This is a genomic window from Peptoniphilus vaginalis (assembly GCF_900176605.1).
GTDB classification, from domain to species: domain Bacteria; phylum Bacillota; class Clostridia; order Tissierellales; family Peptoniphilaceae; genus Peptoniphilus_A; species Peptoniphilus_A vaginalis.
This window is the reverse complement of sequence record NZ_FXLP01000002.1, coordinates 1-115,343: the sequence shown is the minus strand read 5'-3', so window position 1 is coordinate 115,343 and position 115,343 is coordinate 1. Positions and strand designations below refer to the sequence as shown.

104 protein-coding genes, 1 tRNA gene and 3 other annotated features are annotated in these 115,343 nt (G+C 35.6%); of the genes, 20 read left to right on the top strand and 85 right to left on the bottom strand.

Annotated elements, in window-relative coordinates; genetic code table 11:
* Positions 1-7 precede the first annotated feature (7 nt).
* The 24 genes from rpmI to ychF all read right to left on the bottom strand — a co-directional run bounded on the left by rpmI (position 8) and on the right by ychF (position 20,889).
* Positions 8-199: a 50S ribosomal protein L35 gene (gene rpmI / locus CAN42_RS00545; RefSeq protein ID WP_005956626.1), complete on the bottom strand. Its 192-nt coding sequence runs from the start codon at positions 197-199 to the stop codon at positions 8-10.
* Between the two features lie 11 nt (positions 200-210).
* Positions 211-831 carry a translation initiation factor IF-3 gene (gene infC / locus CAN42_RS00540; RefSeq protein ID WP_062570994.1) on the bottom strand — a complete coding sequence of 207 codons (621 nt, stop codon included), beginning with the start codon at positions 829-831 and terminating at the stop codon, positions 211-213.
* 73 nt (positions 832-904) lie between these two features.
* The gene (gene udk, locus CAN42_RS00535) at positions 905-1,522 is read right to left on the bottom strand and encodes a uridine kinase (protein ID WP_062570958.1); all 618 of its coding nucleotides are present in this window, start codon (positions 1,520-1,522) and stop codon (positions 905-907) included.
* The gene (locus CAN42_RS00530) at positions 1,512-2,741 is read right to left on the bottom strand and encodes a peptidase U32 family protein (RefSeq protein ID WP_085875092.1); all 1,230 of its coding nucleotides are present in this window, start codon (positions 2,739-2,741) and stop codon (positions 1,512-1,514) included. Before CAN42_RS00530 ends, udk begins: the two co-directional genes overlap by 11 nt.
* Positions 2,728-3,384, bottom strand: a complete 657-nt coding sequence (locus tag CAN42_RS00525; RefSeq protein WP_085875091.1) for an O-methyltransferase — start codon at positions 3,382-3,384, stop codon at positions 2,728-2,730. The genes CAN42_RS00530 and CAN42_RS00525 overlap by 14 nt, the downstream gene beginning before the upstream one ends.
* A 42-nt stretch (positions 3,385-3,426) precedes the next feature.
* A complete protein-coding gene (locus CAN42_RS00520; RefSeq protein WP_062570961.1) occupies positions 3,427-5,088 on the bottom strand; it encodes a ribonuclease J in 1,662 nt (553 codons plus the stop codon).
* A complete protein-coding gene (locus CAN42_RS00515; RefSeq protein WP_062570962.1) occupies positions 5,088-5,549 on the bottom strand; it encodes a Fur family transcriptional regulator in 462 nt (153 codons plus the stop codon). The genes CAN42_RS00520 and CAN42_RS00515 overlap by 1 nt, the downstream gene beginning before the upstream one ends.
* A complete protein-coding gene (locus CAN42_RS00510; protein ID WP_085875090.1) occupies positions 5,550-5,795 on the bottom strand; it encodes a DUF1292 domain-containing protein in 246 nt (81 codons plus the stop codon).
* 8 nt (positions 5,796-5,803) lie between these two features.
* Positions 5,804-6,220, bottom strand: coding sequence for a Holliday junction resolvase RuvX (gene ruvX / locus CAN42_RS00505; RefSeq protein WP_062570964.1), 417 nt, complete (start codon positions 6,218-6,220; stop codon positions 5,804-5,806).
* A 57-nt stretch (positions 6,221-6,277) separates the two neighbouring features.
* A complete protein-coding gene (locus CAN42_RS00500) occupies positions 6,278-6,532 on the bottom strand; it encodes an IreB family regulatory phosphoprotein (protein WP_062570965.1) in 255 nt (84 codons plus the stop codon).
* Between the two features lie 48 nt (positions 6,533-6,580).
* Positions 6,581-9,193, bottom strand: a complete 2,613-nt coding sequence (gene alaS, locus CAN42_RS00495) for an alanine--tRNA ligase (protein WP_062570966.1) — start codon at positions 9,191-9,193, stop codon at positions 6,581-6,583.
* 77 nt (positions 9,194-9,270) lie between these two features.
* Complete coding sequence (locus tag CAN42_RS00490) at positions 9,271-10,554, bottom strand: AI-2E family transporter (RefSeq protein WP_085875089.1); 1,284 nt, start codon at positions 10,552-10,554, stop codon at positions 9,271-9,273.
* A gap of 4 nt (positions 10,555-10,558) precedes the next feature.
* Positions 10,559-11,686, bottom strand: a complete 1,128-nt coding sequence (locus CAN42_RS00485) for a cysteine desulfurase family protein (RefSeq protein WP_197415044.1) — start codon at positions 11,684-11,686, stop codon at positions 10,559-10,561.
* Positions 11,687-11,693: 7 nt separating this feature from the next.
* Positions 11,694-12,089 carry an RrF2 family transcriptional regulator gene (locus CAN42_RS00480; RefSeq protein WP_062570968.1) on the bottom strand — a complete coding sequence of 132 codons (396 nt, stop codon included), beginning with the start codon at positions 12,087-12,089 and terminating at the stop codon, positions 11,694-11,696.
* A gap of 11 nt (positions 12,090-12,100) precedes the next feature.
* Positions 12,101-12,556 carry a Fe-S cluster assembly sulfur transfer protein SufU gene (gene sufU, locus CAN42_RS00475; protein ID WP_062570969.1) on the bottom strand — a complete coding sequence of 152 codons (456 nt, stop codon included), beginning with the start codon at positions 12,554-12,556 and terminating at the stop codon, positions 12,101-12,103.
* Positions 12,546-13,787 carry an aminotransferase class V-fold PLP-dependent enzyme gene (locus CAN42_RS00470; RefSeq protein WP_062570970.1) on the bottom strand — a complete coding sequence of 414 codons (1,242 nt, stop codon included), beginning with the start codon at positions 13,785-13,787 and terminating at the stop codon, positions 12,546-12,548. The genes sufU and CAN42_RS00470 overlap by 11 nt, the downstream gene beginning before the upstream one ends.
* Positions 13,788-14,837, bottom strand: a complete 1,050-nt coding sequence (locus CAN42_RS00465; RefSeq protein ID WP_062570971.1) for a SufB/SufD family protein — start codon at positions 14,835-14,837, stop codon at positions 13,788-13,790.
* Positions 14,838-14,844: 7 nt separating this feature from the next.
* The gene (sufB, locus tag CAN42_RS00460; protein WP_062570996.1) at positions 14,845-16,224 is read right to left on the bottom strand and encodes a Fe-S cluster assembly protein SufB; all 1,380 of its coding nucleotides are present in this window, start codon (positions 16,222-16,224) and stop codon (positions 14,845-14,847) included.
* 37 nt (positions 16,225-16,261) lie between these two features.
* Entirely contained in the window at positions 16,262-17,008 is a 747-nt protein-coding gene (sufC, locus tag CAN42_RS00455) for a Fe-S cluster assembly ATPase SufC (protein ID WP_062570972.1), read from the bottom strand.
* 126 nt (positions 17,009-17,134) lie between these two features.
* A complete protein-coding gene (locus tag CAN42_RS00450; protein ID WP_085875088.1) occupies positions 17,135-17,494 on the bottom strand; it encodes a YraN family protein in 360 nt (119 codons plus the stop codon).
* Positions 17,488-18,105 (bottom strand): ribonuclease HII, encoded by a 618-nt coding sequence (locus tag CAN42_RS00445; protein WP_062570974.1) that lies wholly within the window; start codon positions 18,103-18,105, stop codon positions 17,488-17,490. Before CAN42_RS00445 ends, CAN42_RS00450 begins: the two co-directional genes overlap by 7 nt.
* On the bottom strand, positions 18,092-18,943 hold the full coding sequence (ylqF, locus tag CAN42_RS00440) for a ribosome biogenesis GTPase YlqF (RefSeq protein ID WP_085875087.1): 852 nt from the start codon (positions 18,941-18,943) through the stop codon (positions 18,092-18,094). The genes CAN42_RS00445 and ylqF overlap by 14 nt, the downstream gene beginning before the upstream one ends.
* The gene (locus CAN42_RS00435; protein WP_085875086.1) at positions 18,944-19,774 is read right to left on the bottom strand and encodes an HAD-IIB family hydrolase; all 831 of its coding nucleotides are present in this window, start codon (positions 19,772-19,774) and stop codon (positions 18,944-18,946) included.
* A 26-nt stretch (positions 19,775-19,800) separates the two neighbouring features.
* On the bottom strand, positions 19,801-20,889 hold the full coding sequence (gene ychF / locus CAN42_RS00430; protein WP_085875085.1) for a redox-regulated ATPase YchF: 1,089 nt from the start codon (positions 20,887-20,889) through the stop codon (positions 19,801-19,803).
* A gap of 359 nt (positions 20,890-21,248) precedes the next feature.
* Between ychF and CAN42_RS00425 the strand changes: the two genes are divergently transcribed.
* From CAN42_RS00425 to CAN42_RS00405, 5 genes are all read left to right on the top strand, one after another.
* A complete protein-coding gene (locus tag CAN42_RS00425) occupies positions 21,249-22,526 on the top strand; it encodes an ATP-binding cassette domain-containing protein (protein ID WP_085875084.1) in 1,278 nt (425 codons plus the stop codon).
* On the top strand, positions 22,516-23,346 hold the full coding sequence (locus CAN42_RS00420) for an ABC transporter permease subunit (protein ID WP_085875083.1): 831 nt from the start codon (positions 22,516-22,518) through the stop codon (positions 23,344-23,346). The genes CAN42_RS00425 and CAN42_RS00420 overlap by 11 nt, the downstream gene beginning before the upstream one ends.
* Positions 23,347-23,619: 273 nt before the next feature.
* Positions 23,620-24,843: an IS110 family RNA-guided transposase gene (locus tag CAN42_RS00415; RefSeq protein ID WP_085875082.1), complete on the top strand. Its 1,224-nt coding sequence runs from the start codon at positions 23,620-23,622 to the stop codon at positions 24,841-24,843.
* Between the two features lie 225 nt (positions 24,844-25,068).
* Positions 25,069-25,590 carry a sigma-70 family RNA polymerase sigma factor gene (locus CAN42_RS00410; RefSeq protein ID WP_085875081.1) on the top strand — a complete coding sequence of 174 codons (522 nt, stop codon included), beginning with the start codon at positions 25,069-25,071 and terminating at the stop codon, positions 25,588-25,590.
* Positions 25,580-26,620, top strand: a complete 1,041-nt coding sequence (locus CAN42_RS00405) for a hypothetical protein (protein ID WP_085875080.1) — start codon at positions 25,580-25,582, stop codon at positions 26,618-26,620. Before CAN42_RS00410 ends, CAN42_RS00405 begins: the two co-directional genes overlap by 11 nt.
* Before the next feature lie 128 nt (positions 26,621-26,748).
* Here CAN42_RS00405 and CAN42_RS00400 read toward each other — a convergent pair whose 3' ends face one another.
* From CAN42_RS00400 to hflX, 8 genes are all read right to left on the bottom strand, one after another.
* Entirely contained in the window at positions 26,749-27,561 is an 813-nt protein-coding gene (locus CAN42_RS00400; RefSeq protein WP_085875079.1) for an ABC transporter ATP-binding protein, read from the bottom strand.
* Complete coding sequence (locus CAN42_RS00395) at positions 27,548-28,432, bottom strand: ABC transporter permease (protein ID WP_085875078.1); 885 nt, start codon at positions 28,430-28,432, stop codon at positions 27,548-27,550. Before CAN42_RS00395 ends, CAN42_RS00400 begins: the two co-directional genes overlap by 14 nt.
* Before the next feature lie 35 nt (positions 28,433-28,467).
* On the bottom strand, positions 28,468-29,457 hold the full coding sequence (locus tag CAN42_RS00390; RefSeq protein ID WP_062570986.1) for an ABC transporter substrate-binding protein: 990 nt from the start codon (positions 29,455-29,457) through the stop codon (positions 28,468-28,470).
* A gap of 37 nt (positions 29,458-29,494) precedes the next feature.
* Positions 29,495-29,727: a binding site (T-box leader), on the bottom strand.
* 105 nt (positions 29,728-29,832) lie between these two features.
* Positions 29,833-30,810 carry an ABC transporter substrate-binding protein gene (locus tag CAN42_RS00385; protein WP_085875077.1) on the bottom strand — a complete coding sequence of 326 codons (978 nt, stop codon included), beginning with the start codon at positions 30,808-30,810 and terminating at the stop codon, positions 29,833-29,835.
* Positions 30,811-30,859: 49 nt separating this feature from the next.
* Positions 30,860-31,088 (bottom strand) — a binding site (T-box leader).
* A gap of 53 nt (positions 31,089-31,141) precedes the next feature.
* Entirely contained in the window at positions 31,142-31,333 is a 192-nt protein-coding gene (locus CAN42_RS00380) for a hypothetical protein (RefSeq protein WP_245149818.1), read from the bottom strand.
* Positions 31,334-31,711: 378 nt separating this feature from the next.
* Positions 31,712-32,428, bottom strand: a complete 717-nt coding sequence (nadE, locus tag CAN42_RS00370) for an NAD(+) synthase (RefSeq protein ID WP_085875074.1) — start codon at positions 32,426-32,428, stop codon at positions 31,712-31,714.
* A gap of 17 nt (positions 32,429-32,445) precedes the next feature.
* Positions 32,446-33,078 carry a YigZ family protein gene (locus CAN42_RS00365; protein WP_085875073.1) on the bottom strand — a complete coding sequence of 211 codons (633 nt, stop codon included), beginning with the start codon at positions 33,076-33,078 and terminating at the stop codon, positions 32,446-32,448.
* Entirely contained in the window at positions 33,071-34,360 is a 1,290-nt protein-coding gene (hflX, locus tag CAN42_RS00360; protein WP_085875072.1) for a GTPase HflX, read from the bottom strand. The genes CAN42_RS00365 and hflX overlap by 8 nt, the downstream gene beginning before the upstream one ends.
* A gap of 91 nt (positions 34,361-34,451) precedes the next feature.
* Between hflX and CAN42_RS00355 the strand changes: the two genes are divergently transcribed.
* Both CAN42_RS00355 and CAN42_RS00350 read left to right on the top strand, forming a co-directional pair.
* Positions 34,452-37,334: a transglycosylase domain-containing protein gene (locus CAN42_RS00355; protein ID WP_085875071.1), complete on the top strand. Its 2,883-nt coding sequence runs from the start codon at positions 34,452-34,454 to the stop codon at positions 37,332-37,334.
* A gap of 17 nt (positions 37,335-37,351) precedes the next feature.
* A complete protein-coding gene (locus tag CAN42_RS00350; protein ID WP_085875070.1) occupies positions 37,352-37,534 on the top strand; it encodes a hypothetical protein in 183 nt (60 codons plus the stop codon).
* Positions 37,535-37,698: 164 nt separating this feature from the next.
* Here the strand turns inward: CAN42_RS00350 and CAN42_RS00345 are convergent, their stop codons facing one another.
* The 4 genes from CAN42_RS00345 to CAN42_RS00330 all read right to left on the bottom strand — a co-directional run bounded on the left by CAN42_RS00345 (position 37,699) and on the right by CAN42_RS00330 (position 44,020).
* Positions 37,699-40,683, bottom strand: a complete 2,985-nt coding sequence (locus CAN42_RS00345) for a stalk domain-containing protein (RefSeq protein ID WP_167627535.1) — start codon at positions 40,681-40,683, stop codon at positions 37,699-37,701.
* A 452-nt stretch (positions 40,684-41,135) separates the two neighbouring features.
* On the bottom strand, positions 41,136-41,648 hold the full coding sequence (locus CAN42_RS00340; RefSeq protein WP_085875068.1) for a macro domain-containing protein: 513 nt from the start codon (positions 41,646-41,648) through the stop codon (positions 41,136-41,138).
* A 136-nt stretch (positions 41,649-41,784) separates the two neighbouring features.
* Positions 41,785-43,293 (bottom strand): Na+/H+ antiporter NhaC family protein, encoded by a 1,509-nt coding sequence (locus tag CAN42_RS00335; RefSeq protein ID WP_085875126.1) that lies wholly within the window; start codon positions 43,291-43,293, stop codon positions 41,785-41,787.
* A gap of 13 nt (positions 43,294-43,306) precedes the next feature.
* Positions 43,307-44,020, bottom strand: coding sequence for a hydrolase (locus CAN42_RS00330; RefSeq protein WP_085875067.1), 714 nt, complete (start codon positions 44,018-44,020; stop codon positions 43,307-43,309).
* A 133-nt stretch (positions 44,021-44,153) separates the two neighbouring features.
* Between CAN42_RS00330 and CAN42_RS00325 the strand changes: the two genes are divergently transcribed.
* On the top strand, positions 44,154-45,059 hold the full coding sequence (locus CAN42_RS00325; protein WP_085875066.1) for a restriction endonuclease: 906 nt from the start codon (positions 44,154-44,156) through the stop codon (positions 45,057-45,059).
* Positions 45,060-45,218: 159 nt separating this feature from the next.
* On the opposite strand, the gene CAN42_RS00320 is transcribed toward CAN42_RS00325, so the two are convergent.
* The 13 genes from CAN42_RS00320 to CAN42_RS00260 all read right to left on the bottom strand — a co-directional run bounded on the left by CAN42_RS00320 (position 45,219) and on the right by CAN42_RS00260 (position 56,144).
* Positions 45,219-45,464, bottom strand: coding sequence for a DUF1294 domain-containing protein (locus CAN42_RS00320; protein ID WP_085875065.1), 246 nt, complete (start codon positions 45,462-45,464; stop codon positions 45,219-45,221).
* A gap of 76 nt (positions 45,465-45,540) precedes the next feature.
* Positions 45,541-46,023 carry a hypothetical protein gene (locus CAN42_RS00315; RefSeq protein WP_085875064.1) on the bottom strand — a complete coding sequence of 161 codons (483 nt, stop codon included), beginning with the start codon at positions 46,021-46,023 and terminating at the stop codon, positions 45,541-45,543.
* Between the two features lie 131 nt (positions 46,024-46,154).
* Complete coding sequence (locus CAN42_RS00310) at positions 46,155-46,910, bottom strand: putative hydro-lyase (protein WP_085875063.1); 756 nt, start codon at positions 46,908-46,910, stop codon at positions 46,155-46,157.
* Complete coding sequence (locus CAN42_RS00305) at positions 46,907-47,851, bottom strand: 5-oxoprolinase subunit C family protein (protein WP_085875062.1); 945 nt, start codon at positions 47,849-47,851, stop codon at positions 46,907-46,909. The genes CAN42_RS00310 and CAN42_RS00305 overlap by 4 nt, the downstream gene beginning before the upstream one ends.
* Positions 47,844-48,590, bottom strand: a complete 747-nt coding sequence (pxpB, locus tag CAN42_RS00300) for a 5-oxoprolinase subunit PxpB (RefSeq protein WP_085875061.1) — start codon at positions 48,588-48,590, stop codon at positions 47,844-47,846. Before pxpB ends, CAN42_RS00305 begins: the two co-directional genes overlap by 8 nt.
* A 35-nt stretch (positions 48,591-48,625) precedes the next feature.
* Positions 48,626-49,831, bottom strand: a complete 1,206-nt coding sequence (locus CAN42_RS00295) for an NRAMP family divalent metal transporter (RefSeq protein WP_085875060.1) — start codon at positions 49,829-49,831, stop codon at positions 48,626-48,628.
* A gap of 14 nt (positions 49,832-49,845) precedes the next feature.
* The gene (locus tag CAN42_RS00290; protein ID WP_085875059.1) at positions 49,846-50,616 is read right to left on the bottom strand and encodes a LamB/YcsF family protein; all 771 of its coding nucleotides are present in this window, start codon (positions 50,614-50,616) and stop codon (positions 49,846-49,848) included.
* A gap of 147 nt (positions 50,617-50,763) precedes the next feature.
* Positions 50,764-51,516: an ABC transporter ATP-binding protein gene (locus CAN42_RS00285; RefSeq protein WP_209019186.1), complete on the bottom strand. Its 753-nt coding sequence runs from the start codon at positions 51,514-51,516 to the stop codon at positions 50,764-50,766.
* Positions 51,513-52,532, bottom strand: a complete 1,020-nt coding sequence (locus tag CAN42_RS00280; RefSeq protein WP_085875058.1) for an ABC transporter substrate-binding protein — start codon at positions 52,530-52,532, stop codon at positions 51,513-51,515. Before CAN42_RS00280 ends, CAN42_RS00285 begins: the two co-directional genes overlap by 4 nt.
* On the bottom strand, positions 52,529-53,293 hold the full coding sequence (locus CAN42_RS00275) for an ABC transporter permease (protein ID WP_062572147.1): 765 nt from the start codon (positions 53,291-53,293) through the stop codon (positions 52,529-52,531). Before CAN42_RS00275 ends, CAN42_RS00280 begins: the two co-directional genes overlap by 4 nt.
* A complete protein-coding gene (locus CAN42_RS00270; RefSeq protein ID WP_085875057.1) occupies positions 53,262-53,561 on the bottom strand; it encodes a thiamine-binding protein in 300 nt (99 codons plus the stop codon). Before CAN42_RS00270 ends, CAN42_RS00275 begins: the two co-directional genes overlap by 32 nt.
* 208 nt (positions 53,562-53,769) lie before the next feature.
* Positions 53,770-54,345, bottom strand: a complete 576-nt coding sequence (locus CAN42_RS00265; RefSeq protein WP_085875056.1) for a nitroreductase family protein — start codon at positions 54,343-54,345, stop codon at positions 53,770-53,772.
* A 53-nt stretch (positions 54,346-54,398) separates the two neighbouring features.
* Positions 54,399-56,144 (bottom strand): ABC transporter ATP-binding protein, encoded by a 1,746-nt coding sequence (locus CAN42_RS00260; RefSeq protein ID WP_085875055.1) that lies wholly within the window; start codon positions 56,142-56,144, stop codon positions 54,399-54,401.
* 155 nt (positions 56,145-56,299) lie between these two features.
* On the opposite strand from CAN42_RS00260, the gene murJ reads away from it, so the two are divergent.
* From murJ to CAN42_RS00240, 4 genes are all read left to right on the top strand, one after another.
* Positions 56,300-57,901, top strand: a complete 1,602-nt coding sequence (gene murJ, locus CAN42_RS00255; RefSeq protein WP_085875054.1) for a murein biosynthesis integral membrane protein MurJ — start codon at positions 56,300-56,302, stop codon at positions 57,899-57,901.
* Positions 57,902-58,033: 132 nt separating this feature from the next.
* Positions 58,034-59,092, top strand: coding sequence for a hypothetical protein (locus CAN42_RS08910; protein ID WP_135100534.1), 1,059 nt, complete (start codon positions 58,034-58,036; stop codon positions 59,090-59,092).
* 156 nt (positions 59,093-59,248) lie between these two features.
* Complete coding sequence (locus CAN42_RS00245) at positions 59,249-59,719, top strand: HD domain-containing protein (RefSeq protein ID WP_135100533.1); 471 nt, start codon at positions 59,249-59,251, stop codon at positions 59,717-59,719.
* Positions 59,716-60,417, top strand: coding sequence for a putative ABC transporter permease (locus CAN42_RS00240; protein ID WP_085875052.1), 702 nt, complete (start codon positions 59,716-59,718; stop codon positions 60,415-60,417). Before CAN42_RS00245 ends, CAN42_RS00240 begins: the two co-directional genes overlap by 4 nt.
* A 268-nt stretch (positions 60,418-60,685) precedes the next feature.
* Here CAN42_RS00240 and pyk read toward each other — a convergent pair whose 3' ends face one another.
* The 11 genes from pyk to CAN42_RS08955 all read right to left on the bottom strand — a co-directional run bounded on the left by pyk (position 60,686) and on the right by CAN42_RS08955 (position 76,285).
* Entirely contained in the window at positions 60,686-62,419 is a 1,734-nt protein-coding gene (gene pyk / locus CAN42_RS00235) for a pyruvate kinase (protein WP_085875051.1), read from the bottom strand.
* A gap of 9 nt (positions 62,420-62,428) precedes the next feature.
* Positions 62,429-63,382: an ATP-dependent 6-phosphofructokinase gene (locus CAN42_RS00230; protein ID WP_085875050.1), complete on the bottom strand. Its 954-nt coding sequence runs from the start codon at positions 63,380-63,382 to the stop codon at positions 62,429-62,431.
* Positions 63,383-63,388: 6 nt separating this feature from the next.
* Positions 63,389-66,814 carry a DNA polymerase III subunit alpha gene (locus CAN42_RS00225; RefSeq protein WP_085875049.1) on the bottom strand — a complete coding sequence of 1,142 codons (3,426 nt, stop codon included), beginning with the start codon at positions 66,812-66,814 and terminating at the stop codon, positions 63,389-63,391.
* 281 nt (positions 66,815-67,095) lie between these two features.
* Positions 67,096-67,362: an HPr family phosphocarrier protein gene (locus CAN42_RS00220; RefSeq protein ID WP_085875048.1), complete on the bottom strand. Its 267-nt coding sequence runs from the start codon at positions 67,360-67,362 to the stop codon at positions 67,096-67,098.
* Between the two features lies 1 nt (position 67,363).
* The gene (whiA, locus tag CAN42_RS00215; protein ID WP_085875047.1) at positions 67,364-68,299 is read right to left on the bottom strand and encodes a DNA-binding protein WhiA; all 936 of its coding nucleotides are present in this window, start codon (positions 68,297-68,299) and stop codon (positions 67,364-67,366) included.
* Between the two features lie 187 nt (positions 68,300-68,486).
* Positions 68,487-69,575 (bottom strand): peptidylprolyl isomerase, encoded by a 1,089-nt coding sequence (locus tag CAN42_RS00210; protein WP_085875046.1) that lies wholly within the window; start codon positions 69,573-69,575, stop codon positions 68,487-68,489.
* A gap of 52 nt (positions 69,576-69,627) precedes the next feature.
* Positions 69,628-73,107 (bottom strand): transcription-repair coupling factor, encoded by a 3,480-nt coding sequence (gene mfd / locus CAN42_RS00205; RefSeq protein WP_085875045.1) that lies wholly within the window; start codon positions 73,105-73,107, stop codon positions 69,628-69,630.
* A gap of 8 nt (positions 73,108-73,115) precedes the next feature.
* Positions 73,116-73,685, bottom strand: coding sequence for an aminoacyl-tRNA hydrolase (pth, locus tag CAN42_RS00200; RefSeq protein ID WP_062572162.1), 570 nt, complete (start codon positions 73,683-73,685; stop codon positions 73,116-73,118).
* A gap of 9 nt (positions 73,686-73,694) precedes the next feature.
* Positions 73,695-74,645: a ribose-phosphate diphosphokinase gene (locus tag CAN42_RS00195; RefSeq protein WP_062572163.1), complete on the bottom strand. Its 951-nt coding sequence runs from the start codon at positions 74,643-74,645 to the stop codon at positions 73,695-73,697.
* Positions 74,646-74,658: 13 nt separating this feature from the next.
* Positions 74,659-76,038 carry a bifunctional UDP-N-acetylglucosamine diphosphorylase/glucosamine-1-phosphate N-acetyltransferase GlmU gene (glmU, locus tag CAN42_RS00190; RefSeq protein ID WP_085875044.1) on the bottom strand — a complete coding sequence of 460 codons (1,380 nt, stop codon included), beginning with the start codon at positions 76,036-76,038 and terminating at the stop codon, positions 74,659-74,661.
* A gap of 76 nt (positions 76,039-76,114) precedes the next feature.
* Positions 76,115-76,285: a hypothetical protein gene (locus CAN42_RS08955; RefSeq protein WP_167627534.1), complete on the bottom strand. Its 171-nt coding sequence runs from the start codon at positions 76,283-76,285 to the stop codon at positions 76,115-76,117.
* Between the two features lie 711 nt (positions 76,286-76,996).
* Between CAN42_RS08955 and cysK the strand changes: the two genes are divergently transcribed.
* Together cysK and epsC are read left to right on the top strand one after the other, a co-directional pair.
* Positions 76,997-77,887 carry a cysteine synthase A gene (gene cysK, locus CAN42_RS00185; RefSeq protein ID WP_085875043.1) on the top strand — a complete coding sequence of 297 codons (891 nt, stop codon included), beginning with the start codon at positions 76,997-76,999 and terminating at the stop codon, positions 77,885-77,887.
* Positions 77,880-78,431: a serine O-acetyltransferase EpsC gene (gene epsC, locus CAN42_RS00180; RefSeq protein WP_085875042.1), complete on the top strand. Its 552-nt coding sequence runs from the start codon at positions 77,880-77,882 to the stop codon at positions 78,429-78,431. Before cysK ends, epsC begins: the two co-directional genes overlap by 8 nt.
* An 86-nt stretch (positions 78,432-78,517) precedes the next feature.
* Here the strand turns inward: epsC and CAN42_RS00175 are convergent, their stop codons facing one another.
* Positions 78,518-79,783: an Nramp family divalent metal transporter gene (locus CAN42_RS00175; protein WP_085875041.1), complete on the bottom strand. Its 1,266-nt coding sequence runs from the start codon at positions 79,781-79,783 to the stop codon at positions 78,518-78,520.
* A gap of 70 nt (positions 79,784-79,853) precedes the next feature.
* The gene (locus CAN42_RS00170; RefSeq protein WP_085875040.1) at positions 79,854-80,828 is read right to left on the bottom strand and encodes a dihydrodipicolinate synthase family protein; all 975 of its coding nucleotides are present in this window, start codon (positions 80,826-80,828) and stop codon (positions 79,854-79,856) included.
* 238 nt (positions 80,829-81,066) lie between these two features.
* On the opposite strand from CAN42_RS00170, the gene CAN42_RS00165 reads away from it, so the two are divergent.
* Entirely contained in the window at positions 81,067-81,312 is a 246-nt protein-coding gene (locus CAN42_RS00165; protein WP_085875039.1) for a LacI family DNA-binding transcriptional regulator, read from the top strand.
* Positions 81,260-82,063: a LacI family DNA-binding transcriptional regulator gene (locus tag CAN42_RS00160; protein ID WP_085875038.1), complete on the top strand. Its 804-nt coding sequence runs from the start codon at positions 81,260-81,262 to the stop codon at positions 82,061-82,063. Before CAN42_RS00165 ends, CAN42_RS00160 begins: the two co-directional genes overlap by 53 nt.
* Positions 82,064-82,188: 125 nt before the next feature.
* On the opposite strand, the gene rplL is transcribed toward CAN42_RS00160, so the two are convergent.
* From rplL to CAN42_RS00085, 15 genes are all read right to left on the bottom strand, one after another.
* Positions 82,189-82,575, bottom strand: coding sequence for a 50S ribosomal protein L7/L12 (gene rplL / locus CAN42_RS00155; RefSeq protein WP_085875037.1), 387 nt, complete (start codon positions 82,573-82,575; stop codon positions 82,189-82,191).
* 50 nt (positions 82,576-82,625) lie between these two features.
* Positions 82,626-83,162 (bottom strand): 50S ribosomal protein L10, encoded by a 537-nt coding sequence (gene rplJ / locus CAN42_RS00150; RefSeq protein WP_062572168.1) that lies wholly within the window; start codon positions 83,160-83,162, stop codon positions 82,626-82,628.
* A gap of 8 nt (positions 83,163-83,170) precedes the next feature.
* Positions 83,171-83,292, bottom strand: a sequence feature (ribosomal protein L10 leader region).
* A gap of 515 nt (positions 83,293-83,807) precedes the next feature.
* Positions 83,808-84,449: a DUF6198 family protein gene (locus tag CAN42_RS00145; protein WP_085875036.1), complete on the bottom strand. Its 642-nt coding sequence runs from the start codon at positions 84,447-84,449 to the stop codon at positions 83,808-83,810.
* 471 nt (positions 84,450-84,920) lie between these two features.
* Complete coding sequence (rplA, locus tag CAN42_RS00140) at positions 84,921-85,622, bottom strand: 50S ribosomal protein L1 (protein ID WP_085875035.1); 702 nt, start codon at positions 85,620-85,622, stop codon at positions 84,921-84,923.
* Positions 85,623-85,661: 39 nt separating this feature from the next.
* On the bottom strand, positions 85,662-86,087 hold the full coding sequence (rplK, locus tag CAN42_RS00135; RefSeq protein ID WP_060799627.1) for a 50S ribosomal protein L11: 426 nt from the start codon (positions 86,085-86,087) through the stop codon (positions 85,662-85,664).
* 47 nt (positions 86,088-86,134) lie between these two features.
* Positions 86,135-86,677, bottom strand: a complete 543-nt coding sequence (gene nusG, locus CAN42_RS00130) for a transcription termination/antitermination protein NusG (RefSeq protein ID WP_085875034.1) — start codon at positions 86,675-86,677, stop codon at positions 86,135-86,137.
* Between the two features lie 14 nt (positions 86,678-86,691).
* Positions 86,692-86,907 carry a preprotein translocase subunit SecE gene (gene secE, locus CAN42_RS00125; RefSeq protein ID WP_062572172.1) on the bottom strand — a complete coding sequence of 72 codons (216 nt, stop codon included), beginning with the start codon at positions 86,905-86,907 and terminating at the stop codon, positions 86,692-86,694.
* Between the two features lie 9 nt (positions 86,908-86,916).
* Entirely contained in the window at positions 86,917-87,066 is a 150-nt protein-coding gene (rpmG, locus tag CAN42_RS00120) for a 50S ribosomal protein L33 (protein WP_062572173.1), read from the bottom strand.
* Positions 87,067-87,163: 97 nt separating this feature from the next.
* Entirely contained in the window at positions 87,164-89,482 is a 2,319-nt protein-coding gene (locus CAN42_RS00115) for an ATP-dependent DNA helicase (RefSeq protein ID WP_085875033.1), read from the bottom strand.
* 29 nt (positions 89,483-89,511) lie between these two features.
* The gene (locus CAN42_RS00110; RefSeq protein ID WP_085875032.1) at positions 89,512-89,976 is read right to left on the bottom strand and encodes a tRNA (cytidine(34)-2'-O)-methyltransferase; all 465 of its coding nucleotides are present in this window, start codon (positions 89,974-89,976) and stop codon (positions 89,512-89,514) included.
* On the bottom strand, positions 89,970-91,526 hold the full coding sequence (locus CAN42_RS00105) for an NAD(P)/FAD-dependent oxidoreductase (protein WP_085875031.1): 1,557 nt from the start codon (positions 91,524-91,526) through the stop codon (positions 89,970-89,972). The genes CAN42_RS00110 and CAN42_RS00105 overlap by 7 nt, the downstream gene beginning before the upstream one ends.
* 197 nt (positions 91,527-91,723) lie before the next feature.
* Positions 91,724-98,971, bottom strand: a complete 7,248-nt coding sequence (locus tag CAN42_RS00100) for a SpaA isopeptide-forming pilin-related protein (RefSeq protein WP_085875030.1) — start codon at positions 98,969-98,971, stop codon at positions 91,724-91,726.
* Between the two features lie 277 nt (positions 98,972-99,248).
* Complete coding sequence (locus CAN42_RS00095) at positions 99,249-100,391, bottom strand: sensor histidine kinase (protein ID WP_085875029.1); 1,143 nt, start codon at positions 100,389-100,391, stop codon at positions 99,249-99,251.
* Positions 100,378-101,052, bottom strand: a complete 675-nt coding sequence (locus CAN42_RS00090) for a response regulator transcription factor (protein WP_085875028.1) — start codon at positions 101,050-101,052, stop codon at positions 100,378-100,380. Before CAN42_RS00090 ends, CAN42_RS00095 begins: the two co-directional genes overlap by 14 nt.
* Positions 101,049-101,525 (bottom strand): dihydrofolate reductase, encoded by a 477-nt coding sequence (locus CAN42_RS00085; protein WP_085875027.1) that lies wholly within the window; start codon positions 101,523-101,525, stop codon positions 101,049-101,051. Before CAN42_RS00085 ends, CAN42_RS00090 begins: the two co-directional genes overlap by 4 nt.
* 140 nt (positions 101,526-101,665) lie before the next feature.
* Here CAN42_RS00085 and CAN42_RS00080 point away from each other — a divergent pair.
* Positions 101,666-101,739, top strand: a tRNA-Cys gene (locus CAN42_RS00080).
* 195 nt (positions 101,740-101,934) lie between these two features.
* Here the strand turns inward: CAN42_RS00080 and CAN42_RS00075 are convergent.
* Positions 101,935-103,200: a Glu/Leu/Phe/Val family dehydrogenase gene (locus tag CAN42_RS00075; protein WP_062571341.1), complete on the bottom strand. Its 1,266-nt coding sequence runs from the start codon at positions 103,198-103,200 to the stop codon at positions 101,935-101,937.
* A gap of 550 nt (positions 103,201-103,750) precedes the next feature.
* Here CAN42_RS00075 and CAN42_RS00070 point away from each other — a divergent pair.
* Positions 103,751-103,927 (top strand): DUF2179 domain-containing protein, encoded by a 177-nt coding sequence (locus tag CAN42_RS00070; protein WP_277217966.1) that lies wholly within the window; start codon positions 103,751-103,753, stop codon positions 103,925-103,927.
* A 258-nt stretch (positions 103,928-104,185) separates the two neighbouring features.
* Here CAN42_RS00070 and CAN42_RS00065 read toward each other — a convergent pair whose 3' ends face one another.
* From CAN42_RS00065 to CAN42_RS00050, 4 genes are read right to left on the bottom strand one after another with little or no spacing between them, the layout of a single operon-like run.
* The gene (locus CAN42_RS00065; protein ID WP_245149816.1) at positions 104,186-104,887 is read right to left on the bottom strand and encodes a CPBP family intramembrane glutamic endopeptidase; all 702 of its coding nucleotides are present in this window, start codon (positions 104,885-104,887) and stop codon (positions 104,186-104,188) included.
* Entirely contained in the window at positions 104,874-105,413 is a 540-nt protein-coding gene (locus CAN42_RS00060) for a 5-formyltetrahydrofolate cyclo-ligase (protein WP_085875026.1), read from the bottom strand. Before CAN42_RS00060 ends, CAN42_RS00065 begins: the two co-directional genes overlap by 14 nt.
* Entirely contained in the window at positions 105,406-108,018 is a 2,613-nt protein-coding gene (locus tag CAN42_RS00055; protein WP_085875025.1) for a PD-(D/E)XK nuclease family protein, read from the bottom strand. The genes CAN42_RS00060 and CAN42_RS00055 overlap by 8 nt, the downstream gene beginning before the upstream one ends.
* Positions 107,999-108,988, bottom strand: a complete 990-nt coding sequence (locus CAN42_RS00050) for an RluA family pseudouridine synthase (protein ID WP_085875024.1) — start codon at positions 108,986-108,988, stop codon at positions 107,999-108,001. The genes CAN42_RS00055 and CAN42_RS00050 overlap by 20 nt, the downstream gene beginning before the upstream one ends.
* Positions 108,989-109,061: 73 nt before the next feature.
* Here CAN42_RS00050 and CAN42_RS00045 point away from each other — a divergent pair, with 73 nt between their 5' ends.
* Both CAN42_RS00045 and CAN42_RS00040 read left to right on the top strand, forming a co-directional pair.
* Complete coding sequence (locus CAN42_RS00045) at positions 109,062-109,748, top strand: endolytic transglycosylase MltG (protein ID WP_085875023.1); 687 nt, start codon at positions 109,062-109,064, stop codon at positions 109,746-109,748.
* 975 nt (positions 109,749-110,723) lie between these two features.
* Positions 110,724-111,809, top strand: a complete 1,086-nt coding sequence (locus tag CAN42_RS00040) for a M24 family metallopeptidase (protein ID WP_085875022.1) — start codon at positions 110,724-110,726, stop codon at positions 111,807-111,809.
* Between the two features lie 595 nt (positions 111,810-112,404).
* Here CAN42_RS00040 and CAN42_RS00025 read toward each other — a convergent pair.
* From CAN42_RS00025 to CAN42_RS09050, 3 genes are all read right to left on the bottom strand, one after another.
* Positions 112,405-113,175 (bottom strand): ISL3 family transposase, encoded by a 771-nt coding sequence (locus CAN42_RS00025; protein WP_167627533.1) that lies wholly within the window; start codon positions 113,173-113,175, stop codon positions 112,405-112,407.
* On the bottom strand, positions 113,172-113,621 hold the full coding sequence (locus CAN42_RS09120; RefSeq protein ID WP_280630418.1) for a transposase family protein: 450 nt from the start codon (positions 113,619-113,621) through the stop codon (positions 113,172-113,174). The genes CAN42_RS00025 and CAN42_RS09120 overlap by 4 nt, the downstream gene beginning before the upstream one ends.
* 289 nt (positions 113,622-113,910) lie before the next feature.
* The coding region (locus CAN42_RS09050) for an S-layer homology domain-containing protein (RefSeq protein ID WP_245149815.1) at positions 113,911-115,343 on the bottom strand (1,433 nt) is incomplete at its 5' end.

Here is a 115,343-nt window from a genome sequence, read left to right as displayed (position 1 = left end):
CCTCCTATTAAGGGATCATGTGATCAATTCTTCTTTGATCACCTTTAGAAACCGTACTGCTTTTTCTAAGTTTTCTTAGTCTCTTAGCAGTTTTCTTACCTGTTAAATGTCCTTTAAAAGCGTAAAATCTCTTAAGCTTTCCAGAACCTGTTCTCTTAAACCTCTTCGCGGAAGCTCTGTGAGTTTTCATCTTTGCCATAAAAATCCTCCTTATTTATCAGACTTATCGCTGTCTTTTCTTTCTGAAAGGAACATAACTAAACTTCTTCCTTCCATTTTAGGTTTTTTGTCCACAACTCCATACTCAGAAATTAAATCATAAAACTTGTCGAGAACTTCTCTACCAAGATCAGTATGACCCATCTCTCTACCTCTAAATCTAACTGAAAGCTTAACTCTATCACCGTTTTTTAAGAAATCAATAGCTCTATTGGCTTTAGTATTTAAGTCATGATCTTCAATGTTCGGACTAAATCTTAGTTCCTTAACATTGATAACTTTTTGCTTTTTTCTAGCTTCTTTTTCTTTTTTCTCTTGCTCGTATCTGTATTTACCATAGTCCATTATACGACATACTGGTGGTTTTGCGTTTGGCGCAACATTCACTAGGTCAAGTTTTTTAGATATAGCCAAGTCGATGGCTTGATTTTTGGGCACAACACCAAGTTGATTTCCCTCATCATCTACTAATCTGACTTCTTTTTCTCTTATCTCTTCATTGATTTGAAGTTCTTTAATTTCTAAGCACCTCCGTAAATTAAAAAAGCGGACACCTAAAAAGATGCCCGCAAATTCATCGAAATTTTCAAATAACCTAAATGACTGAGCCATTAGGTGAGAAGCGGACTTCTTCTTTAATAACAAAGACAATGATAACACATGAGTTACCTCTTGTCAAACACTTTTATACCAAAGATTTAATTTTTTGATACAAAATATCTATGGCCACTTCGTTTTCGCCACCTTCTGGGATGATTAAGTCTGCATACCTCTTTGATGGCTCAACAAATTGGAGATGTGATGGTCTAACTGTTGAAAGGTACTGATCAATAACTGAGTCAAGTGACCTTCCTCTTTCAAGCATATCTCTTTTAATCCTTCTTATGATTCTCACATCGGCATCAGTATCAACAAAAACTTTTATATCCATGATGTCTATTAGATTAACTTCATTAAAGATTAAAATTCCTTCAAGAATAATAATGGGTTTTGCTTCAACAATTTCCTTTTCTCTTTTTCTATTGTGAAGGGCAAAATCATAAATTGGTTTCTCAATAGACTTGCCATCCTTTAACATTTCTAAATGTTCAAATAAGAGGTCATTATCAAAAGCAAGGGGATGGTCATAATTTGTCTTAACTCTTTCTTCAAAGACCAAGTTTGATTGGTCCTTGTAGTAGGAGTCCTGTTCAATTACAGATACCTTGTCCCTTCCAATTAAATCAATTAGCTTTTTGGTAACAGTACTCTTACCGCTACCACTTCCACCACATATTCCAATAATACAGGCCTTATTCTTCATTTTCTCTCCTCAAAATAAATCCTTTTTTAATAGGTTGATCGATTTTAATTTTAAAAATTTGCTTTGCCTTATTTGCAACATCAATTTCTCTATCCTTATCATCTAACATTTTTTCTATCTTGTAGTCAAAATGCTTTACACCAGGTCCAAAGATTTCAATCTCTTCTCCAACAAAGACCCTGTTTCTCTGTTCGATTGTAGCTATATTTGTTTCCTCATCGTAGTCTAAGACGATACCCACGAAGTCGTAACCCCTGATGTAGGAGTTGTCCTTATACACTTGTGAATTTTCATTAGCTTGTCCGAAGAAGAAACCTGTTGTGAAGTCCCTGTGACTTACCTTTTTAATTTCTTCTAATAAAGATGGGTCGTACTTGTAATTTTCTGGGTCAGCATAGTAGGCATCAATTGCCATCCTGTAGGATCTAATTACTGTTGCAAGATAGTATTCACTTTTTACACGGCCTTCAATCTTTAGACTTGCAATACCAGCTTCAATCATTTCATCAATGTGTTCAATCATACAAAGGTCCTTGGAATTCATAATAAAAGTTCCCTCATCGTGTTCTTCTATTGGAAAGTATTCTCCAGGCCTTTTTTCTTCGACTAAATGGTACTTGTACCTACAAGGTTGGGCACAGTCCCCCATGTTAGCATCCCTTCCAGTCATGTAATTTGATAAAAGACACCTTCCTGAGTAGGACATACACATAGCACCGTGAGCAAAAGTTTCAACTTCAATGGAGTCGCCAACTTCTTTAATAATATCAGCAACTTCCTTTAGACTTAGTTCTCTTGCCATTACAACTCTTTCTGCTCCAAGTTTTTGCCAGAATTTTACAGTTTCCACATTAGTAACTGATCCTTGAGTTGAAATATGGATTGGAAAGTCTGGCGCAACTTCCTTTACCTTCATAAACATACCTGGGTCAGCAACTATAAGAGCGTCAACTCCAATTTCATAGAGTTCCTTGATGTAGTCTTCTACACCTTCCATGTCATGGTTGTGGGGAATTATGTTAAGAGTTACGTGAATCCTCTTTCCCCTCTCGTGTAAATAACCCGTTGCCCATTTAATATCATCCATTGAGAAGTTCTTAGAAGCTTTTCTAAGTCCAAAGCTTTCTCCTCCAAGATACACTGCATCGGCCCCATATTCCACTGCAGTTTTTAATTTATTTATATCACCTGCCGGTGCTAAAAGTTCAATCTTCTTCATCTTTTCTCCTTACTAAAAGTATTCCATCCCCAATGGGTATTACTGATGAGTCAAATCTCTCATCGCAGGAAATATCTTTTAAAAACTTCCTAAGTCTTTTTACAATTGTTATCTTTCTTCTCTTAACTAGGGAGTCTTCTGCTATCATCCCCTTGAAGAGGACATTATCACAGAGAATTATCCCTCCATCATTTAAATTCTTAAGGGCCTCATCAAAATATTTTTCATATTGCCCCTTAGCTGCATCTATAAAAATAAAGTCGTACTTTTCCTCTAGGTCTAAAAGAAAATCATAGGCATCTCTGTGGTGAACCTCTATCTTATCTTCAAGGCCCACTGCAAAGATATTTCTTCTCGCAATTTCTACCATTTCTTCTTTTAGCTCTACGCTGTCAATTTTTTCTATGCATTTATTCCTCTTGGCAAAAGAAATAGAAGAATAGCCTATGGCAGTTCCAAGCTCAAGGATTTTCTTCGGCTTATGCATGGCTAGAAGGAAGTTTATAAACTCTTCACTTTCTCTCTCCACTATTGGAACGTGATTTTCTTCAGCGTAATTCATCATATCGCGAAGTTTTTCATCTTTTAAATTTTTTAAATCTCTTAAATAATTCTCTATATAATCGTAATTTATATTTGGCATAATTCCTCTAAAAAAGGGAACCTAGTAGATTCCCTAAATATCCTAAACTTCCATAATAATTGGTAAAATCATAGGATTTCTCTTTGTGTTTTTGAAAATATATGATCTCAAGTTATCTCTTATGTCAGACTTGAGTCCATTCCAGTCCCTTAAGTTGTCGCGTGAATCATCATTAAGGATTTTTCTTACGACATTCTTTGCATCTTCAATAAGGTCTTCTGATTCTCTTACATAAACAAAACCTCTTGAAATAATGTCTGGACCTGAAACAACCTTACCTTCTTTTGTCAAGGAGATAACTACAATTATTAGTCCGTCTTCTGACAAGTGTCTCCTATCTCTTAAGACGATGTTACCAACGTCACCAACTCCAAGTCCATCAACAAGAATATTTCCAGATGGCACATCACCAACAAGTTTTGCAGATTTTTGTGAAATTTCGAGACAATTTCCATTTTCCATTATGAAAATATTCTCTTCATCCATGCCCATTTGATGTGCAATCTGAGCATGCTTCATAAGGTGTCTTACTTCACCATGGGCTGGTATAAAGTATTTTGGCTTTACTAAACTCAAAATAAGTTTTAACTCTTCTTGACAAGCGTGACCAGAAACGTGAATTTCTGATAGTGTTTCATAAATTACCTTAGCACCTCTTTCAAGAAGCCTATTTATTACCTTTGTAACAGCATTTTCATTTCCTGGTATTGGAGTCGCCGAAAGGATGATTGCATCATTTGGTGTAAGTTGAATCTTTCTATGTTCTCCATAGGCAATTCTTGTAAGAGCTGACATTGGCTCTCCTTGTGAACCAGTTGTGATTAATACAAGTTCACTATCTTCATACTTATCCATATCCTTGATGTCAACAAAGGTATCCTTCTTAACCCTAAATTGTCCAAGCTTTCTCGCTGTTTCTGTTACATTTACCATGGATCTACCAGACAAGACAACTTTTCTTCCATATTTTTCTGCAGAGTTAATAATTTGTTGGATTCTGTGTACATTGGATGCAAAAGTTGCAATAATAATTCTGTTGTCAGATAGGCTTTGGAAGAGCCTGTTAAAAGTCTCCCCAACCTTGGACTCACTCATTGTGTAGCCTTCTCTTAGGACGTTTGTAGATTCACCAATCATAGCAAGTACACCCTTTTGACCAATTTCTGCAATCCTAGTTAAGTTAATTGGCTCTCCACTAATTGGAGTAAAGTCTACCTTGAAGTCACCAGAGTGGTAAACATATCCAAGTGGTGTTTTTATTGCTAGGGCACAAGAATCTGGAATAGAGTGATTTACATTTATCCATTCAACTTCCATCTTCCCAAGTTTAACAACATCTCCAGCATTTACTACGTGAAGTTTATCTCTTGAAAGTCTGTGCTCTTTTAATTTATTTTCTAATAGTCCAATTGTTAGTCCAGTTCCATAAATGTCTAGGTCTAACTTCCTTAGTACATATGGAATAGCACCAATGTGGTCTTCGTGACCATGAGTTAGGACAAGTCCCCTTATCCTATTTTTGTTGTTTTCTAGATAAGTTACATCTGGTATTACAACATCAATACCAAGCATTTCATCTTCTGGGAAAGTCATACCACAGTCTACTATGATAATGTCATCTCTATATTCAACTACTGTAAGATTCTTTCCGATTTCGTGAAGCCCTCCCAGTGGGATAATCTTCACCTTATTTGTGTTTTTCATTAATTTGCCTTCTCCTCAATTTTGTGTTGGCAGTCTTCGCAATAACCCATAAATTTTAGAGTGTGGTCAACAATTTTAAAATTCTTTTCTTTCTCTATCTTAGCTTCTAGTTCATTTAAGTTATCAATATCAACTTCTTCGACTTTTCCGCAATTTATGCAAACGAGATGGTGGTGCCTATGGCCTTCACTTGGTACTCTAAGCTCATACCTCAGAATATTGTCATCAAAGGCAATTTGATCTAAGACTCCAAGCTTGTGGAATAATTGCACAGTCCTGTAAATAGTTGCAATACCCATTTCCGGATCATTTTTTGCAACTAAGTTATAAACTTCTTCTGTCGTCAAGTGCTTGTCCCTATTGTCCAGAAAAATTTCATAGACTTTTGCCCTCTGTTTAGTGTATTTATATCCACTGTCTTTTAAGATTTTTTTAACAGGTTCAACGTTTTTTGTATTCATTTATTCACCGTCTAATTCATCTAATAGTTCTTCATAAGCTTTGCTTGCAACTTCTAACTCTTCATCATCGATGCCAGCAAGAAGTTCATCACCATTTTCGTCTTCAATTATTTTTAAAATATATACTTCTGGATTATCTTCATCAGCATAGAGTGCGACATAATCAATGTCCTCAACAGAAAATTTTGCATCAACAAAAAATTCAACTTCTTTATCATTTTCGTCATATAGTTTTATTTTTTCCATCTTATCACCTATAAATTTATTCTATCCAGATAGGATTGCAGGATATAAGTCGCAGCAATTTTATCTATATATTTTTTCCTATTTTCTCTTCGAACAGAACCTTCTATTAAAACTTGTTCTGCCATTAAAGTGGTCATTCTCTCGTCAACATACTCAATTTCTACTTTAAATTTGTTTTTTAATTTTTCTGCAAACTTAATTACTTTTTCACTTTGTGGCCCTATAGTATTGTTCATGTTCTTAGGAAGACCTACCACTACTTTTTCTACATTATTCTCTTTTATAATTTCATGAATTTTCTCATAGGCTATCTTATTAGATTCTCTTTTTATTGTCATAAGAGGTTGTGCGGTAAGCATTAGAGCATCACTTATGGCTGCCCCAATCCACACATCTCCTACGTCAAGGCCTAAAATTTTATTCATTTAACCACAACCTTTACAGGTACATATATAATATGTAAAAGAGATGGTCAAACCATCTCAAATTTTTTCTAAATAAACTTTTAACATTTCTTGTAAAAGCTCGTCACGCTCTACTTCTTGTATCATGGATCTTGCATTATCATGGCTTGTGATATATGTTGGATCACCAGATAATATATATCCTATAATTTGGTCAGTTGGGTTGTATCCTTTTTGTTCTAGAGCATTGTAAACTGTCTTTAAAATACTCTTAATTCTTTCTTGTTCCAAACTGCTTTTTTCAAAAATTTGTGTATTATTATTTTGACCCATAATTACCTCCAAATAGATTATATCATAAAAATATCTATTTTGACATTATTATAAGAGCTCATCTAGCTTGTTTAGAGCTTCTTCAACCTTATCTAAGTCCTTTGCACCAGCAGTTGCCATATCAGGTCTACCACCTCCGCCACCGCCAGCTACTTTGGCGATTTCCTTGATTAGTTTACCTGCAGCAATTTTCTTTTCAACAAGATCCTTGGAAACTGCACATACAAAGTTTAGTTTATCATCATTAACTGCAGCAAATAAAACAACAACTGATTCAAGTTTATTTCTAACTTCATCAGCTAAGTCACGAAGAGTATTAACATCTACTCCGTCGAACTTTTTGATTACGTACTTGATTCCATTCTTTTCTCTAACATCCTTTGTTAAATCAGAAATTTGATCTTTAGCAAGGTCATGTTCAAGTTTTTCTATATTTTTATTTGCTTCTTTTAGATTTTTAATATTTAATTTTATCTTTTGAATAATTTCATCTTTGTTTGACTTTAATTCACTAGCTATTTCTTCTTCTTTTTTGCTTAAGTTATTTAGGTATTCATAAACAGCTGGTCCAGTAATGGATTCAATTCTTCTAACTCCATTACTTATACCACTTTCAGATAGGATCTTAAACATGGAAATCTCTGAAGTGTTTGATACGTGAGAACCACCACAAAGTTCACGTGAGTAATCGCCCATAGATATAACCCTAACTTGATCTTGGTATTTACCTTCAAAAAGTCCAATAGCTCCCATTTTCTTAGCTTCTTCAAGCCCTGTTACTTTTGTTTCAACTGGAAGTCCTTCAAAGATTTTTTCATTAACTCTTCTTTCTACTTCGGCAATTTCTTCTTTTGTCATTGCATCAAAGTGGGAGAAGTCAAATCTCATTCTGTCAGCCATAACTAAAGAACCTGCTTGGTTTACATGACTTCCCAATACTTCTTTAAGAGCTTTGTGAAGTAAGTGAGTTACAGAGTGATTTCTTCTTATATTATTCCTCCTCTTAGAATCAATAATAGCCTTAACAGGAGCTTTTTCTAGTCTTCCCTCTTCAACTTTTACAAGGTGAAGGTGAATTCCATCCTTGGTTTTCTTTGTATCAGTGACTCTTAACTTGAAGTTGCCAGAAATAATTTCACCAGTGTCTCCTACTTGACCGCCGCTTTCTCCATAGAAAGTTGTCTTATCAAGGACTACGAGGCCTTCTTCTCCTTCTTCAAGAGACTCAACAATTTCATCATTAGAAATTATTCTTATAATGTTTGCATCGCATTCATCTTTTTCATATCCAAGAAATTCATTACTTAGTCCTTCAAAAAGATGCTTGCTATCTTGGTTGGCCCAGCCAACATTGGAGTCATTTCTAGCTTCTCTTGCCCTTCTCTTTTGGTCATCCATTTCTTTTTGGAAGCCATCCATATCAACATCATATCCATCTTCTCTAAGGATTTCTTCTGTTAAGTCAATTGGGAAACCATAAGTGTCATAAAGCTTAAAGGCCTTTTCTCCATCTAGTAGCCTTTCATTTTTTCCCTTCATTTCATCTATGTGGGCCTTAAGTCTAACAAGACCTCCATCAATAGTTTCCAAGAATTTTTCTTCTTCTCTTCTAATGATTCCCTTGATAGATTCTCTATTTTCCTTAAGTTCTTTATATTGTTCGCCCCAAGAGTCAATTACCATGTCGGCAATTTCATATAAGAAGGCTCTTTCTATGCCAAGTTTTCTTCCATGTCTTGCAGCTCTTCTTATAAGTCTTCTAAGCACATAGCCCCTTCCTTCATTAGAAGGTACAATTGTATCAGAAATCATAAAAGTCATTGCCCTAATGTGGTCAGTGATTACCCTAAAGGAAATATCTGCATTCTTGTCTTGGCCATATTTTTTACCAGAAACTTTTGAAATCTCTTGGATAATATCTTTTATGGCATCAATTTCAAAAATATTGTCAGTTCCTTGAAGGACAGTTGCAATTCTTTCAAGCCCCATTCCTGTATCAATGTTTGGATGAGCTAGAGGCTTGTAGTTTCCTTCTTCGTCCTTATCGAATTGAGTGAATACAAGGTTCCAAACTTCAATAAATCTGTCTCCTTCTCCACCAGGTCTTTCATCCTCAGATCCGTGTTCAAGTCCCCTGTCAACATAAATTTCTGAACATGGACCAGATGGACCAACTTCTAGTTCCCAGAAGTTATCTTCTTTTCCCAGTCTAATGATTTTTTCTTCATCGATTCCAACTACATCCTTCCAGATGTTGTAGGCTTCGTCATCTTCATGGTAAACTGTAACCCATAAATCTTCTTTTGGGATTTCAAGATTAACTGTTAAGAATTCCCAAGCCCATGGAATTACTTCGTGCTTGAAGTAATCTCCAAAGGAGAAATTCCCTAGCATTTCAAAAAATGTTGCGTGCCTATCTGTTAAACCTACATTATCTATATCGCCAGTCCTAATACATTTTTGACAAGTTGTAACTCTTTTTGCAGGAGGGGTTTCTTCGCCAGTGAAAAATTTCTTCATTGGTGCCATCCCAGCTCCTATTAAAAGAAGTGATTTATCATTTTTTGGAATTAGTGAAAAACTTGGTAGTATGAAGTGCCCTTTTGATTCAAAAAATTTTAAAAACTCTGTTCTTATATCGTGTAAACCTAAATATTTCATATACAACTCCTATTAAAAATCCTCCCATACCCTGGGAGGATGTGCTATAAATATTATAATTATAAAGAATATGAATGTCAATTAGAGCTGTATCTATCGTTGTATTTTATTTTGATAAAATCAACGAGTATAAAGATAATTGACGTCAATGGAACAGAGATAACCATTCCCCATACACCAAAGATTCCACCACCTATAATTATTGAAATTAAAATTACAAGTGGGTTAAGTCCTGTTGAGTCTCCAATGAGTTTTGGTGCAAGAATATTATTTTCTACCCACTGAACAATTACAAATAATATTAGAACCCAAAGGGCCTTCATTGGTGAGTCCATAAAGGCAAATAAAACTGCTGGCGCACAACCAAGGAAGGGACCAATAAAAGGAATTATATCTGCAATACAAGTTATAAGACCAATTATAATGGCAAAGTCTACTCTTAATACTAAAAGATAAACCATTGTAAGTACGCCCACAAAGATTGCCATAAGCATTCTTCCCCTTATAAATTGTTGAAGGGCTGTGTCAATGTTGCTTGTCAAGTAAGAGATATCTTCTCTATGTTTATTTGGTATTGCCTTCTTCACTTTCAACAAAAATCTTTCCTTGTCCACTGAAAAGTAGAAAGAAAAAATAATTATTAAGACCAACCTAAAGGCTGATGTTAAAAATCCATAAAGTTTAGAGATCACGTTAGAAAGTGAGCCCATTAAGGATCCTTGGGCTTTTACTATTAGGTCATTAATAGTGCCCTTAATAGAATCCAAAATGTTAGAAACTATTTGTGGAGTTTCTACATTTCCATTTACCTTTGGATTTGTTTCTTTATAAATGTTTATAAAATTCTTTGGAAGTTCAATGTTAAACTTGGCAAATACATTTGATAAGAAATTATTAAATTCTCTTATTAGGGTATCCACCATTCCAGGTAAACTTGTAAGAAGATTTGAAACTTCATTTATTGTTTTTGGAATTACAGAAACTATTAAAATTCCAAAAATAAGTATTGCTGAGATGTAAACTATTATTACACCAAACTGTCTCTTTACTCCCTTTCTCTCCAAGTAGTTTACTATTGGGTCGATTATATATGCAAAGATTATTGCAATCATTACCGATGAAAGGGTGTAACCGATGATAGGGAACTTATTAAAGAGTATGTTTATTAAATAAAAAATAAGTATCCCCAAAAATATTTTTGTGATAAGGCTTAGGTCTATATTTATTCTCTTCTTGCCTTCTATATATCTGTTCCCAATATTTATTAGATAATAAATTGCTAAAAATATTAAAAGAATAGAGAGTACCACGAGGGCATAAATCATAAATCTAGCAGCGTTACCAGATATTTGCTCTAACATAATATCACCTGTTCTTGAACTTTTTCATCCCTTGATTTATTTTTTCCACCACATAATCACACTCTTCTTTTGTGTTTTCGTGATTTATGGAAAGTCTAAGCATAGAAAGTGAATCTTCTTCGTTTCTTCCTATTGCCCTTAAAACATGAGATGGGTTAATGCTTCCTGCTGCACAAGCAGATCCAGAAGAAACACATATATCAAACATATCAAGATACTGAACCATAGTTTGAGGCTTAGTATTTTTTAAAGTGATATTTATATTTCCAGGAAGTCTTTTTTCTCTAGGACCATTTAAAACTATTCCATCTATATTTAAAAGTTTTTCGATTGTATAATCTCTCAAATCTCTTGTATAAGATGAATGGTCCTCCATATTATTGTAAGCATCTTCCATTGCTCTTGCAAGCCCAACTATTGATGCAAGATTTTCTGTTGACGCTCTTCTTCCTCTTTCCTGTTCGCCACCATCTAGGAAGTTATCCAGGTCTATACCTTCTCTTAGGTATAGGACTCCTACTCCCTTAGGTGCTCCAAGCTTGTGACCTGATAAGGAAAGCATGTCTACTCCAATGTCTTTGATTTTAAATTTTACATTTCCCACAGCTTGAACTGCATCTGTGTGAAATAAAATATTTTTTTCCTTGGCTATTTTTGCAATTTCAGCAAGGGGTTCTATAGTTCCTATTTCATTGTTGGCAAACATAATTGAAATAAGCCTTGTGGAATCTTTAATTGAATTTTCAATTTCTTTTAAGTCAACAAAACCTTCTTCATCAACAGAAACAAGACTAGCTTCCCCACCCCATTTTTCAATTTTTTTAAGTGAATTTAAAATTGCTGGGTGCTCAATCTTTGATGAGATAATGTGATTTTCTTGATTAGGCAAAAACGAGCCCTTTAGAGCCCAATTATCTGATTCAGACCCTGAGGAAGTAAAGTAGATTTCACTTGCCTTTACTCCCAAGAGGTCTGCAATTTTTATTCTTGAATTTTCTATTGCTGCCCTAGACCTTTGACCAAGTGAATATATTGCCGACGGATTTCCATAATTTTCCTTTAAATAAGGAAGCATGGCTTCAAAAACCCTGTCTGTTATCCTAGTAGTGGCAGCATTGTCCATATAAATCATAAGAGCCTCACATATCTGCTAGGGTCATAGACTCCATGACCCCTTCAATTCGACCTTGAAGTTTAGATAAGATATCCCTTGTTGCGCAATCAGCTTGCTTGCCACAAGCTACATTTTTCCCAAGGTCGCAACAGGAAAGAGAAATATCTCCCTCGAGGGCATTTATAATTTCTCCAATTGCTATATTTTGTGGGTCTCTTGCTAATACATAACCTCCACCTGCACCCCTAATTGATTTGACAAGGTCTGCCTTCCTAAGAAGGGTGAAGAGTTGTTCTAAATAAGATTCGGAAAGATTTTCATCTCTTGCTATATCCTTTAAGGCTATGGGACCCTTGCCCATATTTTCCTTTAAGTTATACATTGCCATTAGACCGTAACGACCCTTTGTAGATAATTTCATCTAGTCACCTCTTATAATGGATTAAAAGATCCCTTATCTTTATTATTTTCTAGCATATTTTTTAATGTGTACCATGATAGGACTGCACACTTTACTCTTGCAGGTAGAGTTGAAATAGATTCAAAGGCAACGGCATCGTCAAGATCTTCTAACTCGTCTGGGTCATCAATCTCTCCCTTTACCATTCCAATAAACTTATTTGCTCTTTCAATAGCTTCTTCAACTTTTATGCCCTTTACATTGTCACACATAATTGAAGTTGACGCTTGAGAGATGGCACATCCGTGACCTGTGTAGGATATATCTTCTATAATGTCATCTTTAATCTTAACTTCAAGAGTGATTTCATCTCCACAACTTGGATTGTGACCAAGCTCTTTTTTTGTGTAGTCTTCTAGTTCTCTTCTGTTGTGTTTGTTCCTAGAGTGCTCTAAGATTAATTCTGTGTAAATATTATCAAGATTCAATTCCTAAAATCCTCCTTACATCTTCAAGATGTTCAACGAAATAATCAATTTCTTCCACTGTGTTGTAGATTGCAAAACTTGCCCTACAAGAGAAATTTGAACCCAAGTACCTGTGTAGTGGTTGGGCACAGTGGTGACCTGATCTTATGGCAATGCCATAAGTGTCAAGAATTGATGCAACATCGTGAGGATGAGCTTCTTTAAAGTTGAAAGAAATTACTGGTGCCCTGTTCTTGTCACTTGTTGTGTAGACATCAAGATAATTTAGTTTTTTAAGCTTGTAGTAACAGTAGTCAGTTAAAAATCTTTCGTACTCGTCAATTTTTTCCATTCCATATTTGTTTATAAAGTCAATGGCTGCTGCAAGATTAACTGCTCCTTCAACATTGGTAGTTCCTGCTTCAAACCTTTGTGGCGCATCTAAGAAAGTTGTGTGGTCTTCATAGACATATTCAATCATATCGCCACCAGTAAGGAAGACATCCATCTTGTTTAAGAGTTCTTCTTTTCCATAAAGTACACCAATTCCCAAGGCAGAATACATCTTGTGACCAGAAAATGCCATAAAGTCAACATCAAGTTCACTTACATTGACCTTCCTATGGGGAACTAATTGTGCCCCATCAAGAATGATCTTTGCGTCTGAATTTTCTCTTGCATACTTTACAATTTTTTCTATGTCAGGATTTGTTCCAACAACGTTAGATGCTCCTGTGATAGAAATAAGTTTTGTATTCTTAGTAACTTTTTCTTCGATTTCAGAAAAAGGAATTTGCATATCATGGTCAAGATATAAAAACTTTAACTTTGCTCCAGTTTTCTTGCAAACTTCTTGCCAAGGCACAAGGTTGGAATGGTGTTCCATAATTGAAATCACAATTTCATCGCCTTCTTTTAAATTGTTTAGCCCATAGGAATAAGCAAGAAGGTTTAAGGCTTCAGTTGCATTTCTAAGAAATACAACTTCTGATGCCTTCCTTGCTCCTATAAAGTCTGCTATCTTTTGTCTTGCATCTTCGTAAACTTCTGTTGACTTCATTGCAAGATAATGGGCTCCCCTGTGAGGATTTCCATTTTCGCATTCGTAAAAGTTTTTTATATTGTCAATAATTTCTCTTGGTTTTTGTGTTGTTGCACCGTTGTCAAAATAAACTATTTGCTTTCCATTGGGTTTCAAATTTAAAAAGGGAAACTCTTTTCTAATTTCTTCTATTTCGTTTTTAGTAAACATTTAATTTCCTCTCTTTATAATTTCTCTAACTGATTTCCAAACTTCTTCCTTTAGCTTTTCATCGCCAAGAGCATCAATAGCTCCAGAAAATTTGGACTCAACTATTAGAGCTTCTGCTTCATCAAAGCTTATGCCCCTAGACATTAGATAAAAAATTTGGTTGCTATCAAGCTTACCTGAACTTGATGCGTGGTTACCAACAACGTCATCTTCGTGAGCAAGCATTAGGGGTACTGAGATTGAGTGAACTGTGTCATCAAGTAGGATTGAATATTCTTCTTCAGAACCCTCTGCACCCTTGGCGCCTTCTATAAATTGAAGATTTGACTTAAAGTTCTTTGATGACCTTCCCTTTAAGGCACCGTTAACTAGGATGTCTGACTCAGTCTTTCTACCCTTGTGAATCATGTCAAAGTTCATATTGAGGTACTCGTCTTTTTGACCAAAGTAAATTGAATTAACAAGTCCCTCTGAATATTCGCCAATTAATTCGCACTTGTAGTTTGTGTAAAGTCTAGCGGAACCAAGTTCATATTGGTGTACGCTAACTTTTGCATGATTTTCTGTATAAACTCCAATTGATTCAAGCACTAGGGACTTGTCATCATCTCTCGCTATTACAAAAACTTCAACTTCTGAGTTTTCTTTTGCAAGGACTTTGATAACAGTATTCCTAAATTTTTCACTGCTGCCACAAGATGTGTAGTCAAGGACAACTTTTAATTTTGAATCTTTTTCTGCAACTATGTGGTGAAGGTCAAAGAGCTCAGAATATTCATCGTCAAGTTCAAATAACTTGAAGTTTTCTACTGCCTTTCCTTCTCCACTTGTGTGGGACTTATAATAATTTAGGTATTTCCTATTTAAATCTAAGACATCATCTGATATGCCGTACTTAAAATTTTCAAATTCAGAAATTTCTCCTGGATTATCTTCTCCTACTTCTCTATATGAAATCCCTTTAATTTGTGGAATTTCTATTTCTGTTTCATTAACCCTTAAGAAGTCAAAAGTCTTAAAGGCTATTTCATTTCCTATTAATTTATTCATCTTTCACCTACCCAATTGATCCAACAAGTTCAAGATTTATTAAGTTATTCATCTCAACTGCGTATTCCATAGGAAGTTCCTTAGCTATTGGCTCAGCAAAACCTCTTACTACCATTTCCTTGGCCTCTTGTTCAGAGATACCCCTGGACATTAGGTAGAAGATAACTGAATCGCTAATCCTTCCGATTTTTGCTTCGTGTCCAATATCAATATTATTGTTTTCAATTTTTATTGTAGGAATTGTATCTGACCTTGACTTGCTATCAAGCATCAAGGACTCACAAGATGTTGCGTTCTTTGCACCAACAGCATTTTCTTTTATTTCAACAAGCCCCCTGTAAATTGCAATCCCACCAGATTTTGAAATTGATTTTGTGTTTATAGTTGAAGTAGTGTGTGGTGCTGCGTGAACAACTTGTGCTCCTGTGTCAAGATTTTGTCCCTCACCTGCAAAGGAGATACCAGTGAATTCACTAGATGCATTTTCTCCCACAAGGATTGATGATGGGTAAAGCATAGAAACTTTTGAACCAAAGGATCCTGAAACCCATTCGATCTTTCCATTTTTTTCTACGATTGCCTTCTTAGTGTTGAGGTTGTACATATTTCTTGACCAGTTTTCTATTGTTGAGTACCTAAGAGTTGCCCCTTCTCCAACAAAAAGTTCAACTGCACCTGCGTGTAGGTTTATGACATTGTACTTAGGAGCAGAGCAACCTTCTATGAAGTGGCAGTAGGCTCCATCTTCTATAATAATTAAGGTGTGTTCAAATTGTCCTGCACCTGGTGCATTAAGTCTAAAGTAAGATTGTAGAGGTATATCTACATTTACTCCCTTTGGCACATATACAAAGGATCCACCAGACCATACAGCATAGTGAAGAGCTGCATACTTGTGAAGCTTAGGTGTTATACACTTGCTAAAATATTTTTTTACGATTTCAGGATATTTTTTAAGTCCTGTTTCAAAGTCTGTATAAATTACACCTTGGTCTGAAAGATGTTTTTGGATGGAGTGGTAAACTACTTCAGAGTCGTATTGAGCTCCAACACCAGAAAGCATAGATTCCTTTTCTGCTTCAGGTATTCCAAGCTTGTCAAAGGTGTCCCTAATTTCTTCAGGTACATTCTTCCAGTCGTCAGACATATCTGCATCTGGTCTTATATAAGTTGTGATTTTATCCATATCAACTTCAGAAAGGTCTGGACCCCATTTTGGATTTTCTTTTTCATTAAAGATCTTAAGTGCCTTAAGCCTACTTTCAAGCATCCATTCTGGTTCGTCCTTTTCAGCAGAAATTTGTCTTACAATTTCTTCTGTAAGTCCCTTCTCAGTCTTTGATCTAAATGTAAATTTATTTTTAATGTCATAGACACCACGGTCCATGTCTTCTACATAAGTTTTTTCTACCTTCTTAACCAAATTATTTCACCTCTTCTCTTATCCAGTTAAATCCATCTTTTTCGATTTTATCGATTAGAGAAGCGTCTCCTTCTTTTACAATTTCACCATCTAATACAACGTGAACAAAGTCAGGCTTAATGTTGTCGATTAACTCCTTGTGGTGAGTGATAATTAAAACAGCATTGTCCTTGTTTAAATATTTTTCAATACCCCTTGATACAATTCTTGTTGCATCAACATCAAGACCTGAGTCTGTTTCGTCAAGAATAGCAAGCTTAGGCTTTAACATTAACATTTGAAGAATTTCATTTTTCTTTTTTTCTCCTCCAGAGAAGCCTACGTTTAAATATCTTTCTGCGTAAGAAGAATCCATTTTTAATTCTTCCATTTCCTTCTTAATTTCTTTTTTAAATTTTAAAATTGAAATTTGTTTGTCTTCCTTTAAAGACTTTGCAGTCCTAATAAAGTTTTCTACAGAAATTCCTGGAACTTCTTCTGGAGTTTGGAAGGACATAAATAGTCCCTTGTTTGCTCTCTTGTCTGTAGTAAGGTCTGTTATGTCTTCTCCATCTAAGAAGATCTTTCCGCTTGTAACAGTGTAAACAGGATTGTCCATGATTACATTGGCAAGTGTAGACTTACCAGAACCATTTGGTCCCATGATTACGTGAACTTCACCGTAATTAATTTTCAAATTTATATTTTTTAAAATTTGTTTATCCTCTACGCCTGCACTTAAATTTTCTATTCTCAATAACTCTGTCATACTTCCTCCATTTATTAAAAATAATTCATACAAAATTACTATGTTTTTTTCTATTAACTATAATAACACAAGTTTTTTAATAAGCAAGTAATTATTGCAAATAAAAAAACTAGGCTTAACCTAGTTTTACGAAAGCATAAATGCCGACTCTATGTGATTGATTTCCTTCTCGTTAAAATAAATTTCGATTATGTCAAAGCGAACCATAATATCATAGAGTCCCTTTGCCATAATGTAAGCCGTAGCTGTTTGAATAATATTTTGCATCTTGTATTCTGTCACAGCCTCGTAAGCATCTCCATACTTTCTCGAGTTACGTGACTTAACTTCTACAAAGACAAGTTCATCCTTGTCACGTGCAATAATATCTATTTCAGTTCCAAGGGCACGATAATTTCTGTCTAATATTATATAACCCTTGTCCTTTAAAAATTTTGTGGCAATATCCTCCCCACGGTTTCCGAAAAATAAATTATGTCCTACCATGATTTTATATTCTTTAAAAAAGTCCTTCTATGCATGTCACTTGGACCGTAAGCCTTTAGAGCTTCTCTATGATATTTTGTTGCGTAGCCCTTGTGCTTTTCAAGTCCATATTGGGGATATTCTTCTGCCCACTTCTTGCAGAGATTGTCCCTATAGACCTTTGCAACAATAGATGCACAAGCAATAGAGTAGCAGGACTCGTCGCCCTTGATTATTCCCTTTTGAAAAATTCCTGTTTCAATAGTTTCTGCATCAATAAGAACGCAGTCAGCTTCGATTTTATTATTTTCACTATCTCTTAAGTTTTCAAGAGCATTGATCATGGAGATGTGGGTTGCCATCCTAATATTTACCTTGTCAATTATGTCAGCACTTGCCCTGCCAATTCCCACTGCTATGGCAGAATCCAAAATTTTTAAGTAAAGACTCTCTCTCTTCTTGGGAGATAATTTTTTGGAGTCATTGACGCCCTCAATGTATTCTCCCCTTGGCATAATTACTGCGCAGGAAACTACATCACCAAAGAGACAGCCCCTGCCAACTTCATCTATGCCGCAAATTTTTTTGTAGCCCTTTTCATAGTATTCTTCTTCGAAATTATAAAAACTCATCAGGAACCTCCAATGTAATCCTACCAAGGATTCCTTTCCTAAATTCATCTAGGATAATGCCAGAAACTTTTTCATAATCAATGTAGCCTCCACGCATTAGGGCCCCCCTCTTGCTTCCAATTTCATCCATAATTTCTACTCCACTCATATCATAAATGTTAGAAAGTTTATATCTTTCTTCTAAGGAAGAAGGAGCAATTTCCTTTAACTTTTCTATTAGTCTCAAGGCAAGAGTTTCCCTGTCCATAATTTCATCTTTTATAGCACCAGTAAAGGCAAGGTTAAGTCCCACCTTATCTTCAAACTTTGGCCAAAGAACTCCTGGCGTGTCAAGAAGGTGGAGCTTGGGATGAATCTTTATCCACTGGTTGACCTTGGTAACTCCTGGTCTGTTTCCAGTCTTGGCTGACCTTGTGCCTGATATTGAATTTATAAAAGTTGACTTGCCTGAGTTGGGAATACCAACAATCATAGCACGAAGGGGTCCCTTGTTAAGACCCTTGTCTTCAAATTTTTTTATCTCTTCTGCCATAAGTTCCTCTGACTTATTTACAACAAGACCAACGTTAGGTTTCATTGCATTGTAGGAGATGGCAAAGTTGTTCTCATCAGTTAGTCTATTCATCCAAAGGTCATTTAACTTAGGATCAGATAGGTCTGACTTGTTAAAAATAAGAAGTCTTTTTTTGTTTTTAAAGAGGTCATCAAAGAGAGGATTTCTACTTGAGAAGGGGATTCTGGAATCTATAATTTCTATTACAAAATCAACGAGCTTTAACTTCTTCTCAATATCCTCTATGGTCTTCTTCATGTGACCAGGGTACCAGTTAATATTCATTTAATCACCAAACAAAACCTTATCTAAAATCTTTATAGCACCATCGTGGTTGTTGTCATAGTCAGAAACCACATCGGCAACTTCCTTTAAGACATCAACAGCATTTATCATAGCAAAACCAAGTCCAACATTTTCTACAAGCATCTTATCGTTGGAGTCATCGCCTATGGCTGCAACTTCTTCTAGTTTTATATTCCTATTTTCTGCATACTTCTTTACGCCAAAAAACTTGTCTCCATTCTTTTGAAGGATTTCCAACATCCACTTAGGCTGTCTCTTTATCTTCATAAGATGGAAGTTGAACTTGTCATCTCCAATGCCAGCCTTTATATTCCTTCTAAGTTCAACTAAGTCATCATGACTACCTGCAAAGACAATTGAAAGAGGATGACCTTCGAAGTCATTAAAGTTATCAAGTCCAAGATTCCTTCCCCTAAAGGCATCTACGTAAGTACCTTCTAGAGAATCAAAATTCTTTTTCTTGAATATGAGGTCAATCCCATCTTCTCTCTCAACATGAATTGTTGAGTAGATCTTGTCATTATTGTCAAAGGACATAATTAAATCTACATCTTCCTGTGACATGGGATTTACAAATTCAAGTTTTCCAGTTTTGTTATTCTTAATAATATTTCCATTGTTGCAAATTAAATCTATCTCAAGATCTTCGCCCACAAATCTGTGAGCAGTGTAGAATTCTCTTCCAGTTGCAACCACGGGAATAATATTATTAGCTTTTAATTTTTCGACAAAGGGCCTAAAGGATTCTGTCATCAGCTTATCAGTTGATAAAAGAGTTTCATCTAGGTCCATTGAAAGCATTTTAATCATAAATCACCTTTTTTTCTTCAACTTAATTATACGTTAAACTTAAAGACGATAACGTCGCCATCTTCAACGACATAGTCCTTTCCTTCACTTCTAATAAGTCCCTTTTCCCTAGCATTTGCCATAGACCCAGAGTCCACAAGGTCTTGGTAGGAGATTGTGTCTGCCTTAATAAATCCTCTTTCCATATCTGTGTGAATTTTTCCAGCAGCAACTGGTGCCTTAGACCCTCTTTTAACAGTCCAAGCCCTAGTTTCCATTTCTCCAGTTGTGATAAAGGAAATTAGTCCAAGGAGTTTGTAGCTTGACTTAATTAACTTATCAAGACCTGATGAGTCAAGACCAAGTTCTTCTAAGAATAGTTCCTTTTCATCTTCATCAAGGGCAGCTATTTCTGATTCAATTTCTGCAGAGATAACTACAACTTCGTCGCCGGTTTTTTCTGCATATTCCTTAACTGCCTTCACATACTTATTGTCATCCTTAGTGAGTTCATCTTCTGCAACGTTACAAACATAGATAACAGGTTTTGCACTAAGTAGAGAGTAGTTCTTGATAATTTTCTTTTCTTCGTCATCAAGTTCAACTTCTCTTGCAGACCTTCCTTCTTCAAGGGCAGTCTTAATTTTTTCTAAAAGGTCTCTTTCTTTTGCAAGATTCTTTTCAGCCCTTGCTTTTTTTGCAACCTTTCCATACCTATTATCAACTTGTTCAAGGTCAGAAAATATTAATTCTAGGTTTATATTTTCAATGTCACGCAAGGGATCAACGGATCCATCAACGTGAATAATGTTCTCGTCGTCAAAACATCTTACAACGTGGACAATGGCATCAACTTCACGGATATTTGATAAAAATTGGTTGCCAAGTCCTTCGCCCTTGCTGGCTCCCTTAACAAGCCCAGCAATATCATAAAATTCTATATTAGTGTAGACAATTCTTTGTGAGTTATTTAGTTTTGAAAGAACTTCTAGTCTTTCATCTGGCACGTTTACAACCCCAACGTTAGGCTCAATAGTTGCAAAGGGATAGTTTGCAGCTTCTGCACCAGCACTTGTTAGGGCATTAAATAAAGTAGACTTACCTACGTTTGGTAGTCCCACGATTCCAAGTTTCATTTAAAAACCTCCATTCAAAGTAAAATTATATCACAAGCCACTTTTTTAGTCATTTTATTTTAATTAGTCTTGTGGCTTAACTTGTAAAATTTTTATAAAGTCCTAAGTTTTTCTAAAGTTGTAATTTTTTATAAAGTTGTAATTTTTTAAAAAGCTATAATTTTTTATTAATTCATAGCTTTCTATGAGGCCATAAATTTTTACTATGCTTACAAACTTAATTAAGCTACAAAAAATAAAATTTAAAATGACTTCCATCTAATCTTTTCTATTATTTAGCTAAGATGGGCTTACTAATCTTTTATTTAAATATTTTTTATTGTATAATTAATTTATCAATTATTAAAGAGGTGAATAGTATGAGTGCCATCGTCATAAATGACTTGACAAAGGGCAAGGGTAAAGATAAAGTTTTACAAAAATTAAATCTTGAAATCCTAGATGGAGAATTTTTCTCCCTACTTGGAACTGAAAAATCTGGAAAGACTACTCTTGCAAGAATTATAATGGGATTTTTAAAAGCTAATAGTGGATCTATTAGAGTTTATGATATGGATTCATTTAAAGAATCAAAAGAAATAAAAGAAAGCGTGTCCCTTGTGCCAGAAGATATGATCTTCTACTCAAAGATCAAGTCCTTCGCACTATTAAAAAAGACACTTAACGCCCACAACCTATCTAACACAGAAGACATTGACATCCTCTGTGATTATTTTGAATTTAATTCAAACTTAAGGGTTTGTGACTTGAGAGATAGGGAAAGAAAACTCTTAGCTATTATTAACGCCCTAGTTATTAAGCCAAGACTTTTAATCCTAGATAATCCTTCTAAGTTTTTAGATGACAAGGACATTGATAGACTCTTCTCTCATATAAAGAAGTTAAATGAGCAAGAAAACCTAACAGTTTTACTCCTATCTGAATCGCTAAGAGAGGCAAAAAAATATTCTTCTCGTATTGCCTACCTATCTGACGGTAGGGTTCAAGACATTGAGTACAACAATGTCAAGGCAGCTGGAGATAAGGTCCTAAAAATTGATTCCTATAGGGGCAATCTAAATTACTTTACTTCCATTGGAGCAAGAATTATCAAGGACGAAGAAGATGAAACCATCCTTTACTTCGATGGTCATCTACCAGAACTTTCAAAAGTTATCTATGAAGAAGGCCTAGAAAATTATGTCCTTGAAGACGCTGAGTTAAGTGACAAGGTTGAAGCTTACTTCAAGGGAGAAAATGCTAAACTCCCAAGAAGAAAGACTGAAGCTCCTACTGAATCTAAGGACATCAAGCTAGAAGAAACTTCTACTATAGAAGCAGATACTATTAATGGAGTAAGTGATTCCACTATTAAGCTGGACCAAGCTGATAAGAACTTCAATAGTGTTGAAGGCATAGATGAAGCTGATATGGAAAAAGATAAGGTCCACAATACAAAGACAAATCTTTTTGTTGACGAAGACTATACTGAAACAGTCCTTGGAGAAGAAAATCCTCAAGTGACTCCAGCTGAAGAAGTTGAAGCTCCTAAAGAAGAAAAGGCTTCTCTTGACACAATAGTAATTGAACCCTCTAATGAAGGCATCTTCAATGCAAGTGAAGAAACAAAGCTAAAGGAGGACAAAGATGATATTTAATATGGAATTTAAATCAAACTTTGCAAAGATGATTTCTTGGGCAATTGTCCTAATAATTTTACTGGGACTTATGCTTGCCTTTTATCCCTTCCTTGCAGAGTCACAAATGAATTCGCTCTTTAATTCAGTTTTAGAAAGTTTTAACGAACCAACAAGAAATATCTTGGGCTTTTATGAAGGCATGGATATAGTAAATATCGGCGACTATCTTGCCCTAGTTTACCACTATCTTGGAATATTAATTTTTGTATTTGCAATGCAACTTGGAGCTAACTCCCTTGCAAAGGAACAATCTTCAGGCAACATCGAATATATTTATTCAAACCCAATTTCAAAATCAGAAATTGTAACTGGAAAGTTCACAGCAAATATTTTAATTTATATTTTTTTCTTAATCATTATGGCACTTGCAAGTTTTGGACTTGTGCTTGGAATCTCCTCTCTTGGAAGCGACACACCACAAGTTACAAGCTTTGAAATTATAGAAGGACTTGTAAAAGTTTTCGTAGGACTACTTGGCTCTGGTCTTGTCTTTATGTCCATAGGATTCTTCTTCTCTTCAATGTCTAAGTCAGCCCTACATCAAGATGCAGTATCTGCACTTTTTGTATTCCTTCTTGTACTACTTACAATTGTGGGAAAAGTTATTGGCGACGTCTTTGGAATGGTAGTTACTTACTTCCCTAACGAAGCCTTTAGACCTTATAGTTTTGTAAGCGCAAACCTAAACCTATTTGGCATAATAGCAAATGCAGTGATTTTTATCTTGATGATAGTATTAACTTACACAATCTATTCAAACAAAGAACTTAAATATTAATTTTAAAAAACTATCTTGGTGACCAGGATAGTTTTTAGTACCATAAATAGTGTAAGAAAGGAAGTAATTCCTATCTTGCACTATTTTTGTATAATGAAGAAGTAGTATGACGAGGCTGTTTTAGGGTTTAAACATCCGCCATAAAAACTGTCAACTACCTTTTCATTATTCATATTCGGTTAAGCAGGTTGGGCAAAGCGCCCGTGTCACAAGCTAAAATGAGTGTAATGGTGCAGGTAGAAACTACAAAATAAAAAGAAAGAAGGAAAAAATATGATATCTGTAGGAATAGACATATCAAAAGAGAAAATAACAGTTTGTGCATTAGAACAAGGAAGCAAAATAATTTGGAAACCCTTCGATGTTTCTCTAAACAAAACAGAAATAGAAAAATTAATAGAGAAACTAGAAAAATTAAAAGAAGAAATAAAAATAACAATGGAAGCAACAGGAAAATATCATCTACCAATACTTTATGAATTAAAAGATAGAGGCTACTTTGTAACAGTAATAAATCCATTAAAAATGAAACAATTCTGTAGAGCATTAAACTTTAGGAAAGCAAAAAATGACAAGATAGATGCAAAACAAATAGCAGAATATGGACTAATGTATTGGAAAGAATTAGAAGAATACAAAATAGATAAAGAGAACTACAGAGTCCTAAAAGAATTAAACAGAAACTACCAACATTATATGAATCTAAGAATCAATCAAATGAACTACATAGATCAAACAATACATCAAACATTTCCAGGAATAAAAAAACTAATACCACATAATTCAGGAGACTTTTCAAAAGACAAACTATTAGACTTTCTAGAAAAATGGTGGCATAAAGACCTAATAATAGAAAACACAGAAGAAGAATTTGTAGAAGAATACAAAACTTGGGCAAAAGAAAAGAGATACCATCCAAATGTAAACAAAGCAAAAGCCATTTACAAAATAGCAGAAGATAGTATCTCAACACAACCTTCCCATAACTCAAAAATAGAAACGAATATCAGAGAAGGAATAAACCTGATAAAACAAATAAATCAGATTCTAAAAAATATTTTATCACAAATGATAGAAATATCCGAGCCCCTAGAAGAATATCAAGAAGCAAAAAAATTTTCAGGCATATCAGAAAAATTAGCAGTACAAATAGTAGCAGAACTTGGAGACCTAAGAAAATTTAAAAATAAAAAAAGCCTAATATCCTTCATAGGAATAGACGCACCACCATACGAATCAGGAAACTTTAAAGCAGATCAAAGAAAAATAAGCAAAAGAGGAAATGCAATACTAAGAAAAGTAGGCTATCAAGCCATGAAATGTATGATGAGTTCGAAAAATCCAGAAAACGAAATATATAATTACATGATAAAAAAAGAAAAAGAAGGAAAAGCCAAAAAAGTTTGTAAATTTGCAGGATTAAACAAATTCTTAAGAATCTACTATGCAAGAGTTATGGAATCAAAAGCCCAGAAACAAGAATTAAAAGTAGCATAAGATTTAGAATAACACTAAAAAGCAAGCCGATTGATTACACTCGGTTTGTTTGCCATGCGCTAATTTAATTACTCAAACAATCAAATAACCTGAAATTAATTTCAGGTTAAGCTTGACTTTTGTTAGCAGGTTTTTATGCTCAAAATTATTTTTTATAAATTTTAATTTTAAAAAATTTGTCAGGATCATAATCTCTATCACGAATATATTAGTGAAGGAGGAAATATGGATAATAAAAACTTGATAGAAAGGCTAAAAAATAAAGATGAAGATGCCCTCTACATATTTATCGAAGATTACGGAAAGATATTAAAGGGAGTTATTTCAAAAACACTTTGGAAATATCCAAATCTTTGGGAAGAAGCTATGAATGACGCACTTTTAAGTGTATGGCAGAATATTCAATACTTTGATTCAAGTAGGTCTACTTTTAAAAATTGGTGTGCCCTTGTTGCTAAGTATAGAGCCATAGATATCCTTAGAAAAGAAATTAAATTTGAAAGCCTTAGACTAGATGAAGATTCAAAAATCGTCGTTTCAGATTTATCTTCAAATTTAGAAATAGAAGAAGTCCTTTCGCTTTTAAATGACGAAGACAAAAAACTTTTTGAAAATATTTTTATCCATGGTCTTTCCTATAAAGAGGCAGCATCTAAACAAAATATTTCTACAGCAAATGCCTACAAAAAAGTTAGTAGAGGGAGAAAATTTTTAAAAAAATGGAGGGAAAATTTTTATGAAAAATAATATTTATGATGAGTTAAACAACATGAAAATAGAATATGAAGAAGTTCCCCTTAATGATTTTGAATTAGAAAATCTAAAAAGAACTGTGAGATCATTAAAAATAAAAAACAAGAAAAACAAATTTAATAAAAGAGTGGCGGCAATAGCAGCATCTCTTATATTAGTTTTGGGGATAACAAATTACACATCTGGTGGCTATGTCTTTGCCAAAACAAGAGAATTAGCAAGTAATTTTAAAATTACTTTATCTGATGCCATGGGACTTTCAAGGGAAGTTGATGAGTACAGCGTAAATTTAAAGGAAGCTTTTGAAATAAATGGCAAAAAATATATTTTTGATAAATTTATTATTGAAGATAATAATTTATACACTGTAATTTTGAGTCTAAATGACTCAGAAAAAATGCTCTCTGGAGAAGTTAACTTAACTGAACTTAAAGTTAATGGCAAGAAAAATAAAATTCTTGGCTCCAGTGGCTCTGGATATACTTTACCTGAAAATAAAAAAGTAAATGTCTATACACTTGAATATGTTTTGGAAGACTCCTTGCCAAAAGAAGGCAAAGTTAATTTAGAATTTTCCTTCGATAAATTTTTAGGAGACAAGAAAAAAATTAATCTTTCAACAAATATAGATATGTCTCAAATGAAAATGAATAAAAATCTTATAGCAAAGGACTTTACTATTCCAGATACTAATAACATTGTCATTGAAAGCTTTACTACTAGCCCAGCTTCACAAAAAATTGTACTAAGCTATCCTGACACCGAAGATGGATATATTTATTCAATAAAAGCCAGAGATTCTAAAAATAGGTTTGTATATTTTGAAACTCACGAAGCGGAGAAAAATAAATCCAACCTATACTTTTCACCAGTCATTAGCAAAGTTACTGCCGATGAACTTTTAAATGAAATAAAAACACTAAAATGCCAATTATACAGAGTGAAAGTCCACAGCTATGGCAACAAAGAAATGCCTATTGGAGAACAAGCAATTGGTGACGAGTTTACTCTCACTTTAAAATAAAATTTTATATTAAGCAAAAAAGTCCTACTCTTTCTTGAATAGGACTTTTATATTTTATAAAAAGAAGCCTTCCTAAATAGACTTATCTATTTGGTAAGGCTCCTTTTTCACGCAATTATTTATGAAATTTATGCAATTTTTTCTACTTGCTTTACTCTTGTCATACTTGTTACTTCTACATTATTTTCTTCTTCAATCTTTTCGTTGTAGAGCCTATTTAATTCTTCTTCTGTTACCTCACTTGGAAGGATGTCTAGGACAACTTTACCCTTGTTGAGCATGATGATTCTGTCAGAGTAGTCAATGGCATTTTTTAAGTTGTGAGTAATCATTAGGGTTGTAATTTTTTCTTTCTTGATAAGGTCGTTAGTCTTATCCATTATTATCTTTGATGTCTTTGGGTCAAGGGCTGCTGTGTGCTCATCAAGTAAAAGTATTTTTGGTTTCTTAACAGTTGCCATAAGAAGAGATAGTGATTGTCTTTGTCCACCTGATAAGAACTTTACTTGAGTCTTTAATTTGTTTTCAAGTCCAAGATCAATAGACTTTAGTTTTTCGATAATTTTGTCGTTGTTGTTCTTGTCGATTAATCTCTTGAAGGTAAACTTGTGACCCTTCTTAAATGCCATAGACATATTTTCTAAAATATTTAGGCTTTGGCAAACCCCCTTTGATGGGTCTTGGTTTACCTTGCCAATGTCTATTGCTCTCTTGTCTTCAGATAATTTTGCAATGTCCACATCTCCTAAGATAATTTCTCCTGAATCAGGGTTAAGTGAACCTGAAATCATATTAAAAAGTGTAGACTTGCCACAACCGTTAGGCCCTAAAATTGCAAGGCACTTATTTTCTTCTATATCAAGGGAGAAATTATCAAAAATTTGATTTTCTTCTTCCATACCCTTGTAAAAAGTTTTTGATAAATTTTTAATTCTTAGCATTTTCTTCCCTCTTTCCTTTTAAAACAGATAGTCCCTTTGAAGAAACATTATTGTAAACTATGAAGAATACTACGATTATTGCAGTTATTCCCTTTAAATCACTTGGAGCAAGTCCAAGGTAAAGGGCAAATCCGTAGATGATTCTGTAAATTATTGCACCGATTATGGCTCTTGTTGTCCTATTTAAAAAGTTTGCATTTTTTAAGAAGGCATCACCAATTATAACTGATGCAAGTGCTGATACGATTATGGCTTGTCCCATTGTTATGTCTGCATAACCATTGGACTGTGCCATCAAAGCTCCAGCAAGCCCTGCAAGCGCATTGGATATTACAAGACCAATTGCAATGTACTTGTCTGGATTTTTTCCAAGTGACTTAACAAGAGTTTCATTGTCTCCTGTTGCCAAAAGAAGGTAACCCTTCTCTGTTTTTAAAAACCAATCAAGAATTAATTTTATAACAAGTGTTATTACCACCAAGATTAATATCTTAGGAAGGCTTTCAAAAAGTTGAAATAGAGTCTTATAATCGAAAAAAGTAACATTTGGAGTACCAGTAATTCTTAGGTTCACTGAATATAAAAATGTCATTGTTAAGATTCCAGCCAAGATTGCTTGGATCTTAAACTTCCTAAATAAAATATATGTGATGTAGCCTCCAAGTCCACCTGCAACAAGTGAAACCACCATAGCAAGAATAGGATTCATACCAAGTGTAAGCATCTTGGCAAAGGCAAAGGCCCCCAGTGGGAAAGTCCCTTCCACTGACATGTCAGGGAAATCTAAAATTTTAAAGGTTATTACAACTCCTATTGTCAATATGGAAAATATAAGTCCCATGACAATGGATTCCATTATTACTGAATTCAACTTTTTCCTCCTAATTTGTTTTAATCATTTTTCATCTATTCAACTACTTTTGCATTATCCATTAAGTTCTTATTTGCTTCTAGTCCAAGAGCTTCAGCTGTTTTCTTGTTAACAACCTTGCTTGTATCACTTGAGAATAAAACAGGAACATCTTTTACAGCCTTGCCTCCAAGAATGTCACTTGCCATTCCTGCAGCCTTCTTGCCAAGGTCAACATAGTCAACACCTGCACTTACAAGAATTCCATTTTCAACTGGTCCTTCTTCTGATGCAAAGGAAGGAATTTTTGCTTCCTTTAGTGACTCTGCAATTATTGTTGATGCAGATGAAACTGTGTTATCTGTGATTGCCATAAAGATATCTATCTTTGGTTCAATTGTCTTTATAGCTGTTGATACGTCGTTAATATTGTTTACTCCAACTTCCACTACGTTAAGTCCAAAACCTTCTGCAGCCTTCTTTAGTTCTTCAATTTGGAATTTTGAATTGGCTTCATTTGTTGAGAACATAACTCCAACATTTTTAATATTTGGGAAGATCTTAATCATTTCTTCTAGTTGAGCTTGTATTGAGAAGTAATCAGAAACCCCTGTTATATTTCCTTCAGGTTCTTCCAAGTTCTTAACTAGGTCTGCTGATGCTGGATCTGTTACTGCGTTAAAGACAATTGGAATATCCTTTTCACCATTCTTTGCTCCTTGTGCAGCTGGTGTAGCAATTGCGTAAATCAAATCAACTTTCTTGTCTTGGAAGGACTTAATAATTGATGGAACAACTGTTAAGTCTCCGTTGGCATTCTTTGTAATAATTTCTACATCTGGGTTTGTCTTTTTAAGTTCATCTTCAAAACCCTTTCTCGCTCTTTCAAGTGCTATGTGGTCGGCAATTTGAATTATACCAACTTTTTTTGCCCCAGTATTTTCTGCAGAACTTTCTTCTTTTGCATTTCCACTATTTTCAGTCTTGCCACAAGCCACAAGGACAAGGGACATCATAAGTAAAACAAACAACTTTCTAAACTTCATAAAAAACCTCCATAAAATAAAAAAAGTCTTTCATCCACATTGGGACGAAAGACTGACTTCGCGGTACCACCCGATTTTATAATCTAAAAGATTACCTCACTTTAAGGTCAAACAACCTCTAGCCTAAGATAACGGTGGCTTCCGTACTTGCCTACTAACTTCAACAAATAAGCTTTAGAGTGTATGTTAAATTTCCGTGTATTGCCTTACACCAACCGGCAACTCTCTTAAAATCACTAAAAATTCTTTTTTCTCTTTCAACGCTTTATTCAAATCAAGATGAGTATAATCTAGTAGCAGAACAAAGTCAAGTCTTTTTTATAATTTCGTCCAAATTTTTATTTAATTTTTATTTTTCTTATCTCTGTGAGATTTTTATTTTAAAATTTCTGCGTCCTTAAGACTTGCATTAGATAAATCAAGTCCAAGAGCTTCAGCAGTTTTGCCGTTGATTTTTTTCTTTGAAGTCTTGTTGTCTTCTGCGTGAAGATTTTTTATGTCCTCTCCCTTTAAGATTTTGATTGCCATCTCTCCTGCTTGCCTTCCGTGTTCGTAGTAGTCTACACCTTCACTCATAAGAAGTCCCTTTGCAACTTGACCTTCTTCAGCAGAAAGGGATGGGATCTTATGCTTTAATAAATTTTCTGCAAGGACTGGTCCAGCAGATGCAACTGTGTTGTCAGTTAGTGCGTAGTAGGCGTCAATCTTTTCTGTTAGAGTTGAAAGAGCTTGACCAATGTCGTTGATGTTATTGATTCCCACGCTTTCAAGTTTAAGTCCAAGTTCATTACAAGCCTTTTCTAAAGATTCAACTTGTACCTTTGAGTTGACTTCGTTAGTTGAGAAAATTGTTCCAATAGTTTTTACATTTGGATAAATTTTTAAGAAGGATTCTAGTTGGGCCTTTGCAGAAACTGCATCGTTAACTCCTGTGATGTTTGTAATTTTATCTGGCGATTCAATTAGTCCTGCTTCAATTGGATCTGTTACCGCAGAGTAAATAATATTTTTATTTGGAAGAGCAGTCTTAGCTCCTTGCGCAGCTGGTGTTGAGATTGCGTAAACTAATTTGTATTCATCTCCTTGGAATTTTTTGGGAGCAGTTGTAGCTAGTGCTTGGTCTCCTTGTAGGTTTTCAACTTCAACATCTACATCAAGTCCTTCTTCCTTTAGTCTGTCTTGGAAACCCTTTAAGGCATTGTCAAGGGACACGTGCTCAATATATTGGATAGCTCCAACTTTAATTTTTTCTCCACTTCCTTTTTCTGCCTTCTTATCGCCTGCACATCCAACAAGGGAAAGTGCAAGGGCACCTAGAGCAATAACTTTTACCATTTTCTTTAAATTTTTCATTTTGTCCTCCAAAAATTTTATTTAAAATAATAAAAAAATCCTTCACCCCATATAGGGCGAAGGATTCGCGGTACCACCTAAATTCGAAATAAAAATATTTCCTCTTTAAAGATCTAACAATCTCTAGTCTATGGTAACGGAGACTTCCGTGAAGATCTACTATAATTCAATCCTCATGCTTTAGAGTGAATATATGACATCAACTCATCTGTGGGCTCTCACCATCCCCACTCTCTTTAAGACTTATTAAATATCTTTTTCTCTTTCATGGCATTTATTATTTTATTAAAAAGTATTATAGGCAGATGAAAATTTATTGTCAAGCATAATTTTAGTTTTCTTTTTTATTTTTTATTTTTTCTATGACAAAGTAGGTTAATATATATAAGACAAAAGCTATTACAGAAATTTTTAATTTTTGTCCCTCATAGGACCCAAACTTATAAATAAAAAATCTCCTCACAGAAAATAAATAAAAATATAAAATCAAAGCAGATTTAATATAAGCTTTCATCTTATCCATTACTCCTTTAAATTATATAAATAATAAAGCAGGTTATTATATAAACTCCAATGACAAAAAGGTCATTCTCTATCATACTGTAATTAAAATTTCCTGCCTTATAAAAAATAAATATATTGGAAATTATCATACAAAATATTAAGATAAATAAATATCTAAGTTGATGATTTCCCATTTTAATCTCCCTTTTTCACTTTAGAGAAAATAAAATCCCAGACAAGAAAAGCCACAAGTATTAAGGCGTGCATTTTTAAGACACGAGTATCTAAGCTACTTGTTTTGTAATAAATAAACCCATTAACTATAAGCATAAAGCTTATTAAAATAAATAAATTTCTAATTCTGTCTTTTAACATTTAAACCAGCCTTAAATAAATTTTAGATTTCAAATTGTGGAGCCATAACCCTCTTATGGGCAGAATTTTTGTGCATCCTGTCGATTTTTTCTTTTACTTCATCTTCTGGAATTTTTTCTCCCCTGATGTAAGCATCAAGAACTTCATAAGTAAAGCCCATTTCATCTTCGTCAGTTTGCCCTGCCCAAAGACCTGCTGATGGTTTTTTATTTATTATAAAGTCAGGAAGTCCAAGTTCCTTTGCAAGTTCAAAAATATCTGTCTTTAAAATATTTGCTATTGGCATTAAATCAGCAGCTGAGTCCCCATACTTTGTTGAATAACCAAGATAACACTCACTGCCATTTGATGGACCAAGCACCAGGTAACCAAGATCTTGAGCATAGTAATAAAGTGTTGTCATCCTAAGTCTTGGTTTAATGTTTGACCTTGCCATTTTGTTATCTGAAGTAAAAGATGCCTTCATTAGTTCTTCAAAAGTTTTTGTAAGATCAATTGTCTTTGTTTCTAAATTTATTGCCTCTGCTATTCTTAGTGCGTCTTCTCTGTCCTTGTCAATGCTGTCGCAAGGCATAATTAGACCTAGAGAATTTTCTGGAAAAACTCTTTTTGCAAGGGCAGCAACAACTGCTGAGTCAATACCACCTGACAAACCAAATACAAATCCCTTGGCTCCAACTTCTTTTGCGTAATCTTCTACCCACTTAACTAAATCTTCTCTTAATTTTTTATAATCCATAATGTTGTCTCCTATATTTAATAAATAATTTTTCCATCAATAGTTGGAAGTTCAATTACTTCCAGGTCTTCTGTCTCAAAGTTTGCAGAGGTCATATCCCTTATTTTATCAAGGACTGACCTATCTTCTCCAAGGTCAATTACAAGTTCAACCTTGTCTGTGTAATTTTCTTCAATGATTTTATAGTTCTCCTTGGCAAGCAAGTTCACAATTGCACCATGGAAGGTGTAGTTGTAAATAATTTTTGTCCTGGTAAAATTTTTTCTTATGCACCTCTTTGCCTCATCAAGAACCTTGACAACTCCATCTGTGTAAGCACGAACAAGACCACCTGCTCCCAGCTTGGTCCCACCAAAGTAACGAGTGACAATGACAAGGACATTTCTCATGTCTTCTTTTTTTAAGACTTCAAGCATAGGGATTCCTGCTGTGCCTGAAGGCTCTCCGTCATCAGAATACCTCTGTGTCAGTCCATCTTCGCCAATTATATAAGCGTGGCAGTTGTGGGTTGCAGACCTGTGTTCTTCCTTGACCTTACCTAAGATTTCAAGGGCCTCATCTTCACTTTTTACAAAAAAGGCATGACCAATGAAAATTGATTTTTTAATTTCAATTTCAGCCTTTGCATCTTTTAAAATTGTCTTATACATTTACAACATAATCCTTTACTTTTTCGTATTCTCTTTCTTCAAGCTTAAGGTCCAAGTAAATTCCATCTTCTTCATAGACAGGTTTTGCATCGAATTTTTCCACTAGCTTGTAGAGGATGTCTGTGTCACCGTAGGCAAATTTTAATTTCACATCATAATATCTTTCATCGAGATTGTCCTCAATAATTTTTAAAAGTGGGTCCATATTTTCATCCTTAAGGGCAGAAATATAAACCTTCTTGTCTGGCATAACAGGTAATGGCAAGTTGATGTCATAGAGGTCAATCCTGTCCACCTTGTTAAAGACTGTAATAATATTTTTGTCTAAGACCTCAATATCCTTTAGGATTTCCATAGTTGTCTTGTACTGGATCTCCAAGTCCTCGCTTGATGCATCAATGACGTGAAGGATTAAGTCCGAATACTTAATTTCTTCAAGTGTGGACTTAAAAGCCTCGACGATTTTTGTTGGAAGCTTAGAAACAAATCCAACTGTGTCAGAAATTATAAACTCACGCCCTGAAAGGAGCCTAGCCTTTCTTGAAGATGGGTCAAGAGTTTCAAAAAGCATATTCTTTACAGAAACCTCTCCCGACTCTTCATCCTTTAATCTATTTAAGATTGTAGACTTGCCTGCGTTGGTGTAACCCACCAGTGACACAATAGGAATGTTAGAGCCAATCCTTCGCTCCCTTGTTGTATCCCTAGTCCTCTTTGCCTTCTCAAGCTTCTCCTTAATCTTGTCGATTTCTCTCTTGAGTCTTCTCCTATCGGTTTCAATAATTTGCTCACCTGGTCCCCTGGTACCAATTCCACCACCAGTCCTTGACCAACCATCAATACCAAGAAGTCTTGGGAGTTGGTACTCCAACATGGCAAGTTCAACTTGAAGCTTGGCCTCATAAGTTGTGGCACGCAGACCAAATATATCTAAGATCAAGTTGGTCCTGTCAATTACCTTCTTCTTAATTCTCTTCTCCAAGTTTCTAACCTGGATACCAGAGAGCTCATCGTTAAAGACAACTGCATCAACTTCTAGGAGCTCAACCATTTCTTTAATCTCGTCAACCTTACCAGACCCAATTAAATACTTTGGATTGAACTTATAAATATTTTGCGTAACCTCTCCCACAACTTCAGCACCGTCTGCATAGACAAGCTCCGCCAACTCCTTCATAGAAGTTTCAAGACTGTGAGGGTATGCCCCAATATTAGTTCCAACAGTTATAACTCTCTCTAATTTTTTATTTGAATTTAAATTCTCTAAATAAACATTATCCATAATTTACATTATACTACATCGCAGCAAGTTAAAAAAACCGTCTAATAGTATTTAGCTTGTTAAAATGTTATAATTGTACAAAGGAGAAAGTATGAAAAACTTAAGAGAATTAAAAAATAATTTTAAAAATTTAAATAAAGAACAAAAAATAAAAATAGGCCTCTTGGTCTTACTTTTAATTTTTGTTTTATCTATTTCATTTTTTTCTGCCCTCATAGTTTCAATAATTTCAAAAACTCCTGCCACTGACTTAAATAATTTGAGCTCATCCTTTAACCAGAGCTCCTACATTTATTCTAAGGATGGAAATTTAATTGAAAAAATTGAATCTCTTGAGTACAGAAGTCTTATTGACATAAAAGACATACCCAAGGACGTAAAAAATTCCTTTGTTGCCATTGAGGACCACAGGTTCTACAAGCACAAGGGACTTGACCCCATTGGGATTGCATCTTCTATTGCTGCAAATATAAAATCACGTTCACTAATGCGTGGCGGATCAACAATCACTCAGCAGCTAGTTCGTTCAGTCTACCTCACAAACCAAAAAACTCTTGGCAGAAAAATTCAGGAGGCCTACTTATCACTTCGCGTTGAAGAAGCTTTGACTAAGGATGAAATCTTGGAAGCTTACTTAAATAGAATTAATCTTGGTCAAGGTGCCTATGGGATTGAAGCTGCAGCCCAAACTTATTTTTCAAAGTCTGCTGTGGACTTAAACGTTGCAGAAGCTGCCCTTCTTGCATCTATTCCAAAGTCACCAACAAATTATTCGCCCTTTAAGTCTGTCCCATCAGAATACTTGGAAGACAACTTCAGGGTAATTGGAACTCGTGAGGTTGATAGCAAGGACCTCTACATGGTCTTAAATGACGATGCCTTTAAGAGGCAAAAGACTGTCCTCATGAGGATGCATGAGCTTGGCTACATAAATGACGCTGACTATGAAAAGGCAAAAAACTTTGACATCGTGTCTGACATAAATCCAAAAAATTTTAAAAATCACACTATGTCTACCTACTCTACAGACTACATAAAGAAAGAAGCTTCAAGATATCTTGCCGACTTCTATGATATTAGTCAAGAAGAAGGAGAACACAAACTCTTTACAGGTGGCTACAAGGTTTATTCTACAATTGACGAGGACATCCAAAAGGACCTAGAGAATAAGTACCAAGACTTCCAAAAGCTCCTCTTAAATTATTCATCATCCGGTGGATCTAGGATGCTGAATTTAAACTTCGATGAGTGGAAAAATATTATCTTTGGCGACGAGATTTTGTACTTTGCTCGAGAAAATATTCTCGATGACAAGTTCAACCTTGTTATCCCAAAATCTTTTTACAGCATTTCATCTCACGGGGACTTAAAGATAAAGAGCCTCTACTTTAAAGATGCAGGACAAAAAATTGACATCATAGATGCCTATGAACTTGGCGAGGATAAAATTCTTAGGACCTATGAACTTGGGGGACTTAAAATTGAAGAAGGAGCCGGCGAATTAAAAAATAATTATTTGATTATTGACGGCGACTACTTAAAAGATTTCCCTGACTTTTATAAAATTGAAAATGAAAATTTAATTATTTCTAACAAGTATTTTGACTACAACAAGGACCCTGTTATCCAACCACAATCTGCTATGATTGCAGTTAATAACGAAACTGGTTTTGTGGAAGGCATCATTGGTGGCCTTGATGTGAGGACAAAGAACGCAAAAATTTTAAATCGTGCCACTGATTCCTTTAGGCAACCTGGCTCTGCCCTCACACCTTTCACAGTTTATCTTCCAGCCCTTGAGTCTGGTAAGACCTTGGGGACAGTCTACGATGACGTGCCAATAACTGTTGACGGAAGCTTTTGGCCCGCAAATTATTATAAGTCTTTCAAGGGGCTTATGACCCTTCGCAAGTCCTTGGAAGCATCATCCAATGTAATCCCTGCCACAATCCTGCAAGAGCTTGGCAAGGACAAGGCAATGGATGCCCTAAAGACCTTTAATCTTATTGATGAAGAGAACAAGGACTACTTCATCTCCCATAAGGACAACAAAAATAAAAACGACGAGAACCTTGACTCTCTTGCCCTAGGCAATATGCAAGTGGGACTTCGCTTGTCCGACCTATCAAAGATGTACCAAACTATTGCCAATGATGGAGTCTACAAGGAAGAAACTGGAATTTTAAAAATTGAAGACCCTAGTGGCAACATAATTATTGACAACTCACATAAAAATAAGAGGCTCTTCGATGAAAAATCATCCTACCTCTTAAAAGATGCCTTTATTGGCAACGAAAAATCAGGAAATGCCAGAGGAGTAAAAATTGGCTCATCAGAAACGGGAGCCTATCTGGGACAAAATAAAACTAATTCAGATTATTTTGTAAATGCCTTTACAAGGTCTCACACAGTTTCCTTCTGGTTGGGAGCAGACTCTCCAAAGATTTCTCTTGCAGCAAAGAGTCAAGATGCCATAAATGTTTTTAACAAGATGGCGAAGGGCATTGGAGAAAAAGAAAAATTTGAAGAAGATCCTTCCTACATTGTCACAAGAAATATTTCATCAAAGAGTGGAAAGCTTGCAACAAAGTTAAGCGACTACGCAGGAGCATCTTACACAGAAAAATTTATTTCTGGAAGTGAGCCAAAGGACCACGACGACTTATTTAAAAAATATTTGATATGTAAGGACTCAGGCAAGCTTGCCAACCAATTCTGCCCAAGTGAATCTGTCCTCTACACAGTTCTCTTCGAGAGAAAGGAAGGCTACGACCCCAAGGACCACTACGGAATTTACCCAGAGGACTACATGACAATACCTAAGTCCTATTGCAACATCCACACAAGAGAATGGTACAATGAACATGGCGATGAGTCTGACTCCAAGAGTGACAAGTCTTCATCAAAGAAGAAAGATAAGAGTGCAAAAAAATCTACAGATAAAACAAAAACTTCTAGCAAAAAGAGAAAGTAAAAACATTAGGAGGAAGTATGAGAAAATTTATTCGCATAATAAAAATAATAGCCCTTATAAGGCTTATAAAACCCAAGAGAAGAAGAGGAATAAGATTTAGCAAGTTACTCCCTCTCTTCAATCCAAAGAGAGCTGGCAAGGTTGCCTACCACGCCGGCAGGATAAGAATGAGAAACCAAGTAAAGAAATTATCCTATTGAGAGTTTGGAAAATAAATTTTAATTCTCTTAAACTTATTTAAATATTTTAAATGCAAATAAGGAACTAAGCACTGCTCAGTTCCTTATTTTATTGCAAGACTAGCTTGCCAATATTAACTTGTAAAGGACCTATGAAGTAATACAATCCTTCTTCCTTGGAAGACTTATTTCACAACTTCTCTTGTAATAATAACTTCCTTTGTGCTTTCATTCCAGTGGATGTCCTTGCCATCCTTTAAGCCTAAGGCTCTTGCAATATTTGCTATTGGTAGCATTGTTCTGTCATTTTTAATGACTGGCTTAACATCGCTAGTGTATTCTTTTCCGTTAACGATGATTTTATTTGTATCTACTGGAATCTTTACTAAATTTTCCTTATCAATTAGGATTACAGTCCTGCTGTCCTTATCCCACCTTACATTAAATCCAAGGCCTTCTGCTACAAACCTAATTGGTAGCATGGTTATGCCTTTTTCTATAAATGGGGCAACATCCATCGTTATTCTTTTTTCCAGACCATCTATTGATTCTATCATTTCCTTAGAGCCAATGACTAATTCTACTTTTAGTTTTACACTTAGCTTCATAGTTTTAGCTACATTTACTATTACTGGGATAGATGGAGTGTGGTCCCTTTTATATTCTATTGGTGGGTTAGGGCTTGGTGTTGGTGTAGGTGCAGGTGTTACTGTTACTTTTTCAAATGTTGCATTTACTGTTAGGTTTCCAGTGATTGCTGTGTTTGCATCTAATGCTGGATCCCATCCTGTAAACTTAAATTCTTCTCTTGCTGTAACCTTTGGTGCTTTTGCAACTAGGTCTGCTAATGTCTTGTGTTCTGTCTTTAATACATAGAATGTATTTTCAGCTGCTATTGTTCCCTTTGCTGGGTCTGCTGCAAATTTTACTGTCCAGTTCTTTTCTTGGTCTGGATTTGGATTTACACTTGGATCTACTGGTCCTAAGATTGGGTTTGTAGGATTTGGTGTAGGTGCAGGTGTTACTGTTACTTTTTCAAATGTTGCATTTACTGTTAGGCTTCCAGTGATTGCTGTGTTTGCATCTAATGCAGGATCCCATCCTGTAAACTTAAATTCTTCTCTTGCTGTAACCTTTGGTGCTTTTGCAACTAGGTCTGCTAATGTCTTGTGTTCTGTCTTTAATACATAGAATGTATTTTCAGCTGCTATTGTTCCCTTTGCTGGGTCTGCTGCAAATTTTACTGTCCAGTTCTTTTCTTGGTCTGGATTTGGATTTACACTTGGATCTACTGGTCCTACGATTGGGTTTGTAGGATTTGGTGTAGGTGCAGGTTCTCTGTAGGTTGCTGTGAATTCTTGTTCTTCCACTGGTCCAGCAGTTGGAACTGTACTATCCCATTCTGTAAATATTTTTGTTGCGTCTTTGTATGTTGCTCTTGCTGGTATTTCATTTTTTACAGCTTGGTTATCCCATGCTGTTCCTGTTAATACATCTATAACTTTGTATCTTTGTCCATTGATATTTCCGTCTTTTGTTGCGTCAAAGGTTATTCTTGTATATCCATTTAGAACTTGTGTGTTAGGATCCGTGCCTGTTTTTACTATTTCTTTTGCAGAGAATTTTGCCTTAACTGTTCTGTCTTGATCAATGGCTGTGTTTGTATCTAAAGTTGGATTCCATCCGTCAAATTTGTTGTTTCCTAAGGCTGTTGTAGCTGGTGCACTATTCTTTAAGTCTGCTAAGCTCTTGTTAGCTGTCTTTAATACATAGAATGTGTTTTCTGCTGCTACTGTTCCCTTGCTTTTATCTTCTGATTCAAATTTTACTGTCCAGTATTTGTTTGTGTCTGGATTCTTTCCATCTGCTTTTGTTGGATCTTTTGGTCCTAATACTTCATCTAGTGCAACAAATTTTGCCTTAACTGTTCTGTCTTGGTCTATTGCTGTTTTTACATCTAGGACTGGATTCCATCCATCAAATTTGTTGTTTCCTAAGGCTGTTGTAGCTGGTGCACTATTCTTTAAGTCTGCTAAGGTTTTACCTGCTGTCTTTAATACATAGAAGGTGTTTTCTGCTGCTACTGTTCCCTTGCTTTCATCTTCTGATTCAAATTTTACTGTACAGTATTTGCTTTCATCTGGATTCTTTCCCTCTGGTTTTGTTGGGTCTACGGGTCCCACAACTTCAAGTAATACTCTTAATTCCGCATCAACAATTTCCTCTGGATTTCCACACAATTTATATTTAAAGCTTATAGGGTTTGTTGTCTTATCCCAATTAAATCCATCTGACTCAAGACTAGCACCAGTAGGATCACCCTGTATATTAGCTTTGTTAAAGCCAGCAGGAAGTGCCCCAAAGGGGATTTTTGAACTTCCACTTGCCATCTTCACACCATAAGTAACTGGGCTAAGTACTTTTCCTTTGTAATCTTTATTAATCGTTCTTACGCTTGTTAGTTGGTTATTATTACATTCAAGTCTAGTAAGCTCATTATTGTTACTTACATCTATACTTGTTAGACCGTTATTACTACAATTAAGTTCAGTAAGTTCTTTATTGTTACTTACATCTAGACTTGTTAGACCGTTATAACTACAATCAAGTTTAGTAAGTCCTTTATTGTTACTTACATCTATACTTGTTAGATAGTTACCACTACAATCAAGTTCAGTAAGTTCTTTATTGTTACTTACATCTAGACTTGTTAGACCGTTATAACTACAATCAAGTTTAGTAAGTCCTTTATTGTTACTTACATCTAGACTTTTTAGTGGGTTAGTACTACAATCAAGTTCAGTAAGTTCTTTATTGTTACTTACATCTAGACTTATTAGATGGTTATAACTACATTTAAGTGATGTGATGTTTTTAAAATGCTCAATTCCCTCTAAGCTTATAATTTTGCTACTATTATAATCGTTATAAGGAAGAGAAACGTCTATACTTTTAACTGCATCACGTTCTTCTTGGCTTAGTATATAGTCATTATTTTTATCAAAATTTTCTATTACATAAACCCTAAATTTTTCGTCAGGAAAGTTTGTAGCATCTATGACTACATCTCCTGTTGCTGCATAGGTTGCTATGGTATTTAGGGGTAGGCAACCTATTAGCATTACTAGGGCAAGTATAAGCCCCATTATTCTTTTGCTTTTTATTTCCATTTTTACCTCCATTTTTGTTTTTTCCTCCTTAATCTAATTTTTTAATTCTTATTAATTCTACTTGGTCTCTTCTCATCCCCACTTTATATTGAATTTAGTATTATTATTTCCCTAACCTTATTCCTCTTTTTTTTCTACTTATAAAAACGTTTTAATTCTGTAATATTCTACCCCCCCCCCCCAACTTATTTTGTCAAGTTTTTATATTTTTATATTTTTAAATTCCTATCTATGTTCACCGATTTGATGCCCTTTCAGTGATTTGAAATATGTATGTAAGGAGCTTTTAATTTTTTCTTTTTATAAATTTTTATTTATATTTTTCTACTCCCCTTATTTGCCTACAATAAAAAAACCAGAGATAGGTTTAATATCTCTGGTTAAAAATCAAATTTCTTCAAGTTAATCTGAAGGATTTGGTCTTTTATCTTTCTCCTAAGTTTTAGGAGTTTTTACTTTTCAATCCACTCTTTGTTTTTTTCTTTTAAAACTTTAAGTACCTTGTCGTTTAGAACTGAAATTGTCACATCAAGGTCGTGGTCTTCAAGAAAGTCTCTTATTGTATCAACTGCAACTTCCGCTGCTTCTTCTAATGGATAGCCATAGATTCCTGAAGATAGTAGTGGAAATACAAGGGTCTTATACTTGTTTTTCACTGCCAATTCAAGGGCAGACTTGTAGGCATCTCTTAGGCTTTCTCTCTCGCCTTGTTTACCATCAAAATAAATTGGTCCAACGGCGTGGATAATATTCTTCGCCTTTAATTTGTATCCCTTAGTTACAACAGCTTGGCCAGGTTCTATTGGGGCAAGTTTTTTACATTCTTCTTCCAATTCTTTGTCGTCTGCTCCAGCAAAGATTTGTCCGCAAACTCCTCCGCCAGGTCTAAGCTCTTTATTTGCAGCGTTAACTATTGCATCTACGTCATAATCTAATATATTTTTCTTTTCAATTTGAAAGCTCATTGTAGCCCCCTTTCTTTATCTTACCTAAACTATATACCACATCAAGAGATTTTTAAAGTGCTAATGATAAATTTTTCTCTATTTTATAATTTTTTAAGGCAGATAAAAAAAAGGTCAGCATTGCCAACCTAATTTTTTAATCCTCTGTATGTTTTATATATTTATTTATTGTCATTCTTCTCATTACAAATACTACCACTGCCAAGATGATAAGTCCTATTGGTAGGGTTAGGCTTGGCTTGTCAAGTATGCCTGATATTAAAAAGGCAAAGAAGGATGACACGCCAACGCTAATTGCATAAGGCAACTGACTTGATACGTGGGCTATGTGGTCGCAGCCTGCTCCTGCTGATGATAGGATTGTTGTATCAGATATTGGTGAGCAGTGGTCTCCAAATACTGAGCCAGAGAATATTGCTGCAAGTATAATTGTCAAGAAGTGCATGTGGTCTGTGTGCATTAGGATTGGCACCATTATTGGTATTAAGATTCCAAAGGTTCCCCAAGCTGTTCCTGTTGAGAAGGACAAGAAGGCACCTACTGCAAAGATTATTGCTGGTAGCATCCACATTGGCATTGTTGAGTTTGAAATAAGTGATGCAATGTAGGAGCCTGTGTTTAGGTACTCATCACTTGTGATTCCTCCAATTGTCCATGCTAGGGAAAGGATTACAATGGCAGATACCATTGTCTTCATACCTTCCACTATCCCCTTCATAAAGTCATCAAATCTTAAAAGTTTTCTTGGTATATAAAGGGCGAAGGAAATTACAATTGCAAAGAAGGCTCCTATTACAAGGGACAAGTTTACATTTGCATTTCCAAAGGCTGCTGCAGGTCCAATGCCATCTGAGAAGAAGCCTCCTGTTTTAAGCATCATCATTACTGTTACAAAAATTAAAACTACAATTGGCACTACGAGGTCAAAGACCCTGCCATTTTTTGAATATTCGTAACCAACTTCTTCTTTTTCAATTATCCTTGATGTGTCATTTAGTTCATACTTTTCCATAACCCCCATTTCTATATCAGTTGTAGAAAAATATAAAATTAAAATAAGGGTCAAAAGAGGATAGGCATTCATTGGTATTGTTGATAAGAAGACTCTCATTGGGTTTGCAACTCCTGTGTCACCTATAACTGCAACAACTGATGCTGCCCATGATGAAACTGGTGCCAAGATACAAACTGGCGCTGCACAGGAGTCTATTATGTGGGCAAGCTTTGCCCTTGATACCTTGTTCTCGTCAGTAATTGGTTTCATTACTGCTCCTACTGTCAAGCAGTTGAAGTAGTCGTCAATAAAAATTATTATCCCCAAGAAGGCTGAGGCTAGTTTTGCCATCTTCTTACTCTTGATTTTCTTGCTTGCCCACTTACCATAGGCAAAGGATCCTCCTGCCATATTCATTACCATTACTAGGGATCCTAGCATTGCCAAGAAGACTAGCATAAGGGCATTGTCGCCTAGCTTGGTCCCCATTAGTGTAAAAACTGTTTCTAAGGCGGCAATAATATTTCCACCTGAAAAGATAAGTCCTCCAGCTATAATACCAATTAAAAGTGAAGTTATTACTTCCTTGGTTATTAGTGCCAAGGCTATGGCAACTATTGGAGGAATTATCGATAAAAATCCAAATTCCATTTCTTCTCCTTTACTATTTCTTTTCTTCTTCTCTCTTATTTTCTCTGTAGACATCCATGACTTCAGAAAAAATATCAGAGCTTGATACTGGTGTATAGGTGATGGCATTGGCTCCTGCTTCTATTGTCTCAAGTATATGCTCATCAGTATGACCACCTGTTGCTATAATTGGAAACTCTTCTCCAAGTAGCTTTCTTGTATATCTTACTAGTTCTGCGGTCTTTTTGCCACCTGCAATATTTAAAACTCTTGCACCAGCTTCAACTTTTCCTTCTATGTCGTCGTACTTTGATATAACTGTAGCTATTACTGCTATGTCAAGTGCCTCGGATATCATTCTGATATTTTCATTAGTCATAGGGGCATTTACTACAACGCCACTGGCACCCAAGAGCTCGGCTTGAAGTCCAATATTTACAGTCCTAAGTCCTGATGTTGTACCTCCACCTATTCCAACAAAAACTGGCACTGAGGCAACTTCCATTATAGCAGATACAATTTTTAATTGGGGTGTAAAGGGATAAACAGACATAATTGCCTGAGCATTGTTATTTACAATTATTGGTATATCGTTAGTGAAGATTAGAGATTTTATTCTCTTACCCATAAAGTTAATACCACTTGCCCTATATGTTACTTCAGGTACTGATACCTGCCTTCTTCTTAGTTCTGTTTCAATAGAGGGAACGAATTTCTTTTTTCTTTCTGAGTCTTTAAAGTTTTCCATTTTTACCTCCAAGATAATCATTCATTACTAAACATTTAATAAAATTTTTATTTACTTGTCAATAATATTATAAATAATAAAGCTTTGAAACTATGTTATACTTTCCTTATAAGTTTGAGAAAGAGGTGGAAGAATGCCTGTCAATTTAAAAAAGTTTGGTTTTGAATTTGAAACTTGCGAGGAGAAGGTTGCCTATTCTATTAAGCATGAGGACAAGCCCCTAAAGTTAAGTGAAGAGATGACTAAGACCCTGGAGTACCTCCTTTGGTATGTTCCAAATATTAATTCTGCTCAGTCCCAAGAAAATGAACTTACATCATCTCTTAACTTCGAAAATTTTGTCTTTGGCATCATAAAAAATTACATGAATTTAGCAAATAAGGACGTGGCATTTCTCACCTATATAGACCCAGACATTGTAAAATTTTACGACAAGAGAATTTGCCCCCACTCTCAAAAAATTATTTTGACAAAGTCAGAGGGAGAATCAAAAACCGACTGTCTCTTGAGACACATAAGAAACTCTCTCGCCCATGGCAACTTTAACCTTGTTGAGGATATGCTTGTGGGTTTCGATTACAAGTTTGGTCCTGGTGGGCAAGAAATCTGCACAGGAATTTTTAAAATCTTCCCCAAGAACCTCTTAAGTGGTCTATCAAGTCTTGATGAAGAAGTAACAGCAGAAGGTCTTGCACAAATTGCCCTTCAAAGAACTGGCTACAGGCTAGAAAGATTTAATAACGAGGACAGGGACACCTCCTTTGACTTTTATGTTAAGAAGGGGTCTAAGAGGTACGCCCTAGAAATTAAAAAGTACAAGGACACAGAAGTCTTATCAGAAAAGGAAGTACAAAAGCTCTTGGACAAGTTCTCAGGTCTTTACGAAAGTATAATCCCAGTCCTCTTTGTCAATACCTCTTTCTTGAAGAAAGAAACCAAGGAAAAGTTAAAGAAGGAAAGAGTAATAATCTTGGATATAAAAAATATTCTAAAGATGTTAGAAGGTCGTGACATCTTAGGTGAGATTGAATCCTATTAAATTTTAAATTTTATAAACTACTTAGGTTTTTATTTTTGACTTCTTAATTGATTTTAAATTTTCATTTTTTATTTGTTAGTTGATTTTAAATTTTTCCTCTTGACCTATGACTTAATAAATTATTGCAAGCAAAAAGGATGCCCCTCCAACTAGGCATCCTTATTTTAATGTCAGGTAAATTGTCGCAAGTATTCCCATAAAGTTTGCGAGATAAAACTTCTTCTCGCGAGTCTTGTGACTGAAAAATTCCATTCCTGCAAGACCACCAAGACCTGCCACAAGAGAAAAGATCAAGAGAGTCTTCTCGCTTATCCTCCACATCTTGTGCTTAGCCTTAAACTTATCCAAGCCATAAAGAATAAAATTCATTAAGTTTAAGATTATCACTATATAAATATTTTCCATTAAATCATCCTCAACTTATAAGCTACAAAATATAATATCATATTTGAGGATGAAATTAAAAAATTCTAACTACGCTCTACTCCATCATTTCAAACTTAGCAGCGCCAGCTTCAAATTTTTCATTTTTTAGACTTTCAATTAATTTGTCAAAGTCCTCTTGGCTCTTCTTATAATCATCTACTTCTTTCCCATACTTGATTTTCAAAGCTTCATTGGCAAGGTCCTTGTCAATGAAACCAAAGTATAAGTCTTCTTCAGAATACTTAACTTCTTCTGCATCAGTTAAGACAAGTAAGACCACTCCATTTATAAAGCTTGTCTTAAATGCCTCATCTTGATTTGCTTTTGCTTTGCCACTTAATTTAATTTCTAAAGCCTTATCTTTTATCTTTACACCTTCAAGCTTATAAGGTCCCCAGTCCATGCTTCCAATTAATTTCTCTAAGCCCTTTTCATTGGACAAATCTGTCTTCATAGAATAAAGAGATTTGTTCCCGCATCCAGTGAGTAAAAGTATTAAACCTGCAAAGACTAATAAAATTTTGAAATATTTTTTCATAGAAAGGACTCCTTCATACTTTATTACTTTATCTAATTATACACCTTGCTTACTTAATCAACAAATATAAACTTACAAATTTTAAACAGAAAAAATCTGCCAAGTTTCCCTGGCAGATAAATTAATTTTATTTAAAATACTGAAACGTAAGCGTCTTTTTTATCTAAGATAAGCATGTAACCTGGAGCGTGTGTAATCATAATTTCAGGTTTAGATGCCATAGCTACTGCTTGAGGTGTTACTCCACAAGCCCAAAATACTGGCACTTCTCCTTCTTTGATTTCAATTACAGATGGGTCACCAATGTGAACTGGTGCTCCGTGAGTTGCTGGGAATCTTGCTGTAACAGTTGTTGCTTTTACAACATCCTTGTAAGGAACTGGTCTCATAGATACAACTGTATTTCCATGGAAGATACCAGCTGGTTCTGTCGCAAGGTTTGTGATATACATCGGAACATTGTGCTCATCCTCAATGTGTCTTACAGGTACATCAGCTTCTAGCATGGCTTTTTCAAAGGAGAAGGAACATCCAATAACGAAAGTAACAAAGTCATCTTGCCACACGTCTTTAAGGTCCTTAACTTCTTCAACAAATTCGCCATTTTTATATATCCTATACCTTGGCACGTCTGTCCTTATGTCTGCACCGTCAGCCATTATCTTTGTAAGAGGGCTTCCTTCATCAAGAACTTCAAGAATTGGACAAGGCTTTGGATTTCTTTGAGCAAATAATAGAAAGTCGTAGGCATATTTCTTTGGAAGGATTGCAAGGTTAGCTTGTAGGTAGCCTTCACTCATGCCTGAAGTTGGAAGATCAACTTCTCCCTTTCTAATAAGTTCTCTTACTTCTCTTGGGTGTAATTTACCAAGTTCACTTAGCTTCATATTACAGACTCCTTCTTAATTGTTTCAAATTTATTCTTGTAGTCAAGAGTTGCCTTTTGTGCTTCTTCGATAGTAACTTTTTGGAATAAAACTTTATCTAAGAAGGACATTTGAGCAAGCTTATAGAGGTCTGGTGTTATTACGTTACCAATCTTTGTATAGCCACCAGTAGTTTGCCTGTCTGCTACAAGAATAATTGGTTGACCATTTGCAGGTACTTGGATTGAACCAAAAGTCGTTCCGTCAGAAATAATATCTGCAGTTTCTTTGTGTTCGATTGAAGTTCCCTTTAGTCTAATTCCCATCCTGTCAAAGTCTTTAGTCACTTGGTAACCACCTGATCTAAATAGGTCATGGATCCCCTTTTCAGTGAAGTAGTCGTCTTGTGGTCCAAGGACAACTCTTAAAAGGTTGCAGTGTTTAAACTTAGGAAGATACTTTTCAGGTATTTTTCTCATTGTCTTATCCTTTGAGCCTACAATATTTAATGTGTCCTTAGGCTTTAAGGCTCTTCCGTCAATTCCACCCATTTTTGTCTTTATGTGAGTTGACTTTGAACCATTGACCACTGGTACATCTATAGAGCCACCAAAGGCAAGGTATCCTCTAACACCTTCATTAACCTTGCCAAATTGTAAAGTGTCTCCAGCCTTAAGCTTAATAGTTTCGAACATTGGAGCAGGCTGACCATTTATTTTGGGATTCATATCAGAACCTGTTATTGCAAGTGTAAGGTCTTCGTTAAACTTAAGAGTTGGTCCGAAATAAGTCATTTCAAGGACAGCTTCGTCAAGTTTATTTCCAACTAAGATATTTGCAAGTCTGTAGTTGTAATCATCCATGACACCTGATGTAGGTATACCTAGTTCTTGGTAGCCATATCTACCAGAATCTTGAATTGTTGTGAGAATCCCACCGTTAATTACATCAATACTACTCATGAAGATCACCCCTCTTTACCTTCTTAATTGAAACCTTGTAGGTATCTTTTTCCACTTCATCTTTGATCCTGTCATATTCTTCTTGATTTACTGAGACATATCTAATGTAGTCACCAGCTTGGATGAATACAGGTGGTTCTTTAGTGTCATCAAAAAGCTTAAGTGGAGTTCTTCCTATTAGTTGCCAGCCTCCAGGTGATTCAAGTGGGTACATACCAGTTTGATTAGCTGCTATACCAACTGAACCTGGTTCTATTTTTAATCTTGGGCTCTTTAATCTTGGAGTTGCAATTCTCTCATCAAGTCCACCAAGATAAGTAAAGCCTGGCATAAAGCCCATCATATAAACTAAATAATCTGTTCCAGAGTGAATCTTTATAACTTCTTCTTTAGATAATTTTGCGTTTTCAGCTACAAAGTCAATATCTGGACCATATTCGCCGCCATAAAGTGTTGGGATTTCAATAAGTCTAACTTCGTCACTTTGTTCCCCTGAGTCAGCCTTGCTAAGTCCCTTTAGGGTATCAAGCATTTCGTCATAGGAAATCTTTACTGGGTCATAATTAATTAAAATGGACCTGTAGGTTGGCAAAATGTCCAAGATACCATCAATATTTTTCTTTTTTAAACTTTCTACAACTGCGGCAATTCTGGCGTTTATTTCTTTTTCAATAGTGTTGCCAAATTCCATAACTATGGCAGAGTCACCAGCAGTTAGAAATTTTATTTTATCATACATTTTTTGCTCCTATACTTATGTCAAAATATCTCTTATTAACCAAATAATTTTCCAAGGTTTGCGATTACAGTTTGTGCTCCCATGAAAGCAGTTACTGCTACTACGATCCAACCTAAGATGAAAAGTACATTAGAGTGAACATAGTCGCCAACGATTTTCTTGTTCTTAGATGCAAGTAGGATTACTGCAAGTGTAATTGGAAGGATAAATCCGTTAAGTGTACCAACTACAACTAGTAGAGTTTGTGGTTGTCCAATAAAGATGAACATAATTGTAGAAATTACGATAAAGGCAATTGTAACCATATTTTCGTGATCAGCTACAAATTTGAATAAAGTCTTTAGGAAAGATACTGAAGTATATGCTGCACCTACTACAGAAGTGAAGGCTGCTGCTGCAAATACAAAACCAAAAATCTTATAACCAACAACACCTGAAGCTGCTAAGAAAGAAGATGCTGCAATATTGTCAGGATCAATTTGTGCTCCAGCCATCTTTGTTACGCCTAGGATTGCAAGGAATAATAAAACTCTTACTACGAAAGCTACGCCGATACCTAGAGAAGCGGATTTAGTTACTTGATTAAGATTTTCTTCTCCAGTGATACCAGCGTCAATAAGTCTGTGACCACCTGAGAAAATAATATAACCACCAACAGTACCACCAATAAGTGTAAGTGTTGGAGAAATAATGCTGTTAAATCCACCAGATGGGCTAACAGATGATTTTAGAGCTTCGCCAACAGGTGGTTGTGTCTTAATTGCAACAAAAGCAATTAGGATAATCATAAGTGCACCAAGCACTTGAGTTACTCTGTCCATGATAGAAGATGCTGACTTTGATGAGAAAAGAATAATACCAATAACTCCACCAATAGCTGCACCAATTTTTACGTCTACACCAAAGATAACATTAAGTCCAAGTCCTGCTCCACCAACGTTACCAATGTTAAATGCCAAGCCACCAAGAGCTACTAAGAAGGCAATTACATATCCAAGACCAGGTAGTACATTGTTAGCAATGTCTTGACCTCTCATCTTAGAAACTGCAATAACTCTCCAAACATTAAGTTGTGCAATGTAAGAAAATATAATTGAAATTAAAATTACCGCCGCAAAGTCTGCTCCAATTTTTGTAGTAAATGTTGCAGTTTGTGTCATAAATCCAGGTCCTATGGCAGATGTTGCCATTAGGAAGGCTGCCCCTAAAAGGACAGACAAATTATTTTTATTGTTACTCATTTCTTCCTCCTAAATTATAAAAAACTAATTAAAGGTTTTATTTCAATACCTTCAGCCTTTAGTCCTTCACGAATATTCTTTACGAATTCAAGAGCTTCTGGATTATCTCCATGAACGCAAATTGAATCTGCTACTATATCAATTTCTTTACCATTAGCAGTTACTACCTTGTTCTCTTTGATCATCTTAACAACTCTTGGTATTGCTTCCTTTGGATCCTTTACGAAGGCTCCTGGTAGAGATCTATTAACTAGAGTTCCATCTTCGTTGTATCCTCTATCAGCGAAAACTTCTTGCGCAACTCTAAGTCCTCTTCTCTTACCTTCTCTAGCTATGTATGAGCCACTAAGAACCATTAGAATTAAATCTTTGTCAAATTCTTCAACTGCATCTAAAACTGCATTTGCAAGTTTTTCATCATTACAAGCTGTGTTATAAAATGCACCGTGTAGTTTCATATGTTGAAGTTTTTTGCCGTGAGCCTTTGCGAAAGCTGAAAGTGCTCCAACTTGATAAAGCATATAGGCTCTCGCTTCTTCTGGAGTCACTGCTAGTTTTCTTCTGCCAAATCCCATTAGGTCTGGATAGCCTGGGTGAGCTCCGATTTCTACTCTATTATCAGCTGCTGCCTTACAAGTAGCATCCATAATAAGTGGGTCGCCAGCGTGGTAACCACATGCACAGTTAATACTAGTAACATATTTTACAATTTCTTGGTCCATACCTATCTTATAGGCACCAAATGATTCACCAATGTCACTGTTTAAATCTACAAAATATTGCATTTGTTTCCTCCTTCTGTTTTATAAATCATTGCAATAATATGCTTAAATTATATTCCTGGACTAAGAAAAAAGCAAACCTTTTCTTGCATAAAATTGTAATAATTTTAAAGTATTGAAGGCTAAAAAAGAAGAGGCCGAAGCCTCTTCTCATATAAGTTTGTCAAGTTTTTCTATAATGTGTTTTTTGTACTCTATAAATTTTTTATCTTCAAAAAAGTTTTCATCAAATTCTTCTTTGATTTGTATTTCTTCTATAATTGTTCCTGGATTTTTTCCCATGATATAAATTCTGTCTGACAACTTAACTGCCTCTTCTATGTCGTGGGTTATAAAAATTGTTGATATTCCAATTTCACTAATTATATTCTTGTACCACTTGTGGATTGATGCCTTTGTTATTGCATCAAGGGCAGAAAAGGGTTCATCGAGAAGGGCAACTTCATTGGAAAAGACATAGGTCCTAAGAAGGGCTGCACGTTGTGCCATACCACCAGAAAGTTGTGAAGGAAATTTTTCTTGGCAGCCTTCTAGTCCAAAGTCACCAAAGAGTCCTCGCACTTCTTCCCTGGCTTCTTTTTTCTTTTTGCCACGAAGTACTAGGGGCAGAGAAACATTGTCGATGATTGTCATATATGGTAGGAGCATGTCCTTTTGAAGCATATAGGAAATATTGCCTGCCTTACCTGTGACGTCTTCTCCCTTTAGATAAACTTTTCCTTCATCTGGTGCTAAGAGTCCTGCAATAATATTAAAGAGTGTTGTCTTACCACTACCAGAAACTCCCACGAGAGAAACTAATTCTCCCTTATTTAATTTTATGTTTATGTCCTTTAAGACTAACCTGTCGTTAAAGGACTTATAAACATTGTCTACTCTTAAAATTTCTATTTTTTCACTCATTTTAATTTTTCTGGATTTACAAAATCGTCAGTGAATCCAAAGTTCTTTGGAATTTCTTTGTCGATTAATTTATTTTTCCATAACCATTGGTAGAAATTGTTCCATCTATCTGGATCAATTTGTCCAAAGTATTTTGCGTCGTCTTGATACTTGTCAGCAAGATATTCCATTCCCTTTTCTACAAGGTCCTTGTCAAGTTCTGGATTTATCTTAACTAAGATATCTGCTGCTTCCTTTGGATTTTTTGCTGCATATTCATAGCCCTTGACGAAGGCACGCATAAATCTCTTTGCCACATCTTCCTTGTTCTTTAAGAAGTCGTTGTTTGCAATAAGGATTGGTGTGTAGTAATCAAAAACTGGACTAATATCTCTAAATGCGAAGTAGTTAATTGGCACATTTTCCTTTGCTGCAAGAACTCCGTCAACTTGGTAGAATACCCAAACTGTATCTATCTTTCCACTAATTGCTTGGACTGCATTTACAACATTTTCTGGAAGAAGTTGAACCTTAGAGAAGTCTCCACCATCGTCTGTTATTACTTGTCTTAGGATTGCTTGCTCAATTGGAAGTCCCCAAGTTGCGTAGTTGTGTCCTTCCATGTCCTTTGGTCTTTCAATTCCCTTGTCCTTTAGGGAAATAATTCCTGAAGTGTTGTGGTTAATAATAGCTGCCACTGCTGTTACTGGAAGTGGATCATCGCTGGCAAAGGCTGGTGCAATTGTATCTTGGTAAGATACTCCAAAGTCAGCCTTACCTGATGCAACTAGAGCTTCAGCACCATTAGCTGGTGGTTGGTTTACTTCTACTTCAATGCCTTCTTCTTCAAAGAAGCCCTTGTCCATAGCAACATAAAGACCTGCGTGGTTTACGTTAGGTTCCCAGTCAAGTAGGAAACTTACCTTTTCCTTTGGAAGCTTCTTAGCTTCTTCTGATTTTTTTTCTTCTTTCTTGCCACATCCTGTTAGAAAAAGTCCAACAAGGATTAAAATTAATAGTTTTCTTAAATTTTTCATTTTGCCTCCGTCCACGGCATTACCCTTCTTTGGATGAAGCTAACTAACTTCATCAAGAAAAGTGAAATCGCCGAAATTAAAAATATAACTGCAAACATCTTGTCAAAAGAGTAATTTTTTTGAACTCTTATCATATATACTCCAAGTCCCTTGTAGCCACCTAACCATTCGGCAATAACTGCTCCTACAACTGAATAGGAAACAGCAATCTTAAAGGCAGCAAAAAAGTTTGTAAGACTTTCTGGAAACTTAATGTACTTATAAATTTCATACTTGCCTGCTCCCATGGCCTTTAATAATTTTGTCTTGTCTGGATCAACTTGCTTAAAGGCTTCGAGAAGGGATACTGCAATTGGAAAGAAAGTTCCAATTACAATTAGGGCAATCTTTGGCATAACACCATAACCCATCCAAAGAACAAGTAGGGGTGCAATGGCAACTGTTGGAACAGTCTGACTAATTACTAGAATTGGATAAAAGGCTGAATAAAGTGTGTCTGATAAATCCATTAGTAGTGCCACAAGAAATCCTAAAGTAACACCAACTGATAAACCTAAAAAGGCTTCTGTCAAGGTTGTCCCCATGTGGGATGAAATTGTTGGAAAGTCATTTACAAAGGCCTTTACTACATCAAGTGGTTTTGGAAGCATAAAGGCTGATATTCCACCATAAGTTGTTGCAAAGTGCCAAAGGACTAAAATAATTACTATCAAAGAAGCTGCTGAGATATTATCCTTGATACTTACCTGTTTTTTCTTCAATTGTTAAAATTCCTTTCTCAGAATAGAAGGTCTTGGAGTAACAAGCCACTTGTTCTGAAATTTCTCCCGCTAACTTTACACAGTTCTTTAAGATCTCAAAGGCCTTGTCAAAGTCGTCTAACTCTATAACTGTTTCAAAGGGAGTGACTACATAGTTAACTTCTTCACTTTGAATATATTCTATAACCCTATCCACTACATTGACTACTGACTCTGTAGTTCCTTCTTTAGTAGTAGGTAGGATCTGTATCGCTACTGATATTTTCATCTTAACCTCCTTATAAAAATTTCCAATAAAAAAAGCCTCTAGAAATAGAGGCAGCCTTCCCTAGACAGCATTACCTGTCCCGGTCCATAGGGTTTAAGGATAAACCTATTCTCAGCATGCGCTCCCCTGATAAGTTAATTATAAGCATAAGTTTCCCTTATTACAAGGAATTAAGGCAAATAAAAACTAGGCCACATGGACCTAGGTCTTATTCAATGACTAATAATTTTTCTTCACTTTCTTTTTTATCTTTTGCTTCTGGCTCTTCTTCAATTTTTCCAAAGGGCATTTGTGCTACAAGCTCCCAATGTCCTGGAAGGTCATAGACTTCCTTAACCCACTCATCAATCACTGGGTTGTAGTGTTGGATGCTGGCACCAATTTCTTCATCTCTTAATGCTTGCCAAAGATTTAGTTGAAGCATGGCAGCTGAATGATGTCCCCAAGTTTCAAAATAATCTCTGTATGATGACATATTTATCTCTTGAGCCCAAATTTCATTCATATCTATAAAGAAGAGGGCAGTTCCCTTGGCATGATAAAAACCATAAAACTTTTCTTTATTAATAGACTTGTCAAAAGTTTCATTTACTCTTGTCCAAAAGTCCTTGGACTTGTCATCAAAGAGTAAGACAATCCTGCTTGTCTCTGCATTCATATGTGATGGCGTAGCATTCATTACATCTTCAACAAGATATTTTATTTCTTCATTTGTAAGGTCAAGATCTTCTGACAAGTTGTAGTAGGATCTTCTCTTCTTAATTATTTCTATATAATCTTTCATAATTCACCTCGCAAGTTTTTTCTATATCTTAGTAAAGTCTTACCCTGAAAAAATTATTCTAACCTACCGCCCTTGGTGTAGAGCTTGTAGTAGTATGACTTTGCTTCCATTAGTTCTTTATGACTTCCTCTCTCAACAATTCCTTCCTTAGTCATCACTAGAATTAAGTCTGCATTTTGTACTGTTGTTAGCCTGTGAGCAATTGTAAGTGTTGTCCTTCCCTTGGATAATTTTTCGATAGAGTCTTGAACAACAACTTCTGACTTGTTGTCTAGGGCTGAAGTGGCTTCGTCTAAGATTAAGATTGGTGGATTCTTTAAGAAAACTCTAGCAATAGAAATTCTTTGCTTTTGTCCTCCAGATAGTTTCACTCCACGTTCTCCCACATAGGTATCAAATCCATCTGGGAGATTTTTTATAAAGTCGTAGGCTCCTGCAAGCTTGGCAGCTTTTATGACTTCATCATCACTTGCTCCCTCCTTGCCGTAGGCAATGTTATCTCTTACTGAGCCAGAGAATAAATATACGTCTTGTTGAACTATTCCAATGTTCTCTCTAAGGGATTTTATCTCCACATCCCTTACGTCAAGACCGTCTACCTTCACTGCCCCCTTGTCTACGTCGTAAAATCTTGGAATTAAATTGCAAACTGTAGTCTTGCCTGCCCCACTTGGACCAACTATGGCAAGCTTTTGTCCCGGACTAATGTGAATTGAAAAATCATCTAGGACTTTTTCTTCAGCTTGACCATAGGAGAAGTCTACGTGGTCAAAAGTGATTTCACCCCTAAGGCTTTTAATTTTTATGGCGTCTTTCTTGTCCTTGATGTCAGACTCAATAGACATTATTTCTGAAAATCTTTCAATCCCTGTCATTCCCTTTTGGAATTGCTCTGTAAATTCAATAATTCTTCTAACAGTTGCAAGAAGTGATTGAACATACATTACATAAAGTATCAAGTCCTCTGGACCAATTTCTCTCTTCATGAGGAAGTAGCCTCCAGAAACTATTAAGATGAGATACATGAGGCCGTCAAAAATTCTGTTAATTGTGTTGAAGCCAGCCATGGACTTATAGTATCTCTTCTTTATGCCCAAGAACTTGTTGTTCTCATAAGTGAACTTTTCCCTTTCAAGGTCTTCCTTGGCAAAGGACTTGACCACCCTTATGCCAAGAAGGGAGTCCTCAATAGCTGAGTTCAAATGACCAACGTGAACTCTTTGGTCCTTTTGTGCCTTGTGCATCTTGTTCCTAAAGTGACCGGAGAAGTAAATCATAAGTGGAATCATGAGATAAATTAAAAGAGTCATCTTTACGTTGAAGTGTAAGAGAATTATAAGAGAAATAATTATCTTTATGGCTCCAATGAAATATTCTTCTGGGCAGTGGTGGGCGAACTCTGTTATGTCGAAGAGGTCGTTGGTGATCCTTGACATAATGACCCCAACCTTGGTCTCGTTGTAAAAGGTGTCAGATAAAGTTTGAAGATGGGAGTAGAGGTCTCTCCTCATGTCAGTCTCGATCTTGGCACCCATGATGTGACCAATGGATGTCATAAAGTATTGGGCTACAACTTCCACTGTCTTAACTCCTAAATATATAAGGGCAAGCTTCGTGATGAAGTCGAAGCTAATAGATGCAAGATCCTTCATCCCCCTATTAGTAAGAGCCCTTAAGATAAGCGGAAGAATCATTTCGCTGGCAGTTGTTAGTCCTGCACAAAATAAATCTAGAAAAAGTGTGAACCTGTACTTATAAAAGTAGGGCGCAACTTTTTTTATTAAATTTTTATTTTTCATTTTTCCTCCTTTATATAAAATTTTATTTTTTGAAATCTATCTTATATATGATAACACAAAAATAAAATCCTTTAAAAGTCTAGAAAATAACCTTACTTGACATAAAAATTCAAACAACTTATAATTTGATAAGACTTACAAAGGAGATTTTAAATTTGGAAAATAAAAGTAGCGCAGGCTCACGAATTGCAAAGTCCACCCTAGCCATTACTGGCTTCCTTCTAGTGGGTAAGGTCTTTGGATTTTTTAGAGAATCACTGACAGCTTATGTCTTTGGTGCAGGCACAGAAATGGATGCCTTTTCTCTTGCTCAAGCAGCCACAGCAATGATAGCAAGCTTTGTCACTCAAGCAATAGCAACAACTTATATACCTTCTGCTCAAAGGGCAGAGAACGATCATGGACCAAGTAGAAAAAATTATTTTACTAACAACCTTTTAATGGTTACTTCCCTTGTGTCCCTTGTCTTAATTGTTCTTGGAATTCTATTCCCAAACCAAATTGCACTTTTATCTGCATCCCAAGCTAATCCAGAAACCTATGCAATTGTTGTTAAGTTAATACAAGTTGGAATGCCCGTAGTTTTATTTTCATCTTGGGTTGGTGTAATGGAAGGTTACCTCCAACACGGTGGCAAGTTCGCAGCAACTGGTGCCATTGCAATACCACTTAACTTGACCTATATAGTTTATTTAGCCCTCTTCTCACACCACGTTGGGATAATAGGACTTACAATTGCATCAGTATTAGGTATCTTGGCACAATTTTTATTCCTTCTACCTAACGCAATGAAAATTGGTTACAGGCCAAAGCTCGTGGCAGACTTTCAAGACAAGTATGTGAGAGAAGCAATTGTTCTTGCCCTTCCAGTTTTTGTTTCTGTATCAGTGAATGACATTAACACAATTGTTAATAGAAACCTTGCATCAGGTATGGGTAAAGGTGCAGCATCAATTTTATACTATTCAAACAAGATGAATACCATGATAATTGGTATTTTTATCACAGCCATCACTGCCATAGTCTTTCCTATCCTAACAAGGACTTTGGGATCTGGCGACATGAAGCGTGGTAAAAAAGTTATGAATGCATCAGTTAAGACTGTTTTATTTATAACTGTCCCCGCAACAGTGGGCCTAATTATCTTGGCAAGACCTATAATAGAAATTGCCTTTGTCCGTGGTTCCTTTACTGCGGCAAACGGTGTGGCAGCAACATCGACTCTAAGATGTTACTCCCTTTCACTTATTTCAATTTCTGTTATCAACGTCTTAAATAGGATTTACTATTCCATTGGCGACACAAAGACCCCTTTCTATGTTGGTGTAACTAACGTAGTTATCAACGTTGGCCTCAACCTCTTAGTAGCAAGGCACTTTGGTACAAATGGACTGGCAGCATCAGTTTCAATTGCAACAACAATTGCAGTTTTCATTTCCTTTATACTACTTAAGAAAAAAATTGGAAATCTTGGAACAAGGTCTTACATCAAGGCCCTTATAAAAACTTTTATGGCATCACTTGTCATGGGAGCAATAACTTTGGCATACTTCCCTTATGAAAAACTCATAATGTCACTAACATCTGGCGGAGTCCAAACACTTTTAAGGTTGGGATTCTTGATGGTAGTAGTTACTATTGCAGGAACTTTTTATGTCTTCTGCCTCTACAAGTTAGGAGTTCGTGAAGTGAGAGATGTGGTTGGCATAGTGAGAGAAAAGCTTGAACATAGAAAGCTTAAATCTATAGAAAATTAAATTTTAAAATTTATAAACAAGGCTCGAGTCATTGGACCTTGTTTATTTTTGTAATTTTATTAAAATTTTATACAATTAAAGTAGTCGTTTGATAATTAAGTGGTATAATATTAATAAATTGGAGGTGTTTATATGAAGGGCACAAACTATATAATTGCCGTTATTGTAATCGTTTGCTTGATTTTTTGGAGAAAGTCCATTGTCAAAAAGAGACAGAAGGCTCAAAAGTCAATTGACACATCAAGTAAGGCTAAGAGTAATTTTAAAAAAGAAGAACTACATAAGATGAGCGAGGCAAATTCATCTGAAGAAACTTCTAGTGACAAGGTCCCTGAAGTAAAAGAAAAGGAAGTCTACGATGGATCAAGGAAAAAGGATCGTGGCAAGAAGAGACATCAAAAGAAAAATACAAACTCCGCTATTGATGAAATAGAGAAAAAGACTGAAGAAGTAGAAAAAAAAACTGAAGTCGAAGTTGAAAAAGTTACAGAAGAAGTCAAGGAAAAGGCTGAAGAAGTAAAAGAAAAAGTTGAAGCTAAGGCTGAAGAAGTAAAAGCTGAAACTCAAACTAAAGTTGAAGATGTAAAAAAAGAAGTAAAAGAAGAAGCCAAAGAGGTCAAAGAAGAAGTTGAAGTTAAGGCTAAAGAAATAAAAAAGGAAACTGACGTCAAGGCTGATAAAATTAAAGAAGAAGTAAAAGAAAAGGTTCAAGATGTTAAAGAGGAGGTTAAGGAAGAAAAGTTACAAATTGAAAATAAAATTGCAAGCACTGGCAATTATCCTGACCTTATCGCTTCCATAAAAAATAATCCTTGGACATCAGATGACTTAAACACAAAAGTCAAGTTTGAAGACACGATGAAAAAAATAACTTTAAGCGAAGAAGAAATTACAGACCTACCACTTGATCAAATCAAGGCTTCCCTAAGCCCTGAATCCCTTGCAGACTTTTTAAACATAACATCAACAAAGCCAACAATCCTTAAGAGAAAAGAGGACACATCCTACGAGTTCACAACAAAGGATAAGGAAGAAGTTAACTTAATCAAGAAGAGGTATGGACTCCTCGATAGAGAAATCGACAAGATAACATCAATCCTAATCTTTGACAAGGAAGGACAAAAGTTAAAAGAAGTTAAGGATGTCTTGGCGGAAGGGAAAAATAGAATTTACATGGAAACAAAATTTTAGTAGAATATAAAAGTCATACTTGTATGGCTTTTATTTATTTGAAAAATTTTATAAGATAAATTGATGCACTAATAAAAAAATTTTTTAAATAAAAAATTAAAGAAAACTTTGAAGTTTTTTTACTTTTTTGGTTTAAAATAAATCCAGGAGATAAAAATGGAAAACATAAAAAAATTAGAAGAAATTATCAAGTTCTTAAGTGAGAACACGAGATTTCTAGAAACAAAAAACTTCATACAACATGGAAACACCACTGTCTATGCCCACGTAATTGCTGTGGCGAAAAAATCTATTGAAGTGGCAGAAAAATATAACTTAAATGTGGATATGGACTCAATGATTAGGGGAGCCCTCCTCCACGATTACTTCCTCTATGACTGGCACGACGGCAAAAGGGAAAGATGTATTCATGGCTTCACCCATCCCATGAAGGCCTATCGCAATGCCAAGTCCGAGCTAAATCTTAATAGGATTGAGAGAGACATAATTATCAAGCATATGTTCCCCTTGACTCCCCTTCCACCAAGGTACTTGGAGTCTTGGATTGTAACTTACTCTGACAAGTACGTCTCCCTTGCCGAAACTCTTAGGGGCATACCTGTAAAAGTTGGGTTGGTGCGACCATGAGATACCAAGAATTCTACTTAATATTCTTTATCTACTCCTTCCTTGGCTGGTTTTGGGAGACCTTCCCTTGCTCTGCCATTGAGTTAGATAAAATTCACAACAGGGGCTTCCTCTTGGGACCCATTTGTCCCATCTATGGTTTGGGAGCCAGCCTATCCTTTGGATTTTTGAAAAACTTTGAGTCAAGCCTTGAAATTTTTATTTACTCAGCCTTTTTGTCCTGCCTCATTGAGTACATCATTGGCTACCTCTTGGAAAAATTTTTCCATAAGCGTTGGTGGGACTACTCCAACTACCCCTTCCAAATCAAGAGTAGAGTTTGCCTATACGGTCTTTTGATCTTTGGTCTGGCAAATATTTTAATAGTCAAGAAGCTCACTCCAATTTTGCTCTTCTTCTTGTCCCTATCAAGTGACAGGCTTCTTACTTCACTTGTGATATTTTTTGGAATCTTATTTGTAGTAGACTTAGCCTTGACTCTAAATCATTTAGTTAACGGCTCTCTTGCACTCGACAAAATTTATGAAGTTATAGATGAAAATTTAAGTGACTACTTTGATGGCCTTAACGAGTCTGAAAGACTTGCAAATTTAAAAGTCCTAGAGGAGTCAAAGAAGTTTAAGACCAAATTTTTAAACTTTAACTCCAACCTCAAGGAGAGAGAAGAAAGTATTAAAAAATTAATAAGACAAAAATGAGACCCCTTTGATAAGATATCAAAAGAGGTCTCTTTTCTTTGTCTATAAAAATTAACTTATTCAATTTTTCCCGTGAACTCATATAAATTTATGACTTCAAATTTTTTTACAAAGTCATTGCAGTTTATGACTTAAATAATTTTTACAAAGTTATCGTCATTTATAAATTCATAAATTTTCATTAAGTCATTTTTTTAACAACTTAAATAAGTTTCATCAAGTCATGAACTTTTACAACTTCGTCTTTTATCCCAAGGTCACAAAAAATTTATCTCCTAATACTTCCATCGCTTCCATCAATAGTGATGATGTCACCAGTTTTTATAAGCTTAGTAATGTCCCTTACCCCAACAATGGCAGTCTTGTTGAGAGCAATTGCAGAAACAGCTCCATTGGAAGTGAAGCCTGCTTCTTCTGTAACAAAACCAGAGGACCTTTCCATGTAAGGAATCATCCTGCCATCAGTTCCATTGCAGATGATTATGTCCTTAGTCTCGAAGTTCGCTTCTAACTCTTCAAAGGTATTGGCAACAACTGCCCTTGCCTTTTTCTTTTTCTTGCCTATAGGAGTTCCCCTGCCGAGAATTTCTGAAACATTTTCTATCTTCAAGAGGTTAGTTGAGCCAGCAATTCCTGTAGGCACTCCTGCAGTGAGGACAACTAAGTCGCCAGATTTTAAAAATCCCTTCTTCACAGCAATTTCCATAGAAGCATCAATTAGGTTGTCTGTGTCCTTAAAGTTAAGAACCTTAACAGGTCTAACTCCCCAAACCAAACTAAGTTGGTTTTTAATTTTTTCAAAGGGCGTTGATGCAATAATTGGAGTCCCTGGTCTAAATTTTGCAATAGCCTTTGATGTGTTACCTGATGTTGTTGCAGTGATGATGGCATTGGCATGGAGGTCTCTTGCAATAACGCAGGCAGACCTTCCAATGGAGTTGGTCATAGAATTTTCTACGTCCTTGATCCTGTTTTCCAAAATTTCGTCATGGTCAATTGTGGACTCAGTGTATTCTATTATTTTTCTCATAGTTTCCACTGCCTCTACAGGATACTTGCCACTGGCAGTTTCTCCTGAAAGCATAACTGCACTTGTCCCATCGAGGACTGCATTGGCAACGTCATTAGTTTCGGCACGGGTTGGTCTTGGGTTTCTTATCATTGAATCAAGCATTTGTGTTGCAGTGATTACTGTCTTGCCTACAACGTTACATTTTTTTATAATTTCCTTTTGAACTATAGGGACAGCTTCGGTTTCTATTTCCACTCCAAGGTCTCCCCTAGCAACCATTATTCCATCTGAAACTTCTATGATTTCATCAATTAACTCCACAGCCTTTTGGGACTCAATCTTTGAAATAATTTTTGTTGTGTAGTCCCTTTCTTCTTCAAGGACCTTCCTTATGGCAAGGACATCATCCCTTGACCTGATAAAGGAAGCTGCTATAAAGTCTACGTCTTCTTTAACTCCAAACTTTATGTCATCAATGTCTCTTTCAGTTAGGGCAGGAAGCCTGATATCAACTCCAGGTACATTGACTCCCTTGTGAGAAGAAATCACTCCAGAGTTTTCCACTTCTGTAATAATTTTTTCTCCCTCAATCTCCTTTACAAGAAGTTCCACAAGTCCGTCGTCAATTAAAATCTTATCGCCAGCCTTTACATCCTTGTAAAGTTCTTTATAGGAGATGCTAGCAATGGACTTGTCACCTATAAGGTCCTCAGTTGTTAGGACGAATTCATCTCCAATTTCTAAAGTGACTTCGCCATCAACATCTCCTAACCTAATTTCTGGTCCCTTGGTGTCAAGCATGATCCCAAGAGGAAGGTCCATTTCCTTCCTGAGTTTTTTAATTCTGTCAATTTTAATCTTGTGCTCTTCATGGCTGCCATGTGAAAAGTTAAGTCTTGCAACGTTAACTCCCTCGTTGAAGAGGATTTTTAAAGTTTCTTCACTTTCACTTGCCGGCCCAATAGTGGCAACAATTTTTGTATTTTTCATTTTCCACCTCTATATAGAAACAGTCTTTAGTATGTCTAAAAGATCTTGCCTAAAAACTTTCTTAGCTTCAAACATTTCTTCAAAGGTCATTGCCCTTGCCCTGCCTTCTTTAAATCCAAGGACTCTAGACTTTCCTTCTTTTGCTTCCTTAACTGCAAGATAACCAAATTGTGATGCGAGGATCCTATCAAAGATAGAAGGAGCTCCTCCCCTTTGGATGTAACCAAGAACAGTAACTCTTGTGTCAATCCCAGTTAAGTCTTGGAAGTCCTTTGCAAAGTCAAAGGCAGACCCGCAGCCCTCAGCCATAATAATTATGTGGTGTCTCTTGCCACGATTCTTACCCATAATTGCCTTCTCGGCAATTTCCTTTATGTTGGTTTCAATCTCTGGAACTACAATTGCTTCAGCTCCAGAAGAAACTCCTGAGTAAAGGGCAATGTCGCCGCACTCACGACCCATTACTTCGACAACATTTGCACGTCCATGGGCCTCTGTTGTGTCCCTAATGTGACTTATCGCTTCAGTGACAGTTTCCACTGCAGTCATAAAACCTATTGTGAAATCTGTATAGGCAAGGTCATTGTCAATGGAACAAGGAATACCAATTACAGTTACTCCCCTCTCCCTTAATTTATTGGCACCCTTAAGACTTCCGTCGCCACCAAGGACTATTAGGGCATCAATTTCAAAAATTTTTAGGGAGTTTATTGCCTTTTCAAGTCCCTCTTCTGTCATAAACCTTTCAGAACGTGAAGTGGAAAGAATTGTTCCCCCTCTTTGGATAATGTCGGCAACAGAAGACTGGACTAATTTCTCAAACTTTGCGTCAATGAGGCCCTCATAGCCTCCACTAATGCCATAAACCTCTATACCCTCAAAGATACAGGTTCTTGTAACAGCTCTTATTGTGGCATTCATGCCTGGAGCATCTCCGCCACTTGTTAAAATTGCAACTCTCATATCCACCTACTTTAAAATAATTTTGTCTCTAGACTTAGTATAAGCTATCAATTTATTTTGAATTTCGTCAAAGGACTTGTCATCAATCCAAAGGTTTGGATCAGTCCCAAAGGCCTTTCGCGTTTCTTCTTCAAAGAAGACCACAGGAGTGGACCCCTCATAATCTTTTAAAATTCTTCTTATTTCATTTACCTTTTCATTTTTCATAGAGTCAACAGAAATATATAATTTATTTTTTGTTGGCATCTTAAGTCTTGATACTGAATCCACCAAAATCTTTGGCTCTTCAATTTCTGATTCTTGGAAGTGACCCTCAACTACAACCACATTCTCATCTTCAATAAGGTCCTTGTAGTGTGAGTAGACATTTGGAAAGATTACAAGTTCAATTGTTCCAAATAAGTCTTCTAGGGCTGCAAAGGCCATCATCTTGTTGGTCTTTGTTATCATGGTCTTCTTGGCCTTTAAAATTCCTCCAACCTTGACCTTGGACCCCCTCAAGAGATTCTCCCTATACTTTTCAAAGATTTGATTTGTGTTTATAGATGAATTCTTCTCGATTAATTCCCTGTAAGGATCAAGGGGATGACCAGAGATGTACATACCAATAACTTCCTTTTCCATGTCAAGCTTATCCTTTTGTGGAAAGTCACGAAGTCTTGGCAAGTCCTCTTGGAGGTCAGTCTCTTCAAAAAGTGAAAATTGACCCATGACATTATTTTTTGCAGTATTTGATGAAGAGGATAAAATCCCTTCATAAATTGCAAGGTATTGGGCTCTGTTCCCCCTGAAGTCGTCCATGGCTCCACACCTTATTAGGGATTCCACAGCCCTCTTGTTAAGGACAGACTTGTCAAGGGCATTGATCCTATCAACAAAATCTTTTAGATACTTGTAGGGTCCCTTTGCCCTTGCTCTCACAATAGCATCTATTAAGTTGTCCCCGACATTTTTTACAGCCTTCAGTCCAAACCTAATTTTATTGTCCTCAACAGTGAAGTTCTTATAAGAATAATTAATATTTGGTGGCAGGATTTCTATCCCCAACCTCTTTATCTCTTCTATATAAAGACTGACTTGCTTGATGTCGTTGGTGTAAGTAGAAATTTGTGCCGCCATAAACTCCCTTGGATAATAATACTTTAGCCAAGCTGTCCTATAAGCAACTACTGAATAGGCAACGGAGTGAGACTTGTTAAAGGCGTAGTCCGCGAAGTCTATTATCAAGTCATAAATTTCGTTGGCAGCCTTCTCGTCAACCCCATTGGCAATGGCACCACAAACTCCCTCTTCCTTGTTGCCATAGATGAAGTTCTTCCTCTCTTCTTCCATGACCTTCATCTTCTTCTTGGATATGGCACGTCTAACAATGTCTGCCCTGCCAAGAGAGTAGCCACCAATTTGTTGAACAATTTGCATTACCTGTTCTTGGTAGACTATACAACCATAGGTTGACTTAAGTATTGGCTCAAGCTTTGGATGAATGTAGGAAATTGTGGACTTGTCATGCTTAGACCCAACAAATTTTGGAATTTGCTTCATTGGTCCAGGCCTAAAAAGGGCATTGGCAGCAACTAAATCAGAAAATTCATCTGGCCTTAGTTCCTTTAAGAAGGCCCTCATACCAGAGGATTCAAATTGAAAGACCCCAAGGGTTTCTGATCTTGCAAACATCTTTAAAACATCTGGGTCATTGTAGTTGAAGTTGTCAAAATTTATTGCCTTCCCCTGATTTTCTTTTATTAAATTAATTGCATCCCTAATAACTGTAAGAGTCCTTAGACCCAAGAAGTCCATCTTCAAAAGTCCCAACTCTTCAAGCTCAATCATATTAAACTGAGTGGCAATAATCTTGTCATTTCTAGTTAGGGGAACATATTCTGTCAGTTCGTCCTTGGATATTACAACACCAGCTGCGTGAGTTGAAGTGTGTCTTGGGAGACCTTCAAGTTTAAGAGCCATATCAATTAAAAGTCTTGAATCCTCTTCTCCATCGTAAATTTCCTTAAAAGTTTCTGAAACTTCTAGTGCCTTTTCTATGGTCATATTAAGGGCTTGGGGTACCTGCTTGGCAATGTAGTCCACCTTGGCATAGGACATATCAAGGGCACGACCTACGTCTCTTATGGCATTACGAGCAGCCATGGTTCCAAAGGTAACTATTTGAGCAACGTGAGAGTCTCCATACTTCCTGTTTACATATTCAATAACTTCTTCACGTCTTTCATAGCAAAAGTCTATATCAATATCGGGCATAGAAACCCTTTCTGGATTTAAAAACCTTTCAAATAGTAGGTCAAACTCTAAGGGGTCCACGTCAGTTATTCCAAGGCAATAAGAAACCATAGAACCAGCAGCAGATCCCCTTCCAGGTCCAACTTGGATCTCATGCTTTCTTGCATACCTTATAAAGTCCCAAACTATTAAGAAGTAGTCAACATAGCCCATGTTCTTTATGGTGTTGAATTCAAACTCAAACCTGTCCTTAATTTCATCAGTTACATTTTCATATCTCTTAAGCATTCCCTCTAAGGCAAGTTTCTTTAAGTATTCCTCGTGGGTGTATTCATCTGGCACTGTAAACTCTGGCAAGTGAAGGTCGTGAAAGGTAATTTCAACCTTGCACCTTTCTGCAATCTTCACAGTGTTCTCTAGGGCCTCAGGATTTTCTGGGAAGAGGACTGCCATTTCATCGGGAGACTTTAGGTAAAATTCATCTGATGGAAACTTCATCCTGTCTGTGTCCTTGACAGTCTTTCCTGTTTGAATACAAAGTAGGACATCGTGACTCTTTGCATCCTCCTTCATTAAATAGTGGACATCATTAGATGCAGTTAGGGGAATCCCTAGCTCCTCAGATAGAAGGACAAGCTCACGATTAACCCTGGCTTGTTCAGGCATGCCGTGGTCTTGAAGTTCTAAGAAGAAGTTCCCTTCTCCAAAGATGTCTCGATACTCAAGGGCAGCTTTTTTTGCAGCCTCCTTATCCCTATTTAAAAGAAATTTTTGAACTTCGCCACCAAGACAGGCTGAAGTTGCAATAATACCCTTGGAATATTTTTTTAAAACTTCCTTGTCAACACGAGGCTTGTAATAGTACCCATCAACGTAACCAATGGAGACTATTTTCATAATATTTTTGAAGCCTTCATTGTTCTCTGCCAAGAGAATCAAGTGGTACCTCTTGTTGGTCCTGTCCTTTACAGTCATATCCTTCTCTGAGATGTAGACCTCACAACCTAGGATGGGTTTTACTCCAACATCCTTGCAGGCCTTGTAGAAGGCAATGGCCCCATACATATTGCCATGGTCAGTTAGGGCAACTGCATCCATGCCAAGGTCCTTTACCCTTTGAGGCAAAAGACTTATTCTCGTTGAACCATCTAAGAGAGAGTATTCACTATGGAGATGTAGGTGAACAAATTTATTCATAGGATCATCCTTAATCTATAAATCACAAATTTTTATTTTAAAATCATTTTATCTTTAATTAGTGATATAAAAATTTTCAAAACTTTCAACTTGATTTTAAAAAATTTTTTATCACTCAATAAGGACTTATTAAAATTTTTTCGCAAGCTTACAAACTTTAAAAAATAAAAAATTTTCATTACTAATCTTTAATATATTTTATCAAAGGCCAAAGACAAATAAAAGGATATGAAAAAAGAGTTTTGACAAAGCAAAACTCCAAGCAAATTATTTTTATTAAATTAAAGATTTATAAATTCTTTTTCAACTAAGTAAGCTAATCTTTCTACTGCTTCTTCTTCATCTACACCATCAGCTTCGATGATAATCTCTTCGCCTGTGAAGGCACCAAGAGACATAATACCAATAATGGACTTACCATTTACCTTATCATTATGAGCTTCGAGATTTATTTCAGAAGCAAACTTGTTAGCCTCTCTTACAAACAGTGCAGCTGCCCTAGCGTGGAGCCCGTCACTATTATTAAGTACAACTTTTTTACTTATCATTTTATACACCCCTCAACTTGTTAGCAATTCTCCTAAGTTTTTTAAATCTATAATTAACAGTGGACTTTGAAATCTTTGGTTCAAGAGAGTTCGCAATATCGTTTAAACTCATAGACCTGTTCTCAAGTCTTATCTTAGCTATGACTTTCAAATCTTCATCTAAGTTTTCTATCCCCATTTCTTTCTCGATCAGCTTTATATCTTCTACCTGGTCGTAAGATGACTTAACTGTTTTATTTAAGTTGGCCGTCTCACAATTTACAATCCTATTTACATTGTTTCTCATTTCCTTTATAACCCTAATATTTTCGTAATTCAAAACAGAGTTATAGGCACCTATAAGAGATAGGAAGTCAGAAATTTGTTCTGAGTCCTTGATGTAAATTATGTATTTTTCCTTCCTCATAATCACCTTTGAGTTAAGTCCAAAATCATTAATTACATCTCTTAAAAAGTATGCGTTGGATTCGTTTTCAGAAACAAATTCCAAATGATATCCCTTTTTTGGATCAGTAATGGATCCCGAACCCATAAAGGCACCACGGATGTATGCCTTTTTCTCACTGCTTGTTTTTATTAGATCAGTGGGAGCATAATTTATCATAAATACGCTTGCACCCTTAATATATTTTAACTCATCGAGAAGTAACCTGCAAGACTCATCTTGCGATATATAGATAATAAATACATTTTTTTTAAGTTGTGTAGACCTAACATTTTTAACTTCAACGTTAAAACCAAAGGACCTTCGTAAAAATGTAAAAATTCTCCTCGCCACAGGAGCATTTTCTGTAATGTATTCCATAGAAATTTTATTATTTTTAAAATTTAAAATTCCGCACATGGGAGTTATCCCTGCGAGTTCTGATAAAATTAATTTGTAGTCATCTACTTTTATCTTAGCGACTTCATCTTTAATCTCTGATGAAAAACTCATTACTTCACCTCATTATCCATATTTCTCTTATTATATCAGAATTTTATTTTTATTGTTTCTAAAATTAGATTTTTAATTCACTATTAATGAAAAGTAAAGACTTGATTAGATAAAAAAATAAAAGACCTGTGACCTAAGAGAGGACTCTAATCCTTTTGCTCTTTACTCACAGGCTTTAATTTAAATCTTATTTAGTTTCTTTCTTGTTCTCAGCCTTAGCATTTTCTTCTTTTGCATTGGCTTTTTCATTCTTATTTGCTGCTTCAGACTTTGCATTAGCTTCTTTTGCTTGGTCTTCTTTTACTACCTTACCGAAGTTCTTGTATTCTTCTGGAATTTGAACCTCTTTAGAAGTGTTAACATAGATTTTTATTTTAGCATGTTTCTTAACTTTGTCAATGTAATCTTTGAATTTTTCTTGTTGTAGTTGTGCCTTGATTTGGTCCTTAACTGCATCAAATTCTAAAGGCTTTTTATCTTCAAGCTTGATTATGTGGTAACCAAATTGTGTCTTAATAGGTTCAGAAATGTCGCCAACCTTCATCTTAGCAATTTCCTTGTCAAAGGCTTCAACCATTTGTCCACTTGTGAATTCGCCAAGTGATCCACCGTTTTGTGCACTTCCTGTGTCCTTAGAATTTTCCTTTGCAAGCTTAGCAAAGTCTTCTCCCTTTAGAATCTTCTTTCTTAAAATATTAGCTTGTTTTAAGTCATCAACTAGGATGTGAGATGCCTTAGCCTTGTAGTAAGAATCCTTGTTGTCTTCGTATTGTTTCTTAACTTCTTCTTCAGTTGGTTCAAGTTCTTTTAATTTTTTTTGAGTGTATTTACCAACTAACATTTGATTTTTCATATTTTCAGCAACATATTCCTTTGGAAGTCCATTTTCTTTTAGGAACTTGTTGAAGGCTTCTTCGCCACCAAGTTGTGCCTTGATTCCGTCAAGCTTTTTATTTACTTCATCATCAGAAACAGTGATTTTTGATTTTTCTGCATCTTGTTTAAGAGCTTCAGTTGTTGTTAAGTCAGTGATTGCTTGTTCTCTTAGAAGTTCCTCAGTTGTCTTTTTGCCGTCTTCCTTGTTCTTAAGAACACCTTCACCATACATTGAAGTAAGTTGATTTACCCTTGCTGCATAAGACTTATAAAAATCTGCCATTGGGATTTCAACTCCACCAACTTTAGCTGCTGCATCTTTATGTGCACCACTACAAGCTACGAGTGAACCTGCTAGTGCAATAGTCACTGCTATCTTACCAAATTTTTTTAAAAACATTTTTCTCTCCTTATTCTATTTAATTATTATCATTTTGTGTCTATATTATACACTACTTTTTAGAAGTTTTTGTGTCCTTTTTGTGTAAATACAAAATTGTTACTAATTTTTTTAACTCGTCAAGAGGATACTTTAGCTTAGTCAATACAATTTCATTAACATTACCCATGGAGTAAGAAACATTTTCGAACTCGTTGTTTATTTCCATTATGGCAGGAAGCTCAACCTCTCCCTCGACCCTTATCCTATACTCTCCTCTTCTCTCAACAATTGATGAAACTTTTGCCTTTTGAGCCTTGTTCTTTAAGAGGGCAATGTCCATAAGGTTTGAAACTTCATCAGGGAAGTCTGAGAACCTGTCGATTAATTCATCAACAAGGTCTGAGTACTCTTCTTCAGTTGATAATACAGAAATCTTTTTATAGATTTCAAGTCTTGTCCTGTCGTCTGCGATATAATCCTTTGGTATAAAGGAATCCAGTTTGAGGTCAATTGTAGTTTCAATTTCTTCTTCAACATCAAGGCCCTTTAACTTCATAACAGCATCCTTTAGATACTTCATATAGAGGTCGTAACCAATTTTTTCTATGTGGCCTGACTGTCTTGACCCAAGTATGGAGCCTGACCCTCTTATCTCAAGGTCTCTTTCTGCAATCTTGTGACCTGACCCAAACTCAGTGAACTCTTTAATGGCTTGGAGTCTTTTTTGTGCCACTTCAGAGATTGATGTTGTTCTGTCGTAGGTGAAGTAGGCGTAGGCAATCCTCGATGACCTTCCTATCCTTCCACGAAGTTGATAAAGTTGTGAAAGTCCTAGTCTATTAGAGTCTGTTATTATCATCGTGTTTGCGTTGGGAACGTCCATGCCTGTTTCTATTATAGTTGAGCAAACTAATACGTCAATATTACCCTCTATGAAGTCAATCATTGTATCTTCAAGGGCCTTCTCAGTCATCTGACCATTTGCCATAGAGAAGCTTGCCTCTGGCACAAGCTTCCTAAGTTCCAAAAGTTTATTTTCCATATTTGAAACCTTGTTGTAGAGAAAGTAAACTTGTCCTCCTCTTTCAATTTCTTTTAGGATGGCCTCACGTACCATGAGATTGTTGTATTCTAGGACGTAAGTTTCCACTGGAAATCTCTCTTCAGGTGGCTCTTCTATAACAGACATATCCCTTATTCCAATCATAGACATTTGGAGAGTCCTTGGAATTGGTGTAGCTGTTAGAGTTAATGTGTCTACATTTTCCTTTAGCATCCTCAACTTTTCCTTGTGACGAACTCCAAATCTTTGCTCTTCGTCAATAATTAAAAGTCCCAAGTCCTTGAACTTCACATCCTTGGAAAGAAGTCTATGAGTTCCTACGATTATATCAATGTTGCCATCCCTTAGACCTTCAAGGTCCATCTTCTGATCCTTCTTGGACCTAAACCTTGAGAGAAGTCCAACACCAACAGGGAAGTTTTTAAACCTCTCCTTAATTGTATTGTAGTGTTGCTGTGCCAAAATAGTTGTTGGCACAAGAATTGCAACTTGCTTTCCATCAAGTATTGCCTTAAAGGCAGCACGAAGGGCAACCTCTGTCTTTCCATAACCAACGTCGGCACATAGAAGTCTATCCATAGGAGAAGGCTTCTCCATGTCCTCTTTTATCTCTTCAACAGACTTCAACTGACCAGGAGTCTCTTCATAGATAAAGGCATCTTCAAAGTCCCTTTGGTATTGGGAGTCCTCACTAAAGGCAAAGCCCTTGGTCTTCTCACGAGTTGCATAAAGTTTTATTAAGTCCTCAGCCATATCATCAATGGACTGTCTTGCACGAGCCTTCTTCTTCTTCCAATCAAGAGAGTTTAACTTGTTGACCTTTGGCGGCCTCTTTCCCTCTTGGACGTACTTGTAAATGGAATCAAGGGCCTCAATTGGTAGGAAGAGCTTGTCCTCTCCACCGTACTCAATGAGGATGTAGTCCTTTTGTATGCCTGATACTTCAAGCCTTCTTGTCCCCACATATTTACCAACACCGTGGGCCTCGTGAACTACGTAGTCGCCAATTTGTAGGTCCTCAAAGTTTAGTGACTTCTTCTTAGGAGTTTTTTTCTTTTTCTTCTTTGAGAAGGACCCATAAATTTCTGAATAGTTTATAAAAACTGTTTTGGAATCAGAAAATTCTATTCCTTCATTTAAGGCGCCAGTAGTAACAACAAGCTTGGAAGTAATTTCCTCATTCTTTGTGTTTTTTGCCAATTGAGGTGAATAACCCAAGTCCACAAGGTTATCAAAAAGTCTCTTGGCTCTTTTTTCTGTTGCCCCAAGGAGGATGACTTGGAAGTTATTTTTCCCATAGTAGTCTAGGTCTTCCTTGAAGAGTTTTATCTTTGACATATAGTTGGTTACGCTCTTGACCTTTATGTTTACAATGTCCTTTGGCTTAAACATCTTTGGTGGCTTCAAGAGGGCATTAAAAGTTATTAAAGTTTTTTCATTTAACTCCTCAACTATGTCTTTGTAGTTGTAAAAAGTTTTTTCGTGGGACTTTGTGACTTCACCATTTTCAATTAAGATTGCAAACTTTTCTCCATTGGCAAGGTCAAGTTCTTCTTCTCTTTCAACAATCCTGGAGGGCTCTTCGATTAAAAATATAAAATCATCTAAGTAATCTAAGAAGGAGCCAACTTCATCTTGGTCTACATAGGGAAGGATTAAGTCCTTGTTGATTATTGTCTCTTGGTTTTCTAGCCTGTCAACATATCTTAAAAACTTTTCATTGAGTCTATCTTTTTCTTTCCCTTGGAGCTTAGTCTTAGAAATATCTTTTTTTATTCTCTCGGCAAGCTTATCCCTTTCACCTGCTTTTATAATCAAGTCTTCTATTGGATAAATTGTAATTTTTTCTAACTTTTCAATGGACCTTTGGCTTTCGATTTCAAAGGATCTAATAGAGTCAACTTCGTTATCAAAAAGTTCTATTCTATAATTGGCGTCTTGAGTCCCAATGTCAATTATTGACCCCCTAAGGGAAAACTGACCTAGACCTTCGACACTTGGAAATCTTTCGTAACCCATTTCCACAAGCTTCTTAGGAAGATCATCAAGATTCAAAACTTGTCCAACTTCTATAGGTATCTTATAAGAAGCAAAAATTTCTGGCCTTGATATTTTTGCAGTCAAGGCATTTAAGGTTGTGACAACAATCTTTGCCCTTCCACTTGAAATCTCTGCCATGGCTTCTAGCCTCTTCTTTGTATTCTCCTTGGACTTTGAATCCCTGTCATAGAAAAAAACATCCTTCTCTGGATAGTAGACGCAAGTCTCATCTGAGATTGACCCCAGGTCCTCGTAGGCCTTTCTTGCCCTTACCCTATCTTGTGAGATGAGGCAAACCTTCCTCCCCTCAGCTGCAAAAGTGGGCGCAAAAAGAGAGAGCACTGCCTCCTCTGAACCAAAGACTGCAGTGTTCTTTGAAATTTTTATCGACTCATCTAATTCCTTAAAAGCTTCTAGGTTCTTTACACTATTGATTAAAAAATTCAATTTTCACCTCAATAAATGTTGTTGTTATAAGAATTCATGGACTTGTCAATGCCAGAGTCCACTGCATCAATTACTGCATCAGCACAGGCATCAATAGCATCTGCAATGTGCTTTCTATCCTTTGCTGGAAAATTGGACAAAACAAAACTTGCCAAATCTTCATTAGGGTGTTTCTTTCCAACACCAATTTTAAACCTGGCAAAATTTTTGCTTCCTGTTAAGTTTACAATTGACTTAAGTCCATTGTGGGTCCCAGCTGATCCATTTTTCTTTATCTTTATCTGTGCAAATTCAATGTCAATATCGTCCACAATAACCATTAAGTCTTCTGGCTTTAATTTATAAAAATTTAAAATTTCTACAATTGATTCTCCGGAATTGTTCATAAAAGTATGGGGCTTTAGGAGAATGACTTTCTCGTTGCCGATTCTCCCTTCACCTACAAGCCCCTTAAATTTAATCTTATTAACTTTTATATTAAGCTTATCCGCAAGGACATCAATTGTTGAGAAGCCCACATTGTGCCTAGTATCTTCATACTTCTTGCCGGGGTTTCCCAATCCTGCAATTATATACACTTAATCACCTTATTCAAACATTTCACTAACTGATTGTGATGTGTTGATTCTCTTAATTGCTGATGCAAAAATTGGAGAAACAGACACAATATCAATCTTATCTATCTTCTTTTCTTCTGGAAGTTCAATAGTATCTGTGATTACAAATTTTTCAAGAGATGAATTCTCTATTCTTTCAATAGCTGGACCTGATAGGACTCCGTGAGTTGCAGCTCCATAAACTTTTTTTGCACCTCTTGCCTTTAAAGCATCTGCTGCCTTAGTAATAGTTCCAGCAGTATCTGCGATGTCGTCAACAAGTATAACTGACTTGCCTTCAACATCACCAATAATATTCATAACTTCAGATACATTTGCCTTTGGTCTTCTCTTTTCAATTATTGCAATAGGAAGATTTAATTCGTTGGCAAACTTTCTTGTCCTAGTAACTCCTCCAAGGTCTGGAGAAACAACTACAAAGTCGTCTTCCTTTACAATGTCCTTGAAGTATCTTGCAAGGTAAGGAACTGCAGTTAGGTGGTCGACTGGAATATCAAAATATCCTTGGATTTGACCAGCATGAAGGTCCATTGCAACAACTCTGTCAGCTCCTGCTTCAGTAATTAGATTTGCAACAAGTTTTGAAGTAATAGGTTCTCTTGCCTTAGTCTTTCTGTCTTGTCTTGCATATCCGTAGTAAGGGATAACTGCGTTAATTCTACCAGCTGATGCCCTCTTTAAACCATCAATTAAAATTAAAAGTTCCATTAGGTTGTCATTAACTGGTGAAGAAGTTGATTGGATAACAAAAACATCCTTACCTCTTACAGAAACTCCAATATCAATTGAAATTTCTCCATCAGAAAATGTGGACACAGTACAAGCGCCCTTTTCAATTCCCAAGTTTTCACAAATTTTATCTACAAGACTAAGGTTAGAATTTCCTGTAAATACTACAATATCTCCATTAACTGTGTTCATTATCCATGTCCTCCTATTTGATAAATCCTTTTCTCTCAACCCAACCATCTATATTTTTTTGAGGTGCTCTCTCAAGAGAAAGTTGCCCCTTCAAAACTTTTTTTGTAATAGTAGATCCAGCTGCAACATAGCCATAGTCTTCTACTTCAATTGGTGCTACTAAGTTTGCATTAGAACCAATAAAGGCATTGTCCCCAACCTTGGCCCTAAACTTATCTCTTCCATCGTAATTAACAAAGACCACTCCGCAACCTATGTTAACTCCACTGCCCACATCGGCATCGCCTATATAAGCAAGGTGGCTCATCTTTGACCCATCTCCAACATTGGAATTTTTAACTTCAACGAAGTTTCCAATTTTACAATTTTCTCCAACATGAGAGTTTGGCCTTAGGTGGGCGTAAGGACCCACTGTAGTTCCCCTCCCAATAGTAGAGTCTTCTATTTCAGATGACCTAATAAGAACATCTTCCCCAATTGTTGAATTCTTTATTGTTGAAGAGTAAATTTCTGCCCCTTCTTTTATTATAGACTTTCTGTCAATGCGAGTGCCTGGGTAAATCATTACATCTCTTTCGATTGTAGCCCCATATTCAATATAAGTGGACTTAGGATCAATTATCCCAACACCATTTATCATATATTCCTTGTTTATCTTTTTTTGTAGGATTTCTGCTGCAATAGATAACTCGTATCTTGAATTAACCCCAAGGATTTCTCTTGTGTCCCTAAGCTTAAAGGAGTCAACCCTTTTGCCTTCATTAACTAGAATCTCAAGAGTGTCAGTTATATAAAGCTCATTAGCTGCATTGTTAGTGTCAATCTTTGTAAGAGCTGACTTCAGAGAAGAACCCTTAAAGGCAAAAATTCCTGAATTAATTTCACGAATTAACTTTTGCTTTTCACTTGCGTCCTTTTCCTCAACTATTGCAACAACATTTGCATTTTCATCCCTGACAATCCTGCCGTAGTTTGTAGGATCCTTCATATCAGCAGATAAAACTGTTATATCATTATTTCTCTCTTCGTGATATCTCAAAAAGCATGAAATAGTTGAATTAGAAATAATTGGAGTATCTCCATTTAGGATAATAACTGTGTCATCATCTTCTATCTTATCAAGAGCATTCATAACGGCATAGCCTGTACCATAGGGTACATTATCGCCAATAGGTTGCTCGATAAATTCCACATCTTTTTCATCCTCGAAGGCCTTGCGTACTTTTTCCTTATTGTGTCCCACAACTACAAGATTCTTTTCAACTTGCGAATGCTTGCAAGAATTTAGGACATAAAAAAGCATAGGTCTTCCAAGAATTTCATGAAGTACCTTTGGTTTTTTGGACTTCATTCTCGTTCCCTCTCCTGCTGCCAGGATAACTGAAACTTTCATAAAACACCTCTTTTTATTTACTTCTTACATTATAACTAAGATTGACTCTTATATTCAAGAAAATTTCATAATAAATTTATATTTCAGCCCCTTGTATAAGATTTTTTTGGATTTTGTAAAAATAAAATAAATTCTTGATGAAGTTGTAAATTCTTGTGAAGTCATAAATTCTTGTGAACTTATAGATTTTTACAAAGTCATAGTTTCTTATAATGTCGTAGCTTTTTGCTAAGTTGTAAATTTTCATGAAATTTATATCCATTCCTGTGAGAGTAGATTTTTCGAATATCCCTTACCTATGCCTTAGTGATATCTCCATCAGAACTCTCTTACAACCTAACGACCTTGCAGGATCCCTTTCTTTACTTTTCATAAGCAAGACGTCAGCCTTAAAATAAAGACTAGTGGGAGTGCATATAATAAGCAAAAAAATTGGCTATGCGTTAAAAATTTTCAACTGTTTGAACTCGCGAAGCGAGTGAGTTGACATGACCTAACCCAATTTGCGAAGCAATTTGATGGTAGGTCAGTTCGCAAATTGGAGCTTGCGACAATTTGTGTTCTTCTATTTTTAGCATAGCCAATTTTTTTGGACTACCAGCGCGTGGGGTTATAGGGGGTGGTTTAAGGAGGGGGAAAAGGGGCCTCGCAATGCCCCTTAACCCCCTCCTTATAGATCGATAAAACCTAAGGTTTTAAAAGTTCTTTTAAATTCTACTTGACAATTAAAATTCTAAAGGGTATAGTCGAAACATATTGAGAGGCGATAAAAATGAAAAACTTAAATAATTTTAAAAATTTCACAAGCCAAGCATTCTGTTGTTGTTCTATAAAAAATTTTATAGGACTTATTTGAATGTGAATCAATATTTTAAAATTTTATTAGTTATTAAGAAAGATTTTAAGAGTATATGATTTCATATACTCTTTTTTTTATGTATTAACGGAGGAGAAAAAAATGGCAAAATTATTAGAGACAGTTGGAGAATCAAAATTAGTACAATTAGAAAACATTGGCGGAGGAAAGATCTTTGTAAAAGTAGAAAAGTCTAACCCAGCAGGGTCTATCAAGGACAGGGCTGCCCTCTACATGATAAGGGGAGCTATCAAAGACGGCTCCCTAAAAGAAGGCATGGAAATTGTTGAACCAACAAGTGGCAACACAGGAATCGCCATAGCCATGATTGGCCGTGCCCTTGGTTATAAGGTTAATATTGTTATGCCAAAGTCTATGTCAATTGAAAGGCGAAACTTAATCGCAGCCTTTGGAGCAAATTTAATTTTAACAGGAGATGGCGGCATGCAAACAGCAGTTGACAAGGCAAAGGAACTTGTGGCTACTGGCAACTACTTTATGCCAAACCAATTTGAAAATAAGTACAACGCTCTTGCCCACGAAGAAACTACAGGTCCAGAAATTTATAGGGACCTAAGGGACATCACAGGCTTTGTTGCAGGAATAGGAACTGGTGGAACTGTCACAGGAGTTGGAAGATTTTTAAAATCTAAGGATGAAAAGATAAAAGTTTGGGGTCTTGAACCAGATGAATCTCCACTTCTTACAAGAGGTCAAGCTGGCACACACAAGATCCAAGGGATTGGGGCAAACTTTGTGCCAGGAGTCTTAGACACAAAAATCCTAGACAAGACAATCACTGTTAAGTCAGATGAAGCAATAGAAATGGCAAGAAGACTTTCTCGTGAAGAAGGACTACTTGTTGGTATATCAGCTGGTGCCAATGTAGTAGGTGCACTAAAAATGCAAGAGGAGCTTGGTGGAAATATAGTCACAGTTGCACCTGACACAGCTGAAAGATATATGTCCACTGAACTTTTTGAAAATGATTAAGTATTTGAAAAAAATAAAAGAATACGGAGAATTTATTTTATTAAAGGACCCAGCCTGTAAAAGTTTATTCGAAGCAATTTTTATGTATCCCATTGTTCCCTGTATGGTCAGCCATAGAATTGCCCACTACTTTTACGAAAAAGATCATACTACACTTGCAAGATGGATTTCACAAAGGGCAAGGAAGAAGACTGGCATCGAAATCCACCCAGGTGCCAAAATTGGCAAGAATCTTTTTATTGATCATGGCATGGCTGTTGTTATAGGAGAAACTGCCGAGATTGGAGATAACTGTCACATGTACCACAACATAACCCTTGGTGGAACAGGCAACGAAAAGGAAAAGAAAAGGCACCCCACAGTTGGCAGCAACGTCATAATTGGGACGGGCGCCACAGTCCTTGGACCAGTAACAATTGGCGATGGAGCAAAAATTGGTGCAGGCGCCCTTGTCCTTACAGATATACCTGCCAACTCAACTGCCGTTGGAGCTCCCGCCAAGGTAGTGAAATTTCACGACCCAAGCGAAAACAAGTTCCACTAATTTATTTTAACTTAAAATTTTATAGGCATAACTTTACTCACAATCAAAAAAGAGAACTCGACATAAAAGGAGTTCTCTTTTTCTTTTTAGAACATATTCATTATTTTAGGAATTAAAGTTTTTAGTGATGAGAAAGTCATAATTAAAACGAAAACATAACTTACTGTCATGGCAATCCTTAATAAAGTTGGATCCTTGTATCCCTCATTTACATCCTTTCTCCAGATTAAGAGAGTTACAAACAACCCACCAACTGGTGTAGCAATCGATGTTGCTAAGTTTGCTATAAAAATTAACTGTATTGGAGAGCCGTTAAAAACATAAGCTACTATCATACTAAACACCAAGACTGCTAGACAACCGTTTCTTACTAGTTTTGATTCTAATTTTACTTCTTTTTGCATTCCTGCATTTAATAATACTATTCCTCTTTGTGTATTACCAATTAGAGAAGAAAATCCTGCACCTAATAATGCAGCACCCATAATATAATTTGCTGCCCTTCCCATCATAGGGACTAATAATGCTGCAAGTTGTGCTGGAGCCTTTATTTTTTCTCCAGTTGGATGAAGGACTACTGCACCTACCAAAATTATTGCCCCAGAAATTAGGACAACACTTATAACGTGAACAAGAGCATCGGTAAACATAACTCCGTTAAATAAATCTTCCTTATTCCATTTCTTTTCTTGTCCTAGATAAGTGTTATAAATTCCAGCTGTTATAGCTGCATTAGTTGAAATAAAGGCTAAAGCAGTTCCTAGACTACCTTCAGGAATTTTAAAAGATGTCATTCCAGTAGCTAGACCTTTAGGATCAGGCCCACCAACTCCAAATAGAGTGATGTAAAATGCAACAATCATACCAAGTATACAAAAAGTGATAACCTTTTCAACTTTATTATAAACATCTTTACTGAAGTAGCAATAAATAACTATTGCAACCATAATGGCAGAACCTATCTTCCAGTTTATCCCAAAGATTAAGTTCATTCCTGCACCAGTCCCTGATATATTTCCCATAGTGAAAAACAGACATGCTATAAAAGTTGCAGTACCTACTATACCAGATGCTATTGGTCCGTAGTACTTGTGTATTGCATGTATAGTTGGAAGACCTGTTGTTATTGCAAGTCTATTTGTAACCATCATAAAAGTAATCCCCATGAAAATAATCGGGATCAAAAGCCAGATTAAATCATAACCATAATTTCCACCTAACATGGCAGCTGTTGTTACCGCCCCCGGTCCAATTACAATCCCAGTAGCTATAAGGCCAGGTCCTATTCTCTTAACAAGTTCTTTAAAGGGTAACTTTTTTACACCTTCTCCTATTACTTTATTAATTTCCATTTTTTGCCCCTTTTTTGTTTAAAAAAATCCTCTGATCTGTTTAAGAGTCAGAGGATTAATAAAAATTCTCTTATTTTTTAAACTCAGTCATATCAACTTTTCCTAAGCCACTCTTCTTAAGACCTTCAGCAATCCAGTCTTTTTCTTCTTGATTTAATGGAAGAACTGGTTTTCTCATAAGACCGCTTGAGAATACTCCTCTTTGAACTAGAGCTTCTTTAAGTCTTGCGTGGGCTTCACCAGATGGTTGTCCACCACCGTAAATAGCTTGACTGATTGGATAGATCCTATCAGATGCATCTTGAGCTTCTTTAAGAGTGTGCTTGTCAGGATTTTTAAATATATCCCAAGCTTCACAAATAATTTCAGGAACACAGCCTGCAAATCCAATAAGAGCTCCGTCTACACCTGTAAACATTGTTACTGCAAGAGTTTCGTCGTGGCAAGTGATAAGAGAAATGTCTGGACATTCTTCTCTAAGAAGTCTAATATCGTGTTCGTAAATTGGTGTAACTCTTGTACCAACCTTAATACATTTAACATGATCGATTTCTTTACACATCTTAATTAGAGTTTCAACTGGGTAGAATGCCTTAGTGAAAGCTGGATATAAGTGGATGATGATGTCAATATCTGCACCTTCAGCTACATCTTTAACAAATTCAAATGGTGCATCCTTGTGCATTCCAAATCTTAACCACATGTGAGGTGGCATTAGAAGGATACCGTCAGCTCCTGCTGTCTTAGCATCTTTTGCCATTTGAACTGCACCGTTTGTGCTTTCACAGTTGATACCAGAGATTATTGTCATAATATCTCCACATTCTTCAGCTGCGATTTCAATAGTTCTAATTCTTTCTTCTGCTGTTAATCCAGTGATTTCACCTGTGTGACCGTTTACAACTAGTCCTTGGATTCCTTTATTGTAAAAAGTTTTTATCCATCTTAAATATTCTCTAAATTCTTTTTCATTAATAGTATCGTCATCATTTAGTGGTACAGAAACTGCTGGGAATATAGTTTTAAAAGTTTTTTCTTTAGTCATTTTAATTTCTCCTTGATTATTAATTTTAGTTATTGTTTTATACGCTGCAACGTTTTCTAACTAATTTATACCATCAATCCTGGAGTGGGGTCAACGAAATCAAGGCCTTGTGCAATATTTTGCATAAATTAAAAAATCTATGCAATATTATTGCATTAGTAATGTAAATCCCAAAGCTTGAAATAAATCCAATTAATATATATGATTATATTATAAACTTAGAAGATTGGAGGGCTTTATGACAACATTAAAAGATGTTGCTAAACTAGCAAATGTTGATGTAAGCACTGTGTCTAGAGCTTTAAATAATAGTGGTTATGTTCATCCACAAACTAAAAAAAGAATAATGGATGCTGTTGAAGAACTGAGCTACAAACCAAACCTATTGATTAAAGGCGTAAAAAAAAGGAAAAAGAAAAAATATTTGCGTAATGATACCATCCCTATTCTTATCCATGTTTGGAGAGTTAGTCCAACTCATTGAAGAAAAAGCAAGAGATTATGAATACGAGATTGTTATAATAAATACCAATGATGATCCTGACGTTGAAGAAATATCACTAAAAAAAGTTAGGGACAGTTATACAGATGGACTTTTAATAGTTTCAACAGGCCAAAACAAGAGGCTCATTAGAGATATTAATTCCTCCGACCTACCTGTAGTTCAATTAGTTAGAAATCAAACCGACCACTTGAGCTCCGTCGATGTCAATTATTTTAACTGTGCTCACGAAGGAGTCCATTTCTTGCGCAGATGTGGATGTGAGAGAATTGCTCTAATAAATGGAATCATGGAAATTCGTCCCTTTGCAGAAAGATACAGGGGTTATTTAAAGGCTATATCGGAACTAGGTCAAGATGACCTATCAATAAACAACGATTATTATAATATGGATTTCTTTAAAACAGGATATAATAAGTTTAAAGAATTGGACGATCAATACGGTAATATTGATGGTATATTAACAGCAAACGACCTTCAAGCCATGGGAGTCTTGAGAGCGGCAAAGGACCTAGGATATATAATTCCAGAAGATCTTAAGATTATAAGTTTAGCAGGACACTCTATGGGCGAACTCTTAGAGACAAAGATCACTTCCATGGAAATGCCCCTAGATTTAATTGCAAATAAATCTGTAGAGCTTTTGATAAATAAAATTAATTCAAAATCAGACTATTCTCAAGTTGAACACGTGACCTTTAATACGTCCTTAAACATTAGAGAGACAATTTAAAAAAGTTTATTTAAAAAGAGAACTCGACATAAAAGGAGTTCTCTTTTTCTTTACATATCTTATAAAGATTTTCACAAAGAAACTGCCCCAATGGGACAGTTTCTTTAAAATTTAACTAAGTTAAATTATTTAACTTCTACAGTTGCTCCTGCTTCTTCAAGTTTAGCCTTGATTTCGTCAGCTTCTTCTTTAGAAGCGCCTTCTTTAACTGCCTTTGGAGCTCCATCAACTAATGCTTTTGCATCTTTAAGTCCAAGTCCAGTTACGTCTTTAACAACTTTGATTACTTTAACTTTTTCTTGTCCTGCTTCTGCAAGGATTACATCGAAGTCAGTTTTTTCTTCGCCTGCTGCTGCTGGAGCTGCTGCACCTGCTACTGGAGCTGCTACAACTGCTGCTGGAGCTGCTGCTGATACACCGAATTCTTCTTCTAGAGCTTTAACAACTTCTGATAATTCTAATACTGTAAGTTCTTTAACTTCTTCAATTAATTTTTCTACTTTTTCTGACATTTTATTCCTCCGTAATTTTAAATAATAATTTTTCTTAATTTTTTAGCAGATTAAGCTGCTTCCTTTTCTTTCTTGTCTGCGATTTGTGCAATAACTCTTGCAAAACCTGATAGTGTACCACTTAGTACATTTGCGAATCCTTGGATTGGAGCGTTTAAGCCGCCAAGTACTTGTGCAACAAGAACTTCCTTGGATGGTAATTTAGCAAGTGCGTCGATTTCTGGAAGTGATAATACCTTTCCATCAACAAATCCTGCTTTAATTTCTAGTGCTTCATGATCTTCTGCAAACTCTGATGAAATTTTTGCTGCAGATGCTGGATCTTCCATACCAAATGCAATAGCGCTTGGTCCCTTTAGGAAGTCTTCTAAACCTTCAACACCTAACTCTTCGAAAGCACGTCTCATCATTGTGTTTTTATAAACCTTGTAATCAACATTTGCTTCTCTGTACTTAGCTCTAAGTTCAGTTACTTCTTCAACTGTTAATCCTCTGTAGTTTACAAGAACGATAGATTGAGCGCCTTGAATTTTTTCTTTAATTTCATCTACTAGGGCTTGTTTTGATTGTAATTTTTCTTCTTTCAATTTGTCACCCCCAAAATAAAAAAATCTCACGCCGCCGTGAGATGTGAAAATCAAATAAATCCGAATTTCAAACCTCGGTAGGAATTATGGCAGTGCCACCTACTGTCTGCGGCTTAGTAACATATGTATTATATATAGTCTTTGGGTCCTTGTCAATGATTATTTGCATTTATTTTAAATTTCTTTGTTTATATTTATTTAAATGTAGTTTTCCGGATAATTATACATAAAACTAAAGAATTTATAAAGTTTTCTTCTATTTATTATTTTAAAATTAACTTAGGCTACTTTTAATTTTTTACTCCAGATCAAAAAACTTTTAATTTTACTTAACTTCTTTGTAGAAAATTGCTAGGTCGTAAGGTCTTACAAAGTTATGAAAAATCACAAGCTCATAATTTTTTATTAAGCCATAAGATCTCTCAAGTTTATAAAAAACTACAAGCTCACAAGATTTTATTAAGTCATAATTTTTAATTAACTCATAAATTTTTACTTGTTTATAAATATCTGTACACTCATAAGTTTTTAATAAGTTAGTTTAACTCATAATCTAGTATGAAAATAAAAATTTCAATAAAAAAAGTAGCCGAAGCTACTCTTTTTCATATATAAACTTAGAAATCATCAACTTAAAATAAAATTTTAAATCGAAAAATTTGTTTTTTCCACTGATGGACTAACATTAACTTCAAATTGACCTACTAAAAGAGATGATATTGTTGTAGTAATTAAAGAATAAATTAATCTAGAAAATGGAATATAAGTTAAAGACATTACTAAGACTATTAAGTCCATTAGTAAGTAGGCATAAGAAATATTTATCTTAGTCTTGTTTGACACTACAAGGGCCAAGGCGTCATCTCCACCTGTGGCTCCTCCTTGTGATACTACAAGTCCACAACCGAGTCCAATGCCAATTCCTCCAACTACAGCTGCCAATAATGGATAGCTATAAAGATCAGGAAGAATTGGTCCCATAAGTGAAAATATTTTATAGAAGAGGGCAAACAGTAAAGAAGCTAATAAAGTTTTTCTTAAAAATGCCTTTCCAAAAATATTTATTCCAATAATAACACAAATAACATCCATTACTGGACTTAGGATTGATGGATTTATACCAAAGGTCTTATAAGATAATAAGGCAAGGCCCAGGATTCCACCTTCTGTAATTTGAGATGGGATATGAATATTTACAACTGTAAAAGCCTCAATCATAGATCCTAAGATAATATTGATTAGTCCTGCTCTTGATAATTTTAACCAAGTCAGCTTTTGATTTAGCATTTTAACACCTCCTTAATATTTCGCAATATTAGAAGGGTATCCAACCAACAAAAAAAGACTGCTGTCGGTCGTAAGGATATCCTTCGTACTTTTGCAATCTTGTGGTGTTGATGCTTTTTATTTGCTGATTTTTTCTTGTAAAAACTCTGAGCGTAATAGTTACTTTTTAGCTGTTTTATCTACCACATCAGGCAGATAAAAGGCTCTCTTGTCGTAAACTTTAGCATCAGATAAAAACTACCTGAAAATTTCGGTAACCACCGTAAAATACTTAATCAACGTTTAGTATTATAGTGCCTCACTTTATAAATTGCAAGTTCTTTTGCTTTAAAAATTAAAATTTCTCAAAATCTTCACCAAATGTTTTTAAAAATTTCTAATAAAAAGGACCTAAGCTTTTAAACTTAAGTCCATTATAAAACCCCTCTTACTTCATAAGAAGTCGAGGGGTTTTATTTATCTTAGGTGTTTTTATTTTTCAATTAATTTTGAACCATTTACTTTGATTCCAGGTCCCATTGTTGATGAAACTGTTACTGATTTTAAATAACGACCCTTTGCTGATGCTGGTTTTGCTTTAATAATAGCATCTGCAATTGTCTTAAAGTTTTCAGCAAGTTTGTCAGCTCCGAAAGAAACTTTTCCAATTGGTACGTTAATTATAGCAGCCTTGTCAACTCTATATTCAACCTTACCAGCCTTAACTTCTTTAACAGCTTGTTCTACATCAAATGTAACTGTACCTGATTTAGGGTTTGGCATAAGTCCCTTTGGTCCAAGAACTCTACCGATTTTACCAACTACGCCCATCATATCTGGAGTTGCAATCATTACGTCGAAACCAAACCAGTTTTCGCTTTGGATTTTTTCAACTAATTCTTCTCCACCAGCGAAGTCAGCACCTGCTGCTTCAGCTTCCTTAATTTTTTCTCCCTTAGCAAGAACAAGTACCTTAACTTCTTTACCTGTTCCGTTAGGAAGTACTACAGTACCTCTAACTTGTTGGTCAGCGTGTCTTGGATCTACACCAAGTCTTACTGCAAGTTCTACTGTTTCATCAAAGTTTGCCTTAGCAGTTTTTGTAACTAAGTCAAGAGCTTCGTTAACGTCATATAAATTCGATTTATCTACAAGCTTAGCGCTTTCTTGATATTTTTTACCTCTTTTTGGCATATTTACCTCCTTCGTGGTACCTACGGCTTAGCCTCCCACTTATCTTTCTACTTCTACACCCATACTTCTAGCTGTACCAGCGATCAATTCAACAGCTGCTTCTAAGCTTGCTGCGTTAAGGTCTGGCATCTTAGTTTTAGCTATTTCTTCAACTTGTGCCTTTGTTAGCTTTCCAACTTTTTTCTTGTTTGGTTCACCACTAGCCTTAGGCAAATTAAGAGCTTTCTTAATAAGCACTGCAGCTGGTGGAGTCTTTGTGATAAAAGTGAAAGAACGATCTTGATAAACTGTAAGAACAACAGGGATAATCATACCTGCTTGATCTTGAGTCTTTGCGTTAAATTCCTTTGTGAACTGCATGATATTTACACCATGAGGTCCTAATGCTGTACCAACTGGTGGAGCTGGTGTAGCTTTTCCTGCAGGAATTTGTAATTTTACTAATGCTATGACTTTTTTTGCCATTTTATTTCCTCCTTGTGGTAATGCGGGTTTACCCTCCCACACATCTCTTACTCTTTAATAATTTGATTGAAATCTAATTCAACTATTGTATCCCTTCCAAACATGGAGATACAAACTTTAACTTTTCCTTTGTCGTAATTGAAGTCGTCAATTTTACCCACCAAGTCTTTGAAGGGCCCATGTATAACCTTGACTAACTCCCCTATCTCGTAATTATCGAATAACTCTTTGTTATCAGTAACTCCAAGTAGTAACACTTCTTCATCAGTTAGTGGTACAGGCTTTGATGCAGGTCCAACGAAACCAGTTACTCCTCTTGTATTTCTTACAAGATACCAAGTTTCATCATTCATAATCATATTTACAAGGACATAAGATGGGAACATCTTTCTTTCCTTTGCCTTGGACACGCCATCCTTATTATCTACATAGTCTTCCATAGGAATTCTAATGTCGAAGATGACATCTTCCATGCCACGATTATGAACCATGGCTTCCATATTTGCCTTTACCTTTTTTTCATAACCTGAATAAGTGTGTATTACATACCATTTTGAAGCTTCATTGTTGTTAAGCTCTTGTGTATCCAACTATAACACTCCAATCAATAAATAAAACCAAATAAAAACATTATGATCTTATCATATGCTAATAATAGTAGTGATGACAAAATAACTGCCACGATTACTATAATAGAATATTTGATTACAGTCTCCTTAGTAGGCCATACAACTTTTTTGAATTCAGATTTCACACCTCTAAAATATCTACCTAGACCACCTTTATTTTCTTCAGGCTTAGGTGCTGTTTTAGTAGCCATAAATCCTCCTTACTTAGTTTCCTTATGTGTTGTATGTTCTTTACAGAATTTACAATACTTCTTTAGTTCCAATCTTTCAGTAGTCTTTTTCTTGTTCTTATATGTCACATAATTTCTGTTTTTACATTGTGTGCACTCAAGTACTACTCTATCTGCCATAAAAACACCTCCAGTGCTAAAAAAAAGAGCCGCCTTTGGCTCCTTCTAATTTACTCAACAATATTATCACATAAGAAAGGCTTTGTAAAGATATTTATTATAAATTTTCTCTATTTTTTAGGCTTTTGACCTCCTTAAAATGTTTTAAAATTGTTTCTATTTGATCTAACTTTTCATAATCAAAAATTTGCCAGTGGTGGGGTAACAAAAACTTGTAGGGTTCAAGTGAAAATCTCTTGTCGATTAATAAAATTTTTCCCCTGTCATCTTCTGTCCTTATAACCCTTCCTGCGGATTGGATGACCTTGATCATGCCTGGATAGATGTAGGCGTACTCATAACCTCTATTGTACTTCTTTTGGAAGTGGGACTTTAAAATATTTCTCTCGTAAGAAAGTCCGGGAATGCCAACACTAATTATGGCAACTCCCCTTAGCCTCTCGCCAATTAAATCTATACCTTCAGAGAAAACTCCACCCATGACTGCAAAGGCCCTTGTTGATGATAAGAAGGTAAAGTTGTTTAAAAATTCTTCCCTCTCTGTCTCTGTCATCTCTCTATCCTGCTTAATAGCTTCTCCATAAATTTCTACATATCTATCGTAGACTGCCTCCATATAAGAGTAGGATGGAAAGAAGAAAATATAATTTCCATCATCTTGCGAAAACTCTCTGAGGTTATCAATTATTTCATCAATGGACTCTTCTCTATCTCTGTAAACTGTAGAAATTTTATTGTTGCGAAGGACTAAGAGATTGTTAGGATCAAAGGGTGACTCAATCTTGTAGTAGGAAGTCTCTTCGTCTGCCCCCAAAAGTTTTCCATAATATCTTATGGGGTTTAGGGTTGCAGAGAAAAATACAGAGGACTTTGGCGCTCTTAAAATATTTTGAAAAATAGGTGCAATATCAAGGGACTTTATCCTTATCTTGTCCTCATCTTTTATGGAAACAAAATCCCTGTTGTAGTATTCCAAAATTTTGATGTAGTTAAAGAGTGAAAAATAAATATCAAGGGCTTGGTCATAGTTTTCTTGGTCCTTGTCCTTGGTCAAAAAGTCGTTCATGGAGAAAACTGTCTTTTCCACTTCCCCATTAAAGCCTACAAAGGACTCATAAGAATGAAAAGTCTTGCGTGAGTCCAACTTTTGAAATTCTTCTAGGGCATTAGCAAGATGCTTTCTCGCAGCCTTCCTCTTCTTTGGCAGAATTTCTCTTAAGCTTTCAAGGTCAGCGATAGAAACTTCTGCCGAATACATTTCTCTTCCCCTCTCAAGGAGGTTGTGAGTCTCATCAACTAAGAAAGTGAACCTCAACATTGAATTTTCAAAAAATCTTTTGAGATAAACTGTTGGATCAAATATGTAATTGTAGTCGCAGACGATGAAGTCAGAAAAGTCCAAGAGGTCAAGCTGGTATTCAAAGGGGCAAACCATGTGGAGCCTTGCAAATTTTTCAATATTTTCTCTTGTGAAGTTGTCGCAGGCATCAAAGATGTCAATTATGGCATCATTGACCCTGTCAAAGTGACCCTTGGCATAGGGACAGTCCTTTGGATTGCAGGCTACCTTATCGTTGATGCAGACCTTGTCCTTGGCTGTGACAATTGTAAGCTTTAGTCTAAGCTTTTTATTTAAAAGCCTTTCAAGGGCATCCTTGGCTGCATTCTTCCCTGTGGACCTTGCCACAAGATAAAAGGCCTTGTCAATCTTGTCCTCTCCCATGGCCTTAATTGTTGGAAAAATTGTGGAAATCGACTTGCCAATCCCCGTTGGAGCTTCCACAAATAATTTATTTTCATCATCAATGGTATTGTAAACTGCAACAGAAAGGTCTCTCTGCCCCTTCCTAAAGGACTTAAAAGGAAATTTTAATTTTTTTATGGACTCGTCCCTTATATCCTTCCACTCAACAATCCTCTTAGAAAACTCAAGATATTCCACAAGAGTCCCCATAAAAAAGTCACGAAGTTCGCCAAAAGTGAAAGTCTTTTTTATATTTAAAATTTCTTCCGACTCCAGTTGATAGTAAGTGAGCATGACATTAATCTCGTCAAGTTCATGGTCCTTGGCATAGATATAGGCATAGCACTTAGCTTGTGCCCAGTGCATTATATTTTCTTCCTTCTCAAGGTCCTCAAGCTCTCTTGTGGTTGATTTAATTTCATCAACTGTCACCTGGTCTGTGACCTCAATCCCGTCAGCACGTCCCTCAACTGTAAAATTTATTCCCTCAATTTCTTCAGTGGTCCTCAAAAAAACTTCTGTCAAGAAGTCCTTGGAGTATTCCCTTTGGACCTTTTGATGGGCCCTTATTCCTTCCACAGCCCTCTTGTTGGAAAAGAATCTCCTATCTATGTCGCCAGACCTCTTGACGAATTCTATTAAATTTCTTACGGAGATTCTTACTTCCTTCACAATAAATCCTTTCTACTTGTAAGTTAAACCTATTCCAAATCTAAAAAATTAAGTTGTCTTAGGGCTTCAAATAAAATTATATTTGCAGAGTTTGACAAGTTTAGACTCCTGCCAAAGTCCTTTAGCATTGGAATCCTTATGGCCTTGTCGTAATTTGAAAAAATTAAATCTTCTGGCAGACCACGAGTTTCTGGTCCGAAAACTATAAAGTCCCCATCCTTATACTCAACATCTGTGTACTTTTTCTTTGCCTTTGTTGAAGCAAGGTAAAAGTTCCTGTCAGGATACTTTTCCACAAGTTCATCATAGGAATCGTAATAAGTAATATCCACAAGATGCCAGTAGTCAAGACCTGCCCTTTTTAAATGGGTGTCGTCAACGGAAAAACCAAGGGGCCTTATGAGGTGGAGCCTTGTCTTTGTAAGTCCACAAGTCCTTGCAATGGCACCTGTGTTAAAGGGAATTTCTGGTTCGTAAAATACTATGTTTAACATTTTTTGTCTCCTTCTAAAATTTCTATGGCGCACTTTATCCCGTCAAGGGCAGATGAAATTATTCCACCAGAATAACCTGCTCCCTCGCCAATGGGATAAAGATTTTGAAATTTTTCTGTCCTGTAGTCACTTCTCTTGATCCTAATTGGAGCAGAAGTCCTAGTTTCCACCCCAGTTAAAATCGCATCGTCGTTGGCAAAACCCTTGACCCTCTTGTCCATAACTTTAAGAGCATTCTTTATTGCTTGGTTAATAGACTCTGGATAAATTTGATTTAAATCGGCAAAGACATATCCTGGTATAAAAGTCGGACTAACTTCTCCAAGTTTTTCTGTAGCTCTTCCCTCCATAAAGTCCTTTAGTCTTTGGACTGGAGCCTTGCCCCCACCAAGATCAAACGCCTTTTTCTCAATCATATTTTGAAAGTCCATACCGGCAAGATTGCCCTGGCCGTAAATTTTCTCATCAATAGATGCAACTACAGCAGAGTTGGAATTCTTGCCATCCCTGTCGTGGTATGACATACCATTGACGCAAAGTTGTCCCTCAAGGGAAGAGGAGTTCACAACATAGCCACCTGGGCACATACAAAAAGTATAGACTGAATGGTCAAAGTCCTTGTCAGTAACATTTAATTGGTAAGTAGCTGCAGGTAGCTTTTCAGATGTCACCCCAAATTGTGCAAGTTCAATGTCCCTTCTCAAATGCTCAATCCTAAAACCAACTGCAAAGGGCTTGGACTCAATTAGGCCATACTTGTCTAGGGTCCTAAAGGTATCACGAGCAGAATTGCCAAGGGCCAAGATGTAGGCATCAGCTTGGTACTTGCCCTTATTGGTAATAAGTTTACTAATCTTGCCACCATCAAGTTCAAAGTCCAAAAACTTTTCACTGAAGTGGTAGACACCACCTAAGCTTTCTATTTCCTTCCTCATATTTTTTATGACATCACGCAAGATGTCTGTCCCAATGTGGGGCTTTTGTTCGTAGAGAATATCTTCTGGTGCTCCCTGGTCCACAAAGATGTCGAAGATGTGACCCATCCTCTTGTCCTTGGAGCGTGAAGTTAACTTTCCATCAGAAAAAGTTCCAGCTCCACCTTCTCCAAATTGTACGTTGGAATCTTCATTTAATACTCCAGTCTTGTGGAGTTGGTCAATATCTGCAACTCTTTCATCAACTGCCTTTCCCCTCTCGATTAGGGTAACCTTGACCCCCTTCTTGGCAAGGAGATAGGCTGCAAAGAGTCCTGCAGGACCAGTCCCAACAATTACAGCTGACTCAACTTTATTTTTGTTTTCAACTTCAAGCTTCTCCTCTTGAAAGACCGCAAGATTATTTTTAAGTCGCTTTTGAATTTTCACATCAATGTCATCAAGGTCTAAGTCAATAACAACTTGGTAGACAAAGTTTAAACCCTTCCTGGCATCGAAAGACTTCTTGTGAATCTTAAAGTCAAAATCCTTCTTATTTATTTCCTTTTCAATTTTCTCCCTCAAAAACTTTTGGTCCTTGTCATAGGGAATTTTTATATTTCTTAAAATTATCATTTTTTCACCAAGGACATTATAACACGAAATCATTCTAGTAAATAAAAACCTACTTAGTAGAGAAAGATTTGAAAAATATAAATTAGCAAAACAAAATTAAAAATAAAAAATTCAAAAGAAAAAGAGACCTCACTGGGTCTCCCTTTCCTTTCTTGAATTGTTTTACAAAAATAATTTAAGAAAATAATTTTCTTATCTTAAACATGAAATTCTTTATGATTTAATCTTTCCCAAACTTCCTCAATTGAGCTTCCATTCTTTCTGTGGTATTCATGACCATTAGTTGCTTCAATTATATCTCCATAGGACCATGAGCTTTCAGGGTTATCCTTAAACATAATTAAGATAGACTTATTTTTCTTAACAAAATCTAAATCACACTTGCGATCTAACATTCTATTGGTTATTGATACAACCTCTTCTCTTGAAATACTCTTTTCAGGTTTAAAGCTTCCATCAGGATAACCACTTATCCAACCCTTGTTATAGGCTGATGCAATATAAGAATAAGCCCAGTGAGAAGTATTCACATCAGTAAAGTTAAGACTACCACCACTTAACTTATCAAATTGACTTGCCATAGTTGCGAATTCCGCCCTAGTAATAGGATCATTTGGTTTAAAAGAGCCGTCCTCATAACCCTTTACAATATTAAGCTCAGTCATAATAGTTACTGCACTTGCGTACCAGTCATCCTTATTTACATCAGAATAAATCTTTTTAAATTCATTAGACTTAGTTGGTCTTTTCAAAAGTAGACGACCAAACATAGCAGTAGCTTCTGCCCTTGTCATTGATCTACTTGGTCTAAAAGTATTATCTGGATAACCATACATATACGCATAGTGATCCTTTTTGTTTAGTAGATTTCCCTTGTTATTAGAGCCTGAAGAATAATATTTAGGCAAGCTTTCATTCTCAACATTCTTTAGATAAATATCTTTCAAATCTGAATCTGAAAGTTTGAAATTGAAGGTCAAATCACTTTCCCTATATCCTACAGGTGCCTTTACTTCACTTATTTTATATTCACCATTTAAGAGTGGTCCTGCACTTACTATGCCTTGACTATTTGACCTTAAATTATCCTTTACTAAAGAATATTTTCCGTCTTTTTCTAGCCTTTCAAGTTTAAATACTGCTCCCTCAATACCTACTTTTGTCGCACTATCTACCTTTTTAAAGGAAATATTGTGACGAGTATAGGAGTTCTTCACGATATTTGACTTACCAAAAGTCATTTCCCTAGGGAAAGTCACACCATCCTTTGAAACTTCAATCTCAAAGGACATTTCTTCGTAACCAGGAAGTCTAGTTTCTACAATTTTGTAAGTTCCATTTTCAAAACCCTTAAAAATTACATCGCCCTTTTCATCAGAAACAGCAACTGCATTTTTAAATTCCGGATTTGCAGGGTTTGAATTGTTAAGATACCTATAGACTTCATCTTCAAACTTGCCATCGACCTTGCGATAGGCCTTAAAGATTACTCCCTTCATGGCCTTCGGCTTTCCCTTTTCATCTAAGGCTTCATCAAGTTTTTTAAAGGAGAAGCCCCTTCTCATCTTGTAGTTAATAAACTTTTCATCGCTATTAACTTTTTTATCACCAATAATTTTTTCATCATCAGTGAACAATTTTATATCCAATGCCTTATCTCTTGCCTCTGTAAGATCAGGAACTTTAATTACATTGGTATTTACATCATAGTCTGCAAAGCTATTAAGAGGTCCTTTTATTGGACTCTTTGGATCATCACTTGCAGCTGGAGCTTCTATAATTTGATACTGCTTATTGTCTAAGTTGTCAAAACTTACTAAACCATTATTATCAGATTTTGCAGTTACAAAGTCTTCTCCATTTTTAATGCTTTCAAATTTGTCGCCCTTCTTTTCTTGAAGAATAAAGATTGCCCCTTCCATTGGTTGAGGTTTACCCTTATAAACTTCCTTATACTTAACAAAGGAAACTTTGTGTTTTATTTTTGAATTTTCAACAACTTTTTTCTCGGTTACGGGATCCTTAGACCAGTCGTAATAATCCTCGCTTTCATCTTCTTTCACTTGGAATTCTTTTATGACTGTCCTATTTGTAGGAAGGCCATAGCCAACTGGTGCTTTACTTTCTTCAATCTTGTAGGTACCACCAGCTACATTTGTAAAAGTAACTTTGCCATCATCTCCTGATGTTGCAGTTTGATCTACTAAAAATTCACCTCTTGACCCCTTCTTCATAAGTTTAAACTCTGCACCTTGAAGTGGATTTATCTTTTCATTTTCTTTGCCCTTGTTTTGAATTTCTGCTTTTATAAAGGAAATGTTGTGAAGGGTTAGTTTTTTATTTACTACATCGCCATAATTGTACTCTTTCGACATATCCTTTGTAAGCTTTATTTCAAATGGTTCCATTTTGTCACTATATCTTCCTGGTGCATACTCAGTTTCTTCAACCTTATAAGTTCCATTTGAAAGATTTTCAAATTTTACGATACCATCTTTATCAGAACTTTTATAAACTGGTCTACTGTTATTGTCTAATAAATCTGTCCCATCTTCCTTAGTTATTTTAAATTTAGCACCTTGTAATGGCTTTCCATTTTGATCCACTTTTCTAAATATTAGGGTATGCTTTTCATTAGGCTTTAATTCGTTATAAACCTTAAGTCCCATTTTTACAACGAAGGACCAACCGCTATTTTTATTAATATCATACTTGACTTTAATGCAATCATCGCCGGAATAATTTTTACTATTTATACTTGTGACTTCAGCTTTATCCTTTTCAAGGCTTCCATTCACAAATGTTATTTCTTTTCCATCTGCTGAAACCTTGAATTTCACTGGATTTTTCAAAGCCTTGTAGTCTGATTTTGGATCTACAGTTTCAGTTAAAGTGTATTCGCCATTAAATGGAATCTTGTCTAAGATTAAAGTTCCATCAGATGAAACTTGGAGTTTTTTTGAATCATAATCTTTTTCTACTGCAGTTCCTTTTTCAGTTACCTTATATTTTCCTGTAAGTTGGAATGAAATATTACTATAATCTAGCGGTGCATAAATATCACTATCGCTTTTATCCTTACCAATAATTCTTTGTGGCAAAACTTTTTCAAGATTTATAGTGAACTTTTGAATTTCTACTTCCAAAGAACCTGCAAGGACTAGGGTTGTAGCCTTTGCTTTTTGCAAATAACTTGCATTATCAGATGTAAATACAGCAGTGGCTTCATTTGTAAGACTTGCCCCTTCCTTATTTTTTGCTTCGCCACCAGCTTTTTTTACTATCTCAGCATTTTTCAAAATTACATCATATTCTAAGGCGAACTCATCAGGGAATTGAGCCGATTCATTATTTTTTGTCACTTCAAATAGAATTTCTTTATCACCTTTAGATTTAACTTCCATATTTAAATTTGCTGTATCCTTACCACTTAACTTAATGTCATCATACTCAACTAAATCGTGGTAATCAGAAAAAGTATCCTTAACCTCAAGGGTCTTGGCGTTTTTTAAAAATTCCTTATTCTTTAAAGAAAATGTCAATTTGTAGTGTCTTTTTGTTGATTTTTTAAACTCCTTAATTTCATTATTATTTGCATTATCTGCCCATTTATCAACTGATTTTTTCAAAAACTCTCCATATTGAACTTCTGTTGTCGCACTGGCAGATTCTTTAATGGTTTGAGGAGGAGTGTTCTTATTTTCAATTACTGCACTTGCAGTATTTGTTATTTCCTTATCTCCTTGTCCCCCATCATAGATTTTTGAAAGATCCATTTTAACACTGTAGATAATTGTAAACTTTTTACCTGAAAGATCCTTATCACTTTTTACAGTGAATACTTTGCCATCTCTTAGAATCGTAAGTCCTTCTGGAGCATTTTCATATTCGTCGGCAGCTGTTGGGTCTGTTTTAGCTCTTAATGGACCCTTTAATTCCTCTTTTGTGATTTCTACAAATTCGTCATTATCACCAAAGCTATCGGTAATTTTAATTTGACTCATATCTTTCAATTGGTATTTTGAAAGGTCAAAACTAAGTCTGTAGGTTTTTACTCCTGAAGTTTTAGGTTCAGCTTCAGAAGTAATATCTTCCTTTGTCAAGAAATCAGGTTTTTCAATTTTCGATTCAGCTTTAAGCGTCATTCCCTTATCATATTTAACACTTGCTGTGTTATTGATAGTTGCCTTTTCTTCTCCTGATTTGTTAAATGCATAAGATGCATCCATATTGTAGGTGAAAAGATATACATAATGATTGTCTTTAAAGTTATTTTCATTTACACCAGTTTTAAAATTGATACTCTTATTGTCGTTAGAAGGTGTGAACTTAACTTCTTCCCCTTTTAGGGTTCCTACATTTCCTTTTACATACTTTTCAATAAAAATATCATAAATTCTCTTATTATAAGCCTCATCACTTTCACTTTCTTCTTTAGTCTTCTCTTTTTTCAATTTAGAAATTTCAGCGTCAAAGTCATCAAGTTTAAATCTTACAAGTTTAAGATCGGTGTACTTATCTCCTATCTCTCCATTAGTCATAAGAGCTTCATCAGAAATATCTATTTCTTCACAGTAAGATCCCTTTATATTTGCCAAGACTCCGTTTTTTATTTGTGTCATATCATCATCAATAAAGGAGTACTTAGCTACTGGATAAAGACCTTCTTGCTCATTAGTTTCTTTTTTTTCTCCTGTTTCATCTTCAGTATCGGGACCTGTAATTCTCAATTGTGGATATACGTCTGAACCATCTGGACCATCAAGCTTTTTATCTTTATTTAGTTCGATAATTGTAACATTAGGAAATTCGCTGAACCATTTTGACTCAAATTGGTTGTCTTCCGGCTTAGTGTCAGACTTGGTTTTATAAGTGATAATAAGGGCATCACTTTTTTCTTCTTCCTTTTCATCTAAAAGATAGTAAGCCAATTTATCATCAGGACCTGCCTTTGCTTTTTTAAGAGTGACATAAGAATCGATCAAAGATGTGAAGGGTATATCCGCTGTTCCACCAGATATATCTATCTTAAAGTCTGACAAATTTGGAAAATTCCTCTTGCTATCCTCTTGATTTGTATCATTAAAATAATTTCCCTTTGAAGTTATTACTGTGCCAGCTTCTCTTTCTTTATATACATAATCTGGAAAAATATAATGAATAATTTCAACGTTCCTCTTAGATTCTTGTTCTTTATCTGTGGTGTAGTTAGAATACTTAGCATTAATTCCTTCTATTTTTTTTCTTAAAATATTGGAATGGTCACCAAACTTAATTACAAAACGCTCCTTACCTTCTTCTACATCCTTAGTAATTGTGTAGAAAGGCTTGGCAGAATTTGCATCCCTTGCCACATCATTAGAAGTTTTTCTTTTTAACAAATTATTAATATCTTTACCATTATTTGGGATCTCTTCATTCGGTTTAATAAAATAGTATTTAAGAGAATCTTCTATATAAGTACCATGTCTTAAAGTATCGGAAACTTCCGTAACAGCTTTCCTTTTGTGATCCCTGTTAAATACTATTGCCCATGTTGTAATTCTCTCACCCTTATCGTTAGTTTCTTGAGCGATTTGAAGCTTATCTGAAGGCTTTTTAACGATTTTGAAGAAGGGGATTTTTTCATCTGTTGTAGTTGTTATAGTTTTCCCTTCATAGGTGTAAGTGATCTTTGTCTTTGATCTTGCTCCTGGATTGGCATATAACCAATAGTTGTTTGGTAGCTTATTCACTTTTGTCTTCCACTCGATTTTATAATGGAATTTTCCGTCTTTATCATTAACTTTTACAATTTGATACTTTTTATCGCCACCATTATAAGTGTATTCTTTGTCGCCTTTAATGTCATAACCTATCCAAGGATTTTTTTTCTCAACACCCTCTCCTGAAAGTTCAAATTTATTATTTGACTTTACATTTTCAGGGAAAAGAACCTCCCTGTCAGAAATTTTTATCTTAAATCCATCAGGAAGATTTTTACCATTCGCCGGACGAATTTCTAAGCTCTCATATAGAAAGTTTTCGCCAGTGTCTGCTGAAGGTGCAACTTTTGCACTATGGGTTAAGGCAATCTTTTCTTCTGGAAATATAATACTGTCAGAAACATCCTTTGTTTTATCTTCGCCATAATTGTACTTAAAATTCCAACTTGCCTTTAAATATTTGTAGTCATTTTTAAAGGTCATCCATTTATCTACGGGAATTTCAAGTTTATAAGTTTTTTTATCTTTATTTCCTTCCCCAGTTAACTTAACCTCTTCTTTTAAATTATATGAAACTCCATTATCTTTAGTTTCTATAGGTCCATCTTCCTTAAACTTAATTTGTTCAGACTCTGGAATAGTTTTACTTGCGCCATTAGTTAGGGTAAAAGAAGTTATATCTATAGTATCAGGAAGGTCTGGTGCCCCTACTTTTGTATCCTTTGTCAAGGTTACGCTGGCAAGTAACTTATCCCCATCTATTTCAAATTTTGGAGTAATGTCTGGAGTATAAGCAGGTTTAGTGTCAGGATTTACACCCAATTCTATTGGTTTTTGCTGACTTCCTGTGCCATCAGAAAAAGTTGCATTAAAGCTTGCATAGTCCCCTGATTTTAACTTAAATGTGTGTATGTTTCCATTATTTGTATGTTCAACATTAGATGGAAATCCACTAACATCTTTTATTTCTCCAAGCTTATAACCACTTTTTTTACTTACTTTTACTGTCGCTGATTTTTTATCTCCTGTATAAGTAGGATCTGATAAATTAAAACCATAAAAATCAACACTTACTTTAACTTTATCAGAAGACTCAGGAAAAAGGGTATAAGACTCATCATTAGTTTCCTTAGTTTCAAGATCCAGACTTAATCTACCTGTATTGTAGGTAACTTCAGCAGCATTTTTATCAAAAATGTATTTAACAACAATATTTCCATTTTCTTTTACAACCTTTACAGTTCCTACATTTAAATTAGTCGTCCTATCCCTAATCTCTACAGACATAATCGAATCATTGGCTGTAAGATTTTCAATATCTTTGTCATTTATACTTTTTACTATACTTGCATTAGCAAGACTTATTTGATAGGTTTTGTCTAAGTCCTTTGAAGTTTTTAAACTCATAGCTGGAAAGACAATTGTAAAGTTTCCTACTTTATTGGAACGCTTTATTATATTTTCTCCTTGTGCTTCTTCCACAATAGCAGTAAATTCATCATTGTCCGCTGGTGCATTCCTTGTAGCAGACCTATCCTCTCCTAAATTTTTTCCTTCATCAAGTTTTCGTGCTTGTAAACTTTGTCCAAAATTCTCCTCCCTCAAGGAAAATTTTTGGTCAATAAAATTTTCTTGTCTCTTATTGGTTTCCTCATCCTTAAAACTTAAGGCATACCCAATTTCTGAAAAACTTGGTAGAATCATGAGTATTGCCAATAAGAAAGCTAATTTTCTTTTCATAAATCCTCCTAAAATTTAATCTTAAGCTTAACTTAAAATTAGTACTTTCTAAATTTAAAAATATTATAATAATTGCCTTAAAGCACTAAAGCCTCAATATACTCACATAATAAACCTTTTCCACTAATATAGCAAGACTTATTGACTATTTTAAGCCATCCAACTTATTAAAATATAGTTTTTAATAAATTAAGCATAAATTACTTAAGAAAATTTTTTTCTAAAAAAAACCTCCATTTGACAATTCCCTTCACTGTCTTTGGAGGTTTTACTTTTATTATTTTTCCTTTGGCAAAATAACTTCTACAATTGTTCCGCTTTTTTTACCCATGTCATCTTGGTTATCTAAAATTTTTATTTCGCCTTTTAACTTTTCTACAATATTCTTCACTAGGTTAAGTCCTATTCCATAGCCGCCAGTTTTTTTATTTCTCGATTCATCTACCCTGTAAAATAAATCAAAAACTTTTTCTTTCTCTTCTTCATCAATTCCAAGTCCAGTATCTCGAACATAAATAAAATAATTTTCTTCATCTTCAGCGAAGTCAAAGACTACAAGTCCTCCATCTCTGTTGTAGGCGATGGCATTCTTTCCAAGATTGTAGAGGACTCTCTCTAGCAAGATGTCGCTGGTGTAAATTTCCCTGCTTCCCAACTTGGAAATAAGTTTTACATTTTTCTCTTCTGCCAGGTCTTCCAAGTCAAAGACAATTTCTTCTACAAGGTCCTTGATGTCAAACTTTCTTGCGATTGCATTCTCTCTACGATTTAAAAACAAGAGGGACTCGATAATTTTTGAAATTCTGTCTATGTTCTCATCAAAATTATCCAAAAGCTCTTTAAGTTCTTGGTCCTTAATTTTATTTTTCATTAGATAAATTTCAAGTGAGGACTTCATAACTGCCACTGGTGTGTTTAACTCATGAGCAATGGAAGATGATAGGGCCTTCTCCCTCGCATAGGACCCATAGATCTTATCTAAGGACTTTTGAAATGCTAAGGATAGTTCTTCGATTTCTTGTGACTGACCCTCCATGTAAATTTTTTCTTCACTGTCCACCTTGTCAATGTCAATCTCTTGGACTTTTTCCTTTAATTCCTTTAAGGGTTTTAGGCTTCTGGAAACTAAAAAATAATAAACCAGGGACCCAAGAGCAATTGTTGACCCAATAACTATTAGAGAAAAGTTTTTTATCTCCTTAGTTGACTTCAACTTTGAGTCCTCAAGAACTATAAAGTAGTCTTTATTCCCCTTGTTGGTCTCTTCCATTACAATTTTTTCGCCAATGTCCTGGATCCTCTTTTCTTGGTACTTGCCAATAATATAGTTGGATGTGGCAGTCATTACAATAAAAATCAAAATTATGGAGAGGATGAGCTTAAAGACAATGGTATTTTTTACGTTTTTAATTTTCTTCATCTATTATATAGCCCTTTCCAATTTCATTTCTTATAATATTTTTCCCAAGCTTGTCCTTTAACTTCTTCCTAAGGGCAGACATATGGACCCTCACAACGTTAGAAAACAAATCCACCTCATCATTCCATACGTGGTCCATTAACTCTTCAGCAGTGACATACCTTCCCAGGTTGAAAAATAAATATTCCAAGATGCCTGATTCCTTGGCAGTTAGCTTCAAGGCTTCCTTGTCAATTGCAAAGGTCCTCTTGGCTGTGTCAAACTCAACTCCATGGGCCCTAATGATGGCATCACTTATGGAAGTCTTTCGTCTTAAGAGAGACCTAATCCTTGCCTTTAGCTCTTCAAAGTGGAAGGGCTTAAGTATATAGTCGTTGGCTCCAAGGTCAAGGCCCCTCACCCTGTCGTCAACATCTGAAAGGGCAGTGAGCATTATTACATTGACTTCTCTATCTCTCTCTCTTATCTCTTCCAAAATTTCAAAACCATTTTTCCCTGGCAAGTTTACATCTAATATTATTAAGTCATAGGAATTTGTAAATGCCATAAAGGACCCTTCCTCTCCATCAAGGGCTGTGTCAACTGCATAGCCTGAATGAACTAGGCCTTCCTTAATTGACTTTAATAATTTTTCTTCATCTTCAACAATTAAAATTTTCATTTTTCCCTAACCCATTTCTCGTGATAAACCTTGTATCTCTCATCTTCGATTTCTGACTTGTCAATTAATTTAAAGCCATCAAAGTCTGGTATAAAGGTATCGGCGCCTTCAACAACTGTGTCAACTCTTGTGACAATTAATTCCTCAATCCTATCCCAAAGGAGCCTTACAATTTCCGCTCCCCCAATGACAAAGACTTCCTTATCTGGATAAGCCTCAATAATCTTGTCTAACTTTTCTACTGAGTCAATGTAAAACAAGTCCTCCTTGTCTTCTTTCTCTGACCTAGTGAAAACAATAGATATCCTGTTGGGAAGCTGCCTTCCAATGTCGTCAAAAGTCTTGCGTCCCATTACAATAATATTATTTGTTGTGTAGTTCTTAAACATCTCAAGGTCATTGTCTACAAACATAATTTGCTTGCCCTCTTTGGCAATGGCATTTTTATTATCAACTAAAATTAGTAACTTCATCTAGACCTCCTAAAAACTTCTTAAAACTATCATATCTTAGTAGACAGTCTATTCCTAGGATTTTTTTCTAGCATATTTAGATTGAAAATTAACTTTTCCCTTGTAATTTATTTATTAGTCTGCTATACTAATGTTGTTATGGCGACATAGCCAAGTGGTAAGGCACGGGTCTGCAACACCCTTATCACCGGTTCAAATCCGGTTGTCGCCTCCATAACAAAAAGTCTACTGAAAAATTTCAGTAGATTTTTTTTTGCTTATTTTTATTTTTTATAAAGTCGTGAAATATTAACTCCCAATAAATTTTTATAAACTCATAGACCTTATAGCTTTAAAACTTCAATAATTATAAACGCAAAAAACCGCAAGATAACTTGCGGCTTTTTTAGTGTTTATTTACTTGTAGGGATTAATACCATCCTCTAAGTTTCATAGCTTTGTCAATTGATTTAATACCGTACATGTAAACTCCTTCTCTAGGAACTACATCATATTCATCGCAAACTGCGAATACGCCTTTAATAGCCTTCATCATATCAGCTTCTTGTTTCTTTTCTACTTCAGCTTCTGTCCAGTACATTCCGTATTGGTTTTGAACCCATTCGTAGTAAGAAACAAGAACTCCACCAGAGTTAGTTAAGATATCTGGAGTAAGTTTGATTCCTCTTTCGCCAAGAACCTTATCTCCTTCTGGAGTTGTAGGACCGTTAGCTGCTTCACAAACTAATTTAACATTAAGTTTAGCTGCAACATCACCAGTAATTACGTTTTCTAGAGCTGCTGGAATTAAGATATCCCATTGACCTGTCCAGAATTCGTCAGCTGAAATTTGTTTTGCATCTGGGTAACCAATTAGTGTGTGGTGTTCTTCTTTGTAAGCAAGAAGTTTTTTGAAGTCTAGTCCATTTTCATTGTATAGAGCGTAGTTTCCTTCTTTTTTGTCCCATTCAGCTAAAGCGTAAACTTTTCCGCCTTGTCTTTCAATGTTTTTAACTGTGAAAGATCCAACGTTACCGAAACCTTGAACTGCAATCTTAGCGTGTTCGAAATCAATTCCTTCACGTTTAGCAGCTTCTCTAGTTACTATAGCAACACCAAAACCTGTTGCTTCGTTTCTTCCTTCAGATCCACCAAGTCCAACTGGTTTACCAGTTAACATTCCTATATCTTGTCTGTCTCCGTTAACTTTGATCCATTCATCAAGGAACCAAGACATAATTTGTCCATTAGTGTTAACGTCTGGTGCTGGAATATCAATTCTTTCACCAAGGTATTTGTAAAGTCCTCTGATCCAACCTCTACAAAGTTGTTCTAATTCTCTTTTAGAAAGTTCAGATGGATCAACACAAATTCCACCTTTTCCTCCACCGTATGGAAGACCAAGTGCGCCACCTTTGAAAGTCATCCAAAGAGATAGAGCCTTAACTTCGTCTAGGCATACATTTGGATGGAATCTAACGCCACCCTTAGAAGGACCAACTGCTGTTGAGTGAGCTGATCTCCAACCTTTGAAAACTTTTACTGAACCGTCATCCATTTTTACTGGAATAGAGATTTCAATAACTCTTTCTGGTTCTTTTAGAAGTTCATAAACTGCTGGGTCGCAACCTAGCTTGTCACATGCAGCCTTAACTTTTTGTTGAGCTGCTACTAACGGATTTAAAGTATCTGTCATTTTTAACACTCTCCTTTATGTATAATCATGATAACCATTTCTTACAGTCCTAATTATAGCAAATAGAAAAATTAAGTTCAAGCATACCAATTAAGTTTAACTAATTGTTAGATATAATATATTTTAGTTTAATCATTTTATTTTTTTTAGGTCCTTATTAATTCAATTAGTAAACGATAGTAATTTTTTTATTATTTAGAATCTATAAATTTTTCTACTTCTATTTCTTTCCACCCTTAAATAAATCTTAGTTATTATGACCCTGTAATCATTTTCACCAAGTGACCAAAGGTTAAGTTCTTAAGCTATACCATAAGCTTTTTTAATTCTTTTTTACAACATATTTTTACTATTATTAAATTTATAGATTTAATTTTTTGTCTATAAATTTTATCGCAAAAGCAATGGTGTTAAGCTGCAATTACATTAAAGAAGTTCTAAAGTCATAATTTTTTTCAAAAGCTTTTAGCGGGAAATTGATTTCTATAACTTTTCCTAGCATCGAAATCACCTCTCCCATTTCTTATATAATTAAACTCAACTAACTTATATCAAGGGGGTGACTTCCTACAAGAAGAAGGAGGTCTACATCCTCTACTGTGTTTGCTCTTCAAGGCAACTTGTCAAGGTTAGGCAAATTATCAAGAGGACTGACAAGGATGCCTTTGTCACAGTTTCTGACACTTCAGAGATTCTTGGCAAGGGTTTCAAGGAGCTTTCAATTTAACTATTTTTGTGCAAAAACAAAACCACGACTTTATGGTGTCCCATTAAGCCGTGGTTATTTTTTTATAAGTTTTTACAAGTTTATCCATTTTTATTTTTTAAATCTTACAAGTTCATAATTGTTTACAAAGTCATAAATTTTTTCAAAGTTCATAATTATTTACAAACTTATAGTTTTCTACTAAGTTTATAAATCTTTACAAAGTCACAATTTTTTACAAACTCGTAGCTTTTTATAAAGTCATTAAATCCCACAAACCTATGCCATTTTACCGGCTGTCAAGTAAATCCAAATCAAGGTCCAATCGTAAATCATATGAACTAAATAAGTCACTGTCAAGTTCTTTGAAAGCACATAGGACATGGTAAGGCCCGTTCTTATTATGGATATCACAAGGACTGCCTGGAGGATGTTGAAGTTGTAAGTTGTCAGGTGCATGGCTCCAAATATAAGTGATGACACAAGGATTGCTGCTAGGGTCTTTAACTTTTCATTTTTTGTCCTCAATTTGTTAATCACAAACAAGAATGGAATTATAAAAATTATTTCTTCAGCGATAAACTGAATCATAGTTGAGACGATAAATCTCTTTATATTATCATCATTTAAGATATCAAAAATTGGATTTTCTGACCCCTGAATTCCCATTTGCGCCATTGCAATTGATGCAAGGATAACTGCAACAAAGGAAAATCCAAGTCCCAACAAAATATATAGGATGTCCTTCATCTTTAAGGGCAAGAAAACTTTAAAAATAAATTGCCTATCCACCACCCAAAGGGCCACTAGGCACAAGGCACTTATTAAAAGGGCAATTAGGATTTCATTTTTACTTCCCAAGAGTTCAAAAATCAAACTCACCAAAAAGAAGGACCCTATAGAAAGGATGAAAGACAGGACCCACTTCCAAGTCTTGGCTTCTATGCTTGGATATCTTCTATTATAATTATTCAAATTCAATCAATCCCCTGTCAGTCAAAAGATATTCAAGAGGCTTGTCATAGTCTTCGTGAACAAGACCTTCAACGAATTGGTCATAATAACCAATCCCCATCCTTATTGTGTCCACCTTGGAGAAGAACTTGTCATAGTAACCACCACCATAGCCAAGCCTATAGCCTGCCTTGTCAAAGGCAAGCCCAGGTGTGATAGTCAAGTCAACATCTGTTACTTCTTCTCCAGACTTAGGTTCAAGTATCCCCATCTTGTTTGGCTCAAGGTCATCAATCCCCTTTACTTCAACAGCAATCATCTCGCTCCCCTTTACAAGAGGCACTAAAAGTTTCTTCCCATCTGCCAAGATGTCATCAATTATTCCCTTGGTGTCAACTTCTGACCTATAAGAAATAAAAACAAAGACAGACTTGGCATTTTTATAAAGATCAAGTTCCCTTAAATTTTTTCTTATCAACTTGTCCTTGAGGTCCTTGTCCTCAACCTCTGCCCTGACCTTCGTATATTTTTTCCTTAGTTCTTTTTTATCCATTAAAACTCTCCTTGTTCTCACAAATTTCTAGGTAATCGCAATTTTTGCAATCACTTGTTGATTCATAATCGCCAGACCTAATGCTAGAAGTTAGTCTGACAATTTCAGCTTCAAATTTATCTAAGAGGTCCTTCAAGTCTTCATCTGTCATATAATACCTACCCTTGTCATCCTTTGGCAGGAAGTCAGAGTTCTTTATCACAGTTGCGATTTCTCCCCTCTTAATAGACCCGTAGTTAGCCATTGATATTTTCTTACCCAATTTTTTTCTCGCAATAGCGTAAAGGGGCATCTGGAAGGACTTCAGCTCATCAATTTCTTTTTTCTTTTTGACACCTGACCTCTTGTAGTCCATGATGATCTCCCTGTCCCCAAGGGCATCAATCCTGTCAATCCTTCCCCTTATCTTTAGACCATTTATTTCTGTTTCAAAACCTTCCTCAAAGTAAGATGGCTTGTAACCATACTTGGCTTGACCCTCTAGATCCTTCTTTATATAGTCTCCAAGAATTTTTTGGGAGTTTAGGACTGAGACCTTATCCAAGAAGGAAAGATCATCAAAGTCCCCAAGATTTTCAACTTCCAAAATTATCTTTAAAAGTTTATCTTCATCGAAGCCCTCTTCTTGCTTGAAGTAGCTTTCCAAAACCTTGTGGTAGATTTCTCCAGCCTCAATAAAAAATCTGTCCTCGTAGTCCTTTTCAAGCTTGCCAATCCTGTAGACCCTCTCAAATAGAAAGCGTCTAGGACAGTCCTTTAGGATGTCAAAGTCTGTAACTGAGTAGGGTCTCTCAGAAATCTTCTTGTTAATCTCCCCAAGTTCGCCTGCATCTATGAGATAAGAATTTTCTTTGACCTCACTTGTCCTATAAAGTTTCCCTGTTTCATAAATTTTTTTAACTTCCTCAACCTCTAGGTCAAGGTCAAGTATCAAGGAATTCAAAAGTTTTGAAAATCCCTTTTCCCTGTCCCCACAGAGGATCAAAAGCTTTTCTGCCACAAGTAAGTCATAGATTAAATAAGCGTAGTCCCTCTTGAAATTATCTTTTATAAGTCCAAGCTCTTCCATGACTGCCTGACTTTCCATCTTGTAGATGAAGTTGGTCCTCTTGCCATCTTGATAGTTCTCGTCAAAGCCAATTAAAAATAAGTTTTTAAACTTTCTGTAATAGTTGGAGGCTTGGTTTGAAATTTCAATTCCTTCAAGATTTTGGACTTCATCAAGTCTAATCTTTTCCATGTATTTTTTGAGGATCAAGACAAAGTCACCAAGGTCAATAGACTTATAAAATTCTTTCAAGCCCTCCATCTTTATAAAGACTTGGTCAAGTTCATCCAAAAATCTTTGATCACGAATTCTTGGACTTTCGGGATCCCTTTCAAGAGCCTTTTCTATCTTTCCCCTAGGACCTTCCAAATAATTTTTGAAAAATTCAAGATAATAAGAAACCTCTTCCCTTGGAGAAATCCATTCATCCTTTAAAAGGTCCACTCCCCTTAAGAAGTCATCAAGCTCGCCTTCGTTTAGCCTTAGGTCCCTTTGCTTTGAAAAATCTATGTCCCCTAAGTTTTTAAAATTATATGCCATAAGACTTGATTCAATATTAACTTCATCAATCCCTAGAGGAAAGAAGAACATCCTAACTCGCTTTAAAGTATTCTCCTTGGACTTGTCGAGAAAATAATCTAAAATACCAACGAATTCTCTCTCTAGTAAAGACCTCTCCTTCCTTGGCAGATTAAATTCAAGGCCCTGAAACTTTTCTCTCCCCCTAATCTTCTCCGAAAGGCTAGGAGACCCACTTAAAATTGTAAGGCCACTTACTGCTTCGTCCTTCAACAAAAGCTTCACATTAGAGAAAAATAAATTATAAAAATCATCCTTTGAGGACAAAACTTTTATCTTGGATCTGTCTATTTCTTTTTTGTAGTCAATAGGCTCTCTCTCATCAAGGTCAAAGCCATAGGATTCTAATTTTTTAATAAGCTCATCCACTAGACTTGACTCCATAAAGTTAAAGGGCAGGTCAATAAAAATATTTTTCCCTTCTATATCAGATAAGTCAGATAAAATTTTTATAATTTCTTCCTCAGTCTTGCCAAATTCCAAAAAGCCAGAAATTATTATAGAATCAAACTTGCTTGCCCTAATGGACTCTTCCTTGACCCTTCCATATATGTCGTAGTCCTTCGCAGCAAAGTACTCCCTATAACTTTGAAAGACCTTGGAAAGTTCAACAAAAAGCTCTCCAGGAATTTTCTCAAGGTCCCCTGGGTCTAAATAATTCTCTGCAAGCTCATCAAAAAAATCCAATACAAAGTCCACAGTCTCCGGAAAAATTTTAAAGGTCCTTATCTCTTCCTTCATAAGCTTTGACAAGACCAAATACTTTAAAATCCCATCAGGCCTCTTTGCCCTATTCCTTCTTCCAATCCCGTCAAAAGTTTCGAACTCAGTCTTATTTATGTCCATGCCCCTTCTAAGCATGTCCCTTATGTAAAAATTTATGGCAGATTGAGAGGGCAAGACCACAAGAGTTTTCTCGCCCCTTAAGTTTTCAAAATCTAAGTCCTCTCTTGGAGACCTAAAAATTATTTTTTTCATTTAACAAATCCCCTAAATTTATCTTAAAAATATCTTCCGCTATGTCCTTCATCTTACCCTCAGGAAGGTAGACAAAGGACTTGCCCCTTAAATCCTTAAAGGCATCTGCATCAAAAACGATGGCGTAATTGTGCAAGAACTGTGAGTCAAGTCCCCTCTCCCTAAAGACCTTGTTGACCCTGTCCTCACCATACTTCCTATCGCCAACAATGGCAAGGCCCACTTCCTTTAAAGATGCCCTAATTTGATGGGTCCTTCCAGTAATCAAGTTAACAGACAAAAGAGAGTAGTCCTTGTTGGACTTCAAGACCTTAAAGCCTGTGATAGCCCTCTTGCCCTCATCCCTTGAAGACTTCATCATCACATTATTGCCAGTTTTCTTCAAGTTTATATCAACATCAAAATCTTTCGTAACTTTGCCAGCCACAAGAGTGAGATAAAGTTTTTTAATCTCCCTCTTCTTAATAGCAGCATTTAAGTCCTGCAAAGACTTCAAATTTTTTGCCCCAATTAAGATTCCAGAAGTATTCCTGTCAAGTCTATTGACAAAGGCAGGCCTAAAGGACTTCTCAAGCCTAGGCTTGTAATCCCCCTTGGCGATGAGATAGTCCACCATCCTGTCAAGGGCATTGTCTTGATAGCCTTTTGTATCGTTGTGGGTAAGCAAGTTGATGGGCTTCTTCACAAGAATGATGTCATCATCCTCGTATAAAACATCTGGCAACTTAGAATTTTTTGACTTCTTAATATCCTTTTTAAACTTCTCAATAGTCTCCTCTGCCAAAAATAATTTGATCTCGTCGCCCTCACTTAAAATGTCCTCAGGCTTTGCCCTCTTGCCATTGACCACGATGTTCTTCTTCCTCAAATTTTTATATATAAAGGAAAGAGGTGCCTTCTCAAAATAAATTTTCAAAAACCTATCCAGTCTTCTTCCCTCATCGTTCTTATTAATAATAATTTCTCTCATAAAATCTCCAAACTTTTCATTTTACGGCTTTGCTGATATAATTATATCAAAACAAGAAGAAAAGAGGTTTATTTTGAATAATTTTAACAGAGGCAAACTCTTTTTTATTAAATTCTGCCAAGTTTTAATATCAATACTCTTCTTCCTCTTCCTAATTTTTGTAATCAAGTGGAGGATAGATACACTTTACTTAAAATCTATCACAACAAAAAATGTAAAAATTGGAATAGTAGAAGAAGTTAAAAAAACTTATGGTGACCTACTTATAGCAACAGGACTTAGAAAAGAAAAAATTGTTAAGCCAGTTGTCCTAGTAGATGATGATAAAAAAGATGAAAAAGACGAAAATGTAAACAACTTTACAGTTCCAGAAGGAACAAACCTAGATAGCCTTGGAGAACTTTTAATTTCCAAAGGACTAATTAAAGACCTGCCAACTTACAAGGCCCTTGCAGAAGACATGCAAATCGAAGGCAAGATAGTACCAGGCGCCTATGATTTCGACAAAGGCATGAAGGTAAAAGAAATCCTTGCAGAAATAGCAGGCATAGAACTAAAACCCTACAAGCTCAACATAGCAGAAGGAGAAGGTCCAGCCCAAGTAGGCAAAAAACTCCTAGACCTTGGCGCAATTAAATCAGACCAAGCCTTCGTAGCAGAATGCAATAGACTTGGAGTAACAGCCTTCGCACCAGGAGACCACGAGTTCACAATGCCTACAAAAGTAGAAAACATAATAAAAACATTGACACAAAAATAATCTGTAGGAAACTACAGATTTTTTTTGTGCAAAATTATGGTAAAAGCTCTGCTTTTATAAATTTTTGAATAAGATTTATTATTTAATTAAGTTTTGCAAATCCAAAGGCTTTAAATCTTTTTAAATTACATAAAGACTTTATCTTTGAGAAATTTTTGTAAAGCAGAGCTTTACGAATCAATATTGGAGGGGCTTAGGGGCATCGTGAGGCCCCTTGCCCCTCCAAACCACCCCCTTCACCCCACGTACGTTGAGTCCAAAAAAATCGGTCATGCTAAATTTTCAAAACTCATTCGCTTCGCGAATTCAAACAGTTGAAAATTTTTAACGCATAACCGATTTTTTTGCTCATTAGATGCACTCGATCAGCTCACGGCTTATGAAATAAGTTGTAATTCTTTATGAAGTAATAGAAAACTATAAACTCACAAATAAATATAAACTCATAATAAGTTAAAGCTTAGTCGTTACTGATTAAGCTTTTTTTGATGCGAAGATTTATTTTACTTGTTAGGTTTTGATATGTAACTCAAGATAAGTTTGAAAATGTGTATAGGTAAAACCGTGAAATAAGTTTGAAGAACCCCGTAAGGCAAGACAGACGTTAAAAAATTCAACTGTTTGAACTAAGCGATTAAATTTTTATCTTATTAAAGGTAGAGATTTTATTAATTTTAAAGTTTTATAAAGAATAAGTGTTAGCTTAGTGAGTTTTGAATTTTAGGCTGTCTGCCGCTCGGGGTTGTAAGCAAAGGCCCCTGCCAGGTCGTTGAAGGTGTTGGGGGTGGCCCGGAGGGGGAAGGACCAATCGAAAGGTCCTAACCCCCTCCGGAATGGGAATAGTAAAGCTCTGCTTTACAAAAAGATTTACAAAGATGAAATCTTTTTTTTAATCCATAAAGACGAAGTCTTTTCCCCATGGATATAAAAATAAATTTGTGATATATTTGAAAAAAAAGAAACGGAGGACACACTATGCACAAAAATAGAATTAATAGACTTATAAAAAAAATGGAAGAAGCCAAACTTCATCACATGATAATCTCAGACCCCTACGCAATATTTTATCTCCTTGATAGGATGATAGAGCCAGGCGAAAGAGCCCTTGCCCTTTACATACACAAGGACGGAGACATAAAGCTTCTAATCAACGAACTCTTCCCACAAGAAGAAGAGGCAGATCTTGACTTTATTTGGTACAACGATATAGAAGATGGAATTGAAAAACTTTCCAAATATATAAAAGACGATGAAGTCATAGGAATCGACAAATTTTGGTCAGCTAAGTTCCTTCTAAGACTTCAAGAAATCTTCCCAGATAAAAAATATGTAAATGGATCCACAATAGTAGACGCAGTTAGAAGAATAAAAGACGAAGAAGAAAAACAACTAATGCGTGAATCCTCAGCCATCAACGACAAGGTAATGGAAGACATCATCCCTTGGGTTGTTAAGGGTCTAAGCGAAAAAGAACTTTCCCAAAAACTAAAAGAAATCTACAAGGCCCATGGAGTCGAAGAAGTTTCCTTCGAACCAATCACAGCCTATGGCAGATCAGCAGCAGACCCCCACCACTTCACAGACAACACCAAGGGCAAACTAGGCAACTGCGTAGTCCTAGACATTGGAGGAATGTACAAAAATTACGCATCAGATATGACACGAACAGTATTCATAGGTGAAGTAAGTGACAGAGCGAGAGAAATATATGAAATAGTAAAAGAAGCCAACCTAAGAGGAATCGCTGCAGCAAAACCAGGCAACAAGATGTCAGACGTCGACAAGGCAGCAAGATCCTATATAGAAGAAAAAGGCTACGGCAAATACTTCACCCACAGAACAGGCCACTCCATAGGACTAGAAACCCACGAAGCAGGTGACGTATCATCAGTCAACGACAGCATAATAGAAGTGGGACAAATCTTCTCCGTAGAACCAGGAATCTATCTATTAGACGAAGGAATAGGAGTTAGGATAGAAGACTTAGTCTTAATAACAGAAGATGGGTGTGAGGTGCTTAATAAGGTTTCAAAAGAACTTAAGGTAGTACCAGTAAATTAAAGAAGAGTTCTTTAAGAATCTTTTTCTAAAGCCCAAGGCTTTAATTCCTCTTTTGGAGGGGATTTATACCCATTCGGGCACAAGTGGCTTATTCGCTCGCTCGAACAGTGGAATTTTTTTAACGTCTCCGAACTTTTTGCTTACAACCTTATTAGCTTTCAGTTTATTGGCAAACTTTACGAACTCATAAGACTTCAACACGCTGGGGCACTCCCGTAAGCTCACAATTGAATAAAGACATATGTAAAGAAGAAGGGGCTGTTGCAAAAGTCCCATCATAGAAAAAAGACGAGGAAACATAAAAATCCTCGTCTTTTTTGATACAATGTATTTATGAAAACAAATAAAAATACATTATCTTTAACTAACTATACGCTAGTTAATGATACAATTCAACTAAGATTAAACTTTAATACAGAAATATATATAAAAGATAATGTTAAATTAAGACTTGTAAAAAATATAATTGAAAGGATGAATCTATCAGAACTAAAAAAGTCTACTCATCATTAGGAAGAAAACTTACTGTAAATCCAGTAACCAGAGGGGCTCTATGTCAAATAGTGTTGGTGAATAAAAATTAATGAAATATGGTTTATGTCTTAGGGCTTAAACCATATATTTTTTTATGATAAAAACATAAAAATATTCTCAATCTAAAATTATCAAAAGACCGATAGCCATATGAAACTCTCTTAATAATTTTAATCTTGTTGTTAATACCTTCAATTTTTCCATTGTTGTAATTAGTATTTAAAGTATTCTTAATCTTTTCTAAATGTTTGATAGCTGTACTTATCGCCGTCTTAATTTTGCTATATATTTCCCCAAACTCTTCAGGCTTAGATTCCTGTAATAGAGTCTTTAAAGTGTCAAAATTTTTCTCTCTAATAGCAAATAGAATATTTTGAATTAAGTCATAAATCATCCTGAAAGAATAGTCAAAATCTAAAATATGCTCAACTATTTCTTTTTGAGATATAAATTTTTTAAAACAAGGGTAACTTTTAAAATGTGTTGATATTAACTTAGCTTTAGGGAGCAATAATAACTTCCAGTACCTTTTTAAACACCTATACTCATGAGAATCTGTTTTAAACTTCTTCATTAGTTGAACTCTTGCCATATTGAAAGCACGAGTAATGTTTTGAACAATATGAAACTTATCTAGGACAATACAAGCATTTTTAAAAACCTTTTTAACAAGTTCCATGTAGGGAGAGTAAATATCACAAACAACAATCTTAACCTGATCTCTAACTCTTCTTGGGAATCTTAGAAAATAATTATCTAGTTTAAATAGTCTCCTATCAGGAAGAATATCAATAATCTCACCTGTGATAGAATTTGTGCAAATAAAGCTCACGTGTGCCCTATGGGTATTGCACCTGATACATTTTTAGTAGACTTAAATTCGTCTATAGATAGTGCAGGTGGAAGATAAGAAAAATCCTGCTTAAAGGATTTTTTCCATTCTTTAAAAACTCTAACAACAGTATTGTGGCTAACACCATTAGATTCAGCAATAGACTTAAAGGATGAAATTTTAGTAAGATCTAAGGCAATCTTTCTTTTAACATCATTAGAAATATTAGAATATTCATTAACTATATCGGTTCTAGCAATAAAAGTTGAACCACACTCTTTGCACAAAAATCTTTGCTTTTTTAGAAAAAGAATAGTAGGAATATTAGAAATATTAGAAAGTTTAATCTTACAGGTTTTAGTACCATATTTGATAATATTAAAGGATTCATTAACATGACCGCAGCATGGACAAACCTCTGGATTGTAAGTTAATTTCCCATAAATAAATTTAGTATCTATGTACTTAACTTTCTTGACAATAATATTTCAATTACTATATTTTTATCTTTAATGTTCAACAAATCTCTTATATAATTATTAATAGACATAGAATCACTCCTTGATATTTGGTAGCAACTATATTTTATAGGAATGTGATTTCTATGTCTATTTTTTATACATTTCGATACAAAAATAGTGCTGATGATTTCTCACCAACACTATTTATTATAGAACCAAAATATTTAAGAAAAAAGGACTCGTGCTTGAGTCCTTTTTCTATAGCAAATCAAAATTATTTGATTATAGATTTCCATTCTTCCATATTGTTTGCAAGTCTTGCAAATTTGTGAGTATGGTATGCTTCTACAAGTTCATAATATCCCCAGTGTCCTTTATAAGACATGTCTTTGTAATTGTGAACTAGATTTTGGTTTGCATCAATATAGTTTTTGTCAGGGTATCTATCGTACAATTTGTTTAACATTGTAGCTACTTCTGCTCTTGTTATTGAATTGTCTGGTTTGAATGTTCCATCTGGATATCCCTTTATTCTTTCATTACCATATGCTTGGTTGATTGCTGCTTCAAACTTGTGACCCTTCACATCTTCGAATGGTGCTACTGTATCATTCTTCTTGTCGATGTGGCTAATTAGTAATGCAAGTTCTGCTCTTGTGATCTTGTCATTTGGTCTAATGTTTTCGCCTTCTTTTTCTAATAAATATCCTTCTCTAAATGCAGCGTTGATTGCAGCGTTGTACCACATGCCTGCCTTAGTGTCTTTATAGATGTTAGAAGTCTTGTCGCTTAGGTCTAGCTTTTGAAGTCTAGCAACTACTGCTATAGCTTCTGCTCTTGTCATATCTCCATCCGGTCTAATTGTATCATCTGGATAACCAAAGATATATTGTTCGTGAGTGAAGATATCTTGAACAGGTTCTTTTTTATCAGGTACACTTACATAAACTGGGTATGTTGGAATGTAGTGATCCTTATACTTAATTCCAGGAATTTCTACTTCTCCACCATTATTAACTCTAATAACAAGTTTAGTAGGAATATCCTTTCCATCAACCTTAACAGTTATATCAACTGTAATTGTATCTGGACCATCATAATCCTTAGGAACAGTTACATCTATAGAACCATCCTTGTTAGGTGTAACTATAACACCATTACCTGGTTGAACAACTTCTGGAGTTGTATCAGGTGTAGTAGTTTTTCCATCCTTATCCTTGATGTCAGGAGTTACTTTCTTAGTATCTCCCTTATCAATGTTAGTGTAAGGATAAGTTACGCTAGGTTTTTGAGGTGTAGGAGTTTCTTTTCCTTTTACTTTTGCTTGAGCTTGGTCAGATTCATCTTTACCATCTTCTTTTTGTGTAGCTAAGATTGTGTCGCCTTCTTCAAGATTTACTCCATCAGGTACCTCAGCTGTCCATTTTCCATCATTGCCTACAAGTACATCTTTAGCAATTGGTGAGCCTTGACCAGTTCCACCCTTATCCTCTTTAGTAACGCTAACTTTAGCTCCTGGAACACCTGTACCTGAGATAGTTTTATCTCCAGCTTTTGGTTCTGTGATAGTTGGTGGGGCAGTTTGTTCTTCAGCTTTACCTACTGTTGCTGTTCCTTCTTTTGATTCAGTCTTTCCAGTTACTGTAGCTTTAGCTTTTACTGTTTGACCTTCTGTTAATTTTTTCCCTTCAGGTACATTTGCTGTCC

What these genes read in the sequence shown, in the direction of transcription:
- CAN42_RS00145 (WP_085875036.1), bottom strand. Translation starts at nt 84,449, where the DNA reads ATGCTAAATCAAAAGCTGACTTGGTTAAAATTATCAAGAGCAGGACTA.
- CAN42_RS00195 (WP_062572163.1), bottom strand. Translation starts at nt 74,645, where the DNA reads ATGAACACAGTTAATGGAGATATTGTAGTATTTACAGGAAATTCTAAC.
- CAN42_RS00265 (WP_085875056.1), bottom strand. Translation starts at nt 54,345, where the DNA reads ATGAAAGATTATATAGAAATAATTAAGAAGAGAAGATCCTACTACAAC.
- CAN42_RS08910 (WP_135100534.1), top strand. Translation starts at nt 58,034, where the DNA reads ATGAAGGGCACAAACTATATAATTGCCGTTATTGTAATCGTTTGCTTG.
- CAN42_RS00415 (WP_085875082.1), top strand. Translation starts at nt 23,620, where the DNA reads ATGATATCTGTAGGAATAGACATATCAAAAGAGAAAATAACAGTTTGT.
- CAN42_RS00320 (WP_085875065.1), bottom strand. Translation starts at nt 45,464, where the DNA reads ATGGAAAATATTTATATAGTGATAATCTTAAACTTAATGAATTTTATT.
- CAN42_RS00480 (WP_062570968.1), bottom strand. Translation starts at nt 12,089, where the DNA reads ATGAAATTATCTACAAAGGGTCGTTACGGTCTAATGGCAATGTATAAC.
- CAN42_RS00270 (WP_085875057.1), bottom strand. Translation starts at nt 53,561, where the DNA reads ATGAAAATATCAGTAGCGATACAGATCCTACCTACTACTAAAGAAGGA.
- CAN42_RS00340 (WP_085875068.1), bottom strand. Translation starts at nt 41,648, where the DNA reads ATGAGCTTTCAAATTGAAAAGAAAAATATATTAGATTATGACGTAGAT.
- nadE (WP_085875074.1), bottom strand. Translation starts at nt 32,428, where the DNA reads ATGGATTATAAAAAATTAAGAGAAGATTTAGTTAAGTGGGTAGAAGAT.
- CAN42_RS00245 (WP_135100533.1), top strand. Translation starts at nt 59,249, where the DNA reads ATGGAAAACATAAAAAAATTAGAAGAAATTATCAAGTTCTTAAGTGAG.
- CAN42_RS00085 (WP_085875027.1), bottom strand. Translation starts at nt 101,525, where the DNA reads ATGAAGTTACTAATTTTAGTTGATAATAAAAATGCCATTGCCAAAGAG.
- CAN42_RS00290 (WP_085875059.1), bottom strand. Translation starts at nt 50,616, where the DNA reads ATGCAATATTTTGTAGATTTAAACAGTGACATTGGTGAATCATTTGGT.
- CAN42_RS00280 (WP_085875058.1), bottom strand. Translation starts at nt 52,532, where the DNA reads ATGAAAAATTTAAGAAAACTATTAATTTTAATCCTTGTTGGACTTTTT.
- CAN42_RS00175 (WP_085875041.1), bottom strand. Translation starts at nt 79,783, where the DNA reads ATGGAAATTAATAAAGTAATAGGAGAAGGTGTAAAAAAGTTACCCTTT.
- rplK (WP_060799627.1), bottom strand. Translation starts at nt 86,087, where the DNA reads ATGGCAAAAAAAGTCATAGCATTAGTAAAATTACAAATTCCTGCAGGA.
- CAN42_RS00090 (WP_085875028.1), bottom strand. Translation starts at nt 101,052, where the DNA reads ATGAAAATTTTAATTGTTGAAGATGAAGAAAAATTATTAAAGTCAATT.
- CAN42_RS00390 (WP_062570986.1), bottom strand. Translation starts at nt 29,457, where the DNA reads ATGAAGTTTAGAAAGTTGTTTGTTTTACTTATGATGTCCCTTGTCCTT.
- CAN42_RS00525 (WP_085875091.1), bottom strand. Translation starts at nt 3,384, where the DNA reads ATGCCAAATATAAATTACGATTATATAGAGAATTATTTAAGAGATTTA.
- CAN42_RS00420 (WP_085875083.1), top strand. Translation starts at nt 22,516, where the DNA reads ATGATATTTAATATGGAATTTAAATCAAACTTTGCAAAGATGATTTCT.
- CAN42_RS00060 (WP_085875026.1), bottom strand. Translation starts at nt 105,413, where the DNA reads ATGGATAAAAAAGAACTAAGGAAAAAATATACGAAGGTCAGGGCAGAG.
- CAN42_RS00490 (WP_085875089.1), bottom strand. Translation starts at nt 10,554, where the DNA reads ATGTTAGAGCAAATATCTGGTAACGCTGCTAGATTTATGATTTATGCC.
- CAN42_RS00400 (WP_085875079.1), bottom strand. Translation starts at nt 27,561, where the DNA reads ATGCTAAGAATTAAAAATTTATCAAAAACTTTTTACAAGGGTATGGAA.
- CAN42_RS00315 (WP_085875064.1), bottom strand. Translation starts at nt 46,023, where the DNA reads ATGAAAAAATATTTCAAAATTTTATTAGTCTTTGCAGGTTTAATACTT.
- sufB (WP_062570996.1), bottom strand. Translation starts at nt 16,224, where the DNA reads ATGGACCGTGGTGTCTATGACATTAAAAATAAATTTACATTTAGATCA.
- CAN42_RS00445 (WP_062570974.1), bottom strand. Translation starts at nt 18,105, where the DNA reads ATGAGTTTTTATAATTTCGAAGAAGAATACTATGAAAAGGGCTACAAA.
- epsC (WP_085875042.1), top strand. Translation starts at nt 77,880, where the DNA reads ATGATTAAGTATTTGAAAAAAATAAAAGAATACGGAGAATTTATTTTA.
- CAN42_RS00100 (WP_085875030.1), bottom strand. Translation starts at nt 98,971, where the DNA reads ATGAAAAGAAAATTAGCTTTCTTATTGGCAATACTCATGATTCTACCA.
- rplA (WP_085875035.1), bottom strand. Translation starts at nt 85,622, where the DNA reads ATGCCAAAAAGAGGTAAAAAATATCAAGAAAGCGCTAAGCTTGTAGAT.
- CAN42_RS00330 (WP_085875067.1), bottom strand. Translation starts at nt 44,020, where the DNA reads ATGGAAAACTTTAAAGACTCAGAAAGAAAAAAGAAATTCGTTCCCTCT.
- CAN42_RS00520 (WP_062570961.1), bottom strand. Translation starts at nt 5,088, where the DNA reads ATGAAAAACACAAATAAGGTGAAGATTATCCCACTGGGAGGGCTTCAC.
- CAN42_RS00295 (WP_085875060.1), bottom strand. Translation starts at nt 49,831, where the DNA reads ATGAGTAACAATAAAAATAATTTGTCTGTCCTTTTAGGGGCAGCCTTC.
- CAN42_RS00410 (WP_085875081.1), top strand. Translation starts at nt 25,069, where the DNA reads ATGGATAATAAAAACTTGATAGAAAGGCTAAAAAATAAAGATGAAGAT.
- alaS (WP_062570966.1), bottom strand. Translation starts at nt 9,193, where the DNA reads ATGAAATATTTAGGTTTACACGATATAAGAACAGAGTTTTTAAAATTT.
- CAN42_RS00500 (WP_062570965.1), bottom strand. Translation starts at nt 6,532, where the DNA reads ATGGGTCAAAATAATAATACACAAATTTTTGAAAAAAGCAGTTTGGAA.
- CAN42_RS00325 (WP_085875066.1), top strand. Translation starts at nt 44,154, where the DNA reads ATGCCTGTCAATTTAAAAAAGTTTGGTTTTGAATTTGAAACTTGCGAG.
- rpmI (WP_005956626.1), bottom strand. Translation starts at nt 199, where the DNA reads ATGGCAAAGATGAAAACTCACAGAGCTTCCGCGAAGAGGTTTAAGAGA.
- CAN42_RS00040 (WP_085875022.1), top strand. Translation starts at nt 110,724, where the DNA reads ATGCACAAAAATAGAATTAATAGACTTATAAAAAAAATGGAAGAAGCC.
- CAN42_RS00165 (WP_085875039.1), top strand. Translation starts at nt 81,067, where the DNA reads ATGACAACATTAAAAGATGTTGCTAAACTAGCAAATGTTGATGTAAGC.
- CAN42_RS00260 (WP_085875055.1), bottom strand. Translation starts at nt 56,144, where the DNA reads ATGAAAAATAAAAATTTAATAAAAAAAGTTGCGCCCTACTTTTATAAG.
- infC (WP_062570994.1), bottom strand. Translation starts at nt 831, where the DNA reads ATGGCTCAGTCATTTAGGTTATTTGAAAATTTCGATGAATTTGCGGGC.
- secE (WP_062572172.1), bottom strand. Translation starts at nt 86,907, where the DNA reads ATGGCTACTAAAACAGCACCTAAGCCTGAAGAAAATAAAGGTGGTCTA.
- CAN42_RS00425 (WP_085875084.1), top strand. Translation starts at nt 21,249, where the DNA reads ATGAGTGCCATCGTCATAAATGACTTGACAAAGGGCAAGGGTAAAGAT.
- CAN42_RS00095 (WP_085875029.1), bottom strand. Translation starts at nt 100,391, where the DNA reads ATGAAGAAAATTAAAAACGTAAAAAATACCATTGTCTTTAAGCTCATC.
- CAN42_RS00465 (WP_062570971.1), bottom strand. Translation starts at nt 14,837, where the DNA reads ATGAATAAATTAATAGGAAATGAAATAGCCTTTAAGACTTTTGACTTC.
- CAN42_RS00510 (WP_085875090.1), bottom strand. Translation starts at nt 5,795, where the DNA reads ATGGAAAAAATAAAACTATATGACGAAAATGATAAAGAAGTTGAATTT.
- pyk (WP_085875051.1), bottom strand. Translation starts at nt 62,419, where the DNA reads ATGAAAAATACAAAAATTGTTGCCACTATTGGGCCGGCAAGTGAAAGT.
- CAN42_RS00285 (WP_209019186.1), bottom strand. Translation starts at nt 51,516, where the DNA reads ATGAGTGAAAAAATAGAAATTTTAAGAGTAGACAATGTTTATAAGTCC.
- CAN42_RS00170 (WP_085875040.1), bottom strand. Translation starts at nt 80,828, where the DNA reads ATGACTAAAGAAAAAACTTTTAAAACTATATTCCCAGCAGTTTCTGTA.
- CAN42_RS00160 (WP_085875038.1), top strand. Translation starts at nt 81,260, where the DNA reads ATGATACCATCCCTATTCTTATCCATGTTTGGAGAGTTAGTCCAACTC.
- sufC (WP_062570972.1), bottom strand. Translation starts at nt 17,008, where the DNA reads ATGACAGAGTTATTGAGAATAGAAAATTTAAGTGCAGGCGTAGAGGAT.
- CAN42_RS00240 (WP_085875052.1), top strand. Translation starts at nt 59,716, where the DNA reads ATGAGATACCAAGAATTCTACTTAATATTCTTTATCTACTCCTTCCTT.
- cysK (WP_085875043.1), top strand. Translation starts at nt 76,997, where the DNA reads ATGGCAAAATTATTAGAGACAGTTGGAGAATCAAAATTAGTACAATTA.
- CAN42_RS00365 (WP_085875073.1), bottom strand. Translation starts at nt 33,078, where the DNA reads ATGTATAAGACAATTTTAAAAGATGCAAAGGCTGAAATTGAAATTAAA.
- CAN42_RS00305 (WP_085875062.1), bottom strand. Translation starts at nt 47,851, where the DNA reads ATGAGTAGTATTGATGTAATTAACGGTGGGATTCTCACAACAATTCAA.
- CAN42_RS00345 (WP_167627535.1), bottom strand. Translation starts at nt 40,683, where the DNA reads ATGGAAATAAAAAGCAAAAGAATAATGGGGCTTATACTTGCCCTAGTA.
- CAN42_RS00435 (WP_085875086.1), bottom strand. Translation starts at nt 19,774, where the DNA reads ATGATTAAAATGCTTTCAATGGACCTAGATGAAACTCTTTTATCAACT.
- CAN42_RS08955 (WP_167627534.1), bottom strand. Translation starts at nt 76,285, where the DNA reads ATGAAAATTTACAACTTAGCAAAAAGCTACGACATTATAAGAAACTAT.
- CAN42_RS00470 (WP_062570970.1), bottom strand. Translation starts at nt 13,787, where the DNA reads ATGTTTACTAAAAACGAAATAGAAGAAATTAGAAAAGAGTTTCCCTTT.
- rpmG (WP_062572173.1), bottom strand. Translation starts at nt 87,066, where the DNA reads ATGGCAGATAGAGTAGTACTTGAGTGCACACAATGTAAAAACAGAAAT.
- whiA (WP_085875047.1), bottom strand. Translation starts at nt 68,299, where the DNA reads ATGAGTTTTTCATCAGAGATTAAAGATGAAGTCGCTAAGATAAAAGTA.
- glmU (WP_085875044.1), bottom strand. Translation starts at nt 76,038, where the DNA reads ATGAAAGTTTCAGTTATCCTGGCAGCAGGAGAGGGAACGAGAATGAAG.
- CAN42_RS00405 (WP_085875080.1), top strand. Translation starts at nt 25,580, where the DNA reads ATGAAAAATAATATTTATGATGAGTTAAACAACATGAAAATAGAATAT.
- CAN42_RS00225 (WP_085875049.1), bottom strand. Translation starts at nt 66,814, where the DNA reads ATGAATAAATTTGTTCACCTACATCTCCATAGTGAATACTCTCTCTTA.
- CAN42_RS00485 (WP_197415044.1), bottom strand. Translation starts at nt 11,686, where the DNA reads ATGATTTATATGGACAATGCTGCCACTACTAGGATAACAGACAGGGTT.
- CAN42_RS00380 (WP_245149818.1), bottom strand. Translation starts at nt 31,333, where the DNA reads ATGGATAAGATGAAAGCTTATATTAAATCTGCTTTGATTTTATATTTT.
- CAN42_RS00050 (WP_085875024.1), bottom strand. Translation starts at nt 108,988, where the DNA reads ATGAGAGAAATTATTATTAATAAGAACGATGAGGGAAGAAGACTGGAT.
- udk (WP_062570958.1), bottom strand. Translation starts at nt 1,522, where the DNA reads ATGAAGAATAAGGCCTGTATTATTGGAATATGTGGTGGAAGTGGTAGC.
- CAN42_RS00355 (WP_085875071.1), top strand. Translation starts at nt 34,452, where the DNA reads ATGAAAAACTTAAGAGAATTAAAAAATAATTTTAAAAATTTAAATAAA.
- ylqF (WP_085875087.1), bottom strand. Translation starts at nt 18,943, where the DNA reads ATGAATATTAACTGGTACCCTGGTCACATGAAGAAGACCATAGAGGAT.
- CAN42_RS00055 (WP_085875025.1), bottom strand. Translation starts at nt 108,018, where the DNA reads ATGAAAAAAATAATTTTTAGGTCTCCAAGAGAGGACTTAGATTTTGAA.
- CAN42_RS00230 (WP_085875050.1), bottom strand. Translation starts at nt 63,382, where the DNA reads ATGAGAGTTGCAATTTTAACAAGTGGCGGAGATGCTCCAGGCATGAAT.
- CAN42_RS00335 (WP_085875126.1), bottom strand. Translation starts at nt 43,293, where the DNA reads ATGGAATTTGGATTTTTATCGATAATTCCTCCAATAGTTGCCATAGCC.
- CAN42_RS00105 (WP_085875031.1), bottom strand. Translation starts at nt 91,526, where the DNA reads ATGATAATTTTAAGAAATATAAAAATTCCCTATGACAAGGACCAAAAG.
- CAN42_RS00110 (WP_085875032.1), bottom strand. Translation starts at nt 89,976, where the DNA reads ATGTTAAACATAGTATTTTACGAACCAGAAATTCCCTTTAACACAGGT.
- CAN42_RS00210 (WP_085875046.1), bottom strand. Translation starts at nt 69,575, where the DNA reads ATGTTTTTAAAAAAATTTGGTAAGATAGCAGTGACTATTGCACTAGCA.
- CAN42_RS00220 (WP_085875048.1), bottom strand. Translation starts at nt 67,362, where the DNA reads ATGATAAGTAAAAAAGTTGTACTTAATAATAGTGACGGGCTCCACGCT.
- CAN42_RS00350 (WP_085875070.1), top strand. Translation starts at nt 37,352, where the DNA reads ATGAGAAAATTTATTCGCATAATAAAAATAATAGCCCTTATAAGGCTT.
- CAN42_RS00385 (WP_085875077.1), bottom strand. Translation starts at nt 30,810, where the DNA reads ATGAAAAATTTAAAGAAAATGGTAAAAGTTATTGCTCTAGGTGCCCTT.
- CAN42_RS00310 (WP_085875063.1), bottom strand. Translation starts at nt 46,910, where the DNA reads ATGAAGCTAAGTGAACTTGGTAAATTACACCCAAGAGAAGTAAGAGAA.
- CAN42_RS00075 (WP_062571341.1), bottom strand. Translation starts at nt 103,200, where the DNA reads ATGACAGATACTTTAAATCCGTTAGTAGCAGCTCAACAAAAAGTTAAG.
- pxpB (WP_085875061.1), bottom strand. Translation starts at nt 48,590, where the DNA reads ATGTATGATAAAATAAAATTTCTAACTGCTGGTGACTCTGCCATAGTT.
- hflX (WP_085875072.1), bottom strand. Translation starts at nt 34,360, where the DNA reads ATGGATAATGTTTATTTAGAGAATTTAAATTCAAATAAAAAATTAGAG.
- CAN42_RS00450 (WP_085875088.1), bottom strand. Translation starts at nt 17,494, where the DNA reads ATGGTAGGACATAATTTATTTTTCGGAAACCGTGGGGAGGATATTGCC.
- CAN42_RS00515 (WP_062570962.1), bottom strand. Translation starts at nt 5,549, where the DNA reads ATGAATACAAAAAACGTTGAACCTGTTAAAAAAATCTTAAAAGACAGT.
- rplL (WP_085875037.1), bottom strand. Translation starts at nt 82,575, where the DNA reads ATGTCAGAAAAAGTAGAAAAATTAATTGAAGAAGTTAAAGAACTTACA.
- ychF (WP_085875085.1), bottom strand. Translation starts at nt 20,889, where the DNA reads ATGAAACTTGGAATCGTGGGACTACCAAACGTAGGTAAGTCTACTTTA.
- ruvX (WP_062570964.1), bottom strand. Translation starts at nt 6,220, where the DNA reads ATGAATAAAATTTTAGGCCTTGACGTAGGAGATGTGTGGATTGGGGCA.
- CAN42_RS00530 (WP_085875092.1), bottom strand. Translation starts at nt 2,741, where the DNA reads ATGAAGAAGATTGAACTTTTAGCACCGGCAGGTGATATAAATAAATTA.